Genomic DNA, 115,343 nt, shown 5'->3' on the forward strand with positions numbered 1-115,343 from the left:
TTCGAAGCCGTCCAGATGTCGGTCAATCCGAAAGTCATCAACACCCCTCCTGTAACGGCCGTAGCGAAAGACGGTATTCAGCTGATCGCCAAAGCGCGGGTAACCGTTCGTGCGAACATCAAGCAGTTGGTCGGCGGCGCCGGCGAAGAGACCGTACTGGCACGGGTAGGGGAGGGGATAGTCTCCTCGATCGGTTCGTCGGATTCGCATAAGACCGTGCTGGAAAATCCGGACTTCATCTCGCGCGTCGTACTGGAAAAAGGACTGGATGCCGGGACGGCGTTCGAAATCCTTTCGATCGACATCGCCGACATAGACATCGGACGGAATATCGGCGCCGTCCTGCAAATGGACCAGGCCAATGCGGACAAAAACATCGCCCAGGCGCGGGCCGAGGAGAAACGGGCCATGGCGGTAGCTTTGGAGCAGGAAATGAAAGCCAAAGCGCAGGAAGCGCGGGCCAAAGTGATCGAAGCGGAAGCCGGGATCCCGATGGCGATCGCCGAAGCGTTCCGCAGCGGAAACCTGGGTATCATGGACTACTATAAAATCCGTAACATACAGGCCGACACATCGATGCGCGAAAGCATCGGGAAACCGGGGGACATCGGCAGGCAATAATTTTTCGGGAAACCGCAATTTCATTTGGAAGTAAAGACTGAAAGCACTACTTTTGTACTGCTTTCAGCGCCCGGAGAGATGGGTGAGTGGCTGAAACCAGCAGTTTGCTAAACTGCCGTACGGAGTTATCTGTACCGGGGGTTCGAATCCCCCTCTCTCCGCCAACATTCGTTCATACGATACCGTTTTGCGAAAAACGTCATGACAAGTTTTCCGCAATAAATCTGGAGAGATGCCGGAGTGGTCGATCGGGCCGCACTCGAAATGCGGTGTACGGGCAACTGTACCTAGGGTTCGAATCCCTATCTCTCCGCAATAAACGTTGAAAATCAGCCCCTTATTAAAAGAAGGGACTAAAAAAGGGACTATTTAGTCCCTTTTTTATTTTGTAAAAACCGCTGAAAATAACCGACCGTGGTCGTTTTCAGAACCTCCACAAACTATACTGCACCCCGATTCCGACATACGGGCCGGGCCTCCTAGAGCCAAAATTGTAGCCATAGCCGACCTGTATCCCGATACCCCAGCGTTTTGTGTCCGTCACCGTTCGTTCGACGGTATTTGCGATAGTCTTATAAATCGTCCGCGGGTAGACCTCCAGCCTGTCGAGCGACACGTTGAAGCCGCTCACGTCCAAAGAATACGGGCATCGACTTCGACCAGCGGAAAGTAGACGAAGCGAACCGGAAGGTCATAGACTATGTAAACGGGAAAAGCACGAGGTGATTTATGCCTATTCACTGACCACTTCGGTGCATTCATAAACAATCTTTATTTCGGATGACGCTTGTCCTTAGTTTTACTTTCGTAAGCTTACGGGCGGATTCCGAAAAGCCCCGATAGAGTAGGACAACCTTTATCAATCTCTTTCAATCATGATTCTATACCCTGCAAATTCAGAAGACGATTTTGTTATCCTCAATGGCATCGGTTATGCCCGTGCCCATCATTATGACCATGTCCAAATTATGGAAACCTGCGACTTCGCTTCGATACCTGCTGATGAACCTGTGGCCATCATCGGACATGGAGAACCGCCGGAAGTCATCGAGGGAGGCACCGTGCTGGAGCCGACTCTGGCAGAAAAGATGCCTTGGGAAGTAGGCTCTATGCTGGATAGCGGAAAATATCAAAAGAAGGCACCGATTCTTTTAATCTCTTGCAGTGCCGGCGTATCATCCAAACAAGAATCGAAAGATTCTTTCGTCCACTTGCTTGCCGCAGAATTTCCGGGCGTGGCCGTTACCGGGAAACGTGGTATAGCTCTTTTTGGTGAAGCGATTCCCGACACAGTGATCGCCCCCCTCAAAAGCAAGGAATTTACCGCAGCGGAAATTACCATCCGAGACACACTGGGTTTCAACCGTCCGGCATCTCAAATCGATTGGGGAGATCCGTTTCCGGTCCAAGCCGGAATTGAAGATAGGGCCGATTTCGTCTACAACCATCCGAAATTAGCTAATTTATACAAGAAACTGAGAGAGATGGCGGAAAATAACGGATATATTTTGCCGCCCCCGGCGGATGAACTGACCTACATCGCTAACGAATAATTCATATAAGTGGACAGGTTTCCTGCATACTCATTCTGGAGCATGTGCGGGTGCATTCCCCCCATTGGTTCAAAACTACCGGTTCAACAGAGGCTGGCAATATTGAAATTGCCAGCCTTTTGTATTTTAATGGAGACTAAAAAGGGGCCGGTTTGTGTTATAGCCTCCATCTAAACCGCTTCCAGAACCACCACACAACTCCAGTAAACGCGGCACATCCGGATCCTCCTGCGGGACGGTAGTCGTCGGACCGGCTTTCAGTTTCTCGTTCTCGGCCTCCAATCGGTTTACCTGGGCGGTCAAATCGGCGATCCGTTCGTCTTTGGCGGCGATACCCTCCGCTTGGCTCCGGAGGTCGGCAAGGTCGGCGTCTTTCGTTTCCAGCCGTTTTTTCAGCTCGCCGATCTCCGCGCCGCGGGATTCCAGCTCATTGTTGAGCTTCTCCACCTGCGCCTCGGTCAGGCTGTTGTCGGCCTCCCCGTCGAACCCGAAATAGTTCAGGATCGCGTGCCACGTCTTTTTGATTTTCATGGTATGGTCGTTTTGATGAGTAATCGGCGGTAAAGAGGGCAGGGCATAGCCCCAAAAGGTCATATCTTCCGCATGGTTTACGATTTCGGCGGCCGCAATAACGGTATCGGCCAGCCCGGCCGCTACGGTCTCTTCGGCGTTCAGCCACCTGCCGTGTCCGCCGTCGGCGTCCATCAGCGCGGCGAACTCCTCGGCCGGACGCCCCGAACGGCGGGCGTAGATACCGGCGATCAAAGCGTCGGCCTTATCCAGCGTCTCTACCGATTTCAGAAGGTCTTCCCGGTTCCCCTGAACGGTATTCATGGCCCGGTGGATCAGATACAAAGCGTTTCGGGAGATATGCCGCCGTCCGCTGTCGGCGGCCTGCGCGACGATCGTGGCGGCGGAGGCCACGAAACCGTAACAGGCGGTGAGCACTTCGATGCCTGCGGCCGAAAGGGCGCAGAGGGTGTCGTGGATCAGCAACGCGTCGTTCACGTTGCCGCCCAGCGAACGGATATTGACTTCCACGGTCGGAACGGATAGGTTACGGATCTCATCGATCCGCTTCTTGAACGTGTCGTAGGTAGATACTCGTTCGTCGGGATGCTCGAACTGCCACCATTCGGGAATGCCGATAATCCCCTCTATATCGATCGCCGCACGGCCGTCCGCACGATTGCTGATACTGATCCTCCCTAACTGTAAGGCCATAAAACAAAAAATCTACCTTTGTCTCCAAAGGTAGATTCCCTATTCCCCAAACGTTCGTACAATCTTTACAAAAGCCTCTGCATACATAGAGGCTGAAGCAAGTCGTTTTACAACGAAATTGTCTTGAGTTTGTCTCCGAGTTGGTGCAGTGCCGCCTCGATTTCGCGTTTGCGATCCTCCGACGGGATTTTACGCCCCGCGATGTAGGACGCCATAACGCTCTGCGGGATTTTGATCATCCGGGCGAACTGCGACACGTTGATAAACGGCATCGCCTTGAAAGCCCGCGCTATCGGATTTAGCGGCTCCGGTTCTTCGTAAGCGAAACTTTCAAAACTAACGTCTTCGTCGATCTCATCCCAATGGATTCCGCAGGGAGACAAACGGTATGCCGAACGTTGTTCTTCCGTCGCTGCCTGTAACCGAGGATACCACATCAAAGACTGCCCATGCTCGGCACCTGTATCGGTTCGGATGAATATCTTTTCATCTTCGAACCAAACCCTCTCTATTCTCACGCTACCACTCCCTGATGATACAAGTATTCCGGTGCAAAATCAGCTCCATTGTACCACTCTATGGTCCAGGGAGTCAAAGCAAATTGAATGAATTTATTGCGATCTTTGAGCGGTTCGAATAGTTTCCCTTTTAACAAAGGCAAGAAATCGATACGCCGCTTCGTTCCATCGTTAAAAGTCAGCAGCATCGTAAAATCCGCTATATACTCGACATCCGTTATCCAAACCAATTCCAGTCCTTCCATGATTCGATCGTTATTTTAAAGGTTCGATACCCATCAGTTCCTCTCCGCGTTGTAATCTTTCCCAGTTCTCCATTAGCTCATCTCGATGTAGATCAAGCCACTGAGAAACCAGTTTTACCACTCGAAGAGGCAACTGTCCTCGTATGACTTCACTGTTGATTCCCACTAATGCCCGGTGATTACCATATTTCACATGGAAATGCGGTGGATTATGATCGTCCGCAAACATCACAATGACAATACCAAAGAAACGGCATATTTCAGGCATAACTACTTGCTATATTTGTCATAACAAAGGTAGGTAATAAAATTATTACCTGCAAACCCCTTGCCAAAATTTTTCACAAGTCCCTATACCGATACACGGCGGCTTGCACCGTGTCCTCCGAGACGTTGAACGCCTCCGCAGTACGGGTAATCGCGTCCATCTTGGGCACCCCGCCCTCCACCAGCCGCCGGTAGTGGCGCACATGCTCCCGCATCGCTTCATCTACATTCATAACTTTAATACGTTGCCTGTTGAACCATCGCACGGACACGGTTCTGCGTATCCGTAATTTCCATTTCCAATACGTGCACCCGAATATTATCGACCCGCGTATTCACCGCCTGAATATTCGGGAAATACGACAGCAATATTTTCACGGTAAAGAGTAAAATGGACTTTGACAAGGCCTACAAAGCTAAGAAACATATAACTGACTATGTATTCAGCGACAGCAAGGGAGAACGGCAATTTGCTCATGATCTTGACGAAGCCAAGGAAGTTGTAGTATATGCCAAGTTACCGCGGACTTTCCAAATACCGACTCCGGTTGGAAATTATGCACCGGACTGGGCTATTGCCATGGAGGTAAATGGAATAAAGCATATTTTCTTTATTGCTGAAAATTTATCCGTGATTTGTTTGTTTTCTCCTCTTTCTGTGGATTGGCATTTGCTGATATACGAAGATTAACAGAAAAGGAGCTTATTACAACTGAGGACGGGAAACAATGGATTGTCATGGCACGAAAAAAGACGGGCACAATCTCCCGTATCAGGTTGTTGGATATACCACTACAAATCATCGAGAAGTACAAAAAAGATAGATTTTGTGAAAGAATATTCAATGTTCCCGGATATTCAACTGTTAATATAAACCTCAAACGTATTGCCGAAATATGCGATATAAACAAGTCTCTCACCTATCATCAAAGCCGCCACGTCCATTTGTCTGACACAAGGCGTTCCAATAAAAACACTTAGCCAAATGATGGGATACCGAAATATCAAAACAACTCAAATTTATGCAGAGATAACAGGGGCGAAAATAGAGGAAGATATACAACGATTATCCTAAAATATAAAAGATAGTTATCGATTGGAAAACAATTAACTGTATTCTTTATAATAATAGAACCATTCTGAAGAATGATTCTATTATTATACCTAATTTTTTCGTAGATACTCCCCTATTTTATCATACAAATTTGATGTGATTAATTGAAGAACTTCAGCAGAAGTACACCACTGAACTGCATCTAACTCATCATCATCTTTGAGATATGCATCACCGGTTACATATTCATTTAGCCAATAATGAAGTTGTACAGGGAAATCTGGATGATTTCTTTCGCCAAACTTCATTATTGGCTTACAAACAACACCTGTTTCTTCATATGTCTCTCTGATAGATGCTGAATCATCAGGTTCGTTTTCTTCTACTCCCCCAGATGGAAATTGCCAATGCAAATTACCCTCTTTTTGCCTTCTTCTTACAAGTAAAAATTTATCATCCTTTTTCACTACAGAAACTGCAATCTTCTTCATATGTTTATTCTTTTGAATTAATTAATAAATCTTTAACTTTAGGATATATATCTGACGTTATTGAGCTTAGGGCTTCCTCCGCAGTAAGCCATTTAACGTATTCGTTTTCGTCTGTATCACAATTTTCCACATCTCCTTTAACATAGTCACAGAGCCAATAATATACATAAGTAGGAATATTGGGATGTGCCCTTTCCCCTATTAATAAAACAGGCTTAACCGTTATATTTGTTTCAGCTAAAATCTCTCTTGTTAATAATAACTCAGGAGCATGATTTGGTTTTAATTGCACAGCAGGAAAAGACCAAGTCAAATTATTCTCTTGAACCTTTCGTTTTGTCATCAAAAATTTATTCCGATATTTAATAATTCCTATAGCAATATTGTGTCTTTCGACTTTAGACGAAAGCGTTGCTTCAATTTTATTTTCTTCAATCCAATCAAGAATTAACTCTTTCACATCGAGTTGCTCCTTGTAGACTTTGTGCATTTTACCTAAAATATCAAAAGGCTTTTTGTCTTTTATATCATCATGTATTAATATCAGGCATTTTTTATTTTGAGAATGCATGATTCCAAGTTCGTAAGCAACATTAGGTCCATAAAATTGTCCATCATCTGGTCTGTCAAATAAAGCAATTCCATATTGACAACAGTATAATACTGCTAAAGGATTCATTATTGAATCTCCAGTTATCATCCAATCCTTCATGTCAGCTCTTACGCCACACAGATTTTTTTCTTTCAAAACATCTATAATATAAGTGCTTAGTTGCTTATTGTACGGACGGTATTTCATCATCAAAAATACATTCTGAAAATAATTTACGTTATTTATTTTCTCTTGTATTTCTTCATGGTAGGAATACAAATCCTTTATTAAAGGAAATTTATCGTTGTAAATATCAATGTACAGATTTTGTTTTTTTCATATCTATTATGTTCTTAATATAACATACTTTGATGTGACACACAGAGTATAAACAGCATTGATTTCGTACCCTGTGCCAAATTTAGCAATTAATCAACAAACACCACATCTTTTTCTCAAAATATTTTGCTCAAACTAACATATAATACCAACGAACTCTACTTTTAATATTTTTTCCTTTTTTCTCTGATAAGCATTACTCATATGGAAAGAATGAATAAGGCCCCCCTTATAATCAACAAAATTTAATGTTGCAGGGTCGAAATAGTAAGAACAACTCCAAAAGGCGGATAAAAAGCCTGTAAGACTAATAGCTATTTTATTGGCATTCATTCCGTTGAGTTGTTCTATGCCTTGTGTTTCCGCAACCATTGTATATAACTTTATATTGTCAGGACGGAAACATTCATACTTTACTGTTTTTTTGTCCTTGAATAATATTCCGGCATTATACACTATGTTTTGATACCAAGTACAACCGCTGCTTTTAACAGTTTTAGCAATAGGTTTACCTTTAAATTTTCCAGTAATCGAATATATATTATTTTGTGTAGTTCTATCGTCAAATCGGTTTGAAATAGCAGGTCTATAATTTGCCATTTCTCGGTTTGGCATAACTTGTTCATCACATATTCCTGTCGTTCATTTTCTTGTATCACAGTCAAATATATTTTTTCGTTTGTCTTTTTTTCTTGCCAAACGATTGTTTCTTGCCGGTCGCCACATGTTGAAAAGTAAGTTGTCTTTTGAGCGAGAGTAGGCAAAGGGAGCAACACCATAATAATTGAAAATAGACATATATTTTTCATTTTATTCTTGACATTACGAATGTATCAACATAATCCGATATGACATTTTTCAGTTCGTCCCATGCTTCAGGTTTACTAAAATCTATCCCGTTAAACATGTTATATTGACGGGTAAACAATATAATATGGTTGATTGCAGCGATGATGATAGTTAGAAAGAAGTTACAATCCCTACAACTGCCATCTATTCTCTTTTCCAATTCCAACTGCAATTGCCCATTGTTCTTTTCACGTTCTATCTGTATTGCCTGGAATGATGAATTTCCCGATAATTCCCATACATATAACTCCTGTATAAGCTGATTGTCTTTCAAGTATTCCAGTTGTTTCAATAATACCACTTTTGTTATCTCCCCAAGATTGGATATTTCGGCTTGTTCTATCTGATTGATAAACTCGGAATAAGCGAACGAATAGAAATCATATTGTTGTGCCCAAGCCACCAATAATCCGTCTAAACCACCCAAATAGCGGTATATTAAAACCTTATCGCATTTTGCTTGCCTTGCAATACGGTTTATACCGATTTTAGTAAATCCTTCATCTTCGATTACTCTACTGACAGCTTCAAGCAATCGTTTCTCTGTTTCTTTCAGTTCCATAATTTATTTGATGTCACCATTCGGTGACATCAAAGGAAAAAGCTGTTTTTTCATTTGTTGATATGTTTATAATAGCTTATGAACCATTGAAAGAAAAGTTCTGATAATGTTATAACCGTATAGGTTGATTTCGTCAGTCTATGATTGATATATCGCAAGTCTTCTCTTTCGTTTCTATGCGATAACCTATTTACAGAGATGTGATATTATCTCTATATTGTCTTAATTCCCCCTCTCCAATATTCCTTATTGCCAAATCTAATTCATTAAGTAGCCGAACTTTGTCATTAGGTATCATTCCGATAAACGGGACGGTGTTTGATACCGTATTTCCTAATAAGGTCGTTTCTATATGAAGCCTTGAAATGAAAGTCCGTAGTTCCGACAGCCTTTCGTGTTCAGTCGCTTCTACAAAATCACCACGCTGTATTTCTTCGTATAATCCAGATTCAGGGAATACTGTCAGCGACACAAAGTTTACGGTAAAAGGGTGCAACTGATTGAATACTTTGGCGGTATTGATAGCATTCCGCTCTCCCTTGTCTTTTCCCGCAAGTCCAGTCAGATATACTAAGTTGTATCTGATATTTGCTTCTTCCAGCTTCTTACATTGTTCAATAATATCATTAGTCGTATAGCCTTTGTTCATTGCTGTCAATGTATCATCATCGCCCGATTCTGTTCCGATACTGATACTGTCGAAACCTAAATGGCGCAGGTTCTTCAATTCCTCTACTGTTTTCGGCTTAATATCCGAAATTCGGGCAAACATACCGATACTTTCACAATGGCGAAGATATTTCCTGATTAAAAGACCTAAATCCAGCAGCCTGTTATAACTTAGCACAAATGGATTAGCTCCCGTTAAAAACACTCGCCGGGCTTTGGGCTGGTAACTTTGTATCACTTTTAAATCTTCTTCGACTTCCGTAATAGGAGATAGACGAAACTTTGTTCCGTGATATAAACTACAAAATTTGCACTTGTTGTGAGTGCATCCGGCAGTTACCTGTAGTAGTTGGGAACTTGCCTCGTATGGTGGTCGCCATACTTGTCCCGTAAAATGTAACAGTTCCATATAATTATAAATTAAGCACTTGTAATTAGTTATTTTCCGTATTTTTGTACTGCAAAGTTAGGATGTTCTTTTTATCAAAAGAAGAACTATACTATCAGTCAGTCACTTACGTTTGAGTTAATTTTTCTCAATATCAATGTATTTAAGGACGGAAAAAATGCGAAAAAAGTTAGATTACGATTATTGTTCGGCTTCCCCTATACTGGAATGGCTGGGTGACAAATGGGCTTTAGTTGTCTTATTGAAGCTACACGAGCATGGAGTAATACGTTTCAATGAACTATACAAAACCATTCCCTCTATATCAGAAAAGATGCTTTCTACTGTCTTACGTTCATTGGTAACGGACGGATTAGTAGGTAGAAAAATATATCCCTCAGTACCACCCAAAGTAGAATATTATGTATCTGAATTTGGAGAAACTTTAATTCCTTATTTAGAGCAGTTGAAACAATGGGGGCAAGAAAACTTTGAAACGATAATGGACAACAGGAGGAAAAACAAGTATTAGAATTTAGTGCGAGGTGCAAGTATATATCTATATATAGCTTGCACCTCGCGCTAACCGTAGAATATTTATTTTCAATGATTTGCACAATTCAAAAGAAAGCCGTATCTTTAAACTGTAGTTTTAGGCAGACAACGAACAGCCAAAAGGTGACAGAAAAGCGTAGTTTTTGTAACCTAAGTTGTACCCCCTAAGGCTTTGACATATTGATAAGAAATTGAATTTCAAGGATATTGAGGTGCAGATTCATAACCCTCCCTCTCCGCAGAACGGTCAGGCGAGCCGATGGAAATTCCATCGGCTCGCTTCGTTTTTAAACCGACACTTTCGCCAAAGGCGGATGCCACCTACAGGAGTCCCAAATCCGCATTGATTTGACGACGGTAATCGGACGGCGTACGGTGCGTGACCGCCCGGAATTGCCGGTTGAAATGGGAAAGATTGTTGTAACCCGACTCATAAGCGATCTGGGACACCGTCTGTTTGGAATGAGCCAGCAATTTACAGGCATATTCGACACGCATTTCGGTCAGGTAACGGAAAATACTTTTATCGGTACGCCTCCGGAACGCCCGACAAAGCGACGCCGGGTTCATCCCGGCATAAGCCGCCGCCTTGCCCAACTCCACCGGTTCGCGGAAATGGTCGGCCAGATAAGTGTAAACCCGGCCGATCGGATCATTGCCGAAAACAGCCTCGTTGTCGATCTGATATTCAGCATCCGACAGCAAAACAAAATCGGACGATTTCGCTAAAATATCCAAGATAGACAACAACTGCACGAATCGTCGTATTCCGTCGCACCCGTCCGTTTCCCGCATCATCTCCAGAACGCGGCCTGATAACACCCGGTCGCGGAATCGCAGGCCGTACCGGCTTTTCCGCAATAGCTGCGAAATCCGTGCATATTCGGGCAACGCATCCATATCGGCAGGGAAAAGCGCAGGCGGGAAATGCAATGCTTCTCCGGCACTGGGAACAGCATCTCCTCCATCCAGAATCGTATCGCACAAATGCAAGTGGGGAATACCGCTGCCGATCAAAGCCATATCGCCCGCTTCGTAATCCGCAGTCCCGCCGCCGACGAACTGCTTGCCGCTGCCGGCCGTGAAAATCATCAGTTCAAACTCCGCATGCCGATGACGCGGCAATACGAAACGGGGATAAACGACGTGGCTGAACGACGATTCGGCCCCATGTACGATCTTTCGCTCCAAAATAGCCATAAGCAAATATAATCGGCAACAGAGCAAATATAGTATCATTTAAGGAAAGATTCCTTCGCTATTTTTGTTTCACAAACATCAACTAACTTCCATTGTACCATGAAACACAAATTGTTATTTCTGCTTGCCGCAGCCGGAATCGCCTCGGCGAGTATGACAGCGTCCGCCGCCCTTCCTGTCCGGCCCCAGACCCGGACGATGCAGCCGATCAAACTGAACGCCCCGAACCTGAAACGCGGCGAGTCGGTCATGCAGGCGCTGGCCAAAAGACAGTCGATCCGGAGCTATGACGAACGGTCGCTTTCGATTCAAGACCTGTCGGACCTCGTGTGGGCCGCCAACGGCATCAACCGCCCCGAATCGGGGAAACGGACCGCACCGTCGGCCATGAATAAACAAGACGTAAAGGTCTACGTCTGCACCGCCGGAGGAAACTACCTGTACAACCCGAAGACACAAACGCTCGAACCGCTGACGGCCGACGACGTACGGCCAGCAGAAGCCCCGGTCGTGTTGGTGCTGGTCACGGATACCAATGAAAACTGGGCGCCGCTCGACGCCGGGATCGTATCGCAAAACATCTCGCTTTTCTGCGCCGGAACCGGTCTGGGAACCTATGCGCGGGGCAGCATGGACAAAGAAAAACTGAAAAAAGCACTGAAACTGACCGGCACCCAAACCGTTATGCTGTGCCACCCGGTAGGTTACGTCAAATAATATGGAAAGGAACGAATTATTGGCAGGCTACGGGACCTCCGCCCAACGGGTCGAACGTGCCGCCACCGCGCTGAAAGAGGGCAGGGGCATCCTGCTGACCGATAACGAAAACCGCGAAAACGAAGGCGATCTGATCTTCGCCGCTTCCCGAATGACGGTCGAGCAGATGGCCCTGACAATCCGTGCATGCAGCGGCATCGTCTGCCTCTGCATGCCGGAGGAAAAAGCCGAAATGCTGGATCTTCCCCCGATGGTTGCGCGGAACACCAGCCGGTACGGTACAGCCTTTACGATTTCGATCGAAGCTGCCGAAGGCGTCACGACCGGAGTTTCCGCCGCCGACCGGATCCGGACGATCCGGTCGGCCATCGCACCGGAGGCGACCCCCGCTTCGCTGTGCAGACCGGGGCACGTATTCCCGTTGATCGCCCGGCCGGGAGGCGTGCTGGAACGCGACGGGCATACCGAAGGGAGCGTCGATCTGGTCCGTATCGCCGGCCTGCCTCCCTATGCCGTGCTCTGCGAACTCACCAACGAGGACGGCACCATGGCACGGCTGCCGCAGGTAGTCGAATTCGCCCGCCAGCATGACTATCCGGTCGTAACCATAGACGACATCAAAGCCTGGCGACAAAGCCGGGAATCTGCCGAGCCGGTGTAAAAGATTAGGAAATATATACGACTTTACCCAAAATCGGGGAATAATTTCCCTGAACGGCCCTGCGGTGCCGCCGGGCACTCCGGCCGGAAGTTTTCTCCGCGGAAAGAGAGTAGGCGCGGGCCGAAATATAGTGCAAATCAGGTGTGCATATAAAATAAGGTAAGGTCGTACATACTCGCCGAAAATTATTATCCTCTTCCGGCAAGAATTCGGGCCTTATGCCGAAGAAGATGATTGTTCCTTGTACACATCGCCGGCAGAACCGGTTTTGTTATAAAGCATTCTTTCCCGCGCCCATTTCCGGGCGCAGGCAGACAAACGAACGCCCCGTATATCAGTTAGATATACGGGGCGTTCCGCTTTATTCGGTTTATCGTTCGCTTAAACGTTCGTTATTTTGTTACATTTGACATGCAAATATAGTTATTTTTCAAATACGCGAAAATATTTTATCAACCTTTTCAATATCAGTACCATAACAGTACCGTCCGTAACCGTGCGCCGCGTTCTGTCCTTTCGCGGGAAACGACCGTGGGGAGTGTCCGTTTAAACGAACCTTTAAACGAACAGTACGATGAAGACAAAAAGCTTTACCAAAGGACTCGTCGGATGCGCGTTGCTCGCAGCAAGCCTCGTTACGGGCTGCAAGGAGTATGACGATACGGGCATCCGAAAAGACATCGCAGACCTTCAGGGCAGGGTCGAATCGCTCGAAGCGTGGTGCGAAACGGCCAAAGGGCAGATCAGCGCCCTGCAAAGCCTCGTCGCGGCCGTCGAAAGCCGGGACTACATCACCGGCGTGGAGCCGGTTACAGAAGCCGGCAAAGAGACCGGTTACGCCATCTCGCTCGGAAGCGGCAAGACGTTTACGGTCAAACACGGAACGCAGGGAGATCCGGGCGTGACGCCGCAGATCGGAGTGGCCAAGGACGAGGCGAACCCGTCCGATGAAAATTACTACTGGACGGTCAAGACGGGAGACGACGAACCGGAGTTCATCGTAGATCCGGCGACGGGCGGCAAAATGCCTGTTACGGGCGAAAAGGGCGATACGCCTGAGCTGAGCGTGGAGGAAGACAACGGGCGCCTGTACTGGAAAGTGGGCGAAGATTGGCTGCTCAGCGACGGGGCTAAGGTTCCGGCCACCGGCGAGCAGGGGGACGCCATCTTCGCCGAGAACGGCGTCGATTACACCACCGACCCGAACAATGTGACATTCACCCTTGCCGACGGTACGAAACTTACGCTCCCGCGCGTGAATGAAGTTTCGGTCGGGTTCGATGATTACGAACTCGCTTACGTAGGAACGAACACCGAAATCGCGCTGGAACTCCCGGCCACGCTCAAAGAGGGGGACTACACCGCCTTGATGGCCGAAATCAAAACCGAGGGAGGCACCGGCACAGCTATCGCGACCCGCGCTGCCGCCGCATCTTCCTGGCAGGTGGAGGTAACTAAACCGACATTCGACACCGACGGCGTTTGCAACAACGACGCCAAGGTGAAGATTACCGTATCTAATACCGAAACAACCGGCAGCCAGGCGATCCTCAAAGTGACGCTGGTCGATACGAAAGGGCGAGAAGCGACCGCTTCGAAACCGCTGGAATTCCGCGGTACAAGCATCGCAGCCGACGAAGTGGCGAACACTACGTTCGAAGATGGAAAAGACTACATGATCCAAGGGAACGGGGCTGTCATTACGCTGACCGACGCCAAAGAGATCAAAGGTAAAAACGTGACCATTTCGGACATCGTCTTCGACTCGCCGAAAGCCGTCAATGTGAAAGCCGAATCGGTAACTCTGGACGGCGTAACGCTGTCGGGCAGCCAGCCCAAAGCGAACGGGAACGCGATGATGAGCATCAACGATGCGCAGACCGTAACCATATCGAACCTCACGATGGGCAAAACGGACGGTTACAACACGATTGAAATCGGTTTGAACAGCTCCACTCTGCCGAGCGAAATCAACATCGAAAACGTACGGTTCGAGGAAGCCATCAGCAATAACGCGATCCTAATTTTCGGCACGCAGAGCAACGCAACGGTGAATATCGCCGACTGTTATTTCAAGGAGGTGTCGAACGTACTGCGCCTGTCGAACAAGACGAATGCCACGGGCGTCAAGGTGAATATCAAGGACTGCACCGTCGATCAGTGGGAGTCTACGCCTGCATACGCCGGTTTTCTTATATGTGAAGACTACACGAGCGACACTGAAGACAAAGCAAAACAAAACAATTTGTTTGGTAACGGAAAAATCACCGTGACTTTCGACAATGTGACGGGACCTCACGGCAAAATTGACTTCTCCAACGACATCGCTGCCGGTACGAACGGCGGGGCTGAGCAAGCATATTATGTATTCTATGATCAAGGAGGAGTTGTGCCGTACAGTACGCAAACCTATCCGACCTTTATTTTCAAATAGGCATTCTGCCCGGTCCGTTCCGGCCGGAGAGTTCTAAACAAGCGCGGCGCCCCGAATGATCGGGGTGCCGCGCTACGTTTAAGTACACCGGTATCGACAAACGGGAGAAGCAGGCCCCTGTTTCATTTGTTCCTTTCCGGTACAAATGACGCGAAAGGTAAAACCAAGACGCTTATTTCCCGGATTTTCGGATTCGTACGGCATTCCCGGCCGACGGCCTGAGCAACGTATAACCGAACAGATGCAGGAAACCGACGGCCGCCACGAAGATGAAAGCCAGCCGGAAATCCGGAACCGTATAATGCCCCGCCACACCCCCGTCGATCAGGTTGGCGAAACGCAGGGCCACGGCCCCTACCGCGATTCCCATACCGGTGGACATCTGCTGTACCGTACTGTACAACGTGTTGGCCGACGTCATTTTCCGTTCGGCGATGTCGGCGAAAGCCAGCGTCGTGAGCGAACTGAACTGCATAGACCTCACCAGACCGGAACAGAACAGCGTGACGACGATAATCCACACCGGCGTATCGGGCAGGAGCAATGCCGTGAAGAGAGTGAATAGGGCGACCAAAAACCCATTGACCAACAGAATGCTCCGGAATTTGAAATGCCGGATGATCCAGACCGTCGCCGACTTCATCGACAGGTTGCCCACCATCGTGGAGAGGAATAACAACCCCGACTCGAACGGACTGAGGCCGAAGCCCTCCTGAAACATCAGCGGCACGAGATAGGGAAAAGCGCCGATCACGATCCGCGATACGGACCCGACCCAGATCGTGATCGCATACGTACGCACCTTCATCACCGTATAGTCGATCAGCGGCGCCGCCGTCCGCCCCGAGTGCCATACATTGAAAAACAGCACGACCAGGCTCCCCAGGACGGTGGAAAGGGATACCCAGTACGGAACATTCGCCTTGCTGAACAGCTCTACGCCGTACATGAAACCGGCCAAAGCCGTGCCGCTCAATACGAAACCGCCCCAGTCGAAAGGCTTTTTGGCCGCTGTCCGCCCCTTGCGCGGCTCCTCCTCCGGAATATAGCGCCATGCCAGCAGGATACAGGCGATGCTGATCGGTACATTGAGATAGAATATCCACCGCCACGACCAGAAAGTCGTCAGATAGCCGCCGACCAGCGGTCCCACGATCGGCGCCACAAGGGCCGGTATCGTGATATAATTCATCGCCGTCGGAAGCTCTTCTTTCGGCGTAACCTTCAATACCGCCAGCCGTCCCACGGGCGACATCATCGCCCCGGCCATCCCCTGCATGATCCGGTAAACGACGAACTGGACCAGATTCTGCGAAGTCCCGCACAACACGGAGGAGAGGATAAAGAAAGCGATCGCCCCGCAAAATACCTTGCGGGTGCCGAAACGGTCGGCGATCCATCCGCTGACGGGAATGAAAATCGCCAGGGCCATCAGGTAGGAGGTTACCCCGGTACTCAGATGCACCACGTCCGTAGCGAACGCATCGGCCATAACGGGAATGGCCGTATTGACCGCCGTGGTATCGAGGAACTGCATGAAAAAGGCGATCGCCACGACCAACGAAACGCGTATCGTCGTCTTCTTATCCATGCGTCTCTCTGTTTTTGGTCAGATACCGGAAACGCCCCATCATCATCAGGCCCGCCGCAAGCAGTCCCACGGGGAATCCCCACCAGATTCCTACGATACCGCCGTGCAGGGTGAAACCGAACAGGTAACACAATGGCAATGCCAGCACGAAATAACCGACGAACGAAATGGCCGCCATCGAGGTAACGTCGTTCATCCCGCGCAAAGCGTTCGCATAAGTGACCTGGAACACGTCGCCGACTTGCAGGGTCAAGAGAATCAGCATCAGCACCGACACGATGGCGGCGACCTCCGGCGGAGCGTTGAATATGCGCCCCATAAAAGGTCTCAAGGTCAGAAACGCACCGCAAATAACCACCGATATGGCCGCCATGAGTTGTACCCCGGCTGCCGTCGTGCGCCGCACGCCTTTCATGTCCCGACGGCCGAAAAAATGGCTGACACGGATAGAAATCGCCGCCCCCGTACCGTAATAAAGCAGAATACCCAGCGTGGAGACCGACAGGATGACCTGATGCGAAGCCAGTTCCACTTTACCCAACCAGCCGATCATCACCCCCGCGACACTGAACATGCCGTTCTCGATACCCATTTGCAGACCGACCATCGTACCCATCCCGGCCAGTTTTTTCGTGCACCCCCTCTCGACGCCGCAGCATCGGAAAGCAGCGCGGTAACGTGCGTAACGGCGCCCGTAGAAAAAAATCCCGGCGAAGACCAGCGGCATCAGGATACGGGTGAGCAGGGTAGAGATACCCGCCCCGGTCGCTCCCAGTGCGGGAAATCCCAGTTTTCCGTAAATCAGGATATAATTTCCGAGGATATTGAAAATATTCCCCCCGATCATGATATACATCGGCAACCGGGTATCCGTGATTCCGTCCGCGAACTGCTTGAAAGCATTGAAAAGCATAACGAACAGCAACGAAACCAGCTGCAACGCGAAATAGGGACGGATCAGCGGCAGCAGCTCGGCGGGCTGTCCCATACGATCCACATTCAGCAGCAAGATACCCATCAGGAGCATCATCAGAAGCCCCACCGTCGCATTGACCGACAGGCTGTTTTTCAACAGGCAGCCGATCCGGGACGTATCGCCCGTCCCGAAACTCTGACCGACGAGCGGAGTCAAACCGTACGAGAAACCGAGACCGAACAGGATCGGAATATTGAAAACGCTGTTCACGAACGAAACGGCCGCCAGATCGTCCATACCGTACCGTCCGACCATCAGGCCGTCCATAAAACCGACCACCACAACCCCGAGCTGACCGACCATAATCGGCAGACCGAGCCTCAGCAGCTCGCGGTAGTCGGATCGGTATCGGCGGAAACTGTACATATGCGAAAAGGGCCGCTTTCGAAAAAACGACCCAAAATTACGCATTTTACAGTTAAACGCCTGTTGCAAATACGGAATTATATATACTTCGACAACCGTATGCGGTGATATATCCGCAGTTTTTGCCCGTGTTTTTTCAGCCCGCGCCGCCCTTCGGCAGAACGAATTTCCGACCGGGGCGGCCTCCTCGGGACTTTCGTCCGGATTTGAAGACGTTTTATACAGGCGGCGCCGACGGACCGGCTGCGGGACATTCGGCATATCCGGACAAATTCCGCGGCGGTTTTAAACTGCCTCTAAAAACCGCTCGTCCGTTCCTGTCGGATCGTGCGTTCCAACTCCAAAGCGCGCGGGAACAGAATATTGTTCTCCAAGTGGACATGCTCGAACGTATTGGCCTGCATCTCTCTCAATCCGTCGTACAGTTCCCTGTACGAGACGCACCCTTCTTCCGGCACCGTAAAATCGCCGGTCATACGCTGCAAATCGAACAGTTCTCCGCCGGTCTGGGTATGGTCGCGTTCCATCACCGCGATGGGTTGGGCAACCGAATCGAAACGCGTTCGGGGCAGGGGAGTGCCTTTTTCCTCATGGGACACCAAAGCCAGGACGGCAGGAAAAAGCACCTCTTCCTCTTTTTGCATATGCCGTTCCAGTTCGTCGAACAGGTTTTCGGTCAGCTGTGCCACCTCGACCAGTTCCGGATGCCTTCGGCCATGCACCGCGGCCACCCGTTTGGCCAACGGGGGCAGCACCATCCGTTTTTCCCGGACGTACGCATGGTGATATTGCAGGATATGGTCGATGATCTGCGGGATGGAAAAATTATTCAGTTTGTCGTTCAACCGCCCGGCCGATTTCTCGTGGTCGATGATTTCGCGTTCGACCCTTTCCGGATCGAGTCCGTGCGAACGGGCCGCTTCCGTAAAATTGCGCCTCCCGCCGCAGCAATAGTCGATTCCGTACTTCGTAAATATATCGGTGGCATCGGGATAAGCAACCGCGATTTCGCCGACAGTCATACTCGTAAATTTCATAACGATAAGTTTTATTAATGTAACTATAGGCTATTTTTATTCTTCCGTCTCGCATCGCCTCCCCTCTCTTCGGCGGCTGAAAGCCTTCCGGTGCGGAGCCGGAGCGGAGGTCGGGAGATACGGGGCAGATCGTGTATAGCCTCCGTTTCGGATTTCGCGGGTTATGTTGCAAACCTTATGCCGGGATACGAAAAAGGCGTCCCTGTCCTTCCGGAACAGGGACGCCCGCGGTTCGGACCTGCCGAACGATTACTCTTCGTTCAGCAGGGCTTTCATCGAAAGGCTGATACGTTTGCGGCCCATATCCACCTCCATGACTTTAACCCTTACCGGCTGGCGCAGACTGACGATGTCCGCCGGATTCTGCACGAATTTGTTGGCCAGTTGCGAAATATGTACCAACCCGTCCTGTTTGGCCCCCACATCGACGAAAACGCCGAAACTGGTGATGTTGGTCACGATACCCGGAAGGACCATGCCTTCCTCAAGGTCGTTGATCGAGTGGATGCCTTCGGCGAACTGGAAGTCCTGGTTCTGGGTGCGCGGATCGCGGCCCTCTTTTGAAAATTCATTCATGATCTGTGTGAGTGTTTGAATGCCTACGCCTGTTGTTACGTAGTGGTTAAGATTGATTTTTCGGCGTAGAGATTCGTTTTTTATCAGCTCGCCGACCGTTACGCCCAGATCGGCTGCCATTTTTTCCACAATAGGATAGGACTCGGGATGTACCGCCGTATTGTCCAGCGGATCGATCCCGCCTTCGATACGCAGGAACCCGGCCGACTGCTCGAACGCTTTCGCCCCCAGTCTCGGTACTTCGAGCAACTCTTTCCGCGAACGAAAAGCGCCGTTCGCCGTCCGGTATCCGACGATATGGCCGGCCAGCGCCGGACCCAGGCCGGATACATAGGCCAACAGGTGCTTCGAAGCCGTGTTGAGGTTCACCCCGACCCGGTTCACGCAGCTTTCGACCACGCTGTCGAGGCTTTTCTTGAGTTTCGCCTGATCCACATCGTGCTGGTACTGTCCCACGCCGATGGATTTCGGGTCGATTTTCACCAGTTCCGCCAGCGGATCCATCAACCGCCGCCCGATGGATACCGAACCGCGTACGGTTACGTCGTAATCGGGAAACTCCTCGCGGGCCGTCTCCGACGCCGAATAGACGGAAGCGCCGTCCTCGTTCACGGCATAAACGCCGACCGGCTCCCCGCTGCCGGGCGCCGTAAGCCGCAAATCCCGTACCAATCGTTCGGTTTCGCGGCCGGCCGTCCCGTTGCCCACGGCGATGGCCTCGATACCGTAATCCCGCACCATGCGCCGAATCGCTTCGCACGCTTCGGCATGCCTGTTCTGCGGCGCATGGGGATAGATCGTTTCGTTGTGCACCAGATTTCCCTGCCGGTCGAGGCATACTACTTTGCACCCCGTCCGGAAACCGGGATCGATCGCCAGTATGTTTTTCTGTCCCAACGGAGCCGCCAGCAACAACTGCCTCAGGTTTTCCGCGAAGACCCGGATCGCCTCTTCGTCGGCTTTTTCTTTGGCCAGCCCCAGCAGTTCCGTCTCGATGGAGGGTTTTATCAGACGTTTGTATCCGTCAGCCACCGCCCGGCACACCAGCGCGACCGCCATGCCATTTCGGGCATCCCGCCGCACGAAAATCCGGTTCAGCCTCTCCTGTAAAGCCTCTTCCTGAGCGGCATCAGGCCCGAGCGACAAGCGCAGGATACCCGCCTTTTCGCCCCGTACCATGGCCATCAACCGGTGGCCCGCACATCGCCGGAACGGTTCGCTCCACTCGAAATAGTCCGAATATTTCGCCGCTTCCTCCGCCGCCGGATCGATTCCCCGCGCGATTTTAGACGATACGATACCGTCCGACGAAAACATCCGCCTTACACAGTCCCGCGCCGCCGCCGAATCGCCGACCCATTCGGCGATAATATCGGACGCACCGGCCAGCGCCGCCTCGCAGTCGGGTACCTCGTCTGCTTTGACGAAACGGCCCGCCAGAGCCGTCGGGTCTGTATCCTGCCGCATCACCAGCGCCGCCAGCGGTTCCAGACCTTTTTCACGGGCTATCGTTCCCCGCGTCCGGCGTTTCGGTTTGTAAGGCAGGTACAAGTCCTCGAGCACCGCGGCATCCCAGCACCCCTCTACAGCAGTCCGAAGCTCCGGAGTCAGTTTGCCCTGCCCGTCGATGGTCTGCAACACGGTAGCCTTACGTTTGTCCAGTTCCGTATATTTCGCGTACAAGTCGCGGATACGCTCCACGGCTACTTCGTCGAGTCCCCCGGTCGCCTCCTTGCGGTAGCGGCTGATGAAAGGCACGGTACAACCGTCGTCCAGCAACCGGATCGTATTTTCTGCCTGACTGATTGAGGAGAGGGATAACTGGCGGGCGATAAGCCCAGGGATAACGGACATCGAACTGCTTTAAGAATACAGCCCAAATGTACGCTTTTTATCCGGACTTCCAACTTTTTTCGGTTTCCGGCATGAAAAATGCTATTTTTACCCATGCTATGAGAACACTTCCGAATACCGCCGACCGCTACGGCGAAATCAGCGTGGCCCCGATCGGGCACGGATCCCTTTATCTGGGTTACCGGGACGAATTGATCGCTGTCGATCCGTACAGCGAGGTGGCCGACTATTCGGCCCTTCCCGAAGCGACGGCGATCCTGATTACGCACGACCATTACGATCATTACGACCCCGAAGCGATCCGGATGATCGCCACGCCCCGAACGACGTTCATCGCGCCGCCGAAAGTGGCGGAACTGCTGCGAAGCGACGGTTTTACCCAGGAGATCGTTCCGCTGTCCAACGGCGAATCGGCGGAATACGAAAACCTGATCCGGATCGATGCCGTACCGGCTTACAACATCATGCGCGAGCGGGCGCCCGGCCAGCCGTTCCACCCGAAAGGCGACGGCAACGGCTACATCCTGACCATCGACGGCAAACGCATCTACATCGCCGGCGATACGGAACTGACTCCCGAAATGCGCAGGATCGATTTCATCCATATCGCGTTCCTGCCTCTGATGCTGCCCTACACGATGAGCGAAGAGGAATTCATCGAGGCAGCGAAAATCATCGAACCGGAATATCTCTATCCGTACCATTACGACACGGTAGACAAAGAATGGCTCCGAAAGGCTCTGCCGCACATCATCGTCCGGTAATCCGGCACTGCGGTCTGCGCCTTTGGGTGCGCCGGGGAGCAGCCGGCCTGTTGTGCTGGCTGGCGTGGAATTGTGCCGGGACGAATTATTTGACCCGTGTTTCTCCCTCCGGTTGCGAAACATCGGGGCCGGGAATTGTGTCCGGGTATATCGACCGGCGGGGCGATACCGTTATTCCCGTCGGCAAATATTGGTATTGCGAAAGCGATACGATCCGGGAATGGGGGTTCGTATGGCTTCGTCCGGAACAACGGGAGAACCGGTACGACCTCTGCATAGCCATCGACCGGAAAGACCGCAAGTTATTCAATGCCTATTGGTTCGACAACGGACCGGACTATCCTTCCGAGGGTCTGTTCCGCATTCGGGACGACCGGGGCCGCATCGGTTATGCCGACACGACGGGTCGGATCGTGATCCGTCCCCGGTTCCGGGCCGCTTATCCTTTCCGGGGAGGACAGGCGGAAGTCGCCCTCCGGGCTTGGGAACAGCGGGACGGCGAATATACTTATTGGCAGAGCGACCGATGGTTTCTTATCGACAGGAAAGGCCGGAAGATCGGCCAGGAATAAAAGACGGGACGGCAATCATATGATTGCCGCCCCGTCTCCGTTACGACCCGCCGTCGTCTACCGCAATATCGCATTCTTGTGCACCCGCGCCAGCATACAGACCAGACCGGCGGCATACGTATCCCAGTCGGTGATGACTTTCGCGGCCACGCCCGATTCGATAGCGGCCTTGGCGACCGCTATGGAAACGGTCGTCAGCAACCGTTTGTCCAACGGTTTCGGAATCAGGTAATCGCGTCCGAACGACAGCTCCGTCAGGTTGTAGGCATGCAGCACTTCGCCCGTTACCGGCTGTTTGGCCAGTCCGGCGATCGCCTTGGCGGCCGCTATTTTCATCTCCTCGTTGATCGCGGTGGCCCGCACGTCGAGCGCTCCCCGGAAGATATAGGGAAATCCGATCACATTATTCACCTGGTTCGGATAATCGCTCCGGCCCGTGGCGAAAATCAGGTCGGGACGCGACGCTTTGGCCTCTTCGTACGGGATTTCGGGATCGGGGTTCGCCAGTGCGAAAACGATCGGATCCGGAGCCATCGTCTTGACCATGTCGCCGGTCAGCACTCCTGCTTTCGAAACGCCCAGGAACATGTCGGCGCCGGCCAATGCTTCGGCCAGTGTCGTAATGTCCCGATCCGTAGCGAACTGGGCCTTTTCCGGCGTCAGTTTGTCGCGCCGCCTGGTAATCACCCCTTTGCTGTCGCACATCACGAGGTTTTCGGGTTTCACGCCCAACGAGAGGTAGAGTCTCGCACAGGCCGTCGCCGCCGCGCCCGCGCCGTTCACCACGACCCGGATGTCGCCGATCCGCTTGCCGACGATCTCCAGCGCATTGAGCAGGGCGGCCGAAGTGATGATCGCTGTCCCGTGCTGGTCGTCGTGCATCAGAGGCAGGTTTACCTCCTCCTTGAGCCGGCGTTCGATCTCGAAGCACTGCGGGGCCTTGATATCCTCCAGATTGATGCCGCCGAACGTCGGTGCAATCATTTTGACCGTCTGCACGAATTGCTCCACGTCGTCGGTGTCGATCTCTATATCATAGGTATTCACACCGGCCAGCACTTTGAATAACAATCCTTTGCCTTCCATCACCGGTTTCGACGCCAGTGCGCCGATGTCGCCCAGCCCCAGCACTGCCGTCCCGTTCGAAATCACGGCTACCAGATTTTCCTTTCCCGTATATTCATAGGCTTTTTCGGGGTCGTCGTATATCTCCATGCAAGGTACGGCCACGCCGGGGGTATAGGCCATCGAGAGGTCGTGCTGCGTCATGAAAGGTTTGGTCGGCACCACGCCCAGTTTCCCCTTAGGTGCCGAACTATGGTAACTCAATGCTTCGTCTTTCAGATTCTTCATAAACTTAACTTAGGGTTTGAATGTGTGTACGTATCTAAAAATAACGGGCCGACGGCCCGTTTATTTCATCATCATGCAATATCCGGGCCGCGAAGCCCCCGGCAGATCAGACGCTGACCTTCCCGGCTTTTTCCTGCTGCCTGATGTTGTTCACCATCAGGTGCAGACGGTTCAGCACATTGACTTCGCTCACCCCGCTGTCGAAATCGAGGAACAGCAGATTCATCTGCGGGAACATGTCCCTCACTTTCTTTTCGATACCTTTCGAAATAATATGGTTGGCGATACACCCGAACGGCTGGAGGCTGATGACATTCCGGACCCCGGAACGGGCGAAACCGACCATCTCGGCGGCAATCAGCCACCCTTCGCCGAACTGGGCCGTCAGGGGCACCACTTCCGATGCCTGCTCCGCCTCTTCGAAAATATTGCCGAACGGGACGTAATAACGGAATGCGCCACAGGCCCGGTTCGCTTTCTCCACGTAGCCGTCCGCCCATTTGTACAGGCGGTTGAACACGAATTCGGGAATCGCCGAACCGCCCGAAAGATGGGCCTGTTTATTGACCCTGCGATTGACGAACGCCTGCATGAAGAAATTGATAATGGTGGGCGGTACGACCTCGATCCCTTCGCCCGCCAGCCAATGCAGAATGTCTTTATGGCTGAACGAATTGAGTTTCAGGTAAATTTCTCCGACGACCCCGACCCGCTCGCGCGGCACGGCATCCCGGACGACAGCCTTATCGAACGCGGCGGCCGCTTCGCCCAGCAGACGGAACAGGGCATCCGTATCCCGTCGCGCGATATGGGGCAGGGCTTCGGCGATAAAATGCCGGCGGAGCCGTTCCGCCTCGCCTTTCATCCGTTCCCGAACGACTGTCGCGAAATAGAATTTGGCCATGCAATCTCCGTAAATCAAGGCCGCCAACGCAATCGGGGCGATCTTGAACCAGTTGATCTTCAACCCGGATTCCAGCTCGCCGCCGGAGGTCAGCGAAATGACCGGGACCTGAGGATACCCGGCATCCACGACGGCTTTTTTCAACAGCGTCAGGTAATTCGTCGCACGGCACTGGCCCCCCGTCTGAGTAATGACCAGAGCGACGTTGTCCGGATCGTACCGGCCCGATTCCAACGCCTTCACCATGTCTCCCACCACCAGCGTGGCCGGATAACAGACTTCGTTGTTGGCGTATTTCAACCCGCAGTCCACCGTCGCCCCGTCCGGTCGCGGCAAAGTTTCGGCATCGTAACCGGCCGTACGGAACAAAGCCTCGATTACCTCGACATGGGCGTCCGAGAAGTGGGGCAGCAGCAGCTTGCGCCTGCGTTCAGCCTTCGTATAGGGTTTCGTGGTCACGAACGGCTGTACGTCTACCGCCGCCGTGCCGGATTTGAACTTCAGGCTCTCGATCAACGACCGTACCCGCAGTTTCAGGGAACCGATGTTGTTTACGTCGTCGATTTTGAGGATCGTCAGCGTTTTGCCGTACCGTTTCAGGATGGCCCGCACCTCGTCCAGCAGGAAAGCGTCGGGGCCGCAGCCGAACGAGGTCATCTGTACGAAATGCACGTCGTCGCCCTGCCGGGCCACCCACTGAGCCGCTTTCAGAATACGGTTCACGTAACTCCACTGGGGCACCGAATGGAGATGCGTAATATCTATCTCGTCGTTATCGCGCACGATGTCTTCCGAGACTACGTTCACCCCGAAGCCGGCGATCATATCCGACAATTTATGCTGGATCAACGGATCGGTATGGTACGGCCGGCCGGCCAGCAGCACCGTCAATTCCCCTTTCCGTTTGCTGCCCTCCAACAGCCGGAGGTTCGTCGTCTTGATCCGTTTCCGATACTCCTCCTGAACTTCCAATGCCTTTTCGACCGCTTTTTTCACTACCGCCTCCGGCACGCCCAACCCCCGCAGGTAATCGAGACAGCACCGGTAAAGCCCCTTCCGGTCTTTGAAAGTGATCGTCGGCGCATCGAACGGAATACCGTATCGTCCTGCCGGGTCGATCGAACTCTTCAGGACCTCGGCGTAGCCTGAAACCACCGGACAGTTGAAACTGTTGTTCTCCTGCGCCCCGTCCCGCTGTTCATATACGGTGAACGGATAGAAGATACGATCGGCCCTGCGGTCGATCAGGTCCAATATGTGGCTGTGCGCCAGCTTTGCCGGAAAGCAGATGTTGTCCGACATCACCGACCCGACCCCTTTCTCATACCGCCGCATGGTGGACGGCTCGGACAACAGGACGCCGAAACCGCATTCGGTGAACAGCGCGTGCCAGAAAGGGTAGTCTTCGTACATGCCCAGGATACGGGGAATGCCGATCGTCGGCGAACCGTTCCCGGCGGCAGCAGCCGAGGGGCGGTCGAACAACAGCTCGTATTTCCGCGTATAAACGTTATCGCCCGTCCGGCTCTCCGCCCCCCGGTTGGTGAATACCTTTTCGCATTTGTTTCCGGAATAATAGACATTGCCGTTATTGAACGTGTAGCGGGTCACGAAACACTGGTTCTCGCACCCTTTGCACTGGGTCTGGCGTGCCGTGTAATCGGCCGTCTGCAAGATTTGCGACAACGGGACGTCTTTCGCGGCGGAGACCTGCGATTTCGCATAAAGCGCACACCCGAAAGCTCCCATCAGCTCCGGAATGTCGGTGAACGCGACCGGCACGCCCGACAGTTTCTCGAAAGCCCGCACGATCGAACGGTTCCGCATCGTTCCCCCCTGCACGACCACGTGGCCGCCCAGCTCGGACAGGTTTTTCAGCTTCAGCACCTTGTACAAGCAGTTCTTCACGACCGAATAGGCCAGCCCGGCCGAGATGTCCGACACCGAGGCCCCTTCGCGCAGAAACTGTTTCACTTTGGAATTCATGAAGACCGTGCAACGCGTCCCCAGATCGCACGGCGCCCCGGCCGTACAGGCCATCGAAGCGAAGTCGGCCACCGAATGCTGCAACGACCCGGCGAACGCTGAAATGAACGACCCGCAGCCCGATGAACAGGCTTCGTTGATTTCGACCCGGTAAAGCGCCCCGTTCTCGACGAACAGCGCTTTCATATCCTGTCCGCCTATATCCAGAATGAACGAGACCTCCGGATCGACTTTCCGGGCCGCCAGGTAGTGGGCGATCGTTTCGATGATTCCGCCGCCGAGTCCGAACGCGGCACGCAATAGGTCTTCACCGTAGCCGGTCGAACAGCTGCCGCCGATACGTATCTCTTTGCCGGCAGCGGCCGCTTCGGTCAGGAACTGCCGCAAACCTTTTCGGGCCGCAGCGATCGGATCGCCTTCGTTGTTGGCGTAATAAGAGAATACGATCCGTTCCTCCCGGTCGATCGCCACGATCTTCGTGGTCGTGGAACCGGAGTCGATCCCCAGGAAACAGGTTCCGTCGCACTCCGCCATCGGGATTCTGGGAATACGGGTCTCTTTTTTGGCCGCCTCCCAGCCCCGAAGTTCCGCTTCATTCCGGAACAGCGGTTCCAGGCGGTGCGTCCGTACCAGATTGCCGTTCCGGTCTCCCCGTTTCAGGCTGTCTATAAATTCGGACAACCGGATGCCTTTTTCCGCCTTGGAGGGCGACAGGGCGGCTCCCCAGGCCGAAATGACCGGAGCGTTCTCCGGCACGATATATTCTCCTTCCTTCAGACCGAGGTAGCGGACGAAGGCTTCGCGCAGAGCCGGCGTAAAGGCGAACGGCCCGCCGCAGAACAACACTTTGGGCTGCACGCTGAACCCGTGGGAAAGCGTCGTAACGGTCTGCACGGCCACGGCATGGAAGACCGAAGCCGAGACATCGGCCTTGCTGACGTTCCGGGCGATCAGGTTCTGGATATCGGTTTTGGAAAAGACACCGCAGCGCGAAGCGATCGGATGGATTTTCGTGCCCGGCCGCAGGGCCAGTTCGCCCATCTCATCGACCGAACACCCCAGCAGGGTCGCCATCTGGTCGATAAAGGCCCCCGTCCCTCCCGCGCAATTCCCGCTCATACGCATATCGGGCAGAGACTCGTCCGAAAAAAAGACCATCTTGGCGTCTTCGCCGCCTATGTCGATGAGGGTTTTGATTTCCGGATATACGCTGCGTATCAGATTCGTCGCGGCCACTACCTCCTGTTCGAAAGGCAGCAAAAAACGCTCCGCGATCCCCATTCCCGCCGAACCCGTCACCGTCAGACGTACCGTACCGTCCCCGAAGCGTTCCGCCGCTTCGGAAAACAGAGCGGCCACCGTCCCCAATACATCCGCATGGTGGCGTTTATATGCGGAATGGAGGATCCCGCCCCGCTCGTCGGCCAGCACCAGTTTGGCGGTGGTCGATCCTACATCCAAACCGGCCCTGACAGTATCCTTCGTTATCATTCGTCCGCTCATACCTATTTTATACAGAGGTGCCAAAATTATAAAAAAATCGGGGAAGTCGTCCTACCGCGAATGTCTCTTTCCAAAATATTTCATGACCGAAAAAAATCTATTTATAATACATATCGTCGATTCGCTTTCCTGAAAGTCACAAAAATGCAATATTTCGCTACAATACTGTAAGTTTGAAATCTACTAACATATTCCCAATACGATGAAAAACAACCTTTTCCCCGCATTCATACTGGCAATGTCAGTCTTTTTCATATCCTGCAGGACGGACAAACCCGACCCGTTGCCGCAAGGCCCTACCTGTTCCGTGCGGCTGAAAATCGACCGGGAACGGATGCTGGACGAAAACGACGAACCGCTGGCCATGGTCAAAGGAACGCCGCACGACCTGTATGCCGTACAAGTATATCGGAAAAGCTCCCTGGGCGGTAAGGACGGGAAATACGCATACGGGATTTTCGACAACGAAAACGATATGAACCTCGAATTGGAAACAGGCAACACGTATAAAATCGAAATGACGATGGTGCCGGACGGCGCCTCCCTGATCGCGAAAGGAGAAAACGGCGGTTATCAGGAGCCGTTCGTCATCGGAGGGGCAGGCGGAGCACCCGGAAAAACGACCAACCGATTCATCTCCTCCACCGTCCAATATATCGAAAAACTGAACTCGGGTTATGCCGTTATCAACCAGGAAGACGACGAACCGACCGGCTATAATCGGCCGCCGATCAGCCGGTTCTACGGCGTAGCGGACAATTTTACGCCTACCGGGGACACGGAACTGGCCATCGACCTGAAGTGGGTATGTTTCGGACTCACGGTCGTCCCGCAGGATCTTACCGAAGGACGCATCGAAATCGAAATGAGAGGCGCCCCGCTGCTCACCGTGACCCCGGATGCCCCCGACGCCGTCACCAAAAAGATCTTCACTTTCGAACATTCGCTGAATTCCGACGATTGGACGGCCGACGACTACTCGGAAGATATTCCGATCGCGATCACCTGGTTCAAGTCGGACGGAACAAGGATCGTCTTCCGCGACATCGCCACACCGACCTCGATTAAAAGGAAAGTCAATAAAATATTTTCCATCCCCTGCGGAAACGACGGTCCCGCAGGCAATATCGCTATCAACAAAGAAGACGAAATCCTCGTCGATGACGAAGAGATCATTGCACGTCCGCAGAAAAACGTTATATTCGCCCGGTAACCCTTTATCAAAAACCGTTACCGGACAATGGAAATAGTCATAATCGTCCTGCTGCTCGTTTTGAACGGCGTCTTCGCCATGTACGAAATCGCGCTGGTATCGAGCAGCAGGGCGCGCCTCAAAAACGAAGCGGCGCGGGGCAGCCGCAAAGCCGAAACGACGCTCCGGCTGCTCGACGAGCCGGAAAAAATCCTCTCTACCATCCAGATCGGCATCACGCTGATCGGCATCGTCTCCGGGGCATTCGGGGGTGTGGCGCTGGCTGACGACGTCAAACCGATCTTCGAGAAAATCTCTTTCCTGGCCCCCTATGCGACGGACCTGGCCATGATCACCGTCGTAGCGCTCATCACCTACCTGTCCCTCATTATCGGGGAACTCGTTCCCAAATCGATCGCATTGGGAAATCCGGAACGGGTAGCCACGGCGCTGACCCCCCTGATGCAGGGACTGACTAAGATTTCCTACCCTTTCGTATGGCTGCTCAGCATATCCACCAGGCTGGTCAATAAAATCCTCGGCGTCAAAGGCGGCGACGAACGGTCCATGACCGAAGACGAGATCAAAATGATCATCCGCCAAAGCACCGAACAGGGAATCCTCGAAAAAGAGGAGACCGAAATGATCCAGGACGTATTCCGTTTTACCGACAAACACGCCAACGAACTGATGACCCACCGCAAGGATTTGGTCTATCTGTTCACCCGGCAGAGCAGGGAAGAGGTACTGGAAACCATCGCCACGGCCCATTACAGCCGTTATCTGCTTTGCGGGGAATCGACCTCGGACATCATCGGCATGGTGTCGGTCAAAGATATTATCAGCCTGTGGAGGGAAGGAACGGCTTTCGATCTCCGAACCGTCGCCGCCGAACCGTTGCTCGTACCGGAGAACCTGCCTGCCAACCGGGTATTGGAGCTGTTCAAACAGCATAAATGCAGTTTCGCCGCCGTTATCAGCGAATACGGCATGATCGAAGGCGTGATCACGTTACACGACCTGGCCGAAAGTATCCTGGGCGAAGTGCCGGACGAAAGCGGCGGGACGGACGAACCGGCTTACATCGTCCGCGAGGACGGTTCCATCCTGGTGGACGGGGCCTACAGCGTGGACGACTTTATGGAAGAGATGGGCATCGTGGCGATAGACGATTTGCAGAAAGAGGACTTCAACACGCTGAGCGGCCTGTCCATGTTCATGTTGGGCCAAATTCCGGTCGAAGGGGATCAGTTCGATTACCGCAACCTGCATTTCGAAGTGGTCGATATGGACGCCAGCCGGGTGGACAAGCTGCTCGTCACGGTCCGGAAACCGGACAAACAGTACGCTTAAAGTCGGATGCGTCAAAGGGCATGACATACGGCTTTACACTATCTTTGTGCATCATACAACGGCCGAATGTTCGATAAAACGCATAAGTCTTAAAAAGCGCACCCCCGGCCGCTGTTTATGGCGACCGGGGGTGCGTTGCATAAAATACGGAAAGGTCAGTACCTTTTTATATGCACGCCTTGATTTTTCGTATATATCGGCCCGCTCCCTCCCGGAGAAAACTCCCGATCCCGTGCGCCGAGCGGTACCGCAGGGTCGGTCGGAGAGAGAGCATGACCCGATTTTGGATAAATAGTCGTATATACACTTGCCTGCGGAAGACCCCTACAGATGGATCGCCTCCCCGTGTGCAGCCGCAGCCGCTTCCATAATCCCTTCCGACATGGTCGGATGCGAATGGATCGTCCGGATAATATCCTGCGCCGTCGCACCGAGCGTCAGGACCAATGACGGTTCGGCGACCATTTCGGTCACATTCAGCCCGAACAGGTGCGCCCCCAACAGACGATCGGTATCCGCATCGAAAATCAGTTTGACCATGCCGTCCCTGTTGCCGGCCGCCGTCGCCTTGCCCGAAGCGGTATAAGGAAATTTACCGATCCGGAGCGTATAACCCCGCTCCGATGCCTGCGCCTCGGTCATCCCGACCGACGCGACTTCCGGCGTCGTATAGACGCACGAAGGAATAACGGCATAGTTTACCGGCGAAGGGTTCTTACCGGCGATGAATTCGGCGCAGTGGATCGCCTCGGCCGTCGCCACATGGGCCAGGGCAGCCGTCGGAATAATATCCCCGATCGCGTAAACGCCCTCCGCCGAAGTCCGGTAATGCTCGTCCACGACCACCTTGCCCCGTTCCGTCCGGACGCCGGCCTTTTCCAGGCCGATATGTTCGATATTGGCGGCGATTCCGACCGCCGACAAAACCACCTCCGCTTCGAGCACTTGTTCTCCCTTCTTGCCGACCACATCCACCGTGCACCCGCTCCCGTGTGCCGTCACGTTTTTCACCTCGGTGCCGGTCATCACTGCAATCTTCGCCTTACGGAACGAACGTTCCAGCAGTTTGGAAATCTCCTCGTCTTCCAGCGGAGCCAGGTTCGGCGCATACTCCACAACCGTCACTTGGGTTCCCAACGTGCTGAAAAACGTGGCGAACTCGGCCCCGATAGCCCCGGAGCCGATCACGACCATCGAAGCCGGCAGCTCTTTCAAAGTCAGGGCATGCCGGGAAGTGATGATCCGCTCTCCGTCCACCGGAATAAACGGGAACTCCCTCGGCCGCGCTCCCGTCGCCAAAACGATATGCCGGGCTTCGTACCGGGTCGTAACCCCGTCGGAAGCTGCCACCTCCACCGTGTGCGGCACATCGGTCAGCGCCCCCGTTCCGACGATCACCTCCACCTTGTTTTTTTTCAGCAGAAAATCGATCCCCTTACTCATCTGTTCCGCCACCGTGCGGCTCCGTTCGACCATTTTCGGCAAATCGGGTTTCAGCGCCCCGTCGGCGATGCCGACCCCGTAATCCGCCGCATGCGAAGCATACCGGAATACTTCGGCGCTCTTGAGCAGTGCCTTGGTCGGAATGCACCCCCAGTTCAGGCAGGTTCCTCCCGGCTCGGCCCGCTCGACCACAGCAGTCCGCAGCCCCAGTTGCGCACACCGTATCGCCGCCGCATATCCTCCCGGCCCGCTGCCGATCACGATCACATCGTATGACATATTTTTCTCGTTTTATGTGAATTATCTCGGTAAAATATTCTGTTTCGACCGCGGATTATAGAGCGGATTGACTTCGAACTTGCGTTTCTGTTTCGGCAACTCGTCCAGATAGTCGGGGCGGCGCTTGTAAACCTCGCTGTAATCGAAATAATAACCCTTATTTCTCTTGTCAGGCATGTTATAGACCGGCGCATACTCCACGCTCCGGGTCAGGATGATGAATTTGGTAAAGCGCGCCCCGATCAGGTTCAGCACATCCTCCGCATCGCGCATGTAAATCACGTACCACGGCGACTCTTCTTTCAGGCCCGTTCCGGTCGAGCGGATCGCTTCCATGATTCCCCGGATCTTGAACATCTGAACGGCAGCCCGCTCCGGCTCGTCGAGCATCTGGTAGGCGAAAGCCAGCACATTCAGGTCGCGCATGCTGAACGGCTCCTCTTTCAATATCTCCCGGGCGAAACCGGCCACACGGCGGTAATCGTCCGCCTCCAGCCGCGTTTTCTTACCGAAAGCCCTATCGAGGCTATCCGCATACGGCGAACTGAGCAACGGCTTATACCCCGGCTGTTCCGGATAACCGTAATAGAGATGTCTGAAATCGTCGAGAGTCAGCGTAGTGTCCCCCTTCTCATAACGTCCTATCAATCTGGGATAATAATAGGGAGAGGCCATATCCGCGACCTCGGCCGCTATCTTCTCGTAATCGGGAGCGGATACGGTCAGCGAATCGGCAGTCTGCGCACGTACCGAGCCGGCCAGGATGGAAACGGCAGCGACGAAAGTGATGATTTTCCGCATGGTTCGATAAGAAAAGCCCTGCCGCACCGGTTCATCCGGCCGCGGCAGGGCAAATATAAGGAAAAAACCGTACTCCCCGCAGGGAGCCGCAGGCTATAAACCGTATTTGTCGATCTGGGTGCGGATCTTAGCCGTCAGCGCTTCGCTGGCGGGAGCCAGCGGCAGCCGCAGGTTGTTCCGGATCATCCCCTTGACGGCCAAAGCCGCTTTCGCGCCTACCGGATTCCCCTCGGCGAACAGCAGGTCGGTCACTTCGTGCAGGTTCAGGTTCAGCGGAATCGCGTCGGACACGTTTCCGGCCAGGGCCGCATGGACCATGCACGAAAAAGTATCGGGAAAAACATTAGCCGATACGGAAATCACCCCGTCGCCCCCCATGGCGGCCAGCGCCAGCGCCAGGTTATCCTCGCCCGACAGCACGAAAAACCCTTCCGGCCGGTCGCGCAGGATATAAGCCGCCTGCGACAGATTCCCCGAAGCCTCTTTCACGGCGATCGCCTTACCCGGGAACGCATGCGCCAGCCTGAGCGTGGTTTCGGCCGTCATATTGACCCCTGTCCGGCCCGGCACGTTGTATAGGATCACCGGCAGCGGCGACGCTTCCAACACCGCGCTGAAATGGGCGTACAGCCCGCTCTGATTCGGTTTGTTGTAGTAAGGCGTCACCGAAAGGACCGCGCTCACGCCGCTCAGGTCGAACGTCTGCAACGTACGGATCACCTCCGCGGTGTTGTTTCCTCCGATACCGACCACAATCGGCAGATTACCCGGATTGTGGGCCACGCAGTGCCGCACGACCCGATGCCGTTCTTCGGCCGTCATGGTCGCCGGTTCTCCCGTAGTACCCAACACGACCATATAATCGACCCCTCCGGCCGTAATATGCCGGATCAGCGAAGTCAGGGCAGGGTAGTCCACCTCCCCGCCGTCCGTGAACGGCGTCACCAGCGCTACGCCTACACCCTTGAGATTGATTGACATGACAACAGTTTCGTTTTTTGATTCCGCAAAGTTAAGGTTATTCCCGCCCGGTGTACCGCCTCACCGTCTTTTTCCACTAAAATAAAGTCGGCTGTTGGATTTTTAACAATGTTTCCGATTCTTCGGTATTCTTAGCTCCGATCATCCGCATGAAATCCTCTTCGGAAATAATCCGCACGCCCAGTTTTTCGGCCGTTTCCAACTTCTTCGGCCCGATACCGGCCCCGGCCAGCAGATAGTCCGTCGTTTTCGACACGCTGCTCTGATTGGTGCCCGAATGACGTTCGATCAGCTCTTTCAATTCCGGCCGGGAAAAATGTTCGAAAGTGCCCGAAATCACGATTTTTCTACCGGCCAGCGACTCCGACAGTTTCTCTGTCTGCACCGCCTCCAGCTGTACGCCGGCCCGACGCAGCCGGTCGATGATCGCCACATTCCGCGGATCGGCGAAATAGGCGACGATGCTGTCGGCGATCTTGCCGCCGACCTCCTCGACCTCCAGCAACTCTTCGCGCGAAGCCCTCATCAGGGCGTCGATCGACGGGACGGCCGCCGCCAGTTTCCTGGCGGTCGTCTCGCCGACATACCGGATCCCGATGGCGAACAGCACCCGCGAATAGGGTACCTGCAGCGATTTGGCGATGCTGTTGATAATATTCTCCGCCGACTTTTGCCCCAGACGTTCCAATGGCACCAGATGTTCCGCCTCCAGATCGTACAGGTTCGCGATGTCGCCCAACAGACCGTTGTTATACAGAAGCTGCACCGTTTCGTCTCCCAGCCCTTCGATATTCATCGCCTTGCGGGAAATGTAATGCACGATCCGGCCCACGATCTGCGGCGGACAGCCCGTCGCGTTCGGACAGTAGTGTTTCGCCTCGTCCGGTTCTTTCACCAGTTCGGTTCCGCACTCCGGACAATGGGTGATATAACGGAAAGGTACGCTGTCCGCCGGCCGCCGCGACAGATCGACCCCCACGATTTTCGGTATGATTTCGCCTCCTTTTTCGACCAGAACCGTATCTCCGACACGGATATCCAGCAATTCGATCTGTTCGGCGTTATGGAGCGACGCCCTTTTGACTGTCGTCCCGGCCAACCGCACGGGTTCCAGATTGGCCACCGGAGTAACGGCTCCCGTCCGCCCGACCTGGAAATCGACCGAGACCAGCCGCGTGGAGGCCTGCTCCGCCTTGAACTTATAGGCCACCGCCCATCGGGGGGCTTTGGCCGTCGCCCCCAGGTCGCGCTGCAATTTCGTATCGTCCACCTTGATGACAGCTCCGTCGGTCTCGTAAGGCAGCGCGTGCCGCTCCGTATCCCAATGCCGGATGTACTCCATGATCTCGTCCACGGAACGGCACAGCCTGACCGCCGACGAAGTTTTGAATCCCCACGTTTTCAGCATCTGCAACGTCCCGTAATGCGACGGCGCCACCGGAGCGTCCGCCTGTACGGCATAGAGCACCGCATCCAGCCCCCGTCTGGCCACGACCGCCGAGTTCTGCTGCTTGAGCGTTCCTGCCGCCGCATTGCGCGGATTGGCGAACGGTTCTTCGCCGATGTCCGCCCGCTCGGCATTGAGCCGCCCGAAACTTTCGTGCGGCATATAGATCTCGCCGCGCACTTCCATATAAGCCGGCCATCCTTCGCCCATCAGGTTCATCGGGATGCTGCGGATCGTCCGCACATTGGCCGAAACGTCGTCGCCCACGGTACCGTCGCCCCGCGTCACCGCCCGGACGAAACGCCCGTTTTCGTAAGTCAGGCTGATCGCCGTACCGTCGAACTTCAATTCGCAACAGTAAGCCGCCGGAGTGTCCGTCTCCTTGTCGATACGCGCCACGAACTCGCGCACCTCTTCCTCGGAATAAGTATTGGCCAGCGAAAGCATCGGGTAACGGTGCCTCACCTGTTCGAACTCCCGGGTCAGGTCGCTCCCCACCCGGCGGGTAGGCGAATTGGGATCGTCGAACTCCGGATGTTCCGCCTCCAGCGCCGTCAGCTCGGCCATCAGGCGGTCGTACTCGCGGTCTTCGGCCGAAGGAGCGTTCAGGACGTAATAATTATGGTTCAGCCGGTCGAGCACCCGGCGCAAATGGTCTATTTTTTGCTTTACCTCGTTCATAGACAGATCATCCGTTTCTTGAAGCCGCACAACGGCTCCCAAAGGTAAACAATAGCTTGTTCAAAGAAAAATGCAGTAACTTTTCGGAGGTTCTATTTTTTGCTTATACTTGCAAAAAATTTTCAACGACAAGACTACTTACGAAGCACTATGGCAAGCAAAGCGGCAAATGCAAAGAAGCGTGTGATAATCAGCTATATGAATCTGAGTCCGGAATTGATCGAAGCCTTCAGGGCAACCTATCCCCACGGGTATAGCGAAGCGCTGATCCGCATCGACAAACCGGGAGGAGATTTCTTCTACGCAGTGCCGTTCGAGACGGAAGAGATCAGTTACCTGGTCAAAGTCGATGTCAAGATAGACACCAAACCGGAAGAAGACCTCGACAAGGACTATTACGCCGATGACGACGACGAAATATCCGGAGCGGACCAGATAGCCGACTCTCCGGACGACGATGACGATGAGTAACAGAAACCGCAAATACAGCAACGGGACCATCACGGTGGTGTGGCAGCCTGCGGAGTGCATCCATGCAGGCGTTTGTTTCACATCGTTGCGCAAAGTGTTCGACCCGGTCAAACGGCCGTGGGTCAATATGGAAGGGGCCGCAACGGAGCAGATCATAGACGTCGTGGAACGCTGCCCGACACAGGCGCTGACTTTTTTCTGGAACGACCCCTCGGCCGTAACCCCGGGAAAAGAAAACTCCCCCAAGCTGTTCGATACGAAAAACCTGACGCGGCTGTTTCCCGCGCCGACCGACGAAGAAGCCGCGGCCAAAGCTGCCGAAAAAGAGGGCGTGACTCCCGCCGCGAAAATCACATTCCGCCGGGGCGGTCCGCTGGTCATCGAAGGACGCTTCGACATGATCGACGAAAACGGCGCCCCGATCCAATCGAAACTGAAAATGGTTTCGCTGTGCCGCTGCGGCCTGTCCGACAGCCAGCCGTTCTGCGACGGCGCCCATTTCAAGGCGGGATTCCGCAAATAACCGCAGAACGGGGCATGTTATTTGCCCCTATCCGCGGAAAACCGCAATCCTATGGAAAATACCGAAACCGACCGGCTCGAAATCAAAATCCTGCCCGGCGGCCCCGCTGTTATCAAAGGTGATTTCACCGTCATCGGCCCGGACGGCAAACCGTTCGTACCGGACCAAACGCAAAAACACTCCGGCGTAGCTTTCTGCCGCTGCGGACGTTCCGGCAACCAACCGTTCTGCGACGGTTCTCACGGCAAACCGTAGAAAAACCGCGCATCGCAATGCGGATATTTTCCGTACCGGCCGAAAGTTACTGTTTGCATAGGAAAAACGCAGGCCATCCCGATTCTTTTCCCGGAACCCGACCATACACTTCGATAATACCCGGAACTCGATTATTACACTTGGGATACCGAAATGTATTCGGGAAGGGATATTCCCCGGTCGATACCAGGCCGAAAGCGATCTATCCGGACATTTATGCATAAGTGCCGAAAATATTTCCGAATTTGCCGGAAATAGAGTAACTTGGCACACATGGAACAGAGCAACTATTCGATCCGTATCACCCCGCACCGATGTGCGGGGTGTTATCGTTGCGTGCGGGCGTGCAGTACAGGCGCCATTATCATCCGCGACCGCCGGGCTTCCATCGCCCAGGACGAATGCACCCGATGCGGGACCTGCCGGAAAGCCTGTCCGCACGGCATGATCTCCGTACGCGACGACGTAGACGCCGTACGCCGGTTGCTCAGAACCTCGGACAAAGTTTTCGCATCGCTCGACCCCGCGTGGATCGGGTCGTTCCCCGGCATCGTGCCGCAGCGTCTCATCGAAGCGCTGACCCTGCTCGGATTCTCCGGAGTGGGGGAAACCCTGCTGGGTCATGTCAAATACGACGAAGCCACACGGGAACAACTGCAACGCCATCCGCGTCTGGCCATCTCCACGACCTGCCCCGTCGCTGTCCGATTGATCCGGTACCACTATCCCGAACAGGCCGAACGGCTGCTGCCGCTGGCGCATCCGGCCGTGCTCCATGCCCGCATGATCCGGCACTGGCAGGGACAAACGACCAAGGTAGTCTATATCACCCCCTGCATCGCAGCCAAATCCAATCCCGACGAAATCAGCGAACTGGACGCCGTCGTCACGTTCGACGAACTGAGACGGTGGATGCACGAAGACGGCGTGGAATTCGACCTGATTCCCGGTAACGACAGTTACCGTTTCGAACCGGGCGAAGCGGACTGCCAACCGCACCGCATGCCCGACAGTATCGCCAGCCGTTTCACTTTCTCCGGCATGGAAGCCATCCGGAGAATCCTCGAAGAAACCGCCGTATGGCCCGCCGCGGACGGACGGGAACCCATCCTGCTCGAACTGTTCGGCTGTACGGGCGGTTGCGACGGGGCACAGACTCAACAGGAAAAGGATATCCCGACCGTAGCCCGTACCTGGGCCCGCCAACGCTACTATAATGAACGCCGACCCGAAAACCCCGTTTACAAACTACCGTTCATACCGACCGTAGCCTCATATCCGCCCCGGCCGGCGGAACGGTTCCGGGTAGCCGCATCGCAAATCGACGCGGCACTGGCCTCTATCGGGAAATTCACCGAACGGGACATGCATAACTGCAACGGCTGCGGCTACGAAACCTGCCGGGAATTCGCCCGCGCCCTGTGCATCGGCAGGGCCGAACCCGAAATGTGCCTGAGCTATACGCGCGCGCTGGCGCAAAAGAAATTTTCGTCCCTGCTGAAACGTATGCCGTCGGGCGTACTGCTGACCGACGCAGACCTGAAAATCGTAGAAGCCAACCGCAACGCGGCCCGGTTGCTGGGGCCGCAGGCCGAACAGCTGTTCGACTCCCGCCAGGGCCTGCACGGAGCCGATCTGCGCGAACTGGCACCCTTCGCCGACCTGTTGCGTCAGGTATTGGACTCCGGCGGAGAGATCGCCGAACAAGACATACGGTTGAAAGGAAAACTGCTGCACATTTCAGCTTTCACCGTAGAGCCGCACCGGCTGGCCGGGGCCTTGGTCAGCAACCTCGCCCTCCGCGGCATCCAAAGCGACGAAATGATCGAACGCACCCGCCGGGTGATCCGCGAGAACCTCGAAACCGTACAACAGATAGCCTGTCTGCTGGGCGAGAACGCTTCCCGGACGGAAGCCATACTCAATTCCATCGTTACCGCAGCCGCCGATGAATCCGGAAAGAAATAAATACTTCATCGAAGCCGAGAACTGCCAACGGACCGAAACGGGTTCCTTCGCCAACGGCGACGTCTGTATGAGCCGCCGTACCGACGACGGCCGCACGTTACTGGTGCTGACCCACGGGCGAGGCAGCGGCATCCAGGCCAACGTAACCGCCTCGGTCATCTCCTCCATGATCGTCAGCTACGCCCAGCACAACGCCCCGATCGGGCAGGCCGCGCAATCCGTGCTGAACACTTTCGGCGGGCGGGGCAGCCAGACCGACGCCTCGTTCGCCGTAGCCGACATACACCCGGACGGGACGGTCGCGGTCGCGGAATACGAAACTCCCCCGTTCCTGCTTTTCCGGCAGGGAACGCCTGACGAGGAGGAGGACATACCGGGCGAACAACTGACCATTACCGCAGGTAACGGCCGAAAACACACCATCCGCCTGAGCCGTTTCAATGCCCGCCCCGAAGACCGCATCCTGTTTTTCACCAAAGGCGTCATCCGCTCCGGAACCGGGACACAGCGGCTGCCCGACGGCTGGACACGGGCCGGCCTGGCGGCAACCGTTGCCGGCATACTCAAGCAGACGCCGGATATTTCGGCCCGCGAACTATCGACCGCCGTCATCAACCGCGCCGAAGCGAACGACCTGTTCGTACCCAAAAGCGACCTGAGCTGCCTGTCGGTCTATTTCCGCCAGCCCCGCCGCCTGTTGCTTTGCTCCGGCCCTCCGTTCAACGAAACGAACGACCGCAAACTGGCCGAACGCGTAAAAGAGTGGAGCGGAACGACCGTCATCTGCGGCGGGACCACGGCGGCGATCGTAGCCCGGGAACTCAGGCGCGAAATCAGCGTAAACCTGCGGCGCGACATTTCCGGCCTGCCTCCGACCTCGTCCATGCCGGGCGTAGGCCTGATTACGGAAGGGGTGCTGACCCTGGCACGGGTCAAAAGCCTGCTGGAACAGGCCGTCTCCTCCGAACTGACCGGCCAGGGCACCGATTTCGAGCTGGCCCGTATCCTGCTCGGACACGACCGGATAGACTTCATGGTCGGCACGCGGATCAACCCCCTGCACCAGGATCCGGCGCTACCGGTGGAACTCGAGCTGCGCCGCAACGTCATCAAAGAGATCGCCCGTCTGCTCGAAATCAAATTCCTGAAAGAGACCCGGATCGAATACCTCTGAAACGTTCCCGCCCCGGAACATGCCGGAAAATCGGCCGGAAAATATTACCTTTGAACCCTCACAGAAAAGACCGTTTATGGAGAAACTGACCGTCCGAATCTGCACCGGAACCCTCTGCTACATCATGGGAGGATCCGAACTCCAACTGCTGGGCGACTACCTGCCCGAATCGCTGACCGACCGGGTGGAAATCCGGGGAGCGACCTGCCTCGACTTCTGCAATCAGGAGGGCAAAGGCAAAGCCCCGTTCGTGCTGGTCGGCGACGAACTCGTCACCGGCGCCACCGTCGCCAAAGTAGTCGAAACGATCAAACAGAAACTCGGATAACGTACCGCCATGGCCGTCACCAACAATACCATGATCCTGCGCCGCGAACTGCTCACGCGCATCATCAGACTCCTGCACGAGAACACGCTGGAAGAGCACATCGACCGCATTCCATACCAGATGCGGCCCAAAGGATACGAAGAAGTTTCTCGATGCTGTATCTATAAGGACCGCGCGATGCTCAAATACCGCGCCATGGGCGTGCTCGGCTTCGGGATCGACGAAGAGGAGGACGAAATGACCTCGCTGGCGGAATATACCCGCATGGCGTTCGCGCGGGAACAAGTTTCGGAAAACCCGCTGTCGGTGATGACGGACGCCTGCTCGGCCTGCGTGAAGGTCAATTACGTGGTGACCAACATGTGCCGGGGATGCGTGGCACGCCCCTGCGAAGTGAACTGCAACAAAGACGCAATCGGTTTCGTGAACGGACAGGCACACATCGACCCCGCCAAATGCGTCAATTGCGGCCTGTGCATGAAAAACTGCCCGTTCCACGCCATCGTTTACATCCCGGTACCGTGCGAAGAGTCTTGCCCGGTGGGAGCCATCAGCAAGGACGAACAGGGAAAAGAGCACATCGATCCCGAAAAATGCATCTATTGCGGCCGCTGCCTCTCGGCATGCCCGTTCGGCGCCGTGGTCGAAAAATCGCATCTGGTCGAATTGTTCAAGGCTTTCCGTTCGGACAAGCCGACCGTAGCGCTGGTAGCCCCGGCCGTAGCCGGACAGTTCCGCACCTCGCTGGCCAACATTATGGGAGCCGTCCGGAAACTGGGGTTCGACGACGTGATCGAAGTCGCCAAAGGAGCCGACGTGACCACGACCAACGAAGCGGCCGAATTCGCCGAAAAAGTACTCGAAGAGGGACAGGCTTTCATGACGACCTCATGCTGCCCATCCTACTATATGCTCGCGCACAAGCATGTCCCCGAAGTGGCGCCTTTCGTTTCGCACACCCGCAGTCCCATGTACTATGCGGCCGAAATCGCCCGCAAACGGTACCCGGACGCCACGATCGTCTTCGTCGGGCCGTGCGTGGCCAAGCGCAAAGAAGCCTATTACGATCCGAACGTCGATCTGATGCTGAGTTTCGAGGAGCTGGGCACGATGTTCGTAGCGATGGGCGTGGAAGGTTTCACGGACGACATGGCCGTCGAACTGGACGATAAGATCATGCCGAGCAGCCGCGGCTATGCGGCGAGCGAAGGGGTGATGAGCGCCGTGGCCGGGCAGCTGCCCGCCGAATACAAAGATCGGATCAGACCGATCGTCATCAACGGCATCGACAAACAGGCCATCCGCGATCTGAAAAGCTATGCGCGGAGCTGCCCGGGCAACATGGTCGAGGTCATGGCCTGCGAAGGCGGATGCGTGAACGGCTGCAACGTGATCGCCAACCCGAAGGTCGCCGCCCGGCAGGTCAAGGAACTCGCCAAATAACAATGTCTATTTAGAACTACTTCGATATGAACCTGAAAGTAAACGTTACCGACCGGATCTATTGGTTGGGTGCCAACGACCGGCGCAAGGAACTGTTCGAAAACCTCTGGCCGCTGCCGGACGGAGTGAGCTACAATTCTTATCTGATTACGGACGAAAAGACCGCGCTGCTGGATACCATCGAGATGGGAACGGGCGGCGACTACGTGGGATGGATCGAACACCTGCTGGGCGAACACGGCCGTAAGGATCTGGACTACCTGATCGTCAATCATATGGAACCCGACCATTCGGGCGAAATCGGCGACATCGTCCGTCGCTGGCCGAACGTGCGGATCGTGGGGAACTGCAAGACCTTCAAGATCCTCGAAGGCTATTACGGCATCACCGAAAACCTGGCCGAGGTCAAAGACGGCGACACGCTCGAACTGGGACACCACAAACTCCGGTTCGTCATGACCCCATGGGTACACTGGCCCGAAACGATGATGACCTACGACACGACCGAGCATATCCTCTTTTCGGGCGATGCTTTCGGAACGTTCGGCACGCTGGACGGAGCCGTTTTCGACGACGAAATCGCCGACTTCGAAGAAAAATACCTGAGCGAAATGCGCCGCTATTACTCCAACATCGTCGGCAAATACAGCAACATGGTGCAAAAAACGTTCTGCAAGCTCAACGGCGTGCCGCTGAACGTCATCTGCCCGCTCCACGGCCCGGTATGGCGAAGCAATCCGGGCAAAGTGGTCGATCTGTACGATAAATGGAGCCGTTACGAAGCCGAAGAGGGAGTGGTCATCATCTACGGCTCGATGTACGGCAACAACGCCGCCACGGCGGATTACATCGCCCGCAAATGCGCCGAAGCGGGCATCAAGAAAATCAAAGTACACGACGCGTCGAAAACTCACCTCTCGTACCTGATCAACGATATCTGGCGTTACCGCGGGGTCGTTCTGGGCAGTTGCGCCTACAACACCAACATGTTCCCGAAAGTGGAACAACTGACTACCGAACTGCTGCATATGGGTGTCAAGGACAAGTTGCTGGGACTGTTCGGTTCTTACAGCTGGAACGGCGGCGGCGTACGGAACCTCAAGACATTCGCCGAAACCATCGGCTGGCCCCTGGTCGCCGAACCGGTGGATGTTTTCGGCACCCCGACTCCGGACAAACTGTCGGCCTGCGACGCGATCGCCGCAGGGATGGCCGAGGGACTTTCCAAACACGAGTAAACCATGCGCGAGATAACGATCGGTACGGCCCACACCTCGACACTGAAAGTAGGGGAGGGCGACACAGCCGTCGCGCTGGGTTCGGGCGACCTCCGGGTGCTCGGCACGCCGGCCATGGCCGCCCTGATGGAAAATGCGGCCCTTTCGGCCATCGCTCCGCTGCTGGACGAAACCGAAAGCAGCGTCGGCATCTCGCTGAACATCACCCACGACCGGGCGACCGGCATAGGAGACTCCGTCTCCGCCACGGCCGTAGTGACGGCCGTGGAAGGCCGGCGGATCGACTTCGAGATCAGCGCTTCCGATTCGTCGGGAACACGGATCGGCGGCGGTACGCACGCCCGTTTCGTCGTGAACGTCGAAAAATTTATGAGCAAAATCGAAAAATAATCGTAAATTTGGAGAAAGAAATTCCCAGGAAAAGACAAACATTACTTACAAAATACCAACGATAATGAGCGACAAAAAATTTCCGGCAGGGGTTCTCACCGGCGACAAAGTAGGGCAGTTGTTCGCCTATGCCAAAGAAAAAGGATTTGCCATCCCGGCAGTCAATGTAACCGGAACCGATACCATCAATGCCGTGCTCGAATCGGCCGCTGCGGTCAATTCGCCGGTTATTATCCAGATTTCCAACGGAGGCGCCGCTTTCGTCGCCGGCAAAGGGCTGAAGCTGGAAGGCCAGGAAGCGCAGGTGCTGGGAGCCATCGCCGCCGCCAAACACGTACATACCGTAGCGAAAGCCTACGGAGTGCCGGTGATCCTGCATACCGACCACGCCGCCAAGAAACTGCTGCCGTGGATCGACGGCCTGCTCGACGCCAGCGAAAAGCATTTCGCCGAAACCGGTACGCCGCTGTTCAGCTCGCACATGCTCGACCTGAGCGAAGAGCCGCTGAACGAAAACCTCGAAATCTGCTCGAAATACCTGACCCGCATGGCCAAAATGGGCATGACCCTCGAAATCGAGCTGGGGATCACCGGCGGTGAAGAAGACGGGGTGGACAACTCGCACGTCGATTCGTCGAAACTCTACACGCAGCCCGAAGACGTCTGCCAGGCATACGAAACCCTGATGAAGATCAGCCCGAATTTCACCATCGCCGCTTCGTTCGGTAACGTGCACGGCGTGTACAAACCGGGGAATGTGGTGCTGGAACCGAAGATCCTGCGCGATTCCCAGGCCTACATCCACAAGAAACTGAACACCGCCACCGACAAACCGGTGAACTTCGTGTTCCACGGCGGTTCGGGTTCGGAACCGGAAAAAATCGCCGAAGCGATCACCTACGGCGTTATCAAGATGAACATCGACACCGACACCCAATGGGCGTTCTGGGACGGTATCCGCCAATTCTACAAGAAAAACGAAGCCTATCTGCAAGGTCAGCTCGGCAATCCGGAAGGTCCGGACAAACCGAACAAGAAATATTACGACCCGCGCAACTGGCTCCGTGCCGGCGAAACTTCGATCATCGAACGTATGAAGATCGCTTTCGACAATCTGAACTGCGTAAACGTTCTGTAATTTTCCAAGGAAAAGACAGTACGGACAAACCCTCGAACAGCCCCGACATGTCGGGGCTGTTCTCTTATCGGACCGTCAATTCTAAATTTTTTCACAAACTAACCCCCAAACCATTATGAAAAATGCAGTAGCCATACTCTGCGCAGGGGGGCCTGCGCCGGGCATCAATACGGTCATCAGCTCCGTGACCAAGATATTCAGCCAGAACGGCTACAAAGTGATCGGACTCAACGGCGGCTACAAAAGCCTCGTGAGCGACGAACCCGATTTCGTCTATCTCGATTTCGAGACGGCCGACAATATCTACTGCCGGGGCGGTTCGGCGCTCGTAATGAGCCGTTACAAACCGGCCGACAAAGAATTCCGTACCGACTTTTTCGAACGCTACAACGTCAAGGTACTGGTGACCATCGGCGGCGACGACACCGCCTCCACCGCCAATCGGCTGACCAAGTTCCTGAAACAGAAAGGAATCGACGTATCGAGCATCCATGTGCCGAAAACGATCGACAACGACCTGCCGCTGCCGGCCGGATATCCGACGTTCGGTTATAACTCCGCCAAAGAAGAAGGCGTGAAACTGGCTACGACCCTCTACGAAGACGCCCGTACCAGCGGCAACTGGTTCGTCGTATCCGCCATGGGACGCGAAGCGGGGCACCTGGCATTCGGTATCGGCGCCGCCTGCCATTATCCGATGATCGTTATCCCGGAGATGTTCAACAAGACGCCGATCACGTTCGACAAGATCGCCCGCCTGGTTATCTCTTCGATGGTAAAACGCCGCCTGATGGGGATCCCCTACGGTGTAGCCATAATCTCCGAAGGCGTGTTCCACTTCATGACCGACGAAGAGGTCATCAACACCGGCGTTCAGTTCACCTACGACGAACACGGGCATCCGGAACTGGGAAACGTCAGCAAATCGCATATTTTCAACATGCTCGTCCAGCAAAAACTCAAGACCCTGCGTATCAAAGTCAAGAGCCGCCCGAACGAAATGGGATACGAACTGCGCTGCTGCCGCCCGATCGCTTACGACCTTTCTTACGCGACCCAATTGGGCTTGGGCGTTTACGAACTGTACGAAGCGGGACACACGGGATGTATGGTAACGGTAGGCCGCGACGGGTCCGTCGAACCGCTCTTCATGGACAGCGTGGCGGACAAAGACGGCAAAATCATGCCCCGGCTGGTGGACGTGGAATCGCGGAAAGTGCAGCAGATCATACAGAACAACCTGCATTACATCACACCGGAAGATTACAAAGGGGCCTCGAAATACGTCGATAATCCCGAGGAATACGATTTCCTGAAAATTCTGGAGTGGGACAAATAATCCGCCGAACGATTCGAATGACAAAATAAGCCTTTCCCTTTTCAGGGGAAAGGCTTTGTTTATTTTCTGTCCAGATGCGCCGCGATACGTTCGAAGACCCGTTCCGGCGGCAAATCGTTCAGACAGGCGTAATCGCCCCTCCAGCACTCCTTATGCCCATAGACCGAACACGGGCGACACGGCATATCCAGCCCCACGGCATCCCCGGGATCCTGTCCCAGGCCCAAAAATCCCGCATACGGGTGAGTCGCTCCCCAGACCGAAACGACCGGTATCCCGACCAGCGAAGCCATGTGCATGGCCGAAGAGTCCATCGACACCATCAGATCGAGGTTGGCTATCAGGTCGATCTCCTCCCGCAGGCTGAACCGGCCGACCACCGACAGGCAACGCCCCTCCGGCGTTTCGCGGGCCGCCTCCTCCGCCAACCTGCGTTCTTCCTCTCCGCCGCCGAAAATGAATATCCGCGCCTCCGGATAATGTCCGGTCAGCATCCGCGCCACCTCCCGCATCTTCTCCATCGGATAGACCTTGCCCTTGTGTTGAGCGAAAGGAGCGATCCCGATCCACAGCTCTCCGTCACGACCGGCCGACTCCAACCCCGCCGGGACCGGCCTGCGCTGCCGGTAATACGACAGATCCGCAACGACCAGCGGAAGGTCGAAACCGGCTTCGCGGAACGCATCCGCATACCGTTCGACGCTCGTCCTGAGCGGCCGTATCGCCTTACCCTTGCCGGGCATGGCCGTCAGCGCTTTCTTTTCCGCCCGCCCCTTATCGATATGATAAGACCTGACGCCGCGGAAAGAATAGAATTTCCGCAAGAGTTTGGAATAGATCTTGTCCTGCAAGTCCACGACCGCCCCCACATCCGGATATGTCCGGCGCAACTCGCGGTACAGGCGGATCAATCCTTTCAGCCCCCGGTGATAGCGGGCCAGGTCGATATTATGGAACGTCAGGTTGGGAATACCGTCGAAAAAAGGCTCGTAGAAACCGCGCGTCAGCAATACGATCTCCGTCTGCGGATAACGGCGTGCCACTTCGGCCAGCACCGGAGCGGTCATCGCCACGTCTCCCATAGCGGACGAACGAATCGCCAGTATTTTCGTCGGCACGCCTTTCACAGCCTTTCTCCGGTTATTTTTTAGCATACAACACCGGATTCAGAGCCGGATCGTTGTACATCTTCATCTGTTTGTAGAGTTTCATATATTTGCGTCCCGCCTCGATATCGGTCAGCAACTCCTCGATGGCCTGCGAGAGGTCGGTACGCTGGGTCAGCAACACGTCCAGTTTCGCACGGCATGCCTCGCGATGCTCCGGTTCGACATCCGTTCGTTCCGCCTCCTGCCGCATATGATAAATCTTCAGGGCAAGAATGGAAAGCCTGTCCACGGCCCAGGCCGGCGTTTCGGTATTGATCCGCGCATCCGCCGCCGGCGTTACGGTTTTGTACCGATCGAGAAAATAACCGTCGATATATTCCACCATATCCGTCCGTTCCTGATTGGAAGCGTCGATACGACGCTTGATCGCCAGGGCCGCCGCCGGGTCGATCTCCGGATCGCGGACAATGTCCTCGAGATGCCACTGCACCGTATCGATCCAGTTCTTGTGATAGAGCAGATGTTCGATACTTCCCGCCGGATAAGGGTTGGCGATCGGGGTATCCACCCGGTCATGCCGGTGATAATCTTCGATGGATTGCCGGAAAATACGGTTACAGAGCGCAGTGAATATCATAACTTTTTCGTTTGCGGTAGCAAAGATAAGACAATTGATTTACCTTGCGGCATCGAAGTGTATAATTTTTAGACATTTTCAGCCTCTTCCCATGCATCGGACGCGCCGTCGCCGGCCGAAAACATCGCCTCACGAAGCGAGCCGGAGCATGCGATGATGGAAAACGCATGCAACGGCCCGAGCCGGGATTAGGTTCCCGCCCCATTCGGAGAATTTTGCCGGAAAGCCCCATATTTCCTATTTTTGCCGGGTACCCACATTCCGATCCTCTCCATGAACCGAACAGCCCTGTACCTCTTATTCCTGCTATTGCCGACCGTCGGGCGGGCACAATACAAAATGACCACGCAGGAATACATCGATACTTATAAATACATGGCCATCCGCTCCATGGAAGAATTCGGCATCCCGGCCAGCATCACCTTGGCCCAAGGGCTGCTCGAATCGGGCAACGGAGGCAGCCGGCTCGCCGTGGAAGGCAACAACCACTTCGGCATCAAATGCAAAGGTTCGTGGACCGGCGCCAAAATCTACCACGACGACGATGCGAAAGGGGAATGCTTCCGCAAATACCGCAACGCCGAGCACTCCTACCGCGACCACTCGAAATTCCTGACCGAATCGCCCCGATATGCCGACCTGTTCAAACTCGACATCACCGACTACAAAGGGTGGGCATACGGACTGAAAGCGGCCGGATACGCCACCAACCCGAAATATCCTCAACTGCTGATCGACCTGATCGAGAAGAACCGGCTCTACCAACTCGACCGGCCGAACGGTGCAGGCGGGTTGCTCGCCAGACGGAAAGAGCGGAAAGCCGCCGAAGCGGAACTGAACGAACCGCTGGCTCCCAAACACACCGTCGAGAAAAACAACGGTGTAAAATACATCGTTTCGCAAACGGGCGAGAGCTTCGCTTCGATCGCGGCGCAATACGGCCTCTCGGTCAAACGGTTGCTCAAAATCAACGACCTGAAAAATTCGTTCCCGCTGCCGGAAGGGACAGCGCTCTATATCGAGCCTAAGCGGAACCGGTCGTCGTCGGCCGCAGTCCATACCATCGACAGCGGCGATTCGTATCACTCCGTATCGCAGCAATATGGGATCAAGCTGAAAAAACTGCAAAAAATGAATCCGGCGACCCGAAAATTCCCGCCCCGCGTCGGACAGCAGTTACGGCTGCGGTAACGATACCGTTTGCGTATTTTTACCGATCCGTTTTTAAGTATTTAGACTGAACCGGCCGAGCAGGGAGAGGTGTACATTTGTACATACAAAAATCACCCGCCATGTCCGCACCCCTTTCCCCGGCTACTCTCGCCGGACAATCTTCCCTGGTTTCGACAGCCGCCGACGGTTACGCGCCCTTTTTCGACAACCTGCTGGCCATCGTGCGAGACCGCCCGATCGACCGCAAACTGGGCCAAGCGATCGAATCCTACGTACTCGAATGGCTGGCCGAACATCCGTTGAACGAATTCACCGACTATTCGGCAGCCTCCTACGTGCGGACTTATCTCGGCAGATGTCCCGAAACGCGCTGGGAGGCTATCCTGATGAGCTGGCAGGCGGGCAATACGACCGCCGTCCATGCCCATCCGCAGTTTGCCGGCTATCATTTCGCCGACGGCGTCTTCCGGGTGGAGATTTTCGAACCCGATGAAAAAAACGGCATACGTCCGACCGACACGCTGGTCATCGACAAACCCGCCGCTCTGTTCGCCATAGGACATCCCGGGGCTTTCGACAACCATATACACCGCATCACCTGTCTGAGCGATACCGGACACAGCCTGCACGTCTATTCCGACGACGCGCTCAAAGGGGCGGTCTATCGTCCCGCGCATTGAATTGAACGGAATCGACACGCGGTTTACACTGGTTTTCCTGATCGAGTTTTCGGCAATAGTCGAAACTTCCGGCGCACCGGTCTGTCCGAACGTTTCGACAAAGCGGCGCCGCAGGATCGTTCAGGCACAAAGAATACCCCGACTAAAACGGAAAAGCGCCTGTTTTGACAGGCGCTTTTCCGTTCCCAAAAGACTGCGGTTTCTATTTCCCGTAATGGAAGACGAACGTCTGTTTCAGGTCGGGATGCAACGAATTGGCCACCGGGCACTCATGCGCCGCCAGTTCCAGAATCTTTTTCACTTTCGGCTCGTAATCCGACGGGAACGTCACCTCCACGACCACCTCCACGATCCGGCGGGGAGCCGTACCCATGATTTTGGAAATATTCACCTCCGTGCCGTCGATATCGAAACCGTGCGTCTGAGCCGCCTTGCCCATGATCGTCAGCATGCAGCTGCCCAAAGCCGTCGCCAGCAAATCGGTAGGCGAAAAAAACTCCCCTTTGCCGCCGTTGTCCACCGGCGCATCGGTCGTGATTTTAGTTCCGGACTGCAAATGTTCCGCCTCGGTATGCAAACCGCCCGTGTAACGGGTATGAACCGTAATTGCCATATTATAACTCTTTTAGTGATTTGTTCCGAGCAAAGATAAACGATATTTCACTATCTTTGCAATCCTTTTTCCCCTAAAATATTTAAAGTCATATGGTAAAATATACGTATCGGAATATCTGGCACGTCGCTTTTCCCATCCTGCTCAGCCTGCTGATGGAGCATATGATCGGGCTGACCGACACCGCTTTCCTGGGTCGTCTCGGCGGACATGCGGGCGAAGTGGCCCTCGGCGCCTCCGCCCTGGGCGGCGTATATTATATCGCGGTCTTCATGCTCGGGTTCGGATTCAGCGTAGGGGCGCAAATCCTGATGGCACGACGCAACGGAGAAGAACGGTTCCGGGAAATCGGCCCGATTTTCCAGCAAAGCGCCCTGTTCCTGCTTTTTTTGGCCACCGTCGTATTCGCCTTTTCCAAACTGTTCGCCCCGCAGATCCTGAGCAAACTGATCTCCTCGGCCGAGATCTACCACGCTACGCTGGAATACCTAAACTGGCGCATATACGGTTTCTTCTTCATTTTCCTGGCCGTGATTTTCAGGGCCTACTACGTCGCGATCACCCGGACCAAAATCCTGACGATCAATTCGGTCGTTATGGTACTGAGCAACGTCGTGCTGAACTACGGCCTGATTTTCGGCAAATTCGGCCTGCCCGCGCTGGGTATCGCCGGCGCCGCCATCGCATCGTCCGTGGCCGAACTCGTCTCGCTCGTCTTTTTCGTCGTTTACACCTCCCGGAAAATCGACTGGCGCAAATACGACCTGTTCCGCCGTACCCGTTTCAGCCTCCGGGAACTGGGCCACGTGCTGAACCTGTCGTCGTGGACGATGGTACAGCAATTCGTCGCCGTCAGCACCTGGTTCCTGTTTTTCATAGCCGTCGAACACCTCGGCGAACGGCCGCTGGCCGTAACCAACATCGTGCGCAGCGTCTCGTCCCTGCTGTTCATCATCGTCAGCTCGTTCGCCACCACCAGCAGCTCGCTGGTCAGCAACATGATGGGAGCGGAGCAGAGCCGCGAGGTGATGCCCACCGTATGGCGGATCCTCCGGATGTGCTATATGATCGTACTTCCGCTGCTGGCGATCATCATGCTGTGCCCGAGACTGATACTGCGCATCTACACCGACAACCTCCCGCTGATCGACGCCTCGGTACCGGCTCTGCTGGTCATGGCCTCGGCCTACCTGATCCAGACCTCGGCATTCGTATGGTTCAACACCGTATCGGGTACCGGAAACACCCGCGCCGCCTTTACGCTCGAAATGGCCGCCATAGCCGCCTACGCCCTCTATGTCTATATTGTCGTCATCCGCCTGCGTGCCGACGTGGCGTGGTGCTGGACGACGGAACACCTGTACGGCACCGTGATGTTCGCGCTGGCCTACCTTTACATGCGCAAAGCCGACTGGCAGAGCAAAAAAATATGATTCGGAACCTCCCGGATGCTTATCTTTGTCCCATGAACATCATCTCCGCCACTTTCCTGTGCAGCAGCCAGAAAGCCTCGCAATGCCCGGCCGGCGACATGCGCGAATTCGCTTTCATCGGCCGCTCGAACGTAGGTAAATCGTCGCTGATCAACATGCTGACCCAGCGCACGGGACTCGCCAAAGTATCCGGCACTCCCGGCAAAACACGCCTGATCAACCACTTCACTATCAACGAACAATGGGCGCTGGTCGATCTGCCCGGCTACGGATACGCCAAAGTTTCACGCAGGGAACGGAGCGGTTTCTCGTCCCTGATCACGGACTACGTACTGAACCGGGAGCAACTCTATTACCTCTTCGTCCTGATCGATGCCCGACACGAGCCACTGCGGATCGACCTGGAATTCATCCGCTTCCTGGGCATCCACGGAGTACCGTTCGGCATCGCTTTCACCAAGGCGGACAAGCTCTCGCAGGCCCAACTGGACCGCAACATCGGCAACTACCGGAAGCAGCTGTCGGAAGAGTGGGAAGAACTGCCCCGCATGTTCGTCACCTCGTCGGAGAAGGGCAGAGGACGCGACGAAATTCTGGATTTTATAGAAAATTGTTTAGAACAGAGTTAAAAAAAAGCTACCTTTGCGGCTGTCGAAAACGACATCCGTTTCACAGTAAATAATATCCGAAGCGCAATCATGGGCGAATCCAACAAAATCAAATTCTTCGCTTGCCGGAACTCGCGTTACCTGGCTGAAAAGATCGCAAAACACTATGGTTCGGAATTGGGCAATTCCGTCGTGCTGGAGTTCAGCGACGGCGAATTTCAGCCGGCTTACGACGAAAGTATCCGCGGGTGCACGGTGTTCGTAGTCTGCTCGACTTTTCCGCCGGCGGACAACATGATGGAGCTACTGCTGATGGTGGACGCCGCCAAACGGGCTTCGGCCAAACGGGTGGTCGCCATCATGCCTTACTTCGGATGGGCCCGTCAGGACCGTAAAGACCGGCCGCGCGTGTCGATCGGCGCCAAACTGGTGGCCAATCTGCTGCATGCGGCGGGCGTGGACCGTATCATGACGATGGACCTGCATGCCGACCAGATACAGGGATTTTTCGACGTACCGGTAGACCACCTGTACGCCAGCGGCGTTTTCGTGCCGTATATCAAAAGCCTCTGCATCGACAACCTGACCGTAGCGACCCCGGACATCGGAGGTTCGAAACGCGCGAACGCCTACGCGCAGTACCTCGGCGCACCGATGGTCATCTGCCACAAACACCGTTCGAAACCGAACGTGGTCAGCGAGATGACCGCTATCGGAGAAGTCAAAGGACGGAACGTGATCCTGTTCGACGACATGATCGATACCGCCGGAACCATCACCAAAGCGGCGGACATGATGAAAAACATGGGCGCCCTCTCGGTTCGGGCGGTCGTAACGCATCCGGTACTTTCCGGCCCCGCCTACGAACGGATCGCGGAAAGCGCCCTGGACGAAATCATCACGACCGATACGATCCCGCTGAAAGAAGATAAAGACACCTCGAAATTCAAAGTCCTGACCGTGGCCGACATCTTTGCGGACGTTGTGGAACGGGTTTACAACTACAAGGAAATCAGCTCGATGTTTATTTTCTAAACATCCGTTTTTCGCGGTAGAAATACTGTTTTTCCCGTCGGCACTCGCTTCCGGTCCGCCCGCCCCCATTTTGCGAACCGGAAGGCCGACGGGATTTTTATATCCGGAATTTATGGTAGAAGTACTTTACGAAGACAACCACGTTATCGTGGTGAACAAACGCCCCGGCGAACTGGTGCAGCCCGACCCCACGGGCGATCCGGCCCTGGAAGATACCGTAAAAGCTTATATCAAGACAAAATACGGGAAGCCGGGAGCTGTGTTCCTGGGAGTCGTGCACCGGATCGACAGGCCCGTGGGAGGAGCCGTACTGCTGGCACGGACTTCCAAAGCGCTGGTCAGGCTTAACGAACAACTGAAACAGCGCCGGTTCCGTAAAATCTACTGGGCCATCGTCGAAAACAGCCCCGACCGGCCGGAAGGAGAGTTGCGGCATTACATCGTCCGGAACGGGAAAACCAACAAATCGACCGCTCACGATACGCAGAACGCAGTGCCCCGGAATCTGCAAAGCGAGGCGAAAGAAGCGATTCTTCGCTACAAACTGCTGGCATCGAGCGACCGTTATCACCTGCTGGAAATCGAACTGCTGACCGGTCGGCACCACCAGATCCGGTGCCAGTTGTCGAAAATCGGATGCCCGATCAAAGGCGATCTGAAATATGGAGCGTCACGCTCAAACAAAGACGGTGGAATATCCCTGTGGGCCAGACGACTGACCTTCGAACATCCGGTTACCCATAAAATGATCACCGTCGAAGCTCCAACACCCCACGATGACAAATTGTGGGCCTATTTCGAAAAAGAAGCTACTCGACGTGATTAACGCAATCGACGGATGACCCGGGCCGGATTGCCCGCCACGACCGTATCGTCCGGAACGTCTTTCGTCACGACGGCCCCTGCTCCCACGATACAGCGGGCGCCGACCGTTACCCCCGGACAGATTACCGCACCGCCGCCGATCCAGCAATCGTCCCCGATGGCCACATCTTCGCCCCACTCTTCGCCCCGACGCCGTTCTTCGGCATCCATCGGATGGGATACGGCATAAATCTGCACATTCGGCCCGATCAGTACGTTCGATCCGATCCGTACCCGTCCCACGTCCAGAATCGTGCAGTTATAGTTGATAAAAACCCGTTCGCCGCACGTAATGTTGTACCCGTAATCGCAGTAAAAAGGCGGTCTTACGCGCGTGCCGCGCGGGCAGTTCGGCAGAATTTCCGCCAGCTGGTCCTCGGTATCGCACAACGGCAGGACCGGCCCCTTCGTATTGAACCGGTGCAGCCTCGGCTGTAAAAAAGCGCGATCCCGATCCAATTCCGCATCCCACGGCTGGAACGGTTCGCCCGCCAGCATCTTTTCCTTTTCGCTCTTCATGGCTGTTTATTCGGACTATATATACGACTATACGCTGAAAATCAGACACTCATGTAAAAACAGGGTAAAGTCATATATACTTCCCTTTATTTGAACCGGAACGCGAACGGCAGCAACTCCGTAGCCATCGTCTCCCGAAAGTTTCCCGTGCGATCCGCCATAATTACGCGTATATCCCGACCGTGTTGCGCCCGCACCGCCTCCATCAGCACCTCGCGGCAGCCGCCGCATGGGGTTACCGGCGTCTCCGAATCCGGAGAAACGACCGCAATGGCGACGATCGGGACGGTAGGATAAGTCGCCCGCGCATAATTCACTGCGACCCGTTCGGCACAACTCCCCAACGGATAAGCCCGGTTCTCCTGATTATTGCCGCATACGACCGTACCGTCTTCCAACCGTACCGCCGCGCCGACCCGGAATCCGGAGTAGGGCGCCCAGGCCTGCTTCGAGGACTCTAACGCCTTATTTATCAACTCCTTGTTATCCATGAGATTCTACGTTATAAAGATTTTACCGCCCGTAACATATGCCTCTTCCCCAACGCCCCCGGCAGACGAAAAACTTCAAACCCCGCAGTCCGCAAAGCCCGTTTGACCGTTCCTTTGGCCGAATAGGTCGTCAGCGCACCGCCCGGCCCGAGTATCGCGTACATCCGGCGCATAACCTCTTCCGACCATAGCTCCGGCTGCACGTCGGGAGTGAAAGCATCGAAATAAACGACATCGAAACACCCTTTTAAAGATACGAAATCGAACGATAACAGATCCGCTTCGTACTTCGTGAGCGTAAAATATTCCGAAACCGTATGCGGCAGGCCGTCCCACGGCAGGTCGTGCAGGGTCGTGAAAACAGGATCGGAAGTGTAATTCAGCTGCCGGACGGTCGCCATCCCGACCGGATAGAGATCGACGGCCCGGTAATCGATTTTCACCCCTGTCTCCTGCGCCCGCAAACAGGTCAGCCAGCCGTTGAGTCCCGTACCGAAACCCACCTCGAACACCGAAACCGCCGTCCGCTCTTTCAACGCCCGGTCCAATCCCGCACGGATGTAGACATGTTCCGCTTCGCCCACGGCGCCCCGGTCGGAGTGGTACAATTCGCCCAGCACTTCATGCCGCAGGGTCAGCGAGCCGTCAGCCGTTTCGAGTAATTCCATCACGATCTGTTTGTCAGCGATTACCGACGGATCAACTGAACCACATTTTCGACATGGTGCGTATGGGGAAACATGTCCACCGGCTGCACCTTCATCACCCGGTAAGCCTCGTCGAAAAGCGCCAGGTCGCGCGCCTGCGTCGCCGGATTGCAACTCACATAAACGATCCGCCCAGGAGCCGCCGCCAGAATCGTAGCGGCTACGTCGGCGTGGATACCGGCCCGCGGCGGGTCGAGGATAATCACATCCGGACGACCGTGACGTTCGATAAACTCCCCGTTCAACACATCCTTCATATCGCCGGCGAAAAACAGCGTATTGTCGATACCGTTCAGGGCGGAATTTTGTTTGGCGTCTTCGATAGCCTCCGGCACATACTCGATCCCCACCACCTTTTTCGCCCGCCCGGCCACGAAATTAGCGATCGTCCCCGTACCGGTATAAAGGTCGTACACAGTCTCCCCGCCGGTCAGTTCCGCGAAATCCCGCGCCACTTTGTACAGGTTGTACGCCTGCTCCGAATTGGTCTGGTAAAACGATTTCGGATTGACCCGGAACGTCAGATTCTCCATGCGCTCTTCCAGATAGGGTTTCCCGGCATGGCAGAATACCTCCCGATCGCCGATCGAATCGTTCAATTTATCGTTTATAATATAGTTCAGCGAGGTAATCTCCGGGAACCGCCCTTTCAGAAAATCGAGCAATGCCACCCGCTGCGCAGCGTCGTCGCGGGCGAACACCATCGTAACCATCACCTCGCCGGTCGTCGAAGTACGGATGATGATATTCCGCAGAAACCCTCGATGGTCCCGGAGATTATAGAATTCCAGTCCGTTCTCTTCCGCGAACCGTTTGACCGCGAGACGGATCGCATTGGACGGTTCGGCCTGCAAGTGGCACCACTCCACGTCCAGCACCTTGTCGAACATGCCCGGAATGTGGAATCCCAATGCGTTCCCGTCGCCCGTAGCCGCACCCGCCGCCACTTCCGAACGGGGCACCCACCGTTTGTCGGAAAAGGTGAACTCCAACTTATTCCGGTAATATTCGCTCTTCGTCGACCCGATGATCGGCGAAATTTCCGGCAGCTCGATCTTGCCCAGCCGCCGGAGTTGCTCTTCCACCTGGCGCTGTTTGTATTCCAGCTGCATCGGGTAGGGCAGCGCCTGCCATTTACACCCTCCGCACTCGCCGTAATGTTTGCAGAACGGTTCGACACGAATCGGAGAATATTTCACGAAATCCAGCACATACCCCTCCATGAACCGCCGCCGTTTGTTGTTGATCTGCACATCGACCACATCGCCCGGCACCGTGTGGGGCACGAACACCACCACGTCGCCATGTTTTCCCAACGACTTCCCTTCGGCGGCTATATCGGTAATTTCCAGACCTTCGATCTTCGGATACTTGCTTTTTCTCGGTTTCATAAAAGAGGGCTGACAGTTCGAATGCAGGCAAAGATACGGGTAAAATTCGTAAATTTGGAACCGAATAACCATATCCCTCTCCCTATGATCAAGCTGGCTACGCTCACTTTCAACCCGTTCGGCGAGAACACCTACATCCTGTTCGACGAAACGAAGAGGTGCGCGATCGTCGATGCCGGATGCAGCTCCGACAAAGAGCGGCAGACGCTCGTCTCTTTCATCGAAAAAAACGGCCTGACTCCGGTCGTGGCGCTCAATACCCACGGACACGTGGACCACATCTGCGGCGTGGAATTCGTCAAGAAACGCTGGGGCATCCCCTTCGCCCTGCACCGCAACGACAAACCGATTCTGGAAACGGCGCATTGTTACGCCGACATGGGTTTCGACATAGGGACCATCCCTGCCGTGGACATCGACCTGGCCGATACGGCGGAAATCCCGGTCGGGAACAGTACGCTGCACATCATCCAAACACCCGGACACTCGCCCGGACATATCGTCATACACGCTCCCGAAGCCGAACTGCTGTTGACGGGCGACCTGCTGTTCAAAGAGAGCATCGGCCGCACCGACCTGCCGGGCGGCAGCTATCCGGCCCTGATGGACAGCATCATCGAGAAAGTGATTCCGCTGGGCAGCGATACCCGCATCTTCCCCGGCCACGGCCCCCAAAGTACCATTGCGCACGAAGTGATGTTCAACCCTTTCATCGTGGAAGCCCTGCGCGGCGACGTGAACTACAAAGCCTGCGAAACGCATGAGAATTGACATTATCACCCTGCTGCCCAAACTGCTGGACGGCGCACTGAGCGAGTCGATCATCAAACGGGCGCAAAACAAGGGGTTGGTCGAAATCCATATCCATAACCTGCGCGATTACTGCGAGGACAAGCACCGCACGGCAGACGACTATCCGTTCGGCGGCGAGGCCGGCATGGTGATGAAAGTAGAGCCGATCTACAAGATCATCACCCGCCTGAAATCCGAACGGGAATACGACGAAGTGATCTACACCTCGCCGGACGGCGTCACCTACAACCAGCAGGAGGCCAACCGGCTATCCACGCTGGAGAACCTCATCATCCTCTGCGGCCACTACAAAGGGGTGGACTATCGGGTACGCGAACACCTGATCACGCGCGAAATATCCATCGGGGATTATGTACTGACAGGCGGAGAGCTGGCTGCGGCGATCATCGCCGACAGCGTGGTGCGTATCCTGCCGGGCGCCATCGGCGACGAATGCTCGGCCCTGACCGACAGCTTCCAGGACAACCTGTTGGCGCCGCCGGTTTATACGCGTCCCGCCGAGTTCAACGGCTGGCGGGTGCCGGACGTGCTGTTGTCCGGCAATTTCGCCGAAATCTCGAAATGGCAGGAAGACCAGGCTTACGAACGCACCCGACGGCTCCGTCCCGACCTGCTGGAAATCAAATAAACGGGCATGAAATATTACATCATAGCGGGCGAAGCATCGGGCGACCTGCACGGATCGAACCTCATCAAAGGATTACTGAAAGCCGATCCGCAGGCGGAAATACGTTTCTGGGGCGGCGACAAGATGGCTGCCGCAGCCGGCACGCACGGAACACTGGTCAGACACTACAAAGAAGCCTCGATCATGGGCTTCTGGGAAGTGCTCAAGAACCTGCGGCGCATCGGCCGGCAGATGCGCTTCTGCCGCGAAGACATCGCCGCCTGCCGGCCCGACGTCCTGATCCTGATCGACTATCCGGGTTTCAACCTGCGGATGGCCAAATTCGCGCGTACCTACCGGTGGTCAGGGACGACCGCACGACCGAAGGTTTTCTATTATATCGCCCCGAAAGTCTGGGCATGGAAAGAGAAACGGGTCGCCAAACTCCGGGCCTACGTCGATAAACTGTTCATCATCTTCCCGTTCGAGATCGAATATTTCCGCCAGCACGGTATCGAAGCGTTCTATGCCGGGAATCCGCTGATGGATTCCGTCGCCGGACGCACGGCCGCCGTCCCCGAAAACGCGGAGGCGTTCCGCCGGGAAAACGGGCTGGACGAACGGCCCGTCATCGCACTCGTAGCCGGAAGCCGCAGTTCGGAAATCCGGTACAACCTGCCGAACATGGTCGCCGTATCCCGGCTTTTTCCGGAATATCAATTCGTGGTAACGGGAGTTTCGTGGCTCGATCGCAGCCTCTACGATAAATATCTGGCCGGAAGCGACGTGCGGTTCGTCTGCGACAAGACCTACGAAACGATTGCGCAGTCGTCGGCGGCGCTCGTGACCTCCGGGACAGCGACGCTCGAAACAGCTCTGCTGAACATTCCGGAAGTGGTCTGTTTCCGCAGTTCCGGCATCAGCATCCGGATCGCCCGAAAACTCGTGAAACTACGGTTCATCTCACTGGTCAATCTGATTATGGACCGGGAAGTCGTCCGAGAACTGATCCAGGAAGACTTCAACCCGGCAACCGCGGCCGAAGAACTGCGGGCCGTACTTCCCGGAGGAGCCGAACACGAACGCATGATGCAGGACTTCCGGGCATTGCGCGAAGCCATGGGCGAACCGGGCGCGTCGGAACGGGTCGCCGACGAAATGGTACGGCTGTTAAACGAAAAATAAATGGTAAGTATATATAACTTTATATCATACGCACACTTGATTTTCAGTATATTTCAGCCCGCGCCCACCCCCCGAAGCGGCTACGTCGCTTCGGCGCAGGGCCGTTTAGGGAGATCGTTACCCGATTTTGGGTAATGTCGTATATACTTACCAAATAAAATTAGACTTTACCCAAACCCCGCGAAAAACATCCGGCATGAAAATCATCTGCATCGGCATGAACTATGCCGACCACGTCAAGGAACTGCCGTCGGTGTGGGACGGAAAAGAGCGGCCGATCCCGCAGCAACCGGTATTCTTCATCAAACCGGACACGGCCCTGCTGCGCAACAACGACCCGTTCTACATTCCCGATTTCACAAACGATCTACAATACGAGTGCGAAGTGGTCGTCCGCATCAACCGTTTGTGCAAAGGGATCGAAGAACGGTTCGCGCACCGTTGCTACGAAGAGGTCGGCCTGGGGATCGATTTCACCGCCCGCGACCTGCAACGCCGATGCAAAGCCGAAGGACTGCCGTGGGAGATCGCCAAAGGTTTCGACCACTCGGCAGCCGTTTCGCCGGTGTTCGTCCCGAAATCGGAATTGCCGGACATACAACGGATCCGTTTTTCGATGGACCTGAACGGCGAACGCAAACAAACCGGCTTTACCGGCGACATGATCTTCAGCGTAGACCGGATCATCGCCTACGTTTCTCGATTCGTGACCCTCAGGATCGGCGACCTGATTTTTACCGGAACGCCGGTCGGAGTAGGGCAGGTGCACATAGGCGACCGGCTGACAGCCGAAATGGAAGGACGCCCGATGCTGGATTTCGACATCAAATAAACCGCACGCACCGATGACCCCGAATACACTATTCCAACACACGGACATCATCCTGGCCAGCAGTTCCCCCCGACGACGGGAACTGCTGGCCGGTATGGGCGTTCCGTTCCGGATCGCGGACGCCTATCCGGTCGAAGAGGTCTGGCCCGCCGGTATCGCACCTCAGGAAGTCCCCTCGTTCCTGGCCGCGCTGAAATCGAAAGCCTACCCCGGAACGCTGACCGCCGACCAGATACTGATTACGGCCGACACGGTCGTAATCCACGATGGCCGGGTGATCGGCAAGCCGAAAAACCGGGACGAAGCAATCGATATACTTCATCGGCTCTCCGGTTCCGCCCACGAAGTGGTTACGGGAATCGTACTCCGCAACGACCGGACCGAAAAACACCTGTCGGAGACGGCGCGGGTCGTGTTCGGCTCCTTATCGACCTCGGAAATCGAATATTACGTGGACTGCTACCGGCCATACGACAAAGCGGGCGCCTACGGCATACAGGAGTGGATCGGCTATGTCGGCATCGAACGGATCGAAGGATCGTTCTACAACGTCATGGGCCTTCCCACACGGTTGCTGTATGCCGCGCTGACCGATTTCATTCGAACGCAACACCTTTAGAAAAAGACAAATACATGAGAAAATCGACCTTTTTCGCCTTTACGTTCTCTCTGCTTTCCGCCCTGCCGTCCCTGCGTGCCGACGAAGGGATGTGGCTGCCGAGCCTCATCGAACAGGGGCGCATCGGAGACATGCGTGCCAAAGGGTTCCGGCTCACGGCGCAGGACTTGTACTCCGTCAATCAGGCCAGCCTCAAGGACGCCATCGTCCGGTTCGGCAGCGGATGCACCGGAGAACTGATTTCCGACCAGGGATTATTGATTACCAATCACCATTGCGGTTACGGCCAAATCCAGCAGCACAGCTCGGTGGAACACGACTATCTGACCGACGGTTTCGCCGCCATGAACCGTTCGGAAGAGCTGGCCAATCCGGGACTGGTCGTCAGTTTTCTGGTCGAGATGAAAGACGTTACCGACCAGATCCTGCGAGGCGTCAAAGCCGGCACGGACGAGACGGAACGGACGAAAATCATCGACAAAAACAAGAAAACGGTCGTCAGGAAAGCCACGGCGGGCAACCATTACAAAGCCTCCGTCGAGGCCCTTTATTACGGCAACCAGTATTTCCTGTTCGTTTACGAAGTATTCGAAGACGTGCGGCTGGTATTCGCCCCGCCGTCGTCGGTCGGCAAGTTCGGCGGCGACACCGACAACTGGATGTGGCCCCGCCATACGGGCGACTTCTCGATCTTCCGCGTTTATGCCGGCAAAGACAACAAACCCGCCCCGTATTCGCCCGACAACGTCCCCTATGTACCGAAAAAATCGTTCACCATCTCCCTGAAAGGGATCGAAGAGGGCGACTTCACATTCGTTTACGGGTTTCCGGGACGCACTTACCAATACCTGCATTCCGAAGCGGTACGCTACATCCAGGAAAAGGGCGACCCGCACAAAGTGAACCTGCGCACCATCCGGCTCGGCATCATGAATCGGGCGATGGCGGCCGACCCGGCGGTACGCATCCAGTATGCCGCCAAAAACGCCAGCGTATCGAACGCCTGGAAAAAATGGCAGGGCGAAATGAAAGGGCTGGAACGCCTGGGTACGGTCGGCAAAAAACAGGCTTTCGAAAAACGATTCGAAGCGTGGGCCGCCGATAAACCGGAATATGCCGGTACGACCGAACAATTGGCCGCCCTTTACGACTCGCTGGAACCGTACGCCTTCGCCCGCGATTACCACACCGAGGCGATCATGGCCATCGAACTGCTCAAATTCGCCGGAACATTCGCCGACGCCGAGAACCTGAAACCGGAAACCCTCGCCCGCCTGCGGAAATCGGCCGCCGGGTTTTTCAAAGATTACGTGCCGGCCATCGACCGGGAGACCGCCGACACCCTGCTGGCGGAATACGCGCGAAACGTGCCGGCATCGTTCCGGCCCGAAACGATCGACCCGGCTGCCCTGGCGGATGCCGTTTTCGGCTCCAGCCTGTTCACCGACTCCCTGCAAGTCGGTCAGTTGCTGGCATCTGCGGATACCGCCGCTATCCGCCGGAAAATCGACGACGACAGCGCCGTGCGGGCCTACAAAGCCTTTACCGGAACCTACAAAACCCGCATCGAACCTGAATATGCGGCCCTGAACGAACGGATCGACCGGAAATACCGTACCTACATGCGAGGCATGATGGAGATGCGCCGGAGCGAACACGACTTCTACCCGGACGCCAACTCCACTCTGCGCATCGCGTACGGCAAAGTGGACGGCTACCGGCCGATGGACGCCGTTTACTACGAACCGGTCGCGACGCTCGAAGGAGTGATGCAGAAAGACAATCCCGATATTTACGATTACGATGTCCCGGCCCGGCTGCGGCAAATCTACGAAACGAAAGATTACGGCCGCTGGGCGGTGGACGGAACCGTCCCCGTAACCTTTATCGCCACCAACCACACCACCGGCGGGAACTCCGGAAGTCCGGTGCTCAACGCCGACGGTCAGCTGATCGGGGTCAATTTCGACCGCTGCTGGGAAGGGACCATGTCCGACCTGGAATACGACCCGACCGTGTGCCGGAACATCGCGCTGGATATCCGCTACGCCCTGTTCCTGATCGACAAAGTCGGCGGAGCCGGTTATCTGCTCGATGAAATGAAATTCGCCGAATAACGCACGATGGAAAACACGACGATCATACAGGAACGCCTGGCGGCCTTGAGACGCCGGATGCAGGACGAACGATTCGACGCATTCATCGTACCGTCCAACGATCCGCATTTCAGCGAATACGTCGCCCCGCACTGGGGTTGCCGGGCCTGGATCAGCGGCTTCGACGGTTCGGCCGGTACCGTAGTCGTTACCCGCGACCGGGCCGCCCTTTGGACCGATTCCCGTTACTTCCTGCAAGCCGCGGAACAGTTGGCCGGGACGGGAATCGAACTGCAACGCGCGGGCCTTCCGCAGACACCCTCCATTCCCGAGTGGTTGAACGCAGCCCGTGCCGTACGGGTCGGTACGGACGGCCGCCTGTTCAGCCGAACAGCATTCGACAGCCTGAGAAACGACCTTTCGCCTTACGGTATCGAACCCATACCGGCGGACGACCCGTTCGCTGCGATCTGGACCGACCGGCCCGCCTTGCCGCAAGCTCCGGCATCCTTGCTGGACACCACGTACAGCGGCGAAACGGCGAAAAACAAACTGGATCGTATCCGGGCGGCCCAACCCGACGGAGCGGTACGGATCGTCGCCGTGCTGGACGAAATCGCCTGGACGCTCAATATCCGGGGAGGAGACATCGACTATAATCCACTGGTCATCGGTTATCTGGCTATCGAGCCGGAGCGGGCCGTGCAGTTCGCCGATCCGAACAAATTCCCGCCCGGCGACCGGGAACGACTGCATCGGGAAGCCGGCACGGAGATACGGCCTTACGAAGCGTTCCCGGAATACCTCGCTTCATTGCAAGGCAGGCCGGTTATCGTCCACCCGAACGGGTTGGACATGCACCATTGGACGATACTCGAAACCGCCGGGGCGACGATCCTTCCGGAAACGACTCCCCACAGTCTGATCTCGGCTTTCAAAGCGGTCAAGAACTCCGTTGAAATTTGCGGTTTCCGACAGGCGATGGAGAGGGACGGCGTCGCTTTGGTGCGGTTCGAGATGTGGCTCGAACGAACGATAATATCCGGCGGGCGTCCCACCGAACTGGAAATCGCAGCCAAACTGCACGACTTTCGCAGCGCCGGCGACGGTTTTCAGGGGGAAAGTTTCGAAACCATCGCAGGGTACGGCGACCACGGAGCCATCGTGCATTACAGCGCCACGGAAGAGAGCGACAGGGCGGTGGATACCGACGATTTCCTGCTGATCGACAGCGGCGGCCAATATCCGTACGGCACGACGGACATCACCCGGACGTACCATTTCGGCCGCCCGACCGGAGAACAGAAACGAAACTATACGGCGGTACTGAAAGGAATGATCGACCTCTGCGCAGCGCGATTCCCCGCGGGCACGCGAGGCGCGCAACTGGACGTGCTGGCGCGGCGCCACCTGTGGAACCTGGGACAGAATTATCTGCACGGGACAGGACACGGCGTCGGCCATTTCCTGTGCGTCCACGAGGGGCCGCAGTCGATCCGGATGAACGAGAACCCGGTCGTCCTGGAACCCGGCATGGTACAGAGTTGCGAACCGGGGCTGTACCTGGCCGGGAAATACGGCATCCGCATCGAAAACCTGACTTTAGCGACGGCAGAAGACTGTCCGGAAGGATTCCTGAGGTTCGAGCCGCTGACGCTGTGCCCGATATCGGTAACCGCTTTGGATACCAAGGCTTTGGAGCAGTCCCAGCGGGAATGGCTGAACCGCTATCACCGGATGGTCTGCGAACGCCTTTCCCCTTATCTGGAAGCGGACGAACGGCAATGGCTCGAAGAGAAGACCCGCCCCGTTTAGGCACGGTTGTTGATTGTTTCATTATCCAGTCATTCACACTAAAACAACTCGATGATGGAACAAGATACGATCCAAAACTTCGACCTAAAAAGATACCTGGGAAAATGGTACGAAATAGCCCGGCTCGACAATCGCTTCGAACGCGGACTGTACGCCGTGACCGCCGAATATTCGATGCGCAGGGACGGAAAGGTGAGGGTAGTCAACAGCGGCCGCAGAGGCGCTCCGGACGGCCCGGTATCCAGAGCGGAAGGTAAAGCCAAACCGGGCGCTCCGGACGATCCCCGGAAACCGGGATTCCTGAAAGTCTCCTTTTTCTGGATTTTCTACTCGCCGTATTACATTCTGGAAATCGATCCGGACTATCAATACGTACTGGTCGGCGGAAAAAACCGGAAATACCTGTGGATCCTCTCCCGTAAACCGACCCTGCCGCAGGACATCACCCGACGGCTGATCGACAAAGCCCGGCAATCGGGGTTCGATACCTCCGGCCTCCTGTTCACCGAACAGAGCGAACGTACCGTTTACTAAGACAAAACGTCCGGCAGAATTATCTGCCGGATGTTTTGTATATAGTGGAACCGTTCCTCGCTTCCGACGACCGATTCGCCCTTTCCTGCTCCGCGAAAACCCGGTTACGGGTTATAAATATCGAAATTCCGGAAATTGAAAATGGCCTCCGTCATTTCCCGCATCTGCCGGGCTGCCGTATGGCCCGGATCGATTTCCAAGGCCCGGTTGAAATCGTTGGCGGCCTTTCCGAAATCGTTATTCCGATAATACAGCCGGCCGCGCTCGAAATAATAATCGGCCGTTTCGGGCTTTTCGGCAATCAGTTCCGTCCACTGTTCGATCGTTCTCATGGCGTACAGTTTTTTAGCCCGGATATAGTCCGAGACCGATTGCGGCACCACTCCGATCTCCAAAGGCGCACCTTCCGCCACGCTCTTCCGCACGGAAGTAGAGTCGATTCCGTACATCGGCGCATTCGCCATTTCCGGAGAAGCCTCGCCGCTGTTTCTCGGATAAATCAAGAACCGTACCATACGCCGCAACTCGTCCGAACGGTACCACCGGGGCAACTGATCGGCTATATCGCTGCCGGCCAAAATGATAAACTCCGCTCCGGGATACGATTCCCGCAAATATTCGACCGTATGGATCGTATAGGAAGGGCGGGGAAGGGCAGCTTCCGCGTCGCAGGCCCGGAGCCGCGGATCGCCGATCTCTGCCAACGCCAGGCGAACCATCGCCAGACGGTCTTCGAAAGGAGCCAAATCCGCAGCATCCTTGAAAGGATTCCGAGGCGAAACCACCAGCCAGACCTCCTCCGCCAGATCCTGCGCCAACACATACCGGGCCACGGCCAGATGGCCGCAATGGACCGGATTGAACGATCCCATCAACAAAGCCACCCGTTTCCGTCCCTCCTGCATGCCCAAGCCTATTCGTGTCCCAGAAAATCCCCGACTGCCAGCACCGCTTCGGCATAGGCCGTTTCGAGGTCGTCATTGACAATCACCCGGTCGAACCGTTCGGCGTAACCGATCTCCTGCTCCGCTTTGGCCAGCCGGCGTTCGATCGCCTCCGGAGAGTCGGTGCCGCGCCCTTCGAGCCGCAACCGGAGTTCGGCCACGGACGGCGGCATGATGAAAACCGAAAGCGCCTGTTCGCCGAACAGTTTTTTGATATTCAGCGCACCGACCACGTCCACGTCGAACACGACCACGTGCCCGCGGTCCCATATACGGTCGATCTCGGCCTTCAAAGTCCCGTAACAGGTACCCTTGTAAACCTCTTCCCACTCGACGAACTCTCCCTGCTCGACGCGGGCCGCGAATTCCGCCGCATCCATGAAATAATAATCCACCCCGTCCCGTTCCTCGCCCCGCGGCGCGCGCGAAGTCGCCGAAATGGAAAACTCCAATTCCGGAAAATGCTTCAACAGATGCTTGACGATGGTCGTCTTACCCGAACCCGAAGGCGCCGAAAATATCAATACCTTGCCCATGAACCGATCTTATAAAAGATTGAGTAACTGTTCCTTGATCTTTTCCAACTCGTCTTTCATCCTTACCACGATTTTCTGTATCCCGGCATGGTTGGCCTTCGATCCGGTCGTGTTGATTTCGCGGCCGATCTCCTGGGCGATGAACCCCAGCTTACGCCCTACGCCCTCCGATTCGCCCGCTACGGTACGGAAATAATCGCAGTGCTGTTTGAGCCGCACCTTCTCCTCCGTAATGTCGAACTTTTCGAGGTAATAAATGATTTCCTGTTCGAACCGGTTATTGTCCACATTGACCTGCAAGGCTTTGAGGTTGTCCATCAGCCGCGTGCGTACCGTCTCGATCCGTTCCCCTTCCAACGGCACGATCTGCGCCGCCAGTTCCTGAATCGTATCGATCCTTTTCAACAGATCGCCGATCAGCACCGCCCCTTCCTGCAAACGGAACTGATTCAGGTTATCCACCGCTTCGTCCACTGCTTCCGCAAGGGCCTTCCACTCTTCGTCGCCGATCGCCACCGTTTCCGTCTGCATCACCTCCGGCAGACGCAGCACCGTCGTCATCAGCGGCTCGGCGCCATTACGATCCCCCAACTCCCGCTGCAATTCGACCAACTGCGCATAATAGGCCTTGAACAACTCCTTATTGATCGTCCCCCCGGCTGTTTTCGCCCCGCCGACATTTTCCACCGACACGAACAGATCCACTTTGCCGCGTCCCAGAGCCTTGCCCACCGTATTGCGTATCTCATACTCCTTTTCCCGGTAAATGGAAGGGATACGGGCCGAAAGGTCCAGCTGTTTGCTGTTCAGGCTCTTGATTTCGACGGTTATCTTACGCTGGTCGGTATGCCGTTCGGCACGCCCGTAGCCGGTCATCGATTTGATCATGATTCGGATGCTTGTTTCTTTTTATTTTTAGCAAAGATAGAGTGATTTTCCCATTTCCCGCTCCGGTAATAGCCGTAAGCGATCGCCAGCCCCACGCTCCAGCCCACCGGCACCGACCACCAGATGCCCCGTTCGCCGATCAGCCTCGAAAGCCACATCGCCGCGGGAATACGCACCGCCCACAGCGACAACAACGTCGAAAACATCGGGAAAATAACCGCCCCCGCTCCGCGCAGCATCCCGTTAATGACGAACATGGCGCTGAATATCAGATAAAACAGGCTGACGATCACCAGATATTCGGCCCCGACGCGGATCACGTCGGGATCGGTCGTGAAAATCCGCAATATGTCCGGCCCGAACAACACGATCACGGCCGTAATCGCCATACAGGTCAGGGAAGAGTAGAGCAGCGTCATTTTCAGCCCCCGACGCACCCGGTCCATCCGTCCCGCCCCCACGTTCTGGCCCGTAAAACTGGTCAGCGCCATCGCGAAATTCATCGACGGAATCACCGCCAGATTATCCACCCGTATCGCCGCGCTGTACCCTGCGATCACGTCCGTCCCCCAACCGTTCACGATCCCCATCAGGGCCACCATCCCGAACGCCACGAACGACTGTTGCACGCCGGTCGGCAAGCCGTAATTGATGCACTGCCGGAAAATCTTGCGGTCGAACCGCAATTTCAGCAAATCGATATGGAAAATAGACTTCCCGGCATTGATATACCAGATCGCGGCGAAATAAGCCGTCCCCTGCGCGATGACCGTCGCCCAGGCGGCCCCGGCCACTCCCCATCCGAATACCAGTATGAACAGCAAATCCAGTCCCACGTTGAGCACAGCGGACATCAGCAGGAAATAGAGCGGCGTTTTCGAGTCGCCCACGCCCCGCAGAATAGCAGCCACCGTATTGAAACCGAACAGCAGGAACACCCCGCCCAGATAAATACGCAGATAGACCGAAGCCAACGGTATCAACGACTCCGGCAACGCGATCAGCCGGAAAATCTCCTCGCTGAAAAAAAGCCCCACCAGCGCAATAACGACGCCGGCCCCGACCAGGAAAATATGCAGCGTATCGCTCGTGAGCCTCACCTTGTCGTATTGTTTGGCTCCGAAATACTGCGAAATGACCACGCTGGCCCCGCTGCCGACCCCGATCACCAAAGCCACCACCGCAAAAATCACAGGCATGCTGGCCCCCACCGCCGCCAACGCCTCTTTGCCCAGATAACGCCCTACCACCGCGCTGTCCACGATCTGGTAAAGCTGCATGACGAAATTGCCCAGAATAATGGGCAACGAAAAAAGGATGATCTGCCGCCCGACGGGGCCTGAGGTAAAATCTTTCATATCCTATCGACGAACAAAATTCGCAAAAAATTTCATTCCTGAAGAATTTTTCCGATATTTGGTAGCCGCTCCCGACACCGGTAAAGCGGACTTCCCGATTATCAGGCAACGAATCCAATCGCATCGAATATGAAAAAACACAACTTTTCCGCAGGGCCTTCCATCCTGCCCCGCGTAGCGGTCGAAAACGCCGCCAAAGCCGTCCTGGACCTGAACGGCATCGGACTTTCGGTACTCGAAATCTCGCACCGCACCAAAGACTTCGAAGAGGTGCTCGACGAAGCGGTGGCGCTGTTCAAAGAACTGCTGCACATTCCCGAAGGGTACAGCGTGCTGTTCCTCGGCGGCGGGGCCAGCATGCAGTTTTGCATGGTGCCTTTCAACCTGCTGGAAAAGAAAGCCGGATACATCAATACCGGCGTATGGGCCAAAAAAGCCATGAAAGAGGCCAAACTCTTCGGCGAGGTGGAGACCGTCGCCTCTTCGGAAGACCGGAATTTTTCGTACATCCCCAAAGGGTACGCGATCCCTTCCGACCTGGACTACCTCCATATCACGACCAACAACACCATTTTCGGGACCGAATACAAAACCGACATCGACTCGCCGGTAACGCTGGTGGCCGACATGTCGTCCGACATCCTGTCGCGGCCGGTGGACGTATCGAAATACGGCCTGATCTACGGCGGGGCGCAGAAAAACCTGGGGCCGGCCGGCGTTACGTTCGTAATCGTGCGCGACGACATTCTGGGGAAAGTATCGCGAGCGATCCCCAGCATGCTCGACTACCGCACCCACGTGGCGGGCGGTTCGATGTTCAATACGCCGCCCGTATTCCCGATCTACGTCGTGCGCGAGACCCTCAGATGGCTCAAGTCGATCGGCGGCGTGCCGGCCGTGCAGAAACTCAACGAGGAAAAGGCGGCCATCCTTTACGACGAAATCGACCGCAACCCGATGTTCGTGGGAACGGCGCAGCGGGAAGACCGTTCGCTGATGAACGTCTGCTTCGTATACAGCGACGAATATAAGGATATGGACACCGCCGAATTCGTGAACTTCGCCAAAGAACGCGGCATGGTCGGCATCAAAGGGCACCGCTTGGTGGGCGGCTTCCGCGCTTCGATCTACAACGCGATGCCGAAAGAGAGCGTACAGGCCCTGGTGGACTGCATGCGGGAATTCGAAAAACAATATGCAAAATAACCGGTTATGAAAATATTGGTAGCGACCGAAAAGCCCTTTTCCAAACAGGCGACGGACGGCATTGCGGCCATCGCCCGCGAAGCGGGGTACGAATGCGCTCTGCTGGAAAAATATACCTCGGCCGAAGAGCTGAAAGCGGCCGTAGCGGACACGGACGCCCTGATCGTCCGGTCGGATAAAGTCACCGCGGAGGTGATCGCCGCCGCGCCGAAACTCAAAATCGTAGTCCGTGCCGGAGCCGGTTACGACAACCTCGACCTGGCCGCCTGCACCGCCCGCGGCATCGTGGCGATGAATACGCCCGGCCAAAATTCGAACGCCGTGGCCGAACTGGCCCTCGCGATGATGATTTTCATGGCCCGCAACCAGTTTACACCGGGTACGGGAACCGAAATCAGCGGGAAAAGGCTGGGTATCCACGCCTACGGGAATGTCGGTCGGATCGTGGCCCGATACGGCAAAGCGCTGGGGATGGAAGTGTCGGCTTACGACCCGTTCATTACCGACCCGGAAGTTTTCGCCAAAGACGGGGTAAACATGGTCTCCTCAGTGGAAGAACTCTACCGGCACAGCGATTACCTTTCGCTCCACATCCCGGCCACGCCGCAAACCAGAAACTCGATCGGTTACGACCTGCTGACATCGATGCCCCAGGGTGGTACCCTGGTGAATACGGCACGCAAGGAGGTGATCGACGAGGCGGGGCTGGCCGAAGCGCTGACGGAACGGCCCGACCTGAAATACATCACCGACATCGCCCCCGACACGGCCGCGGAACTGAGCGGAAAATTCGGCAAACGATTCTTCGCCACTCCGAAGAAGATGGGCGCCGAAACGGCGGAAGCCAACGTCAATGCCGGGTTGGCCGCCGCGCGGCAGATCGTCGCCTACTTCAAAGAGGGAATCACCAATTTTCAAGTAAACAAATAGCCCGATGGTCAAGATAAAACCGTTCAAAGGCATCCGACCGCCGGCGCCTCTGGCCAAAGAGGTCGCCTCCCGCCCGTACGACGTGCTGAACTCGGCCGAGGCGAAAGCGGAAGCCGGAGAAAAATCGTTGCTGCACATCATCAAACCGGAAATCGATTTCGCCCCGATCATCGACGAGCACTCCGCCGAGGCTTACGACCGGGCCGTCGCCAACTTCAAACGATGGAAATCGAACGGCTGGTTAGTGCAGGATAACGAAGAACATTATTACGTCTATGCCCAGACCATGGGCGGCCGCACTCAGTACGGGCTGGTCGCGGCCTGCCATTTCCAGGACTACGCGGACGGCAAAATCAAAAAACACGAACTGACGCGGCCCGACAAAGAGGAAGACCGCATGATCCACGTCCGCAACCAGAACGCCAATATCGAGCCGGTGTTTTTCGCCTATCCCGCAGACAGGGAGATGGACGCCCTGATCCGGCATGTCGTCGAGTCCCAAACCCCGGAATACGATTTTACGGCAGACGGCGACGGATTCGGACACAAGTTCTGGGTCATCGACCACCCGGATACGATTGCCCGGATCACTGAAATCTTTTCGAAGATTCCGGCACTGTATGTGGCAGACGGACATCACCGCACCGCAGCGGCGGCCCGCGTAGGCGCCGAGAAAAAAGAAGCGCTGCTCCGCTCCGGCGGGACATACACGGGAAACGAGGAGTTCAACTACTTCCTGGCCGTCATCTTCCCCGACGACCAGCTGAAAATCATCGACTACAACCGCGTGGTGAAAGACCTGAACGGACTGACTCCCGCCCGGCTCGTCGCCGCGCTCGAAAAGGATTTCGTCGTGACCCCCAAAGGGACGGCCATCCACAAACCCGCCCGCCTGCACGACTTCTCGATGTATCTGGCAGGGCAGTGGTACGACCTTCAGGCCCGGCCCGGCACCTATGACGACACCGATCCCATCGGCGTGCTGGACGTCACGATCCTGTCGAATCTGGTTTTGGACAAACTGCTCGGAATCAAAGACCTGCGCACCGATAAGCGCATCGATTTCGTAGGAGGGATACGCGGCCTTCAGGAACTGGCCGACCGTGTGGACAGCGGCGAGATGGCCGTGGCGTTCGCCCTCTATCCGGTGTCTATGAAGCAGTTGATCGACATCGCCGACACGGGCAACATCATGCCGCCCAAAACCACCTGGTTCGAACCGAAACTACGCTCCGGACTGGTGATTCATTCTCTGGATGAATAGTCGCTGGGATTCGATCCAAACAAGCGCACAAGAAAGAGAGTAACAGACAGTTACTCTCTTTCTTCATATATTGGATGCCGTATGGGAAATCCAAAATTATTTCGTTTTCGCAATAGATCGGAATATCTTTGACGTTAGCAAAGATGCAAACAGTAAAATCGCTATGGCAAAAATAAAAGGTAAGATCGTCGTGGACACCGAACGCTGCAAAGGGTGCGGCGTCTGCATCGAAGCCTGCCCGACACAGACCATCAGCCTGAACCCCCAGGTGAACTCGAAAGGGTACAACTACTGCTACATGTCGGCCCCGGACTCCTGTATCGGCTGCGCAGGCTGCGCCGTGGTCTGCCCCGACAGTTGCATAGTCGTTTACAGAGAGAAAAAACAGGAGTAATGGAAGATATCAAACTGATGAAAGGGAACGAAGTACTGGCCCACGCCGCCGTACGCTGCGGCGCGGACGGGTATTTCGGATACCCCATCACCCCGCAGTCGGAAGTCCTGGAAACCCTGACCGAACTACGCCCGTGGGAGACCACCGGGATGGTCGTCCTGCAGGCAGAGAGCGAAGTGGCCTCCATCAACATGGTTTACGGAGGCGCATCCGCAGGCAAACGCGTGATGACCTCCACCTCAAGCCCCGGCCTGTCGCTGATGTGCGAGGGGCTTTCCTATCTGGCCGGAGCCGAACTGCCCTGCGTGGTAATCGACGTCTCGCGCGGCGGTCCCGGTCTGGGAACGATTCAGGCTTCCCAGGCCGACTATTTTCAGGTCGTCAAGGGCGGCGGTCACGGAGACTACCGGATGCCGGTACTGGCCCCGAATTCGGTACAGGAGATGAACGATTTCGTCGATCTCGCTTTCGAACTGGCCTTCAAATACCTCAATCCGGTAATGATTCTGGCCGACGGCGTGATCGGACAGATGATGGAGAAAGTACACCTCAGCCCGCAGAAACCGCGCCGCACCGAAGAGCAGATCCGGCAGGAATGCCCGTGGGCGGCCCTCGGCAAAGGGGACCGCAAGACACGCAATATCGTCACCTCCTGCTACATCGACCCCGAAACGATGGAACGGCACAACCATAAACTCCAGGCCAAATACGACCGCATGGAACGCGAAGAGGTACGGTACGAAGAGATGGAGACGGCCGACGCGGAATACATACTGGTGGCTTACGGCGCTTCGTCGCGCATCTGCGCGAAAGTGGTGGAGGATGCCCGCAAGGACGGCCTGAAAGTAGGGTTGATACGACCGATCACCCTGTTCCCGTTCCCGACCGATGCGATCCGGCAGGCGGCTCGGTACGCCAAAGGATTCCTTTCCGTAGAGCTGAGCATGGGCCAAATGATCGAAGACGTGAAACTGGCCGTAGGCAACGCGGACATCCCCGTCCGCCATTTCGGACGTACCGGCGGCATCATCCACTCGCCGCGGGAAGTTTATGAAGCACTCAAGCAATTTATGACCGAAACCGGAGGAAAATTGTAAGCTATGGCAGAAACACCGATATTCGAAGTAAACGAAACGGACGCCAACCGGGTTTATGCCCGTCCGCGGCTGTTGCTGGACACCACCATGCACTACTGCCCGGGCTGCTCGCACGGCACGGTGCACAAACTGGTGGCCGAAGCGATCGACGAGCTGGGGGCCGAAGACAAAGCGATCGGGATCACGCCCGTAGGCTGCGCGGCATTCCTCTACAACTATATCGACATCGACTGGGTACAGGCCTCGCACGGCCGCGCCCCCTCGGTCGCCACAGCCATGAAGCGTCTGTGTCCGGACAAACTCGTCTTTACCTATCAGGGCGACGGCGACCTGGCGGCTATCGGGACAGCCGAAGCCATTCACGCGGCCAACCGCGGCGATAACATCGCGGTCATCTTCATCAACAACGCCATTTACGGAATGACCGGCGGTCAGATGGCCCCCACGACGCTGCTCGGCATGAAGACGGCGACCACGCCGCTGGGACGGGACGCAGCCCTGAACGGCTACCCTTTCAAAGTGGCCGACATGCTGACCCTGCTGGACGGCGTAACCTATGTGACCCGGCAGAGCGTCAATACGCCGGCCAACGTCCGCAAAGCCAAGAAAGCGATCAAAAAGGCATTCGAAAATTCGATCAATAACCGGGGATTTTCTTTCGTCGAGATCGTGGCGACCTGCAATTCGGGGTGGAAAATGACGCCCGTGGGAGCCAACCGGTGGATGGAAGAGAACATGCACCCGACTTATCCGCTGGGCGACCTGAAAGACCTGACCGTTACCGAAAAATAACGTACACACCATGAAAGAAGAGATCATCATAGCCGGGTTCGGCGGCCAGGGCGTCCTGTCGATGGGTAAGATCCTCGCCTACTCGGGCGTCATGCAGGGGCAGGAAGTCAGCTGGATTCCCTCTTACGGGCCTGAAATGCGCGGCGGGACGGCCAATGTGACCGTCATCCTGAGCGACCGCAAAATCAGTTCGCCGGTCGTGCAGGAGTTCGACACCGGCATCGTGCTGAACCAGCAGTCGCTAGACAAGTTCGAAGATTCGATCAAACCGGGCGGAACCTTGCTCTACGACCCGAACGGAATCACCCACCCGCCGCACCGGACCGATCTGGATGTCTATACCATCGACGCGGCCGTCGAAGCCGCACGCAGCGGGAATGCCAAGGTATTCAACATGTTCGTTTTGGGAGCATTCCTGAAAATCAAACCGTTGGTAACGGTGGAAAACGTTATCGAAGGGTTGCGGCACTCATTGCCGGAGCGGGCGCACAAAATGATCCCGGCCAACGAAGAGGCTCTGCGCAAAGGGATGGAACTAGTCAAAAAAGCCGAATAACCTACTCCGTAAATCAGCAAGGGGGGAGCCGGAAACGGCTCCCCCCTTGCTGATTTACCGGTTATCGTTACAAAACCGCATCCGGTCCCGATTTTCCGGATTTACACATTGATGCGCAAATATCCGTCGGCCGACACAACCGGAACGCATATCCGCTCCGAAAACGGCCGCTTATAACAGCGGCGGCAAAAACCAGCATGTTCCTGCCGCCGCCGTAACCGAACTTATTCGGCCGTCAATTCGACCACCGTGCTCGTCAGGTGAGCGCCGGAAAAGAGCGGCAAACCCACTTTCATCAGGTAATCGCCCGAATAACGCTGTCCGTCCGCCGCGAGACCCGATTTCGTCCCCGGCATCAGATTGATCTCTTTCACCGAATAGACTTTCTGCGGATCGAGTCCCCGGAGCCGCACGTTCCGCAGCGGTTCCGAATAGCGCGGATTGCGGTTGAACACGAACACCGCCGCTTTGCCCCGCTCCTTATCGACATACATGAGCGACGAATGCTCGCCCGAATAGGGAGAGACCAGACGATACTGGTCGCCATCCAATATCACCGGCTTCAACCGGCCGTAAGTCGCCACCGCCTGCCGGGCGAACTCCTTTTCCGGCGCCGAAAGCTCGTCCACGCGGATATCGAACCCCAGTTTCCCCGTCATCGCCACATCCGTACGGAACTTCAGGGACTGTTTTCCCCACGAAGTCACATGAGCAGCCGTCGCTTTGGCCGGAAACAGGTAGGAATAGCCCCACTGGATAAAAATACGCTCCACCGGGTCGGTATTGTCGCTCGCCCAGAACTCCGTAAAATATTTCAGCCCCTCGTAATCCGTACGTCCGCCCCCGCCGGAACAAAGCATCATCGGCAGGGTGGGGTATTTCGCCGCGATACGGTCCAATACCTTATACAATCCCCGAACATAATCGACATACAGGTTCGCCTGTTTGCCGGTACCCAGATAAGGCGAATAGATATTGGTAATCGGGCTGTTGCAGTCCCATTTGAAATAGGCGATCCCCGGATACCGGGTCAGCAGCCCGTCCACTACGCCGAACACATAGTCCTGAACTTCCGGATTGCTCAAATCGAGCACCATCTGGTTGCGGTAGAGGTACTCGTCGCGGTTCGGCAGATGGATCACCCACTCCTTATGTTTTTCGTACAGTTCGCTTTTCGGATTGACCATCTCCGGTTCGATCCACAGGCCGAACTTCACCCCCTCGCGTTCCGCCGCATCGGTCAGCGCTCCGATACCGCCCGGCAGTTTGGTCTTCGTTTCGTCCCAGTCGCCCAGCCCCGCATTGTCGCTGCTGCGCGGATATTTGTTCCCGAACCAGCCGTCGTCCAAAAGGAACATATCCACGCCCAGACCGGCCGCATCGGCAATGATCTTCTCCAGTTTGGCCTGGTCGAAATCGAAATAGGTCGCCTCCCAGTTGTTGAGCAGCGTCATCCGATCCCCCATACCGTCTTTGAGCCGGTAACGGCGGGCCCAGTCGTGGAAATCGCGGCTCGCCGCTCCCGTTCCCTCCGTACCGTAAGTAAAAATGAAATCGGGCGTGCGGAACACCTCGCCTCCGGGCAGACGATACTCCGAACCCGAAGGGTTGATGCCCGAAATCAGCCGCAGGTTATTCGCGTTGTCCACCTCGAACGTGAACCGGAAATTCCCCGTCCAGCCCAGCGTGCCGATCACGACCTCCCCCGTATTTTCCGCCGCAGGCGCGTCCAGCCCCAGCAGGAAGAACGGAGATACATGCAGGTTCGCCCGCGAGCCGAGTTTCGTATCGACGATCTTCTTGCCGAAAGTCAGTCTCTGTTCGTCCATATTGACCTCGTGCGCCCAATCGCCCGAAAATTCGGTCATCCAATACGCGTCCTTTCCGAAATGAAGCATCGAAGAGGCGTAGTTGTAAAGCGTTACGGGCTTTTTCTCGCCGTGTTCGATCTCCGTCCACATCCGAATGACGTTTTCACGCAGGTACGCCTCATAAAAAAGCCGGACTTCGAACGGATATTTTTCGTCCTCCAGAACGATCTCGGTCGTCTGTACCGAATCGTTCCTCGACTGCGTACTGTTCTTATATGTCAGCAGCAAAGAGGGATTCCCGTCGGCATGGAGCACCCGGACAGCCGGCTCGAAATAATCTTCCATCCCGTAAGTCACATAGGCTTCGGTTCCACCGCCGGATTCGGCAAAATGCTCCAGATCGGCGGCGTTTTCGAGCTTCGGTCCCAGGTAGGCCTGCCTTACCCGGTCGTCGTCGCCTATGCGCAGGATCAGGTCAGTTCGATCGGTGCCGATACGGATCAGATTTTCCGGCACCTCGCCGGCAACACAAACGGTACCGGCGCTCAATGCCCAGGCACAAGCCGTCAATAATTTCTTCATGTATTTTTTCAGTTTGAGTTTGGTTCAATCCGCCCCTAACGGGTAAAAATATGCCGGAACGCGTCCGCCGCTTCGCCGAACACGAAACGCCAACGCGTGGCGATGCCGATCGCCAGTGCCGCGACCAGCACGTACATCAACTTCTCGTTCAGCGTCTGCTTTTTCCACCACTGTTTCAAACGGGTCATCATATAATCGCGAATGTTATTGAAAAGCTACGATGCCTACGGCCATAACCGCCATGCCGATAATCAGCCCCCATATGGCCACGTGGTGCTCCCCGTACTCGTGCGCCGCCGGCAGCAGCTCGTCCAGCGAGATATAGACCATGATACCGGCAATGACGGCGAATATATACCCCAGCATCGCCTGTGTCAGAAACGGGGCGAGAATCAGATAGCCGGCCAACGCTCCCACCGGCTCGGCCAACCCCGAAAGGAACGAGAATTTGAACGCCTTTTTCCGACTGCCGGTAGCATAATAGACCGGGACCGACACCGCGATCCCTTCCGGGATGTTATGGATGGCGATGGCCACCGCAATGGCGATTCCCATCTGAGGATCCTGCAACGAAGCCATGAACGTGGCGATCCCTTCCGGAAAATTGTGGATGCCGATCACCAGCGCCGTCATGATTCCCGTACGCATCATGTGCTTCGAATGGACCAGGCGGCCGCCCTCGGACTTGATCTCGACCTGCATGCTTTCGACGCTCCGCATTTCGTGCGGGTTCTCGACCGACGGTACCAGTCTGTCGATCAGGGCGATGAACAAAATACCCCCGAAAAAGGCAATGGCCGTGGCGATCCTCCCCCAATACATCCCGTAACCGGTTCCCAATATCTCGACCGACTGCGGAAAAAGATCGACGAACGATATGTAAATCATCACCCCGGCCGAAAAGCCGAGCGCGAACGAGAGGAATTTCCGGTTCGTCCGTTTGGCCAAAAGGGCGATCAAACTACCGATCCCGGTCGAAAGCCCCGCCAGCAGGGTGAGTATAAAGGCATAGACGACATTCTGTTCCATACAAACAGGCTGAACAGGTTACAAAAAACCGCCTCGCTCCGGCAAGGCGGTACCGAATACGGCAAATTCCGGACAAAAGACGCCCTCATATCGTCCGGAACGGAATCAGCCTACCCGGTTCCTGAATTTGACTTCGGCCAGTTCCTTGTTGGCCTGTGCGATCTTATCGGCCAGCTCGGACTTGAATTTCATCATTTTTTCATGCACTTCCGGTTCGCCGGTAGCGATGATCTGCATCGCCAGAATGGCCGCATTTTTGGCCCCGTCCAGTGCGACGGTCGCCACCGGAATCCCCGAAGGCATCTGCAAGATGGACAGAATGCTGTCCCACCCGTCGATCGAATTGGACGACTTGACCGGCACGCCCACCACGGGCAGCGGAGTGAGGGCCGCGATCACGCCCGGCAGATGCGCCGCGCCGCCCGCGCCAGCGATAATCACCTTCACGCCGCGCGTATGGGCTTTCTTCGCGAAATCCAGCACCAGGTCCGGCGTACGATGGGCCGACAGCGCGTTGATTTCGAACGGAATATTCATTTCATCGAGGAATTTGGCCGCTTCGGACATGATCTTCAAATCCGAAGTACTGCCCATGATGATCGAAACTTTCGGTTGCATAGGATAGGGTATTTTATTTAACTTTGCGAAGTTAAAAACTTTTCGGCAAACACGCTCAATTCTTTTGGAACCGACCCTCACGATCCGCGACCGCCGATTCAGGCTCCATACGCCCGAAGCAGCCATCCATGCCGCCATTTCCAAGGTGGCGGAAACCATCAACCGGGACTACGCGGAGGCTGAACGTCCGTTGCTGCTGGTGACGCTCAACGGCGCTTTCGTATTCGCGGGCGAACTCTTCCGACAGCTGGACGGTCCTTTCGAAGTCGCGTTCGTAAAACTATCGTCCTACGGATCCGGAGTGACCTCGTCCGGAAACGTGACCGTCGATATTCCGCCGACAACCGATATCCGGGGACGGGACGTCATTATCGCCGAAGACGTGGTCGATACCGGCAATACCGTCCACGAACTGCACGCCATGCTCACGGCCTGCGGGGCACGGAGCATCCGCGTGGCGACCCTTTTGCTGAAACCGGAAACCTACTATAACCGACCGGAAAGACCCGACCCGCTGCCGGTCGATTACGTGGCTCTGGAGTCGGAACCGGTTTTCATCATCGGTTACGGTATGGACTACGACGGGTTGGGACGGAATCTGGGAGCGCTTTACGCCGTTTGCGACGAATAACATGACCAACGAGATATACGACCTGCTGGACGGCGGCCGCCTGCTGCCGCTGGTGGAGGATTTTTATACCATCCAGGGAGAAGGGTACCACGCCGGCAAACCGGCCTATTTCATCCGGCTGGGAGGATGCGACGTCGGATGCCGCTGGTGCGACGCCAAATTCACCTGGAACGCGAAACTTTACCCGCCGACCCCGATCCGCGACATCGTGGAGCGGGCGGCGTCCCTGCCGGCGCAAGCCATCGTCATCACGGGCGGCGAACCGACCCTGTATCCGCTGGAGCCGCTTACCGCCTCTCTCAAAGATCGGGGGTTGGAAATTTTCATCGAAACGTCGGGAACCAACCCGCTCTCCGGACGGATCGATTGGGTGTGCCTCTCGCCGAAACGACAGCAACCGCCGCTGCCGGAAGTACTGGCACGGGCCGACGAACTCAAGGTGATTATCGAAACGCCGGACGATATTCGGTGGGCCGAGGAGAATGCCTCACACGTTTCAGGCCATTGCCGGCTCTACCTGCAACCGGAGTGGAGCCGCTACCGGGAGATCGTCCCGGTATTGGTGGAGTACGCCAAAGCGAACCCGCGATGGAACATCTCGATCCAGAACCATAAATTCATGCACATCCCATAAATTATGTTCACATTCCAGGAATTTTCGGACTTCGTACAGTCGCTGACCCCGGCCATCCGGGAAACAGTAAACAAGTATATCGGCAAAGTCCATGTGGACTATAAAGCCGACGACTCGCCGGTCACGCTGGCCGACCAAGAGATCGAGCGGTATATCGTCTCGCAGATCGAAAACCGGTTCCCGGACGGCGTAATCGTAGGGGAGGAGAGCGGCACGCATCCGGCTTCGGCCGCGACCGCCGCAAACGGCCCGCTGGTCGAATGGATCGTGGACCCGATAGACGGGACCAAAAGTTTCATACACGGTGTACCGCTGTTCGCCACGCTGATCGGCGTCGTGGTGGACGGGGAACCTATATACGGTGCGATCTACAATCCGTTGTTGGACGATCTGATCGCAGGGGACAATAACATCGCTTTGCGGAACGGCGTCCCGACACGGATGCGGCCTTGCGATTCCCTGAAACAAGCTACGTTGCTCACGACCGATATTCTGGATATAGACAAACACCGGAATATCCACGATTTCATGGCCCTGGCCGGGCAGTGTCGGATTCTGCGCACGTGGGGCGACGCCTACGGTTACTGCCTGCTGGCGACGGGACGGGCGGACATCATGGTCGATCCGATCATGAGCCGTTGGGACCTGGCCGCCTTGATTCCGGTCATCCGGGGCGCCGGAGGTATCATCACGGACTATTATGGCGGCAATCCGGCCACGGGGGATTCCATCGTCGCCTGCGGACCGGTTTTGCACGGGCAGGTCATCGCGATCTTGAATAAATAGCCGCCCCGGTCGCTTATTCCGGTTTCCGGGTATTTGGCCGGAGAAGAAAAAAGCCCTACCTTTGCCGCACATCGGACAGTTCGGGGTGTAGCGCAGCCCGGTTAGCGCACCTGCTTTGGGAGCAGGGGGTCCCAGGTTCGAATCCTGGTACCCCGACAAAATACAAAAGCCTTTGTAATCAGCAAATTACAGCGATTACAAAGGCTTTTTTCTTCGACGTTTCTACCGGATTATCAGCCGAAAATATGGGAATATGGGGAGAAATTAGGTGCTTTTGGGACAAAAAACCTGCAAAACACCCGCAAAATGGCGTCCGTGAAACCCTACTTCGACACCCGTTCCCCACGCAAAGACGGTACCTGCCCTCTGAAACTGGCCCTCACCCACAAAGGGAACACCGTCCTCGTCAGTTTGCAGATATACCTGCTGCCCAAATGCTGGGATTCCCGAAAACAGGAGGTCGTCAAAGACAAACGCAAAGCGGTTTATAACGACGCGCTCCGTCGTCGGTTGGTATTGGCCGAAAACGTCATCCTGAAACTGGGCGAAAAAGGAGAACTGAAAACGCTCACCGCCTCAGCACTCAAAAAACGCATCGAAGCCGGGGAAAATCCCGATCCGACACCCGCCGAGACCTCCCGCCCGCTGGTCAGAGACCTCTTTTTACAATTCATAGACACCTGCAAGATCGAAGGTACGAAAGCCATTTACCGGCATACGCTGGAACGGCTCGGCAGGTTCGCCGACCCGGATACCCTGACCTTTGAAGACATTGACGCATCGTGGTTACGACGGTTCGAGGCGGCCATGGGCGAAAACAACAAGGTCAATACCATATCCCTCCACCTGCGCAACCTGCGGGCCGTATTCAATCGGGCCATCGACGAAGAGATCATCCCGCAGGGCATGTATCCTTTCCGCCGCTTTAAGATCAAAAAGGAAAGCACCCCGAAACGGTCATTGAGCGTCGAAGAGCTGCGCAAGCTCCGGGACTATCCGTGCGAAGAGTGGCAGGAGAAGTGGCGGGACATGTTCTTGCTTGTTTTCTACCTGATCGGAATCAACACCGTCGATTTGATGTCCCTGACCGAAGTACGGAAGGGCAGAGTAGAGTATCGCCGGGCCAAGACGCACCGTCTGTATTCGATCAAAGTCGAACCGGAAGCGCAGGCCATTATCGACAAATACCGGGGAACCGACCATCTGTTGTCTTTCGCCGACCAGTACGTCGATCACGGCGATTTCCGCCGTCGGATGAACGCGACGCTCAAAAAGATCGGGCCGGTGGAATGGGTGGAGAACCGGAGCAGGACGCATCCGAAGAAAAACAAAAAGCGGTACAACGCTTTATTCCCCGGCCTCACCTCCTATTGGGCGCGACATACCTGGGCCACCATCGCCGCCTCTTTGGATATTCCCCAAGAGACCATCACCGCAGTACTGGGCCACGGGGGCAACACCGTGACGGACATCTACATCGACTTCGACCAGCGGAAAGTGGACGAAGCGAACAGGAAGGTCATAGACTATGTAAACGGGAAAAGCACGAGGTGATTTATGCCTATTCACTGACAACTTCGGTGCATTCATAAACAACCTTTATTTCGGATGACGCTCGTCCTTAGTTTTACTTTCGTAAGCTTACGGGCGGATTCCGAAAAGCCCCGATAGAGTAGGAAAACAATCATTTAAATTCAATGTGTTATGCCACTCAATTCCGTGTCTATCAACGGCGTCGTACAAGCCGACTCAAATGTTTTCGTGACTTATCTCGAGGCAACTCTAGGTGCCACTAATTGGAAACATTACGAAATCCTTCGTCCTAATTTGAGCAGCGACTTCAATGCTATCGAATCTCACAACCGTACTGACCGTGGCGGAGGCACTAAACTCGCAGAAATCGACAACGAAACTATTTTCCACAGATCACCAGGTGATGGCACCCATACAAGTACTGTATTTTTCCAAGAGCCGGTCAGGGGGTCTCATAATTATCGTATTGTTGCTTTCGGCGTCCATACCTCGGCCTGCGGCGAGGGAAGAGCCCTTCGGGGACCAGCCCAAAATCGTTCGTATAAAATTGTCTGGTATGATCAGAATATAGTTCCAGTTGGCCACGCACTGCGCAACAATATAGTAATGTTTTAAGTTATTTTTTAATAAAAAGAAGGTTGGGAGATTGATTCTAACCTTCTTTAATTTGCATTACACTTAAACAGTACGTTTCCGGAACCACCATATTCCTACCCCGACTAGTGCCGCCCCGGCAATCATCCACAGCCACCATAGCGAACGCGGTTTCTTTTGCGTTTCCTGCGAAGCCACCGTTTCAATCTGGATATTCGTCTGACTGCTGTCCTGAACCATTGCTTCCGTCTGTTGTTTGGCAGCGGTAGTTGTCTGCTTGCGGATGCCCTTCTGGCTATCCCGTTTCGTGTCTATTACCGTCGCCCGCTTCAACGGGGGCGTGCCGGTGGCCGGATCGACCGGTCGGCTTCATTGGCCAAAGCATAATTGCCGATCTTCATCTGAAAATCGATGTATTCATTCAATTCTTCTTCGTTGGCTTCCCGCATGATCTTCTCCCGCGCCAACGCATTTTTGGCGATAATGGCCAGTTCGACCCTGCCTCCGGCCGCTACCAGCTGTTCACGCTGCGCATTCAACCCTTCCAGCTGCCGTTCTTCCTCCTCTGTCCGTTTTTCCCCTTTATCCGTCAGGGCCTCGATATGCTTGTCGGTTTCGGCCAGCAGGTCGGCATTCGCCCGCCTCTGCTGCACCAGCTCCTTCTGCCCGCCCCGCTCCGATTGAATCAGTTTTTTGTTCAGGCCATCTTCATAAGCCGCTACCTGCATGTCCGCGATTTGGTTTTCGATGTCCTCCAGCTTCCGCGCCTGTTTCGACAGGAATTCCGCCCGCTTCTCAAAAGCGTTCTCCTCCTGCTTCTGCAATTTATCGAGGTGCTTCCGGTTTTTCCCCTCGAAAGCATCTATCTCGGCCTGTTTCGCCGAAATCAATGCCCGAATACGCTCGATTTCGGTCGTGTCCGAAGCATCGGCAGTATCCAACTGTTGCTCCAATGCCGCCTTCTCATCCTTCAACCGCTGCAATACCCCGGCATACGTGTTATCGGTCTCTATCTGCTGTTTCCGGAGCGCAATCTGTTCCTGTATCCCTTTTCGCTCGGCCTGTGCCGCTATGCGCTGCTCATCGGTCAAAGCGTTTTTCAGGGCCAGTTTGGAGTTGACCGTGCTCAACGCCGCATTCAGCTGCTCCAGCGTCATAGCATCGTATGGATCCGCACCACCGGAGACATGACCGGCGACCGCATTCAACTTTTCGATTTCCCGTGCCGCTTTTCGCGCAGCCTCCTGAAGGTCGGAAAACTCCGCGACAACGATTCCCCACCGTCCCGTCATCTCCACGGAACCGTCCTTCGCAGCCCGGCCCAGATTAAATAACTCTTTCCCGCAAATTTTCGCCACACCTGCAGCAAACTGAGCTTAGTCCCCCGATTTCTTGTACGCCTGAATCAGATCACCGAAAGCTGCCGTAGCGATACCAACTTCCGTTTCCGTCCGATCTCCCGTATTTTCATACGCCTTCACCAAATCTTCGAGTACTTTTTTCTCGGTATCGAACCGTTCCTGCTGGATATGCTGCATCTCCTCCGCCCGGATCCGAACCTTGATATTCTCCTCCATTTTCCGGTTCACGTAATCCAACGCTGCGGCGATCTCCTCGTTGCTCATCTTCTCCGTAAGCATATTCGGCAAATACTCCTTGTATCGCTCGTTAATCAACCGGATCGCTTCTGCGCGGGCTTTAGAACCTTCCGTGCTCTCCATTAACGCCTGTTTCAAATCTTCGTACGTCGCCCTCTCCTGAGAAAGCTCCAACCCCCGACAAAACGAAACCCCTTCAAATCAATTCTATGATTTGAAGGGATTCGTTTTTAATCTACTATCATAAATTCAAAAATATCCCATACATCGATAATCATAAATTAATAAGTTTATACGATTTTGTCCAAAACCGGATAATGATCACGCCAAGCGGCAGCGCCGTCTGCCCCACGATTTGCAGCTACCCAAAGAGAGAAACCCCACCCGGCGCCGCACTTCATCTTCGCACCCGCCCGCTCCTGCACCGATCAGCGTATGAAACAGGCCTCGCACCGCAACAAATCGGAAATGTAATCACGTAACTCCGAACGCGTAGAAAGCCGACAATAACGATATACCCGCGGCAGTACATGCCATTTGCGAAAACGAATCAGGTCATACGTACTCGACTCCAGATATATACTACCGTCCAGCCGTTTGTCGAACACGCCCCATAAGGAACTCCCGGCCGGACAACAGGGATCCGACTCATGGAACAGATATACCTCTCCGACAATCAGACAAATACCGGTCAGAGCAGGATTACACCATTTCGTATCGGAAAATAACCCGCTTTTTTCGTATAAACCGAATGATTTCATAGTTCGGCATATCTTTTGAGTGAATATCAAAAAATATGCGCGGCGCTTGACCGAATCGATTCGACCCGTTCCACAAGGCATGACAGATTTGACCAAGACCGCGCATAATTAGGTCTTGGCTGTTTATCCGTCATTTCATTTGGTGGAACTATCGAATCGACAAACAGCTTAACGATACGACTCTATCGTCATTTCAAATGTAGCCAATCGCACTATAAATTCCAAATTTTCTATCATCAGTTTTATACAGACGACGCATACATCGACTAACAATCCCATCTTTCAGTAACGTTATATCATTTATTTACAGATAAAATTCCCGGTTCGTCTGAAAAGGGCGGTATAGGAAACATCGATCAATCGGGAGACCTTCTTTTCCGGAAAATTCGGAACTACGAAATAACAAACGAAGGCTACGTACAGGAATAACGGACGAAAAGGGATCAACGCTTCGGGGAGAAGCGCTTCCGTAATCATCGAACGATGCAAGCAATACCGATAACGCAGTTCCAGTACCCGCTTCTGCCGCCCATCGCCCCCCCCAAAGATAGCCGAACTTTATCAAGCCCCCGGCAGACTATACACGAAAAGATAGTAACGGTATCGGATACATCAATTCCCGCTCAGCGTCTTTCCGCACACGGCGATGCCGAGTTAAAAGGCGCTGAACCGGAAAACGATGTACATATCGCACTTTTATTCCTCCTGCCAATCCTCCGAAAGGCTGAACGACTTATTGGCGAAAAGCTCCGCCAGACCGGATATTTGCTTCAGACGGAGCAATTCGTCCCGGTCCATGCCGATATTTTTCATAATCCAGTTATCGGACATACCCGAACGGACCAATTCCGTAACGATACCCGACATCAATTCGACGGAATGCACCCCCCGCGCCCGGTTATGACGGATCGTCGAAGCCATCCGGTTCGATATGTCCTTGTCGATCACCACCACCGGCAACAACCCCTTTTCACGTTCATAAATACGCCGGGACGTTTTCATCACCAGATAACGGTGATAACCGTCCACCAGCTCGTAAATATCCCGCTCTGCGATGTAATAGCAGACGCAAGGCATCGTATATCCGTCTTCCCAGATCGAAAGTTCCAGTAACTTCATCTCCGGCGGGGCCACCACATTCGGATTGTAACTATTGGCAGCCACTTTCTCTACGGGTACGGCCCGAACCGCATATACCGGACTTGTAAACTCCTTGGCCATAAATCAGCAATTCCTGTATTTATCCATCGCGCACTCCCTCAACTCACGCTCGCGTTTGGTCAGCGAAAATCCCATATATTTACATACATGGTCGTTTTTCAGAATACAGATACACATTCTTTTGTAGGTAGGTATCTCCCGGAATTCCGGAATATCTATATCGTCGAGATACTCCATACGTACCGGTTTCTTCGGCGTATGGTAAGCCGTAGTCTCATCGACCTCGATCGGAACGTTCGCCTCCCGGAGCTTCCGGATGGTATCCTCGGCCAGACAGCCTCCCTTCTCCCGCCAGAAACGGATGCTTACGTTCAATTTCTCCAGATAATTCCGACGGGTCTCGTCCGGCAGCGTACCCAACAGGAAATACATATACCGTTTCCATGAGAAGCCCGGCGGACAAGTAATTTTCCGCCATCCCATGGCCGCCGTGCTCCCGTAGATCCCGGCGCATCCGACACCGTTCACGCGCCCGACCATCCGTCCCCACGTATCGGGATCGATCACCCGGTACACCGCCAGCGTAGGGATCGCCTGCGATATGAACGGGCTGGCGACCCGGTGGCGGGAAATCGGAATACCGGCCTGGTAATAAAGGTCGTACAGGTGGTTATACGGCCAGCCGAAACGCGCGTTGGCGATCCATATGTCCGAAGTTTTCCAGTCGAATATGGGGTAAGCGTTGAACTCATGCCAGCCCGTCCGGTGCGTCCACTTATAATTGCCCAGCCTCTTGTAATTCTTGTCGCTGTGTATGGCCCTCCAGCGGTTGAAACTCTCCTGCGTCCTGATTCCCACCAGGCAGCATATCTTTTTGCATTTTTTCTTCCGACGGAGCCATCCGGAAAACAAATTCTGGAAGTTATAATCCCAAAGTTCTTCCGTAAAAAAATCGAAATCCTCCTTCGTCAGGCAATCCTCCGGCATATCGCGCACCCAGATATGCCTACAATCCTCGTCCCACGGGCGCCAATAAAGCTGATACATGGACGCGCAGGTCGCCACCTTGAACGGTACGCAGCAATGAAAAACTTCCAGAATATCCCGGTTCTCCGAAAACATACGTTCGACATATTCGGTCGTCTGGCGGTACTGTACCTCGTAATCCATATGGAACACGCCCAGTTTTCGTCCGGGGGCATGCCTGCGGATATAATCCATGCAAAGATTCAACAGTACGCCGCTGTCCTTGCCTCCCGAAAAGGAGACATAGACATAATCGAAATAATCGAAAATGATTTTCAGCCTTTTCTGCGTCGCTTCATATACATTCAGCCGGTACATACGCTTCAGTTCTTCGGAAGGCACAGTTGCATCTTGTCGTACTTTTTCCACTCCGTGCGCGAGCGGAATCCCCGTCCCGCAAACTCTTTCACATGCCTTTTATGAACAGTCGCGCACAATGTATCGCCGTTCGGGGCCGTATCCGTAATGATTTCCTCAAGCAGACGGTTCAACACCCGCGCATCGTCGTTCCGGATGTAATAATTATCGATCAGGCAACCTCCGTCCGCCGTCCTTTTCAGCGGGATGAAACCATCGACCTGCCCATCCTCCACGGCCACATACCACACATATTTGGCACCGGTCTTGAAAGGATAATTATTGTTCTGCCGCAACACGGCCGGATTCATCACCAAAGGAGCCACCAGTTCGAACAGCTTTTTATCCGTCCCTTTCAATTTCAGAATATCCATCGACTGCTATCAATTTCTCTCAGGTAAGCCTATACGACTTTGCCCTAATTTATATGCACGCCTGATTTTCAGCATATTTCGGCCCGCGCCCACCCCCTTATGCAGAGCAAAGTCCTGATCCCCCGTGCCGAGCGGCACCGCAGGGCCGTTGAGGGAGATCGTTTCCCGGCTTTGGGTAAAGTCGTATATACTTACTTTCTCTTAAAAGGTTAAATGTAAATATTTTCAGCTAATTATTATACTTAAAACAGCATTTTATATTCATTTTCGAGAAAAGCCGTTACACCACCGGTCTCCCTAACTCTTTAGGATAAGTAAGATATGCGACTTAACCTTATTCGATCGGGTATCGGGCCGAAACGGAACCCGCCCCGTGTGTTTAACGAAAAAAGGGCCGGACGAACTGTCCAGCCCTTTCGCCGCCCGGCGGTGTTACCGACTACCGGATAAATATTTCATCCGCAAAGATCCAGTTCTTCTGCCCAGCACCTTTCAGACCCGACGGAGTTATGCCATTTACCCCAACCACCCGTACATACCGGGCATCGAAATTCCCCCGCACCGTAAACAGGTAACGCAATTCGGCCGATTTGCCCATATCTACCTGGCGTTCCGCCCGGCCGGCCTCCGTAAAATGCTCACCATCGTCAGAAATGGATACCGTCATCGCTTCCGGAAGATAGATCCACGAACTGGCCGCCTGCAAGAACGAACCGGTCACCTCCGTAAACTTCGTCCGTTCGCCCAGATCGACAATCACATCGAAATCCGCTCCGTCGCATCCCTGGTACAATCCGCTTCGGGGATCGAGCGAACCGGTCAGACCGTCCACCAGCGTAACAGGACTTCCCGCATAGGCCGGACTCAGGACGGTATTGTATTTCACGGCCTTACCGGATCCTTTGTGGAAACCCAGCGTCTGCGAGGCGACCGCTTTCGACACCCGCCGGCCGTCTTTAACCACGATCGCCCACACCGTCGCCATGGAATCGATCCGGATCGGTTCCGTATAAACGGGCGACTGCGCGGTCGGTTCGCTGCCGTCGGTGGTGTAATGTATCACGCCGCCGAAAAATTCGGTCGCCAAAGCCACCCGGAACTGCCGCGCAGCCGAATCGTAAACCGGCGAGAAGACGATCCGGTCGGCCCCCGGATGATATACGGCATCCATCGCCTCGTAGCGGTCGTACTGCGTTTCGAGCCGACCGGCGAAGTCCTCGTAATCGCGGGCCTCTTTGGGCGACCAGACGACCTCGGACAAAGCGGCCATACGCGGCAATACCATATATTCCACATGTTTCCCGTCCCGGATATGCTCGCACCAGACATTGGCCTGCGCCCCCAGAACATGTTTCGCCTCGTCGGACGTCAGCACCGCCGGCACCGGTTCGTAACCGTAAACTTTTTTCGTCGTGGTGAATCCTCCGGCAGCCCGCGGTTCCACTTGCGGATCGTTCTGGTAAAAATCGAAATAGAGATACGTATCCGGCGTCATGACCACATCGTGTCCCATCCGGGCCGCCTCGATACCGCCGGCCTCGCCCCGCCAGCTCATCACCGTGGCGTTCGGGGCCACGCCGCCTTCCAGAATCTCGTCCCAACCGATGATCGCTTTCCCTTTCGAGTTGATGTATTCCTCCATACGGTGCATGAAATAGCTCTGCAATTCATGCGTGTTTTTCAATCCCAGTTCTGCCATCCGTTTGCGGCACTTCGGACAGTTCGACCAGAACTGCATATCCACTTCGTCGCCCCCCACATGGATGTACGGGGCGTCCGGGAATAGCTCGACCACTTCGTCGATCACCCCCTGCAAAAAGAGGAACGACGAATCGTTGCCGGCACAGAAGCAAGTCGCCAACCCGTCCGGATAATATCCGCCCGGCGTCACGAACTGCTCCTTGCCCAGACACGAAAGATGCGGATAGGCCGCGAACACTTCGCCCGAATGGCCCGGCATTTCGATCTCCGGAATGACCGTCACCCCGCGGGCCGCCGCGTAAGCCACCACGTCCCGCACCTCATCCTGCGTATAAAAACCGCCGTAGGTGGCCTTTTCGCCCGGCAGCGGCGGCCGGTTGGTTTCCCATCCGTCATCATTGCGATCCACGCGCCAGGCCGATTTTTCGGTTAGCAACGGGTATTTTTTGATCTCCAGCCGCCACCCCTGATCGTCCGTCAGGTGCCAGTGGAAACGGTTGAACTTGTGCATGGCCAACAGGTCGATATAACGCTTGACGAATCCGACCGGATGAAAATGGCGGCTCACGTCCAGATGCATCCCCCGCCAGCCGAAACGGGGATAATCCTCGATCGTCACCGCCGGAACCGCATACGCATCCGCCCCGTTGTCCCCGGCGCCGTACACCTCCGCCGGAAGCAACTGCAAAAGGGTCTGCAACGCATAGAAAGCGCCGTTATAATCATTCGTCTCGATGGCGATACGGTCGGGCGATACCACCATCCGGTAACCTTCCGGTTTCAGCCCCGCCGGAGTTTCCGGACGTTCCAGTACGATTGCTCCGGAAAGCGTATCCGGCGACAAGGCCAGTGCCGTACCGAACGTCGCGCCCAGCGTTTCGGAGATCATCCCGCCAGCACGGGCCAACACCGAATCCCCTGCGGGATACGCCACTACAGTGGCTTTATCCAGAATGAAATCCCCCAGGCCCGATTCCATATACACCGGGGCAGGAATAACGGCGATTTTCCCCGCTTTCCGGCTCTCCGAACAAGAGGCCAGCAGCAACGCTGCCGCCGCGCACAGTGACACAATTTTCTTCATCGTATGGTTTAGGTTAGATTTTTTCACTATCAAAAGCCGCTCGCCGTGCGGTTTGTCTTTTTCAGCTTACGCTGAAAATTCATCTCTCCTTTCGGCCACGCCTGCGGCGCACGGAATCGCCCTGCGCAGGCGGCGGCAGAGCACAGGACTGTAAGGATCCCCCTTGAATCCTCAGAAATACGGAGGATACGTTTCGCACAGTCCATTAGAACGGCGGTTCGCCGTCGAATCCCCCGGAGCTACCCGCAGGCCCGAAAGGCCCCGGCATAGCGCCGCTTTCGGCAGTCGCCACACGGCCCGACGCATCGAAATCGCTGTCGAAACCGCTCGAAGCGATGGTACTGTATCCGCCCGCATCGCCCGAAGCGATACCGCCGAACCCCGTATCGTCCCAGTCCACGAACTTCGCCTGTTCGCTGCGGAAACGCAGCTTGATCGTATCGACCGCCCCGTTACGGTGCTTGGCCACGATAATCTCGGCCAGTCCCTGCGTCGGCTGCCCGTCCTCGTCCATCGTCATGCCGTAATATTCCGGCCGGTGAATGAAAGCCACGATGTCGGCATCCTGTTCGATCGCCCCCGATTCGCGCAGGTCGGAGAGCTGCGGGCGTTTCGTTCCCCCGCGGGCCTCCACGTTGCGGCTCAGCTGCGAGAGGGCCAGGATCGGCACATCCAACTCCTTGGCGATCGCCTTGAGCGTGCGCGAGATAGTCGCCACTTCCTGTTCGCGGTTCCCGCGGGTATCGGTCGTTCCGACCGTCATCAGCTGGAGGTAGTCGATAATCACCAGTTCGATATTGTGCTGCGCCTTGAGCCGACGCACCTTCGACCGGAATTCGTATATGGAGAGAGCAGGGGTGTCGTCGATGAACATCTGCGCTGCCGCCAGCGGCTTGATCGAGGTTTCGAGGTGTTTCCACTCGTCGGGCGAGAGCCGGCCGTTCTTGATGTTGTGCGAATCGAGGCCCGACTCGCCGATAATCAGACGGGTCATCAGCTGCACGGCGCTCATTTCGAGCGAGAAAACCGCCACGGCTTTCTGGTAATCCACCGAAATATTTCGGGCCATGGTCAGCACGAAGGCCGTTTTCCCCATCGCCGGACGCGCCGCGATAATAACCAGGTCGGAGGGCTGCCATCCCAGAGTCAGCCGGTCGAGGTCCGTGAATCCGCTCGGTATCCCGCTCAGGCCGTCGGGTTTCTGCGACGCCTCTTCGATTTTCTGGATCGCCTTGCTCACGATGTCGCGGGCGCTCTGCACGTCGCGCCGGATATTCCCCTCGGCGATGACGAAAATGGCCTGTTCGGCCTGGTTGATCAGCTCCTCGACGTCGATCGAATCGTCGAACGACTGTTTCTGAATTTCGGTCGAAGCCGAAATCAACTGCCGCTGTACATATTTCTGCGCCACGATCTTGGCGTGGAACTCCAGGTGGGCCGCCGAACCCACTTTCTGGGTCAGCTCCGCCAGGTAAGCCGGGCCGCCGACCATCGCCAGCTGGCCTTTTTTCTGAAGCTGCTGACCGACCGTATAGAGGTCGATCGGTTCGATTCGCGCCGACAGGTCGAGAATCGCCTGGTAGATGATTTGGTGCGCCTCGCGGTAGAACGATTCGGGCACCAGTATCTCCTGTATGCCCAGAATGGCGTGCTTTTCGAGCATCAGCGCCCCCAGCACCGCCTCTTCCAGTTCGACCGCCTGCGGCGGCGTCACGCCCATCTGCTGGCTCACCGCCGTGATCGATTCCGTCGTCTTGCGCCGCGAAGCTATCTTTTTGGCTTCCGGGTCTTGTCTGTATTCTGCCATGGTCTTTCGTGTCGTCTTTTCATGCCGTTTTCAGCCGGGCGGCTCCCGCCCGACGGTTTTTTATACCAGAAAAAGTGCGCCTTCTGCCGCTCCTTGTCCTCCCGCGTGCGGGCCACATACAGCTTCTCGCCCGTATAGGGATTCATGCCCGTATAGAACATCACCGAACTGAGCGTCATCGGCGTCGGCGTCAGGTCCTGCACCTGTTCCAGCCGGAAATGGAGCCGCCGGGTGATCCCGGCCAACTCTTTCATATCGGCTTCGGTACATCCGGGATGGCTCGATATGAAATAAGGGATGAGCTGGTAAGGCAGCCCCTCCCTCTCGCAAATTCCCCGAAACCGCTTGTTCAACCCTTCGAATAACGAGAACGACGGTTTACGCATCAGATTCAGCACTTTGTCCGAGGTATGCTCCGGCGCCACCTTGAGCCGCCCGCTGGTGTGGTATTTCACCACCTCGTCCAGATAAGGCGAATCGTCGAACATATCGTACCGGATACCGCTGCCGATATAGGCATGTTTTATTCCTTTGACGCTGCGTATCTTTTTGTATAACCGCAACAACGGACGGTGGTCGTTGTCCAGATTCGGACAAACTTTCGGGAAGATGCAAGAAGGTCTCGCGCACTTGGCACACACGGTCCGGTTACGCCCGCCCATATGATACATATTGGCCGAAGGCCCCCCGATGTCCGACAGGTTCCCCCGAAAGTCGGCCATTTGCGTAATCCGTTCCACTTCACGCAGAATCGAAGCCTCGCTGCGCGAACTGATGAACTTTCCCTGATGCGCCGAAATGGTGCAGAAACTGCACCCCCCGAAACACCCCCGGTGCATGTTCACCGAATGCTTGATCATCTCGTAGGCGCCGATCGGCCCTTTGCCGTTGTAACGCGGGTGGGGCAGCCGCGTATAGGGCAAATCGAAACTACGGTCGATTTCGGCCTCCGTCAGGTAAGGATAAGGAGGATTGACCACCACGTATCGTTCTCCCACACGTTCCGCCAATATCTGCGCCTGCATTTTGTTGGACTCGGTTTCGATATGCGTGAAATTTTCGCCGAATTTTTCGGGACTTCGCAGACACGCCTCGTACGGGTGCAACTCCAACGCCCCTTCCGGCAGGCTGTCGGACAGGTAAGCCACCTGTCCCAGCCGGGAGAGCCGTTTCAGGTTGAAACCGTTGTGCAACGCCCTGGCAATCTCGACGATCACACGGTCGCCCATGCCGTAAGTCAGCAGATCCGCCCCGCTCTCGACCAGAAACGACGGCCTCAACCGATCCTGCCAATAATCGTAATGGGTCAGCCGCCGGAGCGACGCCTCGATTCCCCCGACGATCACCGGAACGCCGGGATAAAGTCTTTTGAGTATTTGCGTATAGACGATAGTAGGGTAGTCGGGTCGCTGTCCCGCCCGGCCGCCGGGCGTATAGGCGTCGTCCGAACGCAGCCGCCGCGTGGCCGTGTAGTGATTCACCATCGAATCCATCGCCCCGGCCGTCACGCCGAAAAAGAGACGGGGTTTGCCCAGCTTGCGGAAATCCCGCAGGTCGTCGCGCCAGTTCGGCTGCGGCACGATGGCCACCCGGTAGCCCTCAGCCTCCAGGAGCCGCCCGATCACCGCCGCTCCGAAAGCCGGATGATCGACATAGGCATCGCCGGAAAAGAGGATTACGTCCAGCTCTTCCCAGCCCCGCGCGGCGACCTCCTTGGCCGAAGTCGGCAAAAAAACATTCGAAGAAACCATCCCCGTTTCGGTCGTCAGACGGAATACAATCCGTTTTTGTTGAATTCGTAGGAAGCCCGTATCCGCTCCGGCGAGTCGGCCTCCAGCGCAAACAGCAATTCGCGGGTAAATTCCAGATATCCCGTACCGTTGGCCGTCACGATGCCGCCGTCCGCTACGGCCTGCCGCCGCTCATACCCCGTCTCGTTCGTATAGGCGGATCCGCCCCACAGTTTCAATTGTTCCAACGTGTTTCCCGTATGCCGGACCACGTTCAGGAAACCGTGCGCGGCCAGAAACGATGCGGCGTTGCAAATCGCGCCCACGATCTTTCCCCGCTCCACGGCCCGCCGCACCAACGGCACGACTCCGGCGGCTGCGTCCGAACGCCACCGCATTCCGCCGATCAGCACTAAAGCGGCATAATCGTCCGGAACCGTCTCGAAACCGTAATCCGGGACCGTCCGGAATCCGCCTATGGAGCGCACCGGTTCGAGCGAAGGCGCCACGACTTTCGGCACATATTTCGACCCGCTCTCCGGCGTTACGCCCGCATTCAGCGACGCGGCCAAAAAAGCCGCTTCCCAATCGGCATATTCGTCCAGCACGACCAACAACACTTCCTGCTTCATCATATCCCGCATTTTCAATATTTTTATCGTTTTCACCGGTATTTTTTCGGTTTGCGCCCCCCGACGACTGAAAGCCGTCCGGCACAGAGCCGATAAAAAAATTACCGTCGAATATATGACGGTGTACCTAATCAGGTATTTTCAAGGCAATCTTACCCCTTTCATTCTCCCGATCCCTTTTCCGGCAATAAAAGCGACGAATCGCCGTAACTCAGGAAACGGAACCCGTGCTCCAACGCATAGGAATAGATCTCCCGCCAGCGTTCTCCGACCAGGGCCGAAATCAACAATAACAACGTGCTCTGCGGCTGGTGGAAGTTGGTAATCAGACCCCGCACCGTCCGCCAACGGTAACTTGGGACGATCATAATCTCCGTGGCCGCATGCAGCTGCGTCATTTTCCACGAGCGCATCCACTCGGCCAATGCGCCGAGCGGAGCAGACTCTCCGTCCGCCGTCGCTCCGTTCGTATAGGCTTCCCACTGGCCGACCGTCCGTTCCGGAGCCGCGTCCCCCGTCAATAAAACCCGTTCGCCCAGTACTGCCAGCGACTCCAGCGTCCGCACCGAAGTCGTACCGACGGCCACGATCTTTCCCTCGGCGGCAGCCGCCGCCAGTTTTTCCAGCGTCGCCAACCCCACCTGAAAGAATTCGGTATGCATACGGTGATTCCTCGCATCCTTCTCTTTGACCGGCAGAAACGTTCCCGCCCCCACATGGAGCGTAACCTCCGCCGTATCGAACCCCCGCCCCGAAAGCGATTCGATGATCTCCGACGTGAAATGCAGACCCGCCGTCGGCGCGGCCACCGACCCTTCCCATTTGGAATAGACGGTCTGGTAACGCACCGTGTCGATCTCTTCGCTCTCGCGGCACAGGTAGGGCGGTATGGGCGTGCGACCCAGCAGCTCCAGCAACTGCCCGAACGTGTGCTCCGAAGTCCACGCGAAACCGATCCTGTCATCCTGAATCCGCTCGGCGGACAAAATTCCCCCGTCGTAAGGCATCTCCAGCGGACCGGATTTCCACTTCTTCGAATTGCCCACGATGCAGTGCCACTCGCATCTCCCGGTCACGGCGAAAGCCCGCTCGTAATCGGCCGGAGCATGCGGTTCGAGACAGAAGATTTCGATCCGCGCCCCCGTCGCCTTATGGAACAACAGTCGCGCACGGATCACTTTCGTATCGTTGAACACCACCAGCGCACCGGCAGGCAGGTAATCGGCCACATTCCGGAAAACATCCTCGCCGACCGTCCCGTTCCGGTAAAGGAGCAATTTGGAGGCCGCCCTATCTTCCAGCGGGAACCGGGCGATACGCTCGTCCGGCAGGGGGTAGTCGAATTCCGAAATATCTATTGCCTTCTCCATCAAAACCGTTAAATTTGTGCAAATTTAGCGATAAACTATGATTAAAGCAGGCAGCCGGGTGAAATTCATTTCGGACACCGGCGCAGGCATCGTCCGTTCCATCAAGGGGAACATCGCCTACGTCGAAGTGGAGGAAGGTTTCGAAATCCCGGCACTCATCAGCGATATTGTGGAGGTGGAGATCGAGGAGGAAAACGCGGCCATTGTCAAGATCGGCCCGAGCGATCCGAAACCCTCCGCCGGAGGCGGGAACACAGCCCCGACAGGCCTTTCCAAGAGACAGAAAGCCACGGTCCGGGGACTGAACAATTACGGCAAGGTGTCGCTGACCGACGATTACGAGGACGACGAACCGATCGATCTCTCCAAACTCCGGAAGTCGTTCGTCAAGAGCGCCGAGGAACAGGTAGACCGCACGCCCGCCGCGCCGGAAAAAGCGCCGTGGGAAGTTACCGATTACCTGGTCAAGCTGCTGTTCGTCCCGGTCCCCGACAGCGACAAACCGGCCGAAGCCGCCGACCTGGAGGCATGGCTGGTAAACGACAGCAGTTATACGCTGTTTTACAATATCGCCCGGCGCGAACAGCGCGGCGGCGGCCATTTCGTGCGTACGATCGACAGCGGCACGCTGGCCGCCGACTCCAAACAGAAGGTCAAACTCTACCGCCGGGCCGAACTGGCGGAAATTTCGACCCTCCATATCAGCCTCCTGCCCTACAAGCCGACGGCGTTCGTGCCGCGGGCGACGGAGGCCTTCGACCTGGAGCTGCATCCGCTGAAATTCGTGCGGGCCTCCGGTTTCACCGAAAACGACTATTTCGACGCTCCGGCGCTGGAATTCACGCTGGCGTCGTCGGACGAAATGTCCGACGACGCGGCGCCCGTCATTCCGACGCCCGCGCCCAAAGTTCCGAAAACGACGGCCCCGGCCCACAGGAAATCCACGAAAGACGAAGAGGTGGTGGACCTGCACGCCGAAGCCATCCTCGATTCCACGGAAGGCATGACGCCCGGAGAGATTCTCCAGGCGCAGCTGGCCCGGTTTGCCGTAGCTCTGGACGGGGCGGTCAAAGCCGGCGGCCAAAAACGCATCGTCTTTATCCACGGCGTAGGAAAAGGCAAACTGCGTTACGAAATCGAAAAATCGCTCAAACGCAACTATCCCAAACTCCGACACCAGGACGCTTCGTTCGCAGAGTACGGATACGGAGCGATCATGATTTTCCTCAAATAACGTCGCGAAAGAGACGGCCCTGGACCGGGAACCCATTTTATATAGGTTTCAGACCGGGATAAGCGGAAAATCAGGCTTACGTAAAAAACGTATATAGTTACCATTAACTTTTGATATACCGGCAATTCGAGCAGGCGTTCCGGCTCGTGCCGTAGAGAGGTTTCTTCGACGAAACCGCAACCATATAGAATCACAAGCAAGGGGACTCTGCCGCTGCTTCCGGCGCCCGAAAGGGCGAACCGGGAGGGGAGGAAAGTCCGGGCAACGCAGGGCGCCGCACTGGTGAAACTGCCAGACGGACGTAAGTTCGTGCATCCGTAACAGAGAATAACCGCCGCAACCGCGCGTTTCCTTTCGGGGAAACCGGCCAGGCAAGGGTGAAAAGGTGGGGTAAGAGCCCACCGGTGCCGGTGGCGACATCGGCAGCCGTACGGACTGCGGGTTGCAAGACCATGTACACCGATGCTGTTCCGTGCCGGGATTCCGATCCGGGTACGGCACTGAAAGGCGGCCCGTCCGAGTCGGGGGGTAGGTTGCTGACGATCCGGCGGGAGACCGCCGGGCTGGATAAATGGCAGAGGCTTTTCCGAAAGGGCAGAACATCGCTTTATGCGGACTGTCCCGGCCGGAAAAGTACAGAACCCGGCTTATACCCCTTGCTATCTTACCGACCGGGGCAGAACCGTTTGTATCGGTTCTGCTCCGGTTTATTTTCCTTTTGTGTGCATCACCCAATACAAAACCTCATAAATTTTCATACCTTTGCCGCACACAAAAAAGGCATTGTATGGTATAATCCACCGACCGACGAATTACATACATAAGAAGCGTTAGCTTTTCTTCTTGCTTTCCGAAACTTCGACACTTTCAGAAGCAACCAAGAGTAAAGCGGTAACGCTCACGTGGCGACACGTGGGCTTTACTTATTTGGTTGCATAGGTAGTCGAAGACCTCGGAAAGCAAATAAGATTCGAAGCCCACGCTTTTTGTTTGTAAGCGATAAACTTTTTACACACCAAAACAAACAAAACGCCATGAAAAAACTGCTCTTAGTGCTGAGTCTCGGCCTCGCAGTCCTGACCGGCTGCAACGACAAAGGCGCGAACACTCCGCCGCCGCTCATCACCGATCCCGTCCTGCCGCCCGTTACCGAAGAATTTTCGCCCGGCGAAACCGTCACGATCACCGGCAGCGGCTTTACCGCCTCCGACGAAATCTGGCTCCGTATGCCGACCAAAGCCGACGGCGACATACAAGCCACCATCGTAAAACAAACCCCAACAGAAATCACGTTTACCGTCCCCCAGGGGCTGCCCGAAGGCGAATGCACGCTGGTACTCAAACGAGGCGGTACGGAAATGGTTCTCGGCAAAGTCGCCATCGGCGAAAGCGTCCCGGCAGCCGCGGCCAGACTCTACGGCCTCGGCGACCACGGCGTTTACGAGATCGACCGGCAAACATACGCATTGACTCCGATTCTGGGAGACGCCGATTTCGATTTCAGTTCCAGCAATGTGTACGACGCGTCGAAAAACACCATATACAGTATCGAATGGTATGAAGAATACGAGAACATTCCCGACACCGAATCCAAACTATCTTCCGGCATCGTCGTAAAAAGCTGGCTGGGCACCCTCGACCTGAACACCAACACCTTTAACCGCGTCCCGCTGAAAGACGACATCGACTATTTCGCGTGTCTGATCGACGGTAGTCTGCACCTGCTGGCCGTACCGCTCACCGACGACGACCACATCCGCCTCTATTCGGTCGATCCCGCCACCGGAACGCAGACGGAAGTCATCGATTTCGGCTCCTGGGCGACCGCTTTCGGCGTATCTTCCGACACATACGACATCGCCGTGTACAGCACTCCCTGCCTTGTTTCCGGACGTTTGCTCATGGCCTTCTCCCTATATGGCGCCGATTCCCACGAAAATCGTTTCGCGGCGTTCGACCTGAACGCGAAAACGATGATCCCCGGCAACACGATACCTTTCGGATCCGACGACACCGAAGGCAATGTCTGCTTTTTCGAACGTCAGGGAGAAACCTATACCGCCGTCGTGAGCCAAAACGGAACTTCGATCGACAGTCCGTTCAATACGCACTTCCTGACATTCGACCCGGAAAATCTGGCCGCGGGAGAGACGGTATATACGCTCGATAATGCGGGCTGTTTCGATCCCCAATACGATCCCGTGACCGACCGGATCTACTGGGCAGACTATTGGGAACAGTCCGGTACCGAAGCGTCAGGCGACTATACTACGGGCACCGACTTATACACTTTCGACTTCGCGACCCGAAAAGCCGAAAAATCTTTCACCTGGGACGAAATGATCTGGACCCTCGTACTGGCCCGGTAACGATCCGCCCGTCAAGAAAAACAAGGGGAGGCTTCCTTTTCAGAAAGCCTCCCCTTTATTTTAAGCCCGCCCGATACGCTCCCGACCGGTCAGAACTGCGACAGCATCGGGTAATCCAGCGAAAAATGAAGCCCCACGCTCTCTTTGAGTTGCTGAGCCTGCTTGATAATCAGATACCCGACGGCGATCATGTTCCGCAGCTCGCAAAGATTTTTCGACAACGTGGACCGTTTGTACAGGTGTTCCGTCTCCTCGTAAATGATCTGCAACCGGTGCATGGCTCTTTCGAGCCGGATATTCGACCGCACGATCCCCACATAGTTCGACATGATCTGCTGCACCTCCTTGAGGCTCTGCGTGATCAGCACCATCTCTTCCGGATGCGACGTTCCCTTGTAATCCCAGTCCGGCAAACCCTCCTGCCACGTCAGGCCGCCGATCGCCGACAACGAATGCCGCGCCGCCTGTTCGGCATAGACCACCGCCTCGATCAGCGAATTCGAGGCCAGCCGGTTCGCCCCGTGCAGACCGGTCGAAGCCGTTTCGCCGATGGCATACAGCCTCTTGATAGAAGTCTCGCCGTTCATGTCCACCTTCACGCCGCCGCAGCAATAGTGCGCCGCCGGAACCACCGGAATAAAATCCTTCGTGATGTCGATCCCGATCGACAGACACTTTTTATTGATATTCGGAAAATGGTCGCGCGTCAGTTCCGGATCCTTATGTGTCACGTCCAGGTAGACATACTCCTCGCCCCTCATCTTCAGCTCGTGGTCGATACTCCGCGCCACCACGTCGCGCGGGGCCAGCGACCCCATCGGATGGTACTTCTGCATGAATTCCTTACCGTCCTGGGTACGGAGAATGGCCCCGAAACCGCGGATAGCTTCCGAAATCAGGAACGAAGGACGCTCGCCCGGATTGTACAGCGAGGTGGGATGGAACTGGATGAACTCCATGTTTTCGATAATCCCTTTGGCCCGGTGTACCAGCGCGATACCGTCGCCCGTCGCCCCGGCCGGATTGGTCGTCGTATGATAGACGTTCCCCGTGCCGCCCGTCGCCAGCACCGTCACTTTCGCCCGCACGGTGAACACCTCCTGCGTATCCAGTTTCAGGATATAGGCCCCGTAGCATTCCGTACCCGGAATCGACCGCTTCACCAGCTTGCCCAGATGGTGCTGAGTCAGCAGATCGACAGCGAAATGACGCTCCAGGATCTCGATATTCGGATGCTCCCTCACCCGGTCGATCAGACGGTTTTCGACTTCCGCCCCCGTGTAATCCTTATGGTGCAGGATACGGTGCTGCGTATGTCCCCCCTCGCGCGCCAACTCGTACCGGTCGCCGTCGGCCGCCCGGTCGAAATCGACCCCCCATTCGATCAGCTGCCGGATCTGCACCGGGGCATTGCGCACGACCAGCTCGACCACCTCGCGGTTGTTTTTCTGCGAACCGCAGACCATCGTATCTTCGATATGCTGCTCGAAATCGTCCGGCTCGTAAGTCACGCTGGCGATGCCGCCCTGCGCATGGTAAGTATTGGTATCGTCCAGGCGGCTCTTCGTCACGAGGATCACCCGGCCATGCCCGGCTACCTTCAGCGCATAGCTCAGCCCCGCGATACCGGAACCGATCACCAAAAAGTCACACTCTCTGTTCATTATGGCAAAAACTGAGGTTTATAATCTTCGAATAGGAACGAGTAAAGTTACGCATTATTGCCGAAATCCGGACAGCAAACGCCCGAAAATACAGATATGCGAAACGCGCCGGAAACAGGGATACAAATACTGGATTTTTTTGTTACTTTTGTGGCCTCAACCCGAACCGCCTCTCATACCAGTTCCATGATCCGTACCCCAGGAACCCTCCGTCAAAGCGCCACGGTCGTCCGCGTCGATACTTCCGAAATCGAAGTCGAAGTATGCCGGCCGGAAGCCTGTGCCGCATGCAAAGCCAAAAGCGTTTGCAGCGAAGGGGGAGGGCAGGGGAAACGGATGACGCTCGCGAACGACGGACAGGGATACCGGGTCGGCGAACAGGTGACGCTGGTCATGCGCCGCTCGTCGGGCCTCAAGGCGGTCGTCATCGCTTATCTGGCGCCCGTCGTACTGATCGTCGCGGCACTGCTCGGATTCCAGACGGCAGGGGTGAATGAGACCTCCGCCGCGCTGCTGACTCTGGCGATACTCGTACTCTACTTTATTATCGTACGCCTGCTGCGCGGACGCATCAATCGCGAATTAACCATCGAAATCGAAAAAGAAATCGGACAATAATGAACGAAACGTTGATTTACACCATCGCAATCCTGGTGGGGCTGGGGCTGATCGCCGCCGTCGTGCTCTACTTCGTTGCGCAGAAATTCAAGGTCTACGAAGACCCGAGGATCGACGAGACAGAAGCCAGACTGCCCGGCGCCAACTGCGGCGGCTGCGGGTTTCCCGGTTGCCGGGGGATGGCCGAAGCCCTGGTCAAGAACGACGACATCTCGGCGCTCTACTGCCCGGTAGGCGGCGCCCCCACGATGAAAGCCGTAGCGGAATACCTCGGTAAAGCCGTGGCGGAGAAAGAACCCCAGGTAGCCGTGGTACGCTGCGGCGGGACACTCTGCAACCGCGCCCGTACCAATACGTTCGACGGCGCACGTTCCTGCGCGGTGGAAGCCGCGCTCTACGGCGGCGAAACCGGCTGCACGTTCGGATGCCTCGGCAACGGCGACTGTACCCGGGTCTGCAACTTCGACGCCATCCATATGAATCCGGAAACCGGACTGCCGGAAGTGGACGAAGAGAAATGCACGGCCTGCGGAGCCTGCGTGAAAGCCTGTCCGAAAAACATCATCGAACTGCGCAAGAAAGGCCCGAAAGGACGCCGGGTATATGTGAACTGCGTCAATAAGGACAAAGGAGCCGTCACCCGCAAAGCCTGCTCGGTGGGTTGCATCGGGTGCGGCAAATGCGTGAAAACCTGCCCGTTCGAAGCCATTACGCTGGAAAACAACCTGGCCTACATCGACCCGGCCAAATGCCGTCTGTGCCGCAAGTGCGTCGCCGTCTGTCCGACAGGGGCCATCGTGGAGGTGAACTTCCCGCCGCGTCCGGCCGAAAAACCGGCTCCGAAACCGGCCGAAGCCGCACAACCGGTCGCCAAAACCGCCGCCGTAACGGAAAACGCACCGGCACAGGAAACCAAAACCGCAGAGGAAGGAGGGGAACAACATGCTTAAGACTTTCAGATTGGGTGGCGTCCACCCGCACGACCATAAGATCAGCAAAGACGCGGCCATCCGGATTTTCGACGTACCGAAAACAGCGACCATTCCGCTCGGACAGCACATCGGTGCACCGGCCACGGTTGCCGTCAAAAAAGGCGACAAGGTACTGGTCGGCGACATTATCGGAACCGCAACGGGATTCGTTTCGGCCAATATCCACAGCTCGGTATCGGGAACCGTAACCGGCGTGGACGCGGTCCCCGACGGAGGCAACCTGCGCAAACCGGCCGTAACGATCGCGGTCGAAGGCGACGAATGGAACCCGGCCATCGACCGGACCGACACCCTGATTAAAGAGTGCACGCTGGAACCGAAAGAAATCATCGCCAAAATCGCCGCCGCCGGCGTCGTAGGCCTCGGCGGAGCCACCTTTCCGACCCAGGTGAAACTCTCCGTACCTCCGGGTAAAAAGGTAGAGATGCTCATTATCAACGGTGTGGAGTGCGAACCGTATCTGACGGCGGACTACCGGCTGATGCTCGAACACGCCGAAGAGCTGCTGGTCGGCTGCGAAATCCTGATGCGGGCGCTGGGAGTAGAGCAGTGCCGTATCGGCATCGAGAACAACAAGCCGGAAGCGATCCGGCACCTGAACGAGATACTGGGCAGCGGGAAATATCACCAAGGCATCAGCGTCGTCCCGTTGAAAATGCGTTACCCGCAGGGGGGAGAAAAACAGCTTATCGCGGCCATCACCGGACGCGAAGTGCCGAGCGGAGGACTGCCGATCGACGTGGGTGCCGTCGTGCAAAACGTCGGGACCACCTACGCGGTATATCAGGCCGTACAGAAAAACCGCCCGATCGTGGACCGCGTAGTGACCGTCACCGGGAAACAACTCGGCCAGCCGTCCAACCTGCTGGTGCGCATCGGCACGCCGATCAGCGCCCTGATCGAAGCCTGCGGCGGCATGCCGGCCGACACCGGCAAAATCATCAACGGCGGCCCCATGATGGGACGCGCGATGGCCAACATCGACGCTCCGGTCACCAAAGGCACCTCGGGCGTACTGCTGATGAAAACCGAAGAGTCGCTGCGGAAAGCGGAAATGCCCTGTATCCAGTGCGCCAAGTGCGTGGACGCATGTCCGATGGGGCTGGAACCGTTCCTGATCTCGAAACTGTCGCGGCTGGGGCTGTACGACCGTTTGGAAAAAGAACGCACGACGGACTGCATCGAATGCGGATGCTGTTCGTTCACCTGTCCGTCGAACCTGCCGTTGCTGGACTACATCCGTCTGGGTAAAGCCGAAACCATGAAAATCATCCGGGCACGACAAGCCAAATAAAGAAATTTCAGACCATGAGCAATCGAATAGTAGCCCCCTCGCCTCACCTGCACGGGGATTTCTCTACACCGCGGATCATGCGCGACGTGGTGATCGCCCTGATCCCGGCCTTCGCCTTTTCCGTATTCATCTACGGCCTGAGCGCCGTCTTCGTCACCGGGATAGCCATTCTCTCCTGCATGCTTTTCGAATGGCTGATCGACCGTTTCATGCTGCGCCGGGCATCGACGCTGGGCGACTGGTCGGCAGTCGTGACGGGCACCCTGCTGGCCTTCAACCTGCCGGCCAACATCTCGCCGTGGCTCGTTATCCTCGGCTCGCTGGTGGCCATCGGCATCGGCAAAATGTCGTTCGGGGGACTCGGCCGCAACCTGTTCAATCCCGCGCTGGTCGGCCGCGTTTTCCTGCTGATCTCGTTCCCGGTGCAGATGACCCTGTTTCCCGATACGGCCGGCGTGGACGCCATTACCGGCGCCACTCCGCTGGCTTTCGTCAAAGAGGCCCTGAAAACCGGAACCCCCGTAACGGAGATCATGCCGAACATCGATCTCGGAGGCATGCTCCTGGGATTCAAAGACGGTTCGATGGGCGAAATCGGGGCATTGGCCCTGCTGCTCGGCGGAATCTACCTGCTGATCCGCAAGGTCATCACCTGGCGCATCCCCGTATTCGTGCTGGGCAGCATGTTCGTCTTCGCCTCGATCCTTTGGCTGGCCGATCCGCAGGAATATATGAACCCGCTGTTCCACCTCTTCGCGGGGGGCGCCATGCTGGGAGCCATCTTCATGGCCACCGACTACGTGACCTCGCCGATGAGCAAAGCCGGCCAGGCGATTTACGCGATCGGCATCGGGGTCATCACCATCCTGATCCGCGTGTGGGGCGCCTATCCGGAAGGCATCTCGTTCGCCATCCTGATCATGAACGCCACCGTACCGCTTATCAACATGTATGTGAAACCCAGCCGTTTCGGCGGCCGCACCCCTAAAAAGAAGTAAGAGATATGGCCATGGAAAGTTCACTCAAGAATATGGTTATCGTGCTGGGGTCCATCACTTTGGTCGCCAGTGCGGCGGTCGGCGGGATATACCGGCTGACTAAAGAGCCGATCGAAGCGGCCCAAATCAAGAAAGTCAACGACGCCATCGCGCAGGTCATGCCGGAATTCGACAACACGCCTTCGGAAGAGGCGATCGAAAAAGAGGCCGACGGCGAAACGGTGAAAATATATCCCGCCACCAAAGAGGGGCAACCGGTAGGATATGCGATCGAAACTTTTTCCAAAAACGGCTTCGGCGGTAAGATTTCCCTAATGGTCGGTTTCCTGCCCGACGGGACGATCAAGGATATATCGGTCATTTCACATAACGAGACGCCGGGCCTCGGAGATAAAATCCAGAAATCCAAATCGGATTTCGCCGTCCAGTTCGAAGGCAAAAATCCCGAATCTTTCAAACTGGCCGTCAAGAAAGACGGCGGCGACGTGGATGCGATCACGGCTTCGACCATTTCGTCCCGGGCTTTTGCCGACGCCGTGGCACGCGGCTATAACATTTTGCAAGCCGTATTGAAAGATACCGAAGTCGAAGCCACATCGGGGGCCACCGCCGCCCCGGCCCCTGCTCCCGAACCGGAACCGGTTCCGGTTCCCGAACCCCGGCAACCGGAGAAAGAGGAAGAGTTCGAATTCGATCCGAACGCAGTCAAAGGGGCGCTCCCCTATGACGCCACCGCGGGGGCGACCGCATCCGCAGAAAACAGCACGGCCGACACTCTGAACGGCGATACTCAGAAAGGAGGAGAATAACCATGACAAAACTGCAACTGATAACCAAAGGGCTGGTGAAGGAAAACCCCACGTTCGTCCTCATGCTGGGTATGTGTCCGACGCTGGGTACCACGACCTCGGCCATCAACGGGATGAGCATGGGCATCGCGACGATGTTCGTACTGATCATGTCCAATATCGTAGTGTCGCTGGTAAAGAACGTCATTCCGGGCAAAGTCCGCATTCCGAGCTTCATCGTCATCATCGCCTCGTTCGTGACCGTCGTTCAGCTCGTCATGCAGGCTTACGTGCCCGACCTTTATAACACCCTGGGGGTATTCATTCCGCTGATCGTGGTGAACTGCATCATTCTGGGACGTGCCGAAGCGTTCGCATCGAAACACGGGCCGTTCGCATCCATGCTTGACGGTCTGGGTATCGGGCTGGGTTTCACCTGCTCGCTGACTCTGCTCGGCATCGTTCGCGAAGTGCTCGGCTCCGGCTCCGTTTTCGGCGCCAAATTCCTGCCTGCCGGCATGGACGGCATGCTGGTTTTCGTATTGGCACCGGGGGCGTTCATCGCTTTGGGATACCTGCTGGTACTCTTCAACAAATTCACCGCAAAACTGCGATAACCAGACATTCAGACGACTATGGAATATTTCGTAATCATAATCAGTGCGATCTTCGTCAATAATGTCGTGCTGGCGCAATTCTTAGGCATATGCCCGTTTCTGGGCGTATCCAACAAAGTGTCCACTTCGCTGGGGATGGGCGGGGCGGTGACTTTCGTCATGACCATCGCCGCGCTGGTGGTCTATCCGCTGCAATACGGCGTACTGGTACCGCTGGGCATCGAATATATGCAGACCATCGTTTTCATCCTCGTGATCGCGGCCTTGGTGCAGATGGTGGAAATCGTACTCAAGAAAGTGAGTCCTGCCCTGTATCAGGCGTTGGGAATTTTCCTGCCTCTGATCACCACGAACTGCGCCGTGCTCGGTATAGCTATCCTGCTGGTGCAGAAAGAATATAATCTGGCCGAAAGCGTCGTTTTCTCGGCATCGACCGCCTTGGGTTTCACGCTGGCCCTGGTGCTGTTCGCCGGCCTGCGCGAAAAACTGGAAATCACCGATGTGCCCAAAGCGTTCAAAGGCGTGCCGATCGCATTGATCGTGGCCGGCATCCTCGCGATGGCTTTCATGGGCTTCTCCGGGTTGGTATAGTTCTGATATTATTTCGTAATTTGCAGCCGGGTTCCACGAAACGGGGGCCCGGTTTTTCATTATGGACATTTTCCTGATTATCCTCGCATTCGTCACTCTGCTGATCGCCCTGGTCGGTTCCATCGTGCCCGCCCTTCCGGGCGTCCCGCTGGCCTATCTGAGCCTGTGGCTGGGACGTTGGAGCGGATATACGCCTTTCAGCGACACGTTCATGTGGATCATGGCCGGCGTAACCCTCGCTGTCTTCCTGGCCGACTATTTCCTGCCGCCGCTGATCGTCAAAAAATTAGGCGGCAGCAAAGCCGCCACCTGGGGATCGATCCTCGGTATGATCCTCGGTATGATTTTCACACCGATAGGAATGCTTCTCGGCATGCTGCTGGGGGCGTTTCTCGGCGAAATCATGTATGCCAAACGGTCGGGTTACATGGCCCTTAAAGCCGCGATGGGCACTTTTCTCGGCTTCCTGTTAGGTACCGGACTGAAACTGTTGCTCTGTTTCTATGTCCTCTACGAACTGGTCTCGACCTGGTGGGCGACCGGTTTCGGCGGATTCTAAAAAAGCCGGGTGCTTTTCATTCTGAAAAGCACCCGGCAGTTATGCTGTAAACCGATCGAAAAAACTATTTCTTCGCCTTGGTCGAATCCGCCATTGCGCGGTATTCGTCATTCAGCCCCTTGAGCAGATCGTCGGTAATATTCAGCGCCGGATCCGCAATCAGCACCGTATTGGCCCCCTGCGTGCTGATAATCATGCTGTATTTCTTTTCGGCATTGTATTTCTTGACATATTGCATGATCGCATCGCTGATTTTATTCATCATCACGGCCTCCTCTTCGCCCAGTTCCTGCATCATCCGGTCACGATACTCCAACACCGACTGCTGTTTCTTTTGCAGGCCCGATTCGATATCCTGCGCCTGGAACCGGGTAATCAACCCTTTCTGAGCTTTCTCCTGATAATCGCGCATCTCGCGCTCCAGGCTGCGCCCTTTGGCATTCAATTCGTTCTGAGCCTTTTCGCTTTTCGATGCGAAAGCCGCCTGCAAATCGATCGCCATGCCGTAACCGCGCATGATCGAATCGATCTGCACGTAAACGATCTTGCCGTTGTAGTCGATCCCCGCAGCCGCAGCCACCGTCCGGGCAGAATCCGCAGCATTTCCGGCAGCAGACGTTCCTCCCTTGTCCGACGAGCCGCAGCCCACCGCAAACAAACCCGCAGCCACTGCTGCCGCAAAAGATACGATGTTGAGTTTAGTTCTGTTCATATTTCCGCTAAAATGTTTGTGTTTCCGATTTTGAATACAAATATGAGAAAAATATTCCATCCGCCGCCCCTTTTCCCTAAATCGGACGGAAAAAGTTACCTTTGTATTCATGTACGAATACATCAAAGGAAAAATCGCCGAACTGACCCCCGCCTATGTCGTGATCGAGGCCGGCGGTATCGGCTACCTGCTCCAAATCTCGCTGCAAACCTATACGGCGCTGAGCAATGCCGTCGAAACGACGCTTTATATCCACCACATCGTGCGCGAAGACGCCCAGATATTCTTCGGGTTCCACCAGCAAAAAGAGCGCGAGCTATTCCGTCTGCTGATCTCCGTTTCCGGCATCGGGGCCAATACCGCCCGGATCATGCTCTCGTCATACAGTGTCGAAGAGATGGTCCAGATTATCGCCACAGGCAATATCGCGGCGCTGAAGAACGTCAAGGGAATCGGTACGAAAACCGCCGAACGGGCCATCGTCGATCTGAAGAACAAAGTACTGAACGTAGCGGCCGTTTCGGAATCCGCGCCGGGTATTTTCGCCGAAGTGGCCGAAAACATCGAAGAAGCGGTATCCGCTCTGACCGTCCTCGGCTACCCGAAATCGGCATGTGAAAAAATCGTTAAATCGATCTGCCGGGAAAATCCGTCGCTCACGGCCGAAGCCATTATCCGCCAGGCCCTTACCCAGTTATAACGACGACAGCCGAATACCGGCAGCGGGTTAAGATATTGTTAAATTAAGATTAATTCGGTACTTTCGCCTAGCATTTTGCGTGAATGCGCCCCATACCGAAAATCTTAACCATTATCTTATGGACAATATTTACCTGGTTGTCTTGGTGATACTTATGGCGCTCGCCATCTCGGCCCTGATCGTAGGGGTATCGAACGACGCCGTCAATTTTCTCAACTCCGCCCTCGGTTCCAAAGCCGCACCGCGGTACGTCATTCTTCTCGTCGCATCGGCAGGCATTCTCCTCGGCTCCATTTTTTCCAGCGGTATGATGGAAGTGGCACGCCGGGGAGTTTTTTATCCGGAAAATTTCTATTTCCACGAGATGATGATGATCTTTCTGACCGTCATGTTCACCAACGTGATCCTGCTGGATATCTTCAACACTTTCGGGTTGCCCACTTCGACCACCGTTTCGCTGGTTTTCGGGTTGCTGGGTGCGGCCGTAGCCGTAGCGATGGTAAAGATATGGGGAACGGCGGACGAAAACCTGGGCCACCTGCCGCATTATATCAATTCGGGAAAAGCACTGGGGATTATATCCGGCATCCTGGTTTCGGTCGTCATCGCTTTTGTTACGGGAACCGTGGTGATGTACGTAACACGCGTGATTTTTTCATTCCATTACCAACGCGCGTTCCGGTACATCGGACCGCTGTGGTGCGGCATCGCGCTGACCGCCATTTCATACTTCGCGATCTTCAAAGGTCTGAAAGACACCGCCATCATGCCGCATGAACTGATGACGTGGATGAACGACCACACCTCCCGTCTAATGATATACTGCTTCGTGGGCTGGACCGTCCTGATGGGACTGATCCAATACCTGTTCCGGATCAACATCCTGAAACTGACCGTACTGGCTGGTACCCTCTCCCTGGCGTTGGCATTCGCCGGAAACGACCTGGTAAACTTCATCGGGGTTTCCGTGGCTGGGTTCGACTCCTACAACATCGCATCGGAAGCCGCAGCGAAAGGAGTGGACATTTCGACCCTGAAAATGAGCGCTTTGGACGGGGCTGTCGCAGCCAATCCGCTGATTCTTTTCATCGGGGGACTTATTATGGTCATCACCATCTGGTTCTCGAAAAAAGCCCGCTCGGTTTCGGATACCGAGATCAACTTAGCACGACAGGACGACGGCGCCGAACGGTTCGGTTCCACCGCGCTTTCCCGGGCCATCGTCCGCGGGGCCGTGAATTTCAACAAAAAATTCGTCAAATACGTACCGGAACGGGCGCAACGCTTCATCGAACGCCGTTTCGAACCCATGGCCATTTCCGAAACCGAAGACAAAGCCCCGTTCGACCTGATTCGGGCGACGGTGAATCTGTCGGTCGCTTCGATCCTGATCGCTTCGGCCACATCGCTGCGGCTCCCGCTTTCGACCACCTACGTAACTTTCATGGTGGCGATGGGGTCGTCGCTGGCCGACCGGGCCTGGGGACGCGAGAGTGCCGTATACCGCATCACAGGCGTACTGACCGTCATTTCGGGTTGGTTCCTCACCGCAGTCATCGCATTCACCGTCGCTTTCGTCGTGGGCATGCTCCTGATGTACGGCGGCAACATCGCCATTTTCGCGCTGGCGGCAGTCTGCGCTTTCATTCTGTTCCAGAGCAAAGTGCTCTTCTCGCGCCGCCAAAAACAAGCGGCCGCCCGCGAAGCCATTTACAAAGCGGACGACAAAGAGTTGAACATTATCGACGAATCGACGCAGGAGATCTGCAACGCCATGCAGACGATGACCAAACTGTACAGCGACACGCTGGAAGGATTGGCGGGTGAAGACCGACGCAAACTGAAAGACACGATGCGGGCCGCCGAACAGATGTACCAGGAAGCGCACGAGAGGAAATACCGGTTGCTCCCGATCCTGCGCAAGCTGGAGGCGAACAATATCGATACGGGACACTATTACGTCCAGGTGGCCGACTACGTGAACGAAGTGGCCAAAGCGTTGGTGCACATCACCCGACCGAGTTTCGAACACATCGACAACAATCACGAGGGCCTCAGCGCAGCGCAGTTGTCCGACTTACAGGAAATCAATGCCAGCGTTTCCTCGATCTACGACGAAATCATCCGCATGCTGCAAACCAAAGATTTCAGCAAGCTGGACGAAACCCTGATGCACCGCGACCAGTTGTTCGAAACGCTGGCCAAAGCGATCAAAAACCAGATCTACCGCGTCCGGGACAACGCATCGAGTTCGCGCAGCAGCATGCTCTATCTGGAGATCATCAACGAAACCAAAACGATGGTACTCCAGTCCCGGAACCTGCTCAAAGCGCAGAAGCATTTTATCTCGGAAGAGGATATTTAAACCCGATAATATATTCGATATACTCACCGTTTCCACTGCTATTTTTCGGCTCGCGCCGGGACCCTTTCGACAACAAGAACTTCCAGCCGGAGTGACCCCCTCAAGGCTTCTGACAGGGTTTGCAATACCCGATTCAAACGGCACTGCTAAGCCGACATAGAAAATCGGGCCCGAATACATTCGGTACATCGAAGTATATATCATCAGGTATTTAAAACGTATCTATCCAAACGCAAAAAAGCGGTCAAATCCGATTGACCGCTTTTTTTGAACTCTCCCCCCAAAAAACTACGCCACCGCTTGCGTCGATTCGATACCATAATCCCCCGCCAACCACATCGGAATACCCGGTGCAGAAAACGTTTCAAACGGACAAAGCCTCTCTGAGAAACTTCCACGAAACCGGAAAGAACTCGCATAGGTTCTTCCCGCCTGCATGGGGTTGCGCACGCGTGAGATCGGTTTATGTACCATAAAACAGTTGAACCGCGCCAACCCGAAAAAGAAAATCATGGGGTTAAACCGAAAGTTCAACCCCATGATTTTCCCAGCTGTACCGAATAATCAATACCGGAACATTTCGTCCGGATTACTCGAACAGGAAGAACTGCGGCCTGCCGTACAATACGAAATCCTTGACATTCCCGGCCATTTTCGGGTCGCGCTGCCGCAGGCGTACCGATCCTACCGTCGAGATTTCGCCCAAGTCGATAATCACGCGGTGCGGGAACGCCTTGCGTTTGCCCTGCCACTGCGAATGCCAGTAAGTCTTCGGATCGCCGTCGAACAAGTGTTCGGCATAACCCTCGTTACCCTTCGTCTCTTCGGTATCGACGTACACCACCTTCCAGGCATCCTTTTTCAGCGGTTTTCCGTCGGCATCCAACAACTCCAGCTCCGACAGACAGGAATGGGCATCGTCATACGACGAAAGCACCTCCAGCCCCAAATGACGCAAAGTGACCGTATTGTCCAATCCGAACGTCTGCCAACCGTCCTGCTGCGTCATCGTGCCGCGCAGGAAAATATCCCCGGATTCCAGGATCGGCGTCTTGCTCATATCCCGTTTCGGACGCCGCACCGCATTCGGATCGTCGCCCAGCGAATCGAGGATCGGCTCCGTAAGCCCCCGCACCGTGCGTTTGCCCGTATTCTCCATCGCGAACACGACGATCTCGTTCTTCCCTTTTTTCAGCCACGGCGCGGGCAGATACATCGTCTGCTGCGGCCCGATATTCCAATATTTGCCCAGCGAACGGCCGTTCACCCAGACGGCTCCTTTGCCCCAGCCGCGCGTATCGACGAAACAATCTCCCACGCTGTCCATCACGAACGTACCCCGGAAAAAGGCCGGTTGTCCGGTCAGATCGCCGGGGCGGAATTTGAACTTGCCGGTCTCGGCTTTATAGAGGGGCAGGGGAGTGATCGTCCA

111 protein-coding genes, 3 tRNA genes and 1 other RNA gene (2 of these 115 cut by a window edge) are annotated in these 115,343 nt (G+C 55.4%); 64 read left to right on the forward strand and 51 right to left on the reverse strand.

Going from position 1 to position 115,343, the window contains the following annotated elements; translation table 11 throughout:
- From floA to RIKMI_RS0100245, 3 genes are all read left to right on the forward strand, one after another.
- On the forward strand, positions 1-621 hold the 3' portion of the coding sequence (floA, locus tag RIKMI_RS0100235) for a flotillin-like protein FloA (RefSeq protein WP_027289991.1). Its footprint begins 357 nt before the window's first position; the window shows 621 of its 978 coding nt (coding positions 358-978); its start codon lies beyond the left edge, outside the window; its stop codon occupies positions 619-621.
- Positions 622-693: 72 nt separating this feature from the next.
- Positions 694-785: transfer RNA gene (locus RIKMI_RS0100240), tRNA-Ser, on the forward strand.
- A gap of 62 nt (positions 786-847) precedes the next feature.
- Positions 848-934: transfer RNA gene (locus tag RIKMI_RS0100245), tRNA-Ser, on the forward strand.
- Positions 935-1,045: 111 nt separating this feature from the next.
- Here RIKMI_RS0100245 and RIKMI_RS15295 read toward each other — a convergent pair.
- Positions 1,046-1,252: a DUF6808 domain-containing protein gene (locus tag RIKMI_RS15295; protein WP_370447807.1), complete on the reverse strand. Its 207-nt coding sequence runs from the start codon at positions 1,250-1,252 to the stop codon at positions 1,046-1,048.
- A 244-nt stretch (positions 1,253-1,496) separates the two neighbouring features.
- On the opposite strand from RIKMI_RS15295, the gene RIKMI_RS0100255 reads away from it, so the two are divergent.
- On the forward strand, positions 1,497-2,174 hold the full coding sequence (locus RIKMI_RS0100255; RefSeq protein ID WP_027289992.1) for a hypothetical protein: 678 nt from the start codon (positions 1,497-1,499) through the stop codon (positions 2,172-2,174).
- A 126-nt stretch (positions 2,175-2,300) separates the two neighbouring features.
- Here RIKMI_RS0100255 and RIKMI_RS14145 read toward each other — a convergent pair whose 3' ends face one another.
- The 5 genes from RIKMI_RS14145 to RIKMI_RS12405 form a co-directional block, all read right to left on the reverse strand.
- Positions 2,301-3,398: an ATP-dependent Clp protease proteolytic subunit gene (locus tag RIKMI_RS14145; protein WP_051214154.1), complete on the reverse strand. Its 1,098-nt coding sequence runs from the start codon at positions 3,396-3,398 to the stop codon at positions 2,301-2,303.
- Positions 3,399-3,505: 107 nt separating this feature from the next.
- Positions 3,506-3,916, reverse strand: coding sequence for a DUF2442 domain-containing protein (locus tag RIKMI_RS0100265; protein ID WP_027289993.1), 411 nt, complete (start codon positions 3,914-3,916; stop codon positions 3,506-3,508).
- Positions 3,913-4,161: a DUF2442 domain-containing protein gene (locus RIKMI_RS0100270; protein WP_370447806.1), complete on the reverse strand. Its 249-nt coding sequence runs from the start codon at positions 4,159-4,161 to the stop codon at positions 3,913-3,915. Before RIKMI_RS0100270 ends, RIKMI_RS0100265 begins: the two co-directional genes overlap by 4 nt.
- A 10-nt stretch (positions 4,162-4,171) precedes the next feature.
- Entirely contained in the window at positions 4,172-4,429 is a 258-nt protein-coding gene (locus RIKMI_RS14465; protein WP_084135110.1) for a DUF4160 domain-containing protein, read from the reverse strand.
- A 73-nt stretch (positions 4,430-4,502) separates the two neighbouring features.
- A complete protein-coding gene (locus tag RIKMI_RS12405) occupies positions 4,503-4,661 on the reverse strand; it encodes a hypothetical protein (protein WP_156877444.1) in 159 nt (52 codons plus the stop codon).
- A 158-nt stretch (positions 4,662-4,819) separates the two neighbouring features.
- Between RIKMI_RS12405 and RIKMI_RS0100280 the strand changes: the two genes are divergently transcribed.
- On the forward strand, positions 4,820-5,119 hold the full coding sequence (locus tag RIKMI_RS0100280) for a restriction endonuclease (RefSeq protein ID WP_027289995.1): 300 nt from the start codon (positions 4,820-4,822) through the stop codon (positions 5,117-5,119).
- Positions 5,120-5,592: 473 nt separating this feature from the next.
- Here RIKMI_RS0100280 and RIKMI_RS14470 read toward each other — a convergent pair whose 3' ends face one another.
- The 5 genes from RIKMI_RS14470 to RIKMI_RS0100305 form a co-directional block, all read right to left on the reverse strand.
- Entirely contained in the window at positions 5,593-5,973 is a 381-nt protein-coding gene (locus RIKMI_RS14470) for an NUDIX hydrolase (protein ID WP_027289996.1), read from the reverse strand.
- Between the two features lie 4 nt (positions 5,974-5,977).
- On the reverse strand, positions 5,978-6,775 hold the full coding sequence (locus RIKMI_RS14150; protein WP_147288467.1) for an NUDIX domain-containing protein: 798 nt from the start codon (positions 6,773-6,775) through the stop codon (positions 5,978-5,980).
- 264 nt (positions 6,776-7,039) lie between these two features.
- Positions 7,040-7,504 carry a hypothetical protein gene (locus RIKMI_RS15125; RefSeq protein ID WP_245584918.1) on the reverse strand — a complete coding sequence of 155 codons (465 nt, stop codon included), beginning with the start codon at positions 7,502-7,504 and terminating at the stop codon, positions 7,040-7,042.
- 205 nt (positions 7,505-7,709) lie between these two features.
- Positions 7,710-8,315 (reverse strand): TetR/AcrR family transcriptional regulator, encoded by a 606-nt coding sequence (locus RIKMI_RS0100300; protein ID WP_027289998.1) that lies wholly within the window; start codon positions 8,313-8,315, stop codon positions 7,710-7,712.
- Positions 8,316-8,505: 190 nt separating this feature from the next.
- The gene (locus tag RIKMI_RS0100305) at positions 8,506-9,393 is read right to left on the reverse strand and encodes a radical SAM protein (RefSeq protein WP_027289999.1); all 888 of its coding nucleotides are present in this window, start codon (positions 9,391-9,393) and stop codon (positions 8,506-8,508) included.
- 157 nt (positions 9,394-9,550) lie between these two features.
- Between RIKMI_RS0100305 and RIKMI_RS14475 the strand changes: the two genes are divergently transcribed.
- Positions 9,551-9,904 carry a winged helix-turn-helix transcriptional regulator gene (locus RIKMI_RS14475; RefSeq protein ID WP_084135111.1) on the forward strand — a complete coding sequence of 118 codons (354 nt, stop codon included), beginning with the start codon at positions 9,551-9,553 and terminating at the stop codon, positions 9,902-9,904.
- A 344-nt stretch (positions 9,905-10,248) separates the two neighbouring features.
- Here the strand turns inward: RIKMI_RS14475 and RIKMI_RS0100310 are convergent, their stop codons facing one another.
- Positions 10,249-11,127, reverse strand: a complete 879-nt coding sequence (locus tag RIKMI_RS0100310) for a helix-turn-helix domain-containing protein (RefSeq protein WP_027290000.1) — start codon at positions 11,125-11,127, stop codon at positions 10,249-10,251.
- Positions 11,128-11,280: 153 nt separating this feature from the next.
- On the opposite strand from RIKMI_RS0100310, the gene RIKMI_RS0100315 reads away from it, so the two are divergent.
- The 3 genes from RIKMI_RS0100315 to RIKMI_RS0100325 all read left to right on the forward strand — a co-directional run bounded on the left by RIKMI_RS0100315 (position 11,281) and on the right by RIKMI_RS0100325 (position 14,939).
- On the forward strand, positions 11,281-11,844 hold the full coding sequence (locus RIKMI_RS0100315; protein ID WP_027290001.1) for a SagB/ThcOx family dehydrogenase: 564 nt from the start codon (positions 11,281-11,283) through the stop codon (positions 11,842-11,844).
- Between the two features lies 1 nt (position 11,845).
- Positions 11,846-12,505, forward strand: coding sequence for a 3,4-dihydroxy-2-butanone-4-phosphate synthase (gene ribB / locus RIKMI_RS0100320; RefSeq protein ID WP_037291186.1), 660 nt, complete (start codon positions 11,846-11,848; stop codon positions 12,503-12,505).
- Between the two features lie 574 nt (positions 12,506-13,079).
- Complete coding sequence (locus tag RIKMI_RS0100325) at positions 13,080-14,939, forward strand: PL29 family lyase N-terminal domain-containing protein (RefSeq protein WP_027290003.1); 1,860 nt, start codon at positions 13,080-13,082, stop codon at positions 14,937-14,939.
- Positions 14,940-15,111: 172 nt separating this feature from the next.
- Here the strand turns inward: RIKMI_RS0100325 and RIKMI_RS0100330 are convergent, their stop codons facing one another.
- The 4 genes from RIKMI_RS0100330 to RIKMI_RS0100350 all read right to left on the reverse strand — a co-directional run bounded on the left by RIKMI_RS0100330 (position 15,112) and on the right by RIKMI_RS0100350 (position 21,339).
- On the reverse strand, positions 15,112-16,530 hold the full coding sequence (locus tag RIKMI_RS0100330; protein ID WP_027290004.1) for a DHA2 family efflux MFS transporter permease subunit: 1,419 nt from the start codon (positions 16,528-16,530) through the stop codon (positions 15,112-15,114).
- Complete coding sequence (locus RIKMI_RS0100335) at positions 16,523-17,872, reverse strand: MATE family efflux transporter (RefSeq protein WP_027290005.1); 1,350 nt, start codon at positions 17,870-17,872, stop codon at positions 16,523-16,525. Before RIKMI_RS0100335 ends, RIKMI_RS0100330 begins: the two co-directional genes overlap by 8 nt.
- 296 nt (positions 17,873-18,168) lie before the next feature.
- A complete protein-coding gene (gene ric, locus RIKMI_RS12420; protein ID WP_051214158.1) occupies positions 18,169-18,909 on the reverse strand; it encodes an iron-sulfur cluster repair di-iron protein in 741 nt (246 codons plus the stop codon).
- A 249-nt stretch (positions 18,910-19,158) separates the two neighbouring features.
- The gene (locus RIKMI_RS0100350; RefSeq protein WP_027290006.1) at positions 19,159-21,339 is read right to left on the reverse strand and encodes a Tex family protein; all 2,181 of its coding nucleotides are present in this window, start codon (positions 21,337-21,339) and stop codon (positions 19,159-19,161) included.
- A gap of 98 nt (positions 21,340-21,437) precedes the next feature.
- On the opposite strand from RIKMI_RS0100350, the gene RIKMI_RS12425 reads away from it, so the two are divergent.
- A complete protein-coding gene (locus tag RIKMI_RS12425) occupies positions 21,438-22,103 on the forward strand; it encodes an MBL fold metallo-hydrolase (RefSeq protein WP_037291237.1) in 666 nt (221 codons plus the stop codon).
- A gap of 137 nt (positions 22,104-22,240) precedes the next feature.
- Positions 22,241-22,675: a WG repeat-containing protein gene (locus tag RIKMI_RS12430; RefSeq protein WP_051214160.1), complete on the forward strand. Its 435-nt coding sequence runs from the start codon at positions 22,241-22,243 to the stop codon at positions 22,673-22,675.
- Between the two features lie 57 nt (positions 22,676-22,732).
- Here RIKMI_RS12430 and RIKMI_RS12435 read toward each other — a convergent pair whose 3' ends face one another.
- Together RIKMI_RS12435 and RIKMI_RS0100370 are read right to left on the reverse strand one after the other, a co-directional pair.
- A complete protein-coding gene (locus RIKMI_RS12435; protein ID WP_051214162.1) occupies positions 22,733-24,028 on the reverse strand; it encodes a malic enzyme-like NAD(P)-binding protein in 1,296 nt (431 codons plus the stop codon).
- A 106-nt stretch (positions 24,029-24,134) separates the two neighbouring features.
- The gene (locus RIKMI_RS0100370; RefSeq protein WP_027290007.1) at positions 24,135-28,409 is read right to left on the reverse strand and encodes an acyl-CoA dehydratase activase-related protein; all 4,275 of its coding nucleotides are present in this window, start codon (positions 28,407-28,409) and stop codon (positions 24,135-24,137) included.
- Positions 28,410-28,623: 214 nt separating this feature from the next.
- Here RIKMI_RS0100370 and RIKMI_RS0100375 point away from each other — a divergent pair, with 214 nt between their 5' ends.
- Together RIKMI_RS0100375 and RIKMI_RS0100380 are read left to right on the forward strand one after the other, a co-directional pair.
- Positions 28,624-29,634, forward strand: a complete 1,011-nt coding sequence (locus RIKMI_RS0100375) for a hypothetical protein (RefSeq protein ID WP_037291188.1) — start codon at positions 28,624-28,626, stop codon at positions 29,632-29,634.
- Positions 29,635-29,661: 27 nt separating this feature from the next.
- Entirely contained in the window at positions 29,662-30,966 is a 1,305-nt protein-coding gene (locus tag RIKMI_RS0100380; protein ID WP_027290009.1) for a hemolysin family protein, read from the forward strand.
- Positions 30,967-31,290: 324 nt separating this feature from the next.
- Here the strand turns inward: RIKMI_RS0100380 and lpdA are convergent, their stop codons facing one another.
- The 4 genes from lpdA to ligA form a co-directional block, all read right to left on the reverse strand.
- The gene (gene lpdA / locus RIKMI_RS0100385) at positions 31,291-32,688 is read right to left on the reverse strand and encodes a dihydrolipoyl dehydrogenase (RefSeq protein ID WP_027290010.1); all 1,398 of its coding nucleotides are present in this window, start codon (positions 32,686-32,688) and stop codon (positions 31,291-31,293) included.
- A 21-nt stretch (positions 32,689-32,709) separates the two neighbouring features.
- Positions 32,710-33,489, reverse strand: coding sequence for a DUF4919 domain-containing protein (locus RIKMI_RS0100390; RefSeq protein WP_027290011.1), 780 nt, complete (start codon positions 33,487-33,489; stop codon positions 32,710-32,712).
- 93 nt (positions 33,490-33,582) lie between these two features.
- Positions 33,583-34,470: a 4-hydroxy-tetrahydrodipicolinate synthase gene (gene dapA / locus RIKMI_RS0100395; RefSeq protein WP_027290012.1), complete on the reverse strand. Its 888-nt coding sequence runs from the start codon at positions 34,468-34,470 to the stop codon at positions 33,583-33,585.
- A gap of 76 nt (positions 34,471-34,546) precedes the next feature.
- Positions 34,547-36,598, reverse strand: a complete 2,052-nt coding sequence (gene ligA, locus RIKMI_RS0100400) for an NAD-dependent DNA ligase LigA (protein WP_027290013.1) — start codon at positions 36,596-36,598, stop codon at positions 34,547-34,549.
- A 150-nt stretch (positions 36,599-36,748) separates the two neighbouring features.
- Between ligA and RIKMI_RS0100405 the strand changes: the two genes are divergently transcribed.
- The 11 genes from RIKMI_RS0100405 (at position 36,749) to RIKMI_RS0100455 (ending at position 46,865) form a co-directional block, all read left to right on the forward strand.
- Positions 36,749-37,069, forward strand: a complete 321-nt coding sequence (locus RIKMI_RS0100405; protein ID WP_037291190.1) for a hypothetical protein — start codon at positions 36,749-36,751, stop codon at positions 37,067-37,069.
- Complete coding sequence (locus tag RIKMI_RS0100410) at positions 37,062-37,592, forward strand: (4Fe-4S)-binding protein (protein WP_169715480.1); 531 nt, start codon at positions 37,062-37,064, stop codon at positions 37,590-37,592. Before RIKMI_RS0100405 ends, RIKMI_RS0100410 begins: the two co-directional genes overlap by 8 nt.
- 51 nt (positions 37,593-37,643) lie before the next feature.
- The gene (locus RIKMI_RS0100415; protein ID WP_027290016.1) at positions 37,644-37,847 is read left to right on the forward strand and encodes a CDGSH iron-sulfur domain-containing protein; all 204 of its coding nucleotides are present in this window, start codon (positions 37,644-37,646) and stop codon (positions 37,845-37,847) included.
- 273 nt (positions 37,848-38,120) lie between these two features.
- Positions 38,121-39,815, forward strand: coding sequence for a [Fe-Fe] hydrogenase large subunit C-terminal domain-containing protein (locus tag RIKMI_RS0100420; RefSeq protein ID WP_027290017.1), 1,695 nt, complete (start codon positions 38,121-38,123; stop codon positions 39,813-39,815).
- Positions 39,796-40,989: a SpoIIE family protein phosphatase gene (locus tag RIKMI_RS0100425; RefSeq protein WP_027290018.1), complete on the forward strand. Its 1,194-nt coding sequence runs from the start codon at positions 39,796-39,798 to the stop codon at positions 40,987-40,989. The genes RIKMI_RS0100420 and RIKMI_RS0100425 overlap by 20 nt, the downstream gene beginning before the upstream one ends.
- Before the next feature lie 76 nt (positions 40,990-41,065).
- Positions 41,066-41,317, forward strand: a complete 252-nt coding sequence (locus tag RIKMI_RS0100430; RefSeq protein ID WP_027290019.1) for an NADH-quinone oxidoreductase subunit NuoE family protein — start codon at positions 41,066-41,068, stop codon at positions 41,315-41,317.
- A gap of 9 nt (positions 41,318-41,326) precedes the next feature.
- Positions 41,327-42,760, forward strand: coding sequence for a monomeric [FeFe] hydrogenase (locus tag RIKMI_RS0100435; RefSeq protein WP_027290020.1), 1,434 nt, complete (start codon positions 41,327-41,329; stop codon positions 42,758-42,760).
- 26 nt (positions 42,761-42,786) lie between these two features.
- The gene (locus RIKMI_RS0100440) at positions 42,787-43,998 is read left to right on the forward strand and encodes an FprA family A-type flavoprotein (RefSeq protein ID WP_027290021.1); all 1,212 of its coding nucleotides are present in this window, start codon (positions 42,787-42,789) and stop codon (positions 43,996-43,998) included.
- Positions 43,999-44,001: 3 nt separating this feature from the next.
- Positions 44,002-44,388, forward strand: a complete 387-nt coding sequence (locus RIKMI_RS0100445; RefSeq protein ID WP_027290022.1) for a thioesterase family protein — start codon at positions 44,002-44,004, stop codon at positions 44,386-44,388.
- Positions 44,389-44,452: 64 nt separating this feature from the next.
- Complete coding sequence (gene fbaA / locus RIKMI_RS0100450; protein WP_027290023.1) at positions 44,453-45,526, forward strand: class II fructose-bisphosphate aldolase; 1,074 nt, start codon at positions 44,453-44,455, stop codon at positions 45,524-45,526.
- A gap of 115 nt (positions 45,527-45,641) precedes the next feature.
- Positions 45,642-46,865, forward strand: coding sequence for a 6-phosphofructokinase (locus tag RIKMI_RS0100455; RefSeq protein ID WP_027290024.1), 1,224 nt, complete (start codon positions 45,642-45,644; stop codon positions 46,863-46,865).
- A gap of 59 nt (positions 46,866-46,924) precedes the next feature.
- Here the strand turns inward: RIKMI_RS0100455 and RIKMI_RS0100460 are convergent, their stop codons facing one another.
- Positions 46,925-48,019: a glycosyltransferase family 9 protein gene (locus RIKMI_RS0100460; RefSeq protein WP_245584919.1), complete on the reverse strand. Its 1,095-nt coding sequence runs from the start codon at positions 48,017-48,019 to the stop codon at positions 46,925-46,927.
- A complete protein-coding gene (locus tag RIKMI_RS0100465) occupies positions 48,006-48,611 on the reverse strand; it encodes a DUF4254 domain-containing protein (protein WP_027290026.1) in 606 nt (201 codons plus the stop codon). Before RIKMI_RS0100465 ends, RIKMI_RS0100460 begins: the two co-directional genes overlap by 14 nt.
- A gap of 339 nt (positions 48,612-48,950) precedes the next feature.
- On the opposite strand from RIKMI_RS0100465, the gene RIKMI_RS0100470 reads away from it, so the two are divergent.
- Complete coding sequence (locus tag RIKMI_RS0100470) at positions 48,951-49,802, forward strand: glucosaminidase domain-containing protein (RefSeq protein WP_440590517.1); 852 nt, start codon at positions 48,951-48,953, stop codon at positions 49,800-49,802.
- 101 nt (positions 49,803-49,903) lie between these two features.
- Entirely contained in the window at positions 49,904-50,464 is a 561-nt protein-coding gene (locus tag RIKMI_RS0100475) for a cupin domain-containing protein (RefSeq protein WP_027290028.1), read from the forward strand.
- 202 nt (positions 50,465-50,666) lie between these two features.
- On the opposite strand, the gene RIKMI_RS0100480 is transcribed toward RIKMI_RS0100475, so the two are convergent.
- Entirely contained in the window at positions 50,667-51,077 is a 411-nt protein-coding gene (locus RIKMI_RS0100480) for an OsmC family protein (RefSeq protein WP_027290029.1), read from the reverse strand.
- A gap of 92 nt (positions 51,078-51,169) precedes the next feature.
- Here RIKMI_RS0100480 and RIKMI_RS0100485 point away from each other — a divergent pair, with 92 nt between their 5' ends.
- From RIKMI_RS0100485 to RIKMI_RS0100500, 4 genes are all read left to right on the forward strand, one after another.
- Positions 51,170-52,510 carry an MATE family efflux transporter gene (locus RIKMI_RS0100485; RefSeq protein WP_027290030.1) on the forward strand — a complete coding sequence of 447 codons (1,341 nt, stop codon included), beginning with the start codon at positions 51,170-51,172 and terminating at the stop codon, positions 52,508-52,510.
- Positions 52,511-52,542: 32 nt separating this feature from the next.
- Positions 52,543-53,139, forward strand: a complete 597-nt coding sequence (gene yihA / locus RIKMI_RS0100490; protein ID WP_027290031.1) for a ribosome biogenesis GTP-binding protein YihA/YsxC — start codon at positions 52,543-52,545, stop codon at positions 53,137-53,139.
- A 69-nt stretch (positions 53,140-53,208) separates the two neighbouring features.
- On the forward strand, positions 53,209-54,153 hold the full coding sequence (locus tag RIKMI_RS0100495; protein WP_027290032.1) for a ribose-phosphate pyrophosphokinase: 945 nt from the start codon (positions 53,209-53,211) through the stop codon (positions 54,151-54,153).
- Positions 54,154-54,265: 112 nt separating this feature from the next.
- The gene (locus RIKMI_RS0100500) at positions 54,266-54,979 is read left to right on the forward strand and encodes an RluA family pseudouridine synthase (protein WP_027290033.1); all 714 of its coding nucleotides are present in this window, start codon (positions 54,266-54,268) and stop codon (positions 54,977-54,979) included.
- On the opposite strand, the gene RIKMI_RS0100505 is transcribed toward RIKMI_RS0100500, so the two are convergent.
- The 4 genes from RIKMI_RS0100505 to rlmD form a co-directional block, all read right to left on the reverse strand.
- Positions 54,976-55,536 carry a sugar O-acetyltransferase gene (locus RIKMI_RS0100505; RefSeq protein ID WP_027290034.1) on the reverse strand — a complete coding sequence of 187 codons (561 nt, stop codon included), beginning with the start codon at positions 55,534-55,536 and terminating at the stop codon, positions 54,976-54,978. The genes RIKMI_RS0100500 and RIKMI_RS0100505 overlap by 4 nt on opposite strands.
- Positions 55,537-55,622: 86 nt before the next feature.
- Positions 55,623-56,027 (reverse strand): cytidine deaminase, encoded by a 405-nt coding sequence (locus tag RIKMI_RS12440; RefSeq protein WP_051214164.1) that lies wholly within the window; start codon positions 56,025-56,027, stop codon positions 55,623-55,625.
- 11 nt (positions 56,028-56,038) lie between these two features.
- On the reverse strand, positions 56,039-56,695 hold the full coding sequence (mnmC2, locus tag RIKMI_RS0100515; RefSeq protein ID WP_037291196.1) for a tRNA (5-methylaminomethyl-2-thiouridine)(34)-methyltransferase MnmC2: 657 nt from the start codon (positions 56,693-56,695) through the stop codon (positions 56,039-56,041).
- Between the two features lie 20 nt (positions 56,696-56,715).
- The gene (gene rlmD, locus RIKMI_RS0100520) at positions 56,716-58,125 is read right to left on the reverse strand and encodes a 23S rRNA (uracil(1939)-C(5))-methyltransferase RlmD (RefSeq protein ID WP_027290036.1); all 1,410 of its coding nucleotides are present in this window, start codon (positions 58,123-58,125) and stop codon (positions 56,716-56,718) included.
- 84 nt (positions 58,126-58,209) lie between these two features.
- Here rlmD and RIKMI_RS0100525 point away from each other — a divergent pair, with 84 nt between their 5' ends.
- From RIKMI_RS0100525 to RIKMI_RS12445, 8 genes are all read left to right on the forward strand, one after another.
- Positions 58,210-58,896: an MBL fold metallo-hydrolase gene (locus RIKMI_RS0100525; protein WP_336433344.1), complete on the forward strand. Its 687-nt coding sequence runs from the start codon at positions 58,210-58,212 to the stop codon at positions 58,894-58,896.
- Positions 58,886-59,566: a tRNA (guanosine(37)-N1)-methyltransferase TrmD gene (trmD, locus tag RIKMI_RS0100530; RefSeq protein ID WP_027290038.1), complete on the forward strand. Its 681-nt coding sequence runs from the start codon at positions 58,886-58,888 to the stop codon at positions 59,564-59,566. The genes RIKMI_RS0100525 and trmD overlap by 11 nt, the downstream gene beginning before the upstream one ends.
- A gap of 6 nt (positions 59,567-59,572) precedes the next feature.
- Positions 59,573-60,730 carry a lipid-A-disaccharide synthase gene (gene lpxB / locus RIKMI_RS0100535; protein ID WP_027290039.1) on the forward strand — a complete coding sequence of 386 codons (1,158 nt, stop codon included), beginning with the start codon at positions 59,573-59,575 and terminating at the stop codon, positions 60,728-60,730.
- Positions 60,731-60,926: 196 nt separating this feature from the next.
- The gene (locus tag RIKMI_RS0100540) at positions 60,927-61,562 is read left to right on the forward strand and encodes a fumarylacetoacetate hydrolase family protein (RefSeq protein ID WP_027290040.1); all 636 of its coding nucleotides are present in this window, start codon (positions 60,927-60,929) and stop codon (positions 61,560-61,562) included.
- 13 nt (positions 61,563-61,575) lie between these two features.
- Positions 61,576-62,181: a Maf family nucleotide pyrophosphatase gene (locus RIKMI_RS0100545; protein ID WP_027290041.1), complete on the forward strand. Its 606-nt coding sequence runs from the start codon at positions 61,576-61,578 to the stop codon at positions 62,179-62,181.
- Between the two features lie 14 nt (positions 62,182-62,195).
- Positions 62,196-64,298 carry a S46 family peptidase gene (locus RIKMI_RS0100550; protein WP_027290042.1) on the forward strand — a complete coding sequence of 701 codons (2,103 nt, stop codon included), beginning with the start codon at positions 62,196-62,198 and terminating at the stop codon, positions 64,296-64,298.
- A gap of 6 nt (positions 64,299-64,304) precedes the next feature.
- Positions 64,305-66,092 carry an aminopeptidase P family protein gene (locus RIKMI_RS0100555; RefSeq protein WP_027290043.1) on the forward strand — a complete coding sequence of 596 codons (1,788 nt, stop codon included), beginning with the start codon at positions 64,305-64,307 and terminating at the stop codon, positions 66,090-66,092.
- A gap of 54 nt (positions 66,093-66,146) precedes the next feature.
- On the forward strand, positions 66,147-66,626 hold the full coding sequence (locus tag RIKMI_RS12445) for a lipocalin family protein (protein WP_245584920.1): 480 nt from the start codon (positions 66,147-66,149) through the stop codon (positions 66,624-66,626).
- Positions 66,627-66,730: 104 nt separating this feature from the next.
- Here the strand turns inward: RIKMI_RS12445 and nadD are convergent, their stop codons facing one another.
- Genes nadD through RIKMI_RS0100580 form a run of 4 tightly spaced genes read right to left on the reverse strand, consistent with a single transcriptional unit; the run spans position 66,731 to position 70,352 of the window.
- Complete coding sequence (gene nadD / locus RIKMI_RS0100565; protein ID WP_037291251.1) at positions 66,731-67,531, reverse strand: nicotinate (nicotinamide) nucleotide adenylyltransferase; 801 nt, start codon at positions 67,529-67,531, stop codon at positions 66,731-66,733.
- 8 nt (positions 67,532-67,539) lie between these two features.
- A complete protein-coding gene (gmk, locus tag RIKMI_RS0100570) occupies positions 67,540-68,106 on the reverse strand; it encodes a guanylate kinase (protein ID WP_027290045.1) in 567 nt (188 codons plus the stop codon).
- Between the two features lie 9 nt (positions 68,107-68,115).
- Positions 68,116-68,994 carry a YicC/YloC family endoribonuclease gene (locus RIKMI_RS0100575; RefSeq protein ID WP_245584921.1) on the reverse strand — a complete coding sequence of 293 codons (879 nt, stop codon included), beginning with the start codon at positions 68,992-68,994 and terminating at the stop codon, positions 68,116-68,118.
- Positions 68,991-70,352 carry an MATE family efflux transporter gene (locus tag RIKMI_RS0100580; protein ID WP_027290047.1) on the reverse strand — a complete coding sequence of 454 codons (1,362 nt, stop codon included), beginning with the start codon at positions 70,350-70,352 and terminating at the stop codon, positions 68,991-68,993. The genes RIKMI_RS0100575 and RIKMI_RS0100580 overlap by 4 nt, the downstream gene beginning before the upstream one ends.
- Positions 70,353-70,481: 129 nt before the next feature.
- On the opposite strand from RIKMI_RS0100580, the gene serC reads away from it, so the two are divergent.
- From serC to RIKMI_RS0100615, 7 genes are all read left to right on the forward strand, one after another.
- Complete coding sequence (gene serC / locus RIKMI_RS0100585; RefSeq protein ID WP_027290048.1) at positions 70,482-71,558, forward strand: 3-phosphoserine/phosphohydroxythreonine transaminase; 1,077 nt, start codon at positions 70,482-70,484, stop codon at positions 71,556-71,558.
- A 6-nt stretch (positions 71,559-71,564) separates the two neighbouring features.
- A complete protein-coding gene (locus RIKMI_RS0100590; RefSeq protein ID WP_027290049.1) occupies positions 71,565-72,488 on the forward strand; it encodes a 3-phosphoglycerate dehydrogenase in 924 nt (307 codons plus the stop codon).
- Positions 72,489-72,492: 4 nt separating this feature from the next.
- A complete protein-coding gene (locus RIKMI_RS0100595) occupies positions 72,493-73,752 on the forward strand; it encodes a DUF1015 domain-containing protein (RefSeq protein ID WP_027290050.1) in 1,260 nt (419 codons plus the stop codon).
- A gap of 163 nt (positions 73,753-73,915) precedes the next feature.
- Positions 73,916-74,146, forward strand: coding sequence for a 4Fe-4S dicluster domain-containing protein (locus tag RIKMI_RS0100600; protein WP_027290051.1), 231 nt, complete (start codon positions 73,916-73,918; stop codon positions 74,144-74,146).
- Complete coding sequence (locus tag RIKMI_RS0100605; protein WP_027290052.1) at positions 74,146-75,243, forward strand: 3-methyl-2-oxobutanoate dehydrogenase subunit VorB; 1,098 nt, start codon at positions 74,146-74,148, stop codon at positions 75,241-75,243. The genes RIKMI_RS0100600 and RIKMI_RS0100605 overlap by 1 nt, the downstream gene beginning before the upstream one ends.
- A gap of 3 nt (positions 75,244-75,246) precedes the next feature.
- Positions 75,247-76,035: a thiamine pyrophosphate-dependent enzyme gene (locus tag RIKMI_RS0100610; protein ID WP_027290053.1), complete on the forward strand. Its 789-nt coding sequence runs from the start codon at positions 75,247-75,249 to the stop codon at positions 76,033-76,035.
- Positions 76,036-76,045: 10 nt separating this feature from the next.
- Positions 76,046-76,591: a 2-oxoacid:acceptor oxidoreductase family protein gene (locus RIKMI_RS0100615; protein WP_027290054.1), complete on the forward strand. Its 546-nt coding sequence runs from the start codon at positions 76,046-76,048 to the stop codon at positions 76,589-76,591.
- Between the two features lie 224 nt (positions 76,592-76,815).
- Here RIKMI_RS0100615 and RIKMI_RS0100620 read toward each other — a convergent pair whose 3' ends face one another.
- The 4 genes from RIKMI_RS0100620 to purE all read right to left on the reverse strand — a co-directional run bounded on the left by RIKMI_RS0100620 (position 76,816) and on the right by purE (position 80,631).
- Positions 76,816-78,984: an alpha-galactosidase gene (locus tag RIKMI_RS0100620; protein ID WP_027290055.1), complete on the reverse strand. Its 2,169-nt coding sequence runs from the start codon at positions 78,982-78,984 to the stop codon at positions 76,816-76,818.
- Positions 78,985-79,019: 35 nt separating this feature from the next.
- Entirely contained in the window at positions 79,020-79,175 is a 156-nt protein-coding gene (locus RIKMI_RS14725; protein WP_156877445.1) for a hypothetical protein, read from the reverse strand.
- Between the two features lie 13 nt (positions 79,176-79,188).
- The gene (gene zupT / locus RIKMI_RS0100630; RefSeq protein WP_027290056.1) at positions 79,189-80,013 is read right to left on the reverse strand and encodes a zinc transporter ZupT; all 825 of its coding nucleotides are present in this window, start codon (positions 80,011-80,013) and stop codon (positions 79,189-79,191) included.
- Positions 80,014-80,118: 105 nt separating this feature from the next.
- Positions 80,119-80,631 (reverse strand): 5-(carboxyamino)imidazole ribonucleotide mutase, encoded by a 513-nt coding sequence (purE, locus tag RIKMI_RS0100635; RefSeq protein WP_027290057.1) that lies wholly within the window; start codon positions 80,629-80,631, stop codon positions 80,119-80,121.
- 64 nt (positions 80,632-80,695) lie between these two features.
- On the opposite strand from purE, the gene RIKMI_RS0100640 reads away from it, so the two are divergent.
- From RIKMI_RS0100640 to RIKMI_RS14730, 6 genes are all read left to right on the forward strand, one after another.
- The gene (locus tag RIKMI_RS0100640; RefSeq protein ID WP_027290058.1) at positions 80,696-81,262 is read left to right on the forward strand and encodes a phosphoribosyltransferase; all 567 of its coding nucleotides are present in this window, start codon (positions 80,696-80,698) and stop codon (positions 81,260-81,262) included.
- 1 nt (position 81,263) lies between these two features.
- Entirely contained in the window at positions 81,264-81,896 is a 633-nt protein-coding gene (locus tag RIKMI_RS0100645) for a 7-carboxy-7-deazaguanine synthase QueE (RefSeq protein WP_027290059.1), read from the forward strand.
- A 3-nt stretch (positions 81,897-81,899) separates the two neighbouring features.
- Positions 81,900-82,682, forward strand: coding sequence for an inositol monophosphatase family protein (locus tag RIKMI_RS0100650; RefSeq protein ID WP_027290060.1), 783 nt, complete (start codon positions 81,900-81,902; stop codon positions 82,680-82,682).
- A gap of 81 nt (positions 82,683-82,763) precedes the next feature.
- A tRNA-Pro gene (locus tag RIKMI_RS0100655) sits at positions 82,764-82,838 on the forward strand.
- A 150-nt stretch (positions 82,839-82,988) separates the two neighbouring features.
- The gene (locus RIKMI_RS0100660; RefSeq protein ID WP_027290061.1) at positions 82,989-84,236 is read left to right on the forward strand and encodes a site-specific integrase; all 1,248 of its coding nucleotides are present in this window, start codon (positions 82,989-82,991) and stop codon (positions 84,234-84,236) included.
- Positions 84,237-84,386: 150 nt separating this feature from the next.
- Positions 84,387-84,830: a hypothetical protein gene (locus RIKMI_RS14730; protein WP_147288465.1), complete on the forward strand. Its 444-nt coding sequence runs from the start codon at positions 84,387-84,389 to the stop codon at positions 84,828-84,830.
- A 63-nt stretch (positions 84,831-84,893) separates the two neighbouring features.
- Here RIKMI_RS14730 and RIKMI_RS14735 read toward each other — a convergent pair whose 3' ends face one another.
- The 11 genes from RIKMI_RS14735 to RIKMI_RS0100730 all read right to left on the reverse strand — a co-directional run bounded on the left by RIKMI_RS14735 (position 84,894) and on the right by RIKMI_RS0100730 (position 98,410).
- Positions 84,894-85,049: a hypothetical protein gene (locus tag RIKMI_RS14735; RefSeq protein WP_156877446.1), complete on the reverse strand. Its 156-nt coding sequence runs from the start codon at positions 85,047-85,049 to the stop codon at positions 84,894-84,896.
- 89 nt (positions 85,050-85,138) lie between these two features.
- Positions 85,139-86,167, reverse strand: coding sequence for a coiled-coil domain-containing protein (locus RIKMI_RS0100675; RefSeq protein ID WP_037291204.1), 1,029 nt, complete (start codon positions 86,165-86,167; stop codon positions 85,139-85,141).
- A gap of 18 nt (positions 86,168-86,185) precedes the next feature.
- Positions 86,186-86,545 (reverse strand): hypothetical protein, encoded by a 360-nt coding sequence (locus RIKMI_RS0100685; protein ID WP_156877447.1) that lies wholly within the window; start codon positions 86,543-86,545, stop codon positions 86,186-86,188.
- 1,319 nt (positions 86,546-87,864) lie between these two features.
- Entirely contained in the window at positions 87,865-88,389 is a 525-nt protein-coding gene (locus RIKMI_RS0100695; protein WP_027290066.1) for an IbrB-like domain-containing protein, read from the reverse strand.
- Between the two features lie 3 nt (positions 88,390-88,392).
- A complete protein-coding gene (locus RIKMI_RS0100700) occupies positions 88,393-89,673 on the reverse strand; it encodes a DUF3440 domain-containing protein (RefSeq protein ID WP_037291207.1) in 1,281 nt (426 codons plus the stop codon).
- 5 nt (positions 89,674-89,678) lie between these two features.
- Entirely contained in the window at positions 89,679-90,086 is a 408-nt protein-coding gene (locus RIKMI_RS0100705; protein WP_027290068.1) for a hypothetical protein, read from the reverse strand.
- Positions 90,087-90,525: 439 nt separating this feature from the next.
- A complete protein-coding gene (locus tag RIKMI_RS0100710; protein ID WP_027290069.1) occupies positions 90,526-92,871 on the reverse strand; it encodes a glycoside hydrolase family 20 protein in 2,346 nt (781 codons plus the stop codon).
- Between the two features lie 205 nt (positions 92,872-93,076).
- Entirely contained in the window at positions 93,077-94,678 is a 1,602-nt protein-coding gene (gene dnaB, locus RIKMI_RS12455) for a replicative DNA helicase (RefSeq protein ID WP_084135115.1), read from the reverse strand.
- Complete coding sequence (locus RIKMI_RS0100720) at positions 94,639-96,429, reverse strand: YgiQ family radical SAM protein (protein ID WP_027290070.1); 1,791 nt, start codon at positions 96,427-96,429, stop codon at positions 94,639-94,641. Before RIKMI_RS0100720 ends, dnaB begins: the two co-directional genes overlap by 40 nt.
- 14 nt (positions 96,430-96,443) lie before the next feature.
- Positions 96,444-97,040: a type 1 glutamine amidotransferase family protein gene (locus RIKMI_RS0100725; protein ID WP_027290071.1), complete on the reverse strand. Its 597-nt coding sequence runs from the start codon at positions 97,038-97,040 to the stop codon at positions 96,444-96,446.
- 161 nt (positions 97,041-97,201) lie between these two features.
- The gene (locus RIKMI_RS0100730) at positions 97,202-98,410 is read right to left on the reverse strand and encodes an S-adenosylmethionine:tRNA ribosyltransferase-isomerase (RefSeq protein WP_027290072.1); all 1,209 of its coding nucleotides are present in this window, start codon (positions 98,408-98,410) and stop codon (positions 97,202-97,204) included.
- 37 nt (positions 98,411-98,447) lie between these two features.
- On the opposite strand from RIKMI_RS0100730, the gene RIKMI_RS0100735 reads away from it, so the two are divergent.
- From RIKMI_RS0100735 to RIKMI_RS0100740, 3 genes are all read left to right on the forward strand, one after another.
- On the forward strand, positions 98,448-99,644 hold the full coding sequence (locus tag RIKMI_RS0100735; RefSeq protein ID WP_027290073.1) for a Smr/MutS family protein: 1,197 nt from the start codon (positions 98,448-98,450) through the stop codon (positions 99,642-99,644).
- Positions 99,645-99,838: 194 nt separating this feature from the next.
- Positions 99,839-100,310: RNase P RNA component class A (gene rnpB, locus RIKMI_RS14480), an RNA gene on the forward strand.
- 368 nt (positions 100,311-100,678) lie between these two features.
- On the forward strand, positions 100,679-102,013 hold the full coding sequence (locus tag RIKMI_RS0100740; RefSeq protein WP_027290074.1) for an IPT/TIG domain-containing protein: 1,335 nt from the start codon (positions 100,679-100,681) through the stop codon (positions 102,011-102,013).
- Positions 102,014-102,102: 89 nt separating this feature from the next.
- On the opposite strand, the gene nadB is transcribed toward RIKMI_RS0100740, so the two are convergent.
- Positions 102,103-103,677 (reverse strand): L-aspartate oxidase, encoded by a 1,575-nt coding sequence (gene nadB / locus RIKMI_RS0100745; RefSeq protein ID WP_027290075.1) that lies wholly within the window; start codon positions 103,675-103,677, stop codon positions 102,103-102,105.
- 186 nt (positions 103,678-103,863) lie between these two features.
- Here nadB and RIKMI_RS12460 point away from each other — a divergent pair, with 186 nt between their 5' ends.
- From RIKMI_RS12460 to RIKMI_RS12475, 8 genes are all read left to right on the forward strand, one after another.
- Positions 103,864-104,295 carry a SoxR reducing system RseC family protein gene (locus RIKMI_RS12460; RefSeq protein WP_051214168.1) on the forward strand — a complete coding sequence of 144 codons (432 nt, stop codon included), beginning with the start codon at positions 103,864-103,866 and terminating at the stop codon, positions 104,293-104,295.
- The gene (locus RIKMI_RS12465) at positions 104,295-105,245 is read left to right on the forward strand and encodes a Fe-S cluster domain-containing protein (RefSeq protein WP_037291209.1); all 951 of its coding nucleotides are present in this window, start codon (positions 104,295-104,297) and stop codon (positions 105,243-105,245) included. The genes RIKMI_RS12460 and RIKMI_RS12465 overlap by 1 nt, the downstream gene beginning before the upstream one ends.
- A complete protein-coding gene (rsxC, locus tag RIKMI_RS0100760; protein ID WP_027290076.1) occupies positions 105,238-106,581 on the forward strand; it encodes an electron transport complex subunit RsxC in 1,344 nt (447 codons plus the stop codon). The genes RIKMI_RS12465 and rsxC overlap by 8 nt, the downstream gene beginning before the upstream one ends.
- Positions 106,582-106,595: 14 nt before the next feature.
- Positions 106,596-107,579 (forward strand): RnfABCDGE type electron transport complex subunit D, encoded by a 984-nt coding sequence (locus RIKMI_RS0100765; RefSeq protein ID WP_027290077.1) that lies wholly within the window; start codon positions 106,596-106,598, stop codon positions 107,577-107,579.
- A 5-nt stretch (positions 107,580-107,584) separates the two neighbouring features.
- Positions 107,585-108,388, forward strand: coding sequence for an RnfABCDGE type electron transport complex subunit G (locus tag RIKMI_RS12470; protein WP_245584922.1), 804 nt, complete (start codon positions 107,585-107,587; stop codon positions 108,386-108,388).
- Between the two features lie 2 nt (positions 108,389-108,390).
- On the forward strand, positions 108,391-108,984 hold the full coding sequence (locus RIKMI_RS0100775) for an RnfABCDGE type electron transport complex subunit E (protein WP_027290078.1): 594 nt from the start codon (positions 108,391-108,393) through the stop codon (positions 108,982-108,984).
- A gap of 18 nt (positions 108,985-109,002) precedes the next feature.
- Positions 109,003-109,575 carry an electron transport complex subunit RsxA gene (gene rsxA, locus RIKMI_RS0100780; RefSeq protein ID WP_027290079.1) on the forward strand — a complete coding sequence of 191 codons (573 nt, stop codon included), beginning with the start codon at positions 109,003-109,005 and terminating at the stop codon, positions 109,573-109,575.
- A gap of 61 nt (positions 109,576-109,636) precedes the next feature.
- Positions 109,637-110,134 (forward strand): DUF456 domain-containing protein, encoded by a 498-nt coding sequence (locus RIKMI_RS12475; RefSeq protein ID WP_037291212.1) that lies wholly within the window; start codon positions 109,637-109,639, stop codon positions 110,132-110,134.
- 64 nt (positions 110,135-110,198) lie between these two features.
- On the opposite strand, the gene RIKMI_RS12480 is transcribed toward RIKMI_RS12475, so the two are convergent.
- Positions 110,199-110,846 carry an OmpH/Skp family outer membrane protein gene (locus tag RIKMI_RS12480; protein WP_051214169.1) on the reverse strand — a complete coding sequence of 216 codons (648 nt, stop codon included), beginning with the start codon at positions 110,844-110,846 and terminating at the stop codon, positions 110,199-110,201.
- A gap of 109 nt (positions 110,847-110,955) precedes the next feature.
- On the opposite strand from RIKMI_RS12480, the gene ruvA reads away from it, so the two are divergent.
- Together ruvA and RIKMI_RS0100800 are read left to right on the forward strand one after the other, a co-directional pair.
- Entirely contained in the window at positions 110,956-111,546 is a 591-nt protein-coding gene (gene ruvA / locus RIKMI_RS0100795) for a Holliday junction branch migration protein RuvA (protein WP_027290080.1), read from the forward strand.
- A gap of 118 nt (positions 111,547-111,664) precedes the next feature.
- Positions 111,665-113,911: an inorganic phosphate transporter gene (locus tag RIKMI_RS0100800; protein WP_027290081.1), complete on the forward strand. Its 2,247-nt coding sequence runs from the start codon at positions 111,665-111,667 to the stop codon at positions 113,909-113,911.
- A 589-nt stretch (positions 113,912-114,500) separates the two neighbouring features.
- On the opposite strand, the gene RIKMI_RS0100805 is transcribed toward RIKMI_RS0100800, so the two are convergent.
- A protein-coding gene (locus RIKMI_RS0100805; protein WP_027290082.1) for a beta-galactosidase crosses the window boundary here: on the reverse strand, positions 114,501-115,343 show its 3' portion. It continues 1,473 nt past the right edge of the window; 843 of the gene's 2,316 nt are visible here — the last part of the coding sequence; the start codon falls outside the window, past its right edge — the gene reads right to left on this strand; its stop codon occupies positions 114,501-114,503.

The organism is Rikenella microfusus DSM 15922, from assembly GCF_000427365.1.
In the GTDB taxonomy this organism is placed as follows: domain Bacteria; phylum Bacteroidota; class Bacteroidia; order Bacteroidales; family Rikenellaceae; genus Rikenella; species Rikenella microfusus.

Coding starts and splice junctions, on each gene's coding strand:
- RIKMI_RS0100700 (WP_037291207.1), bottom strand. CDS start 89,673: ATGTACCGGCTGAATGTATATGAAGCGACGCAGAAAAGGCTGAAAATC.
- fbaA (WP_027290023.1), top strand. CDS start 44,453: ATGAGCGACAAAAAATTTCCGGCAGGGGTTCTCACCGGCGACAAAGTA.
- RIKMI_RS14145 (WP_051214154.1), bottom strand. CDS start 3,398: ATGGCCTTACAGTTAGGGAGGATCAGTATCAGCAATCGTGCGGACGGC.
- RIKMI_RS14730 (WP_147288465.1), top strand. CDS start 84,387: ATGCCACTCAATTCCGTGTCTATCAACGGCGTCGTACAAGCCGACTCA.
- RIKMI_RS0100695 (WP_027290066.1), bottom strand. CDS start 88,389: ATGGCCAAGGAGTTTACAAGTCCGGTATATGCGGTTCGGGCCGTACCC.
- RIKMI_RS12435 (WP_051214162.1), bottom strand. CDS start 24,028: ATGAAGAATCTGAAAGACGAAGCATTGAGTTACCATAGTTCGGCACCT.
- RIKMI_RS14475 (WP_084135111.1), top strand. CDS start 9,551: ATGCGAAAAAAGTTAGATTACGATTATTGTTCGGCTTCCCCTATACTG.
- ribB (WP_037291186.1), top strand. CDS start 11,846: ATGGAAAGGAACGAATTATTGGCAGGCTACGGGACCTCCGCCCAACGG.
- RIKMI_RS0100650 (WP_027290060.1), top strand. CDS start 81,900: ATGTTCACATTCCAGGAATTTTCGGACTTCGTACAGTCGCTGACCCCG.
- RIKMI_RS0100540 (WP_027290040.1), top strand. CDS start 60,927: ATGAAAATCATCTGCATCGGCATGAACTATGCCGACCACGTCAAGGAA.
- zupT (WP_027290056.1), bottom strand. CDS start 80,013: ATGGAACAGAATGTCGTCTATGCCTTTATACTCACCCTGCTGGCGGGG.
- RIKMI_RS0100415 (WP_027290016.1), top strand. CDS start 37,644: ATGGAAAATACCGAAACCGACCGGCTCGAAATCAAAATCCTGCCCGGC.
- RIKMI_RS12475 (WP_037291212.1), top strand. CDS start 109,637: ATGGACATTTTCCTGATTATCCTCGCATTCGTCACTCTGCTGATCGCC.
- RIKMI_RS0100375 (WP_037291188.1), top strand. CDS start 28,624: ATGAAAAACAACCTTTTCCCCGCATTCATACTGGCAATGTCAGTCTTT.
- RIKMI_RS0100600 (WP_027290051.1), top strand. CDS start 73,916: ATGGCAAAAATAAAAGGTAAGATCGTCGTGGACACCGAACGCTGCAAA.
- RIKMI_RS12460 (WP_051214168.1), top strand. CDS start 103,864: ATGATCCGTACCCCAGGAACCCTCCGTCAAAGCGCCACGGTCGTCCGC.
- RIKMI_RS0100505 (WP_027290034.1), bottom strand. CDS start 55,536: ATGAAGAGCGAAAAGGAAAAGATGCTGGCGGGCGAACCGTTCCAGCCG.
- RIKMI_RS12445 (WP_245584920.1), top strand. CDS start 66,147: ATGGAACAAGATACGATCCAAAACTTCGACCTAAAAAGATACCTGGGA.
- RIKMI_RS12465 (WP_037291209.1), top strand. CDS start 104,295: ATGAACGAAACGTTGATTTACACCATCGCAATCCTGGTGGGGCTGGGG.
- RIKMI_RS0100280 (WP_027289995.1), top strand. CDS start 4,820: ATGGACTTTGACAAGGCCTACAAAGCTAAGAAACATATAACTGACTAT.
- RIKMI_RS0100440 (WP_027290021.1), top strand. CDS start 42,787: ATGAACCTGAAAGTAAACGTTACCGACCGGATCTATTGGTTGGGTGCC.
- serC (WP_027290048.1), top strand. CDS start 70,482: ATGAAAAAACACAACTTTTCCGCAGGGCCTTCCATCCTGCCCCGCGTA.
- RIKMI_RS0100545 (WP_027290041.1), top strand. CDS start 61,576: ATGACCCCGAATACACTATTCCAACACACGGACATCATCCTGGCCAGC.
- RIKMI_RS0100765 (WP_027290077.1), top strand. CDS start 106,596: ATGAGCAATCGAATAGTAGCCCCCTCGCCTCACCTGCACGGGGATTTC.
- gmk (WP_027290045.1), bottom strand. CDS start 68,106: ATGGGCAAGGTATTGATATTTTCGGCGCCTTCGGGTTCGGGTAAGACG.
- RIKMI_RS0100460 (WP_245584919.1), bottom strand. CDS start 48,019: ATGCTAAAAAATAACCGGAGAAAGGCTGTGAAAGGCGTGCCGACGAAA.
- rsxA (WP_027290079.1), top strand. CDS start 109,003: ATGGAATATTTCGTAATCATAATCAGTGCGATCTTCGTCAATAATGTC.
- lpdA (WP_027290010.1), bottom strand. CDS start 32,688: ATGTCATACGATGTGATCGTGATCGGCAGCGGGCCGGGAGGATATGCG.
- RIKMI_RS0100595 (WP_027290050.1), top strand. CDS start 72,493: ATGGTCAAGATAAAACCGTTCAAAGGCATCCGACCGCCGGCGCCTCTG.
- RIKMI_RS0100445 (WP_027290022.1), top strand. CDS start 44,002: ATGCGCGAGATAACGATCGGTACGGCCCACACCTCGACACTGAAAGTA.
- RIKMI_RS0100480 (WP_027290029.1), bottom strand. CDS start 51,077: ATGGCAATTACGGTTCATACCCGTTACACGGGCGGTTTGCATACCGAG.
- RIKMI_RS0100470 (WP_440590517.1), top strand. CDS start 48,951: ATGACCACGCAGGAATACATCGATACTTATAAATACATGGCCATCCGC.
- RIKMI_RS0100580 (WP_027290047.1), bottom strand. CDS start 70,352: ATGAAAGATTTTACCTCAGGCCCCGTCGGGCGGCAGATCATCCTTTTT.
- purE (WP_027290057.1), bottom strand. CDS start 80,631: ATGCAACCGAAAGTTTCGATCATCATGGGCAGTACTTCGGATTTGAAG.
- RIKMI_RS12470 (WP_245584922.1), top strand. CDS start 107,585: ATGGCCATGGAAAGTTCACTCAAGAATATGGTTATCGTGCTGGGGTCC.
- RIKMI_RS0100615 (WP_027290054.1), top strand. CDS start 76,046: ATGAAAGAAGAGATCATCATAGCCGGGTTCGGCGGCCAGGGCGTCCTG.
- RIKMI_RS0100315 (WP_027290001.1), top strand. CDS start 11,281: ATGACAGCGTCCGCCGCCCTTCCTGTCCGGCCCCAGACCCGGACGATG.
- RIKMI_RS0100335 (WP_027290005.1), bottom strand. CDS start 17,872: ATGTACAGTTTCCGCCGATACCGATCCGACTACCGCGAGCTGCTGAGG.
- RIKMI_RS0100800 (WP_027290081.1), top strand. CDS start 111,665: ATGGACAATATTTACCTGGTTGTCTTGGTGATACTTATGGCGCTCGCC.
- RIKMI_RS0100425 (WP_027290018.1), top strand. CDS start 39,796: ATGAATCCGGAAAGAAATAAATACTTCATCGAAGCCGAGAACTGCCAA.
- RIKMI_RS0100555 (WP_027290043.1), top strand. CDS start 64,305: ATGGAAAACACGACGATCATACAGGAACGCCTGGCGGCCTTGAGACGC.
- RIKMI_RS0100605 (WP_027290052.1), top strand. CDS start 74,146: ATGGAAGATATCAAACTGATGAAAGGGAACGAAGTACTGGCCCACGCC.
- RIKMI_RS0100435 (WP_027290020.1), top strand. CDS start 41,327: ATGGCCGTCACCAACAATACCATGATCCTGCGCCGCGAACTGCTCACG.
- dapA (WP_027290012.1), bottom strand. CDS start 34,470: ATGTCAATCAATCTCAAGGGTGTAGGCGTAGCGCTGGTGACGCCGTTC.
- RIKMI_RS0100330 (WP_027290004.1), bottom strand. CDS start 16,530: ATGGATAAGAAGACGACGATACGCGTTTCGTTGGTCGTGGCGATCGCC.
- RIKMI_RS0100300 (WP_027289998.1), bottom strand. CDS start 8,315: ATGGAACTGAAAGAAACAGAGAAACGATTGCTTGAAGCTGTCAGTAGA.
- nadD (WP_037291251.1), bottom strand. CDS start 67,531: ATGCAGGAGGGACGGAAACGGGTGGCTTTGTTGATGGGATCGTTCAAT.
- RIKMI_RS0100305 (WP_027289999.1), bottom strand. CDS start 9,393: ATGGAACTGTTACATTTTACGGGACAAGTATGGCGACCACCATACGAG.
- RIKMI_RS0100485 (WP_027290030.1), top strand. CDS start 51,170: ATGGTAAAATATACGTATCGGAATATCTGGCACGTCGCTTTTCCCATC.
- RIKMI_RS0100495 (WP_027290032.1), top strand. CDS start 53,209: ATGGGCGAATCCAACAAAATCAAATTCTTCGCTTGCCGGAACTCGCGT.
- RIKMI_RS0100380 (WP_027290009.1), top strand. CDS start 29,662: ATGGAAATAGTCATAATCGTCCTGCTGCTCGTTTTGAACGGCGTCTTC.
- RIKMI_RS0100525 (WP_336433344.1), top strand. CDS start 58,210: ATGATCAAGCTGGCTACGCTCACTTTCAACCCGTTCGGCGAGAACACC.
- RIKMI_RS12425 (WP_037291237.1), top strand. CDS start 21,438: ATGAGAACACTTCCGAATACCGCCGACCGCTACGGCGAAATCAGCGTG.
- RIKMI_RS0100720 (WP_027290070.1), bottom strand. CDS start 96,429: ATGGTTTCTTCGAATGTTTTTTTGCCGACTTCGGCCAAGGAGGTCGCC.
- RIKMI_RS0100645 (WP_027290059.1), top strand. CDS start 81,264: ATGACCAACGAGATATACGACCTGCTGGACGGCGGCCGCCTGCTGCCG.
- RIKMI_RS0100610 (WP_027290053.1), top strand. CDS start 75,247: ATGGCAGAAACACCGATATTCGAAGTAAACGAAACGGACGCCAACCGG.
- RIKMI_RS0100270 (WP_370447806.1), bottom strand. CDS start 4,161: ATGGAAGGACTGGAATTGGTTTGGATAACGGATGTCGAGTATATAGCG.
- rlmD (WP_027290036.1), bottom strand. CDS start 58,125: ATGAAACCGAGAAAAAGCAAGTATCCGAAGATCGAAGGTCTGGAAATT.
- RIKMI_RS0100310 (WP_027290000.1), bottom strand. CDS start 11,127: ATGGCTATTTTGGAGCGAAAGATCGTACATGGGGCCGAATCGTCGTTC.
- RIKMI_RS0100430 (WP_027290019.1), top strand. CDS start 41,066: ATGGAGAAACTGACCGTCCGAATCTGCACCGGAACCCTCTGCTACATC.
- ruvA (WP_027290080.1), top strand. CDS start 110,956: ATGTACGAATACATCAAAGGAAAAATCGCCGAACTGACCCCCGCCTAT.
- RIKMI_RS0100735 (WP_027290073.1), top strand. CDS start 98,448: ATGATTAAAGCAGGCAGCCGGGTGAAATTCATTTCGGACACCGGCGCA.
- ric (WP_051214158.1), bottom strand. CDS start 18,909: ATGAAATTTACGAGTATGACTGTCGGCGAAATCGCGGTTGCTTATCCC.
- RIKMI_RS0100475 (WP_027290028.1), top strand. CDS start 49,904: ATGTCCGCACCCCTTTCCCCGGCTACTCTCGCCGGACAATCTTCCCTG.
- ligA (WP_027290013.1), bottom strand. CDS start 36,598: ATGAACGAGGTAAAGCAAAAAATAGACCATTTGCGCCGGGTGCTCGAC.
- RIKMI_RS0100740 (WP_027290074.1), top strand. CDS start 100,679: ATGAAAAAACTGCTCTTAGTGCTGAGTCTCGGCCTCGCAGTCCTGACC.
- nadB (WP_027290075.1), bottom strand. CDS start 103,677: ATGAACAGAGAGTGTGACTTTTTGGTGATCGGTTCCGGTATCGCGGGG.
- lpxB (WP_027290039.1), top strand. CDS start 59,573: ATGAAATATTACATCATAGCGGGCGAAGCATCGGGCGACCTGCACGGA.
- trmD (WP_027290038.1), top strand. CDS start 58,886: ATGAGAATTGACATTATCACCCTGCTGCCCAAACTGCTGGACGGCGCA.
- dnaB (WP_084135115.1), bottom strand. CDS start 94,678: ATGGCAGAATACAGACAAGACCCGGAAGCCAAAAAGATAGCTTCGCGG.
- RIKMI_RS0100410 (WP_169715480.1), top strand. CDS start 37,062: ATGAGTAACAGAAACCGCAAATACAGCAACGGGACCATCACGGTGGTG.
- RIKMI_RS0100590 (WP_027290049.1), top strand. CDS start 71,565: ATGAAAATATTGGTAGCGACCGAAAAGCCCTTTTCCAAACAGGCGACG.
- RIKMI_RS14150 (WP_147288467.1), bottom strand. CDS start 6,775: ATGATGAAATACCGTCCGTACAATAAGCAACTAAGCACTTATATTATA.
- RIKMI_RS0100550 (WP_027290042.1), top strand. CDS start 62,196: ATGAGAAAATCGACCTTTTTCGCCTTTACGTTCTCTCTGCTTTCCGCC.
- RIKMI_RS0100620 (WP_027290055.1), bottom strand. CDS start 78,984: ATGAAGAAATTATTGACGGCTTGTGCCTGGGCATTGAGCGCCGGTACC.
- RIKMI_RS0100705 (WP_027290068.1), bottom strand. CDS start 90,086: ATGGATATTCTGAAATTGAAAGGGACGGATAAAAAGCTGTTCGAACTG.
- RIKMI_RS14725 (WP_156877445.1), bottom strand. CDS start 79,175: ATGATGACCCGTTTGAAACAGTGGTGGAAAAAGCAGACGCTGAACGAG.
- RIKMI_RS14465 (WP_084135110.1), bottom strand. CDS start 4,429: ATGCCTGAAATATGCCGTTTCTTTGGTATTGTCATTGTGATGTTTGCG.
- RIKMI_RS0100500 (WP_027290033.1), top strand. CDS start 54,266: ATGGTAGAAGTACTTTACGAAGACAACCACGTTATCGTGGTGAACAAA.
- yihA (WP_027290031.1), top strand. CDS start 52,543: ATGAACATCATCTCCGCCACTTTCCTGTGCAGCAGCCAGAAAGCCTCG.
- RIKMI_RS0100325 (WP_027290003.1), top strand. CDS start 13,080: ATGAAGACAAAAAGCTTTACCAAAGGACTCGTCGGATGCGCGTTGCTC.
- RIKMI_RS0100465 (WP_027290026.1), bottom strand. CDS start 48,611: ATGATATTCACTGCGCTCTGTAACCGTATTTTCCGGCAATCCATCGAA.
- RIKMI_RS0100420 (WP_027290017.1), top strand. CDS start 38,121: ATGGAACAGAGCAACTATTCGATCCGTATCACCCCGCACCGATGTGCG.
- rsxC (WP_027290076.1), top strand. CDS start 105,238: ATGCTTAAGACTTTCAGATTGGGTGGCGTCCACCCGCACGACCATAAG.
- RIKMI_RS0100370 (WP_027290007.1), bottom strand. CDS start 28,409: ATGATAACGAAGGATACTGTCAGGGCCGGTTTGGATGTAGGATCGACC.
- mnmC2 (WP_037291196.1), bottom strand. CDS start 56,695: ATGGAATTACTCGAAACGGCTGACGGCTCGCTGACCCTGCGGCATGAA.
- RIKMI_RS0100455 (WP_027290024.1), top strand. CDS start 45,642: ATGAAAAATGCAGTAGCCATACTCTGCGCAGGGGGGCCTGCGCCGGGC.
- RIKMI_RS12480 (WP_051214169.1), bottom strand. CDS start 110,846: ATGAACAGAACTAAACTCAACATCGTATCTTTTGCGGCAGCAGTGGCT.
- RIKMI_RS12405 (WP_156877444.1), bottom strand. CDS start 4,661: ATGAATGTAGATGAAGCGATGCGGGAGCATGTGCGCCACTACCGGCGG.
- RIKMI_RS0100350 (WP_027290006.1), bottom strand. CDS start 21,339: ATGTCCGTTATCCCTGGGCTTATCGCCCGCCAGTTATCCCTCTCCTCA.
- RIKMI_RS15125 (WP_245584918.1), bottom strand. CDS start 7,504: ATGGCAAATTATAGACCTGCTATTTCAAACCGATTTGACGATAGAACT.
- RIKMI_RS0100775 (WP_027290078.1), top strand. CDS start 108,391: ATGACAAAACTGCAACTGATAACCAAAGGGCTGGTGAAGGAAAACCCC.
- RIKMI_RS0100710 (WP_027290069.1), bottom strand. CDS start 92,871: ATGAAGAAAATTGTGTCACTGTGCGCGGCGGCAGCGTTGCTGCTGGCC.
- RIKMI_RS0100405 (WP_037291190.1), top strand. CDS start 36,749: ATGGCAAGCAAAGCGGCAAATGCAAAGAAGCGTGTGATAATCAGCTAT.
- RIKMI_RS0100725 (WP_027290071.1), bottom strand. CDS start 97,040: ATGAAGCAGGAAGTGTTGTTGGTCGTGCTGGACGAATATGCCGATTGG.
- RIKMI_RS0100390 (WP_027290011.1), bottom strand. CDS start 33,489: ATGCGGAAAATCATCACTTTCGTCGCTGCCGTTTCCATCCTGGCCGGC.
- RIKMI_RS0100255 (WP_027289992.1), top strand. CDS start 1,497: ATGATTCTATACCCTGCAAATTCAGAAGACGATTTTGTTATCCTCAAT.
- RIKMI_RS0100730 (WP_027290072.1), bottom strand. CDS start 98,410: ATGGAGAAGGCAATAGATATTTCGGAATTCGACTACCCCCTGCCGGAC.
- RIKMI_RS12440 (WP_051214164.1), bottom strand. CDS start 56,027: ATGGATAACAAGGAGTTGATAAATAAGGCGTTAGAGTCCTCGAAGCAG.
- RIKMI_RS14470 (WP_027289996.1), bottom strand. CDS start 5,973: ATGAAGAAGATTGCAGTTTCTGTAGTGAAAAAGGATGATAAATTTTTA.
- RIKMI_RS0100575 (WP_245584921.1), bottom strand. CDS start 68,994: ATGATCAAATCGATGACCGGCTACGGGCGTGCCGAACGGCATACCGAC.
- RIKMI_RS0100660 (WP_027290061.1), top strand. CDS start 82,989: ATGGCGTCCGTGAAACCCTACTTCGACACCCGTTCCCCACGCAAAGAC.
- RIKMI_RS14735 (WP_156877446.1), bottom strand. CDS start 85,049: ATGGTTCAGGACAGCAGTCAGACGAATATCCAGATTGAAACGGTGGCT.